This is a genomic window from Alteromonas portus (assembly GCF_005117025.1).
Lineage (GTDB): Bacteria > Pseudomonadota > Gammaproteobacteria > Enterobacterales > Alteromonadaceae > Alteromonas > Alteromonas portus.
Map to the genome: position 1 here is coordinate 288,357 of NZ_SWCO01000002.1, position 115,343 is coordinate 403,699.

General features: G+C 44.5%; 93 protein-coding genes and 3 tRNA genes (2 of these 96 cut by a window edge). 59 read left to right on the top strand and 37 right to left on the bottom strand.

Going from position 1 to position 115,343, the window contains the following annotated elements; genetic code table 11:
- Positions 1 to 44: the beginning of a dicarboxylate/amino acid:cation symporter gene (locus E5672_RS05330; protein WP_136781247.1), read on the bottom strand. The gene continues 1,303 nt to the left of window position 1, outside the view; only the first 44 of its 1,347 coding nucleotides appear in the window; the start codon lies at positions 42 to 44; the stop codon falls past the left edge of the window.
- Positions 45 to 159: 115 nt separating this feature from the next.
- On the opposite strand from E5672_RS05330, the gene E5672_RS05335 reads away from it, so the two are divergent.
- Positions 160 to 2,709 carry an Ig-like domain-containing protein gene (locus tag E5672_RS05335; protein ID WP_136781248.1) on the top strand — a complete coding sequence of 850 codons (2,550 nt, stop codon included), beginning with the start codon at positions 160 to 162 and terminating at the stop codon, positions 2,707 to 2,709.
- 76 nt (positions 2,710 to 2,785) lie between these two features.
- On the opposite strand, the gene astB is transcribed toward E5672_RS05335, so the two are convergent.
- Positions 2,786 to 4,126 carry an N-succinylarginine dihydrolase gene (gene astB / locus E5672_RS05340; protein WP_136781249.1) on the bottom strand — a complete coding sequence of 447 codons (1,341 nt, stop codon included), beginning with the start codon at positions 4,124 to 4,126 and terminating at the stop codon, positions 2,786 to 2,788.
- Positions 4,127 to 4,520: 394 nt separating this feature from the next.
- On the opposite strand from astB, the gene topA reads away from it, so the two are divergent.
- From topA to fdhD, 5 genes are all read left to right on the top strand, one after another.
- Positions 4,521 to 7,175, top strand: a complete 2,655-nt coding sequence (gene topA / locus E5672_RS05345) for a type I DNA topoisomerase (RefSeq protein ID WP_136781250.1) — start codon at positions 4,521 to 4,523, stop codon at positions 7,173 to 7,175.
- A 140-nt stretch (positions 7,176 to 7,315) separates the two neighbouring features.
- Positions 7,316 to 7,867, top strand: coding sequence for a DUF2058 domain-containing protein (locus E5672_RS05350; protein ID WP_136781251.1), 552 nt, complete (start codon positions 7,316 to 7,318; stop codon positions 7,865 to 7,867).
- 360 nt (positions 7,868 to 8,227) lie between these two features.
- Positions 8,228 to 9,055 carry a leishmanolysin-related zinc metalloendopeptidase gene (locus E5672_RS05355; RefSeq protein WP_136781252.1) on the top strand — a complete coding sequence of 276 codons (828 nt, stop codon included), beginning with the start codon at positions 8,228 to 8,230 and terminating at the stop codon, positions 9,053 to 9,055.
- Between the two features lie 412 nt (positions 9,056 to 9,467).
- Complete coding sequence (gene mobA / locus E5672_RS05360) at positions 9,468 to 10,106, top strand: molybdenum cofactor guanylyltransferase (RefSeq protein ID WP_136781253.1); 639 nt, start codon at positions 9,468 to 9,470, stop codon at positions 10,104 to 10,106.
- A complete protein-coding gene (gene fdhD / locus E5672_RS05365) occupies positions 10,096 to 10,878 on the top strand; it encodes a formate dehydrogenase accessory sulfurtransferase FdhD (protein ID WP_136781254.1) in 783 nt (260 codons plus the stop codon). Before mobA ends, fdhD begins: the two co-directional genes overlap by 11 nt.
- A gap of 43 nt (positions 10,879 to 10,921) precedes the next feature.
- Here fdhD and E5672_RS05370 read toward each other — a convergent pair whose 3' ends face one another.
- The 4 genes from E5672_RS05370 to E5672_RS05385 form a co-directional block, all read right to left on the bottom strand.
- A complete protein-coding gene (locus E5672_RS05370; protein ID WP_136781255.1) occupies positions 10,922 to 13,246 on the bottom strand; it encodes an FdhF/YdeP family oxidoreductase in 2,325 nt (774 codons plus the stop codon).
- A gap of 129 nt (positions 13,247 to 13,375) precedes the next feature.
- The gene (locus E5672_RS05375; RefSeq protein ID WP_136781256.1) at positions 13,376 to 14,383 is read right to left on the bottom strand and encodes a pyridoxamine 5'-phosphate oxidase family protein; all 1,008 of its coding nucleotides are present in this window, start codon (positions 14,381 to 14,383) and stop codon (positions 13,376 to 13,378) included.
- 9 nt (positions 14,384 to 14,392) lie between these two features.
- Positions 14,393 to 15,055 (bottom strand): glutathione binding-like protein, encoded by a 663-nt coding sequence (locus E5672_RS05380; RefSeq protein ID WP_136781257.1) that lies wholly within the window; start codon positions 15,053 to 15,055, stop codon positions 14,393 to 14,395.
- Between the two features lie 53 nt (positions 15,056 to 15,108).
- Positions 15,109 to 15,570 (bottom strand): nuclear transport factor 2 family protein, encoded by a 462-nt coding sequence (locus E5672_RS05385; protein WP_136781258.1) that lies wholly within the window; start codon positions 15,568 to 15,570, stop codon positions 15,109 to 15,111.
- A gap of 140 nt (positions 15,571 to 15,710) precedes the next feature.
- Here E5672_RS05385 and E5672_RS05390 point away from each other — a divergent pair, with 140 nt between their 5' ends.
- Positions 15,711 to 16,619 (top strand): LysR family transcriptional regulator, encoded by a 909-nt coding sequence (locus tag E5672_RS05390; protein WP_240692167.1) that lies wholly within the window; start codon positions 15,711 to 15,713, stop codon positions 16,617 to 16,619.
- Between the two features lie 222 nt (positions 16,620 to 16,841).
- On the top strand, positions 16,842 to 17,306 hold the full coding sequence (locus E5672_RS05395) for a GNAT family N-acetyltransferase (RefSeq protein ID WP_136781259.1): 465 nt from the start codon (positions 16,842 to 16,844) through the stop codon (positions 17,304 to 17,306).
- Between the two features lie 205 nt (positions 17,307 to 17,511).
- Here the strand turns inward: E5672_RS05395 and E5672_RS05400 are convergent, their stop codons facing one another.
- From E5672_RS05400 to rne, 5 genes are all read right to left on the bottom strand, one after another.
- Complete coding sequence (locus E5672_RS05400; protein WP_136781260.1) at positions 17,512 to 18,339, bottom strand: haloacid dehalogenase type II; 828 nt, start codon at positions 18,337 to 18,339, stop codon at positions 17,512 to 17,514.
- 82 nt (positions 18,340 to 18,421) lie between these two features.
- Positions 18,422 to 19,099 (bottom strand): response regulator transcription factor, encoded by a 678-nt coding sequence (locus E5672_RS05405; protein ID WP_136781261.1) that lies wholly within the window; start codon positions 19,097 to 19,099, stop codon positions 18,422 to 18,424.
- Between the two features lie 48 nt (positions 19,100 to 19,147).
- Positions 19,148 to 20,713 (bottom strand): sensor histidine kinase, encoded by a 1,566-nt coding sequence (locus E5672_RS05410; protein ID WP_136781262.1) that lies wholly within the window; start codon positions 20,711 to 20,713, stop codon positions 19,148 to 19,150.
- Between the two features lie 232 nt (positions 20,714 to 20,945).
- Positions 20,946 to 22,088: an oxidoreductase family protein gene (locus tag E5672_RS05415; RefSeq protein WP_136781263.1), complete on the bottom strand. Its 1,143-nt coding sequence runs from the start codon at positions 22,086 to 22,088 to the stop codon at positions 20,946 to 20,948.
- 95 nt (positions 22,089 to 22,183) lie between these two features.
- Entirely contained in the window at positions 22,184 to 25,633 is a 3,450-nt protein-coding gene (gene rne, locus E5672_RS05420; RefSeq protein ID WP_136781264.1) for a ribonuclease E, read from the bottom strand.
- An 814-nt stretch (positions 25,634 to 26,447) separates the two neighbouring features.
- On the opposite strand from rne, the gene rluC reads away from it, so the two are divergent.
- Both rluC and E5672_RS05430 read left to right on the top strand, forming a co-directional pair.
- Entirely contained in the window at positions 26,448 to 27,389 is a 942-nt protein-coding gene (gene rluC, locus E5672_RS05425) for a 23S rRNA pseudouridine(955/2504/2580) synthase RluC (RefSeq protein ID WP_014979112.1), read from the top strand.
- Between the two features lie 3 nt (positions 27,390 to 27,392).
- Positions 27,393 to 28,100, top strand: a complete 708-nt coding sequence (locus E5672_RS05430) for an HAD-IA family hydrolase (RefSeq protein ID WP_136781265.1) — start codon at positions 27,393 to 27,395, stop codon at positions 28,098 to 28,100.
- A 53-nt stretch (positions 28,101 to 28,153) separates the two neighbouring features.
- On the opposite strand, the gene E5672_RS05435 is transcribed toward E5672_RS05430, so the two are convergent.
- Positions 28,154 to 28,774: a Maf family protein gene (locus E5672_RS05435; protein ID WP_136781266.1), complete on the bottom strand. Its 621-nt coding sequence runs from the start codon at positions 28,772 to 28,774 to the stop codon at positions 28,154 to 28,156.
- Between the two features lie 153 nt (positions 28,775 to 28,927).
- On the opposite strand from E5672_RS05435, the gene yceD reads away from it, so the two are divergent.
- The 14 genes from yceD (at position 28,928) to E5672_RS05505 (ending at position 40,409) form a co-directional block, all read left to right on the top strand.
- Positions 28,928 to 29,461, top strand: a complete 534-nt coding sequence (gene yceD / locus E5672_RS05440) for a 23S rRNA accumulation protein YceD (protein ID WP_014976324.1) — start codon at positions 28,928 to 28,930, stop codon at positions 29,459 to 29,461.
- A gap of 3 nt (positions 29,462 to 29,464) precedes the next feature.
- Complete coding sequence (gene rpmF, locus E5672_RS05445; RefSeq protein ID WP_012518206.1) at positions 29,465 to 29,635, top strand: 50S ribosomal protein L32; 171 nt, start codon at positions 29,465 to 29,467, stop codon at positions 29,633 to 29,635.
- A gap of 15 nt (positions 29,636 to 29,650) precedes the next feature.
- Positions 29,651 to 30,676: a phosphate acyltransferase PlsX gene (gene plsX / locus E5672_RS05450; protein ID WP_136781267.1), complete on the top strand. Its 1,026-nt coding sequence runs from the start codon at positions 29,651 to 29,653 to the stop codon at positions 30,674 to 30,676.
- Positions 30,673 to 31,638: a beta-ketoacyl-ACP synthase III gene (locus tag E5672_RS05455; protein WP_136781268.1), complete on the top strand. Its 966-nt coding sequence runs from the start codon at positions 30,673 to 30,675 to the stop codon at positions 31,636 to 31,638. The genes plsX and E5672_RS05455 overlap by 4 nt, the downstream gene beginning before the upstream one ends.
- Before the next feature lie 70 nt (positions 31,639 to 31,708).
- The gene (gene fabD, locus E5672_RS05460; RefSeq protein ID WP_136781269.1) at positions 31,709 to 32,638 is read left to right on the top strand and encodes an ACP S-malonyltransferase; all 930 of its coding nucleotides are present in this window, start codon (positions 31,709 to 31,711) and stop codon (positions 32,636 to 32,638) included.
- A 9-nt stretch (positions 32,639 to 32,647) separates the two neighbouring features.
- Entirely contained in the window at positions 32,648 to 33,388 is a 741-nt protein-coding gene (gene fabG, locus E5672_RS05465; protein WP_136781270.1) for a 3-oxoacyl-ACP reductase FabG, read from the top strand.
- A 199-nt stretch (positions 33,389 to 33,587) separates the two neighbouring features.
- Positions 33,588 to 33,827, top strand: coding sequence for an acyl carrier protein (gene acpP / locus E5672_RS05470; protein ID WP_012518211.1), 240 nt, complete (start codon positions 33,588 to 33,590; stop codon positions 33,825 to 33,827).
- Positions 33,828 to 33,907: 80 nt separating this feature from the next.
- On the top strand, positions 33,908 to 35,146 hold the full coding sequence (gene fabF, locus E5672_RS05475; RefSeq protein ID WP_136781271.1) for a beta-ketoacyl-ACP synthase II: 1,239 nt from the start codon (positions 33,908 to 33,910) through the stop codon (positions 35,144 to 35,146).
- A gap of 221 nt (positions 35,147 to 35,367) precedes the next feature.
- The gene (gene pabC, locus E5672_RS05480; RefSeq protein ID WP_136781272.1) at positions 35,368 to 36,219 is read left to right on the top strand and encodes an aminodeoxychorismate lyase; all 852 of its coding nucleotides are present in this window, start codon (positions 35,368 to 35,370) and stop codon (positions 36,217 to 36,219) included.
- Positions 36,220 to 36,329: 110 nt separating this feature from the next.
- On the top strand, positions 36,330 to 37,349 hold the full coding sequence (gene mltG / locus E5672_RS05485; protein WP_136781273.1) for an endolytic transglycosylase MltG: 1,020 nt from the start codon (positions 36,330 to 36,332) through the stop codon (positions 37,347 to 37,349).
- A 59-nt stretch (positions 37,350 to 37,408) separates the two neighbouring features.
- Positions 37,409 to 38,083, top strand: a complete 675-nt coding sequence (gene tmk / locus E5672_RS05490) for a dTMP kinase (protein ID WP_136781274.1) — start codon at positions 37,409 to 37,411, stop codon at positions 38,081 to 38,083.
- On the top strand, positions 38,083 to 38,970 hold the full coding sequence (locus tag E5672_RS05495; RefSeq protein WP_136781275.1) for a DNA polymerase III subunit delta': 888 nt from the start codon (positions 38,083 to 38,085) through the stop codon (positions 38,968 to 38,970). The genes tmk and E5672_RS05495 overlap by 1 nt, the downstream gene beginning before the upstream one ends.
- Positions 38,971 to 39,032: 62 nt before the next feature.
- A complete protein-coding gene (locus E5672_RS05500; protein ID WP_136781276.1) occupies positions 39,033 to 39,815 on the top strand; it encodes a TatD family hydrolase in 783 nt (260 codons plus the stop codon).
- A 36-nt stretch (positions 39,816 to 39,851) separates the two neighbouring features.
- Positions 39,852 to 40,409, top strand: coding sequence for a pyridoxamine 5'-phosphate oxidase family protein (locus E5672_RS05505; RefSeq protein WP_136781277.1), 558 nt, complete (start codon positions 39,852 to 39,854; stop codon positions 40,407 to 40,409).
- Positions 40,410 to 40,612: 203 nt separating this feature from the next.
- On the opposite strand, the gene E5672_RS05510 is transcribed toward E5672_RS05505, so the two are convergent.
- The 3 genes from E5672_RS05510 to E5672_RS05520 form a co-directional block, all read right to left on the bottom strand.
- The gene (locus tag E5672_RS05510) at positions 40,613 to 41,245 is read right to left on the bottom strand and encodes an SDR family oxidoreductase (RefSeq protein ID WP_136781278.1); all 633 of its coding nucleotides are present in this window, start codon (positions 41,243 to 41,245) and stop codon (positions 40,613 to 40,615) included.
- Between the two features lie 204 nt (positions 41,246 to 41,449).
- Positions 41,450 to 44,404, bottom strand: a complete 2,955-nt coding sequence (locus E5672_RS05515) for a ligand-binding sensor domain-containing diguanylate cyclase (protein ID WP_136781279.1) — start codon at positions 44,402 to 44,404, stop codon at positions 41,450 to 41,452.
- Positions 44,405 to 44,556: 152 nt separating this feature from the next.
- Positions 44,557 to 46,377 (bottom strand): M2 family metallopeptidase, encoded by a 1,821-nt coding sequence (locus E5672_RS05520; protein ID WP_136781280.1) that lies wholly within the window; start codon positions 46,375 to 46,377, stop codon positions 44,557 to 44,559.
- A 163-nt stretch (positions 46,378 to 46,540) separates the two neighbouring features.
- Between E5672_RS05520 and E5672_RS05525 the strand changes: the two genes are divergently transcribed.
- The 3 genes from E5672_RS05525 (at position 46,541) to E5672_RS05535 (ending at position 47,488) form a co-directional block, all read left to right on the top strand.
- The gene (locus tag E5672_RS05525) at positions 46,541 to 46,690 is read left to right on the top strand and encodes a gamma-glutamylcyclotransferase family protein (protein ID WP_136781281.1); all 150 of its coding nucleotides are present in this window, start codon (positions 46,541 to 46,543) and stop codon (positions 46,688 to 46,690) included.
- 11 nt (positions 46,691 to 46,701) lie between these two features.
- Positions 46,702 to 47,067, top strand: a complete 366-nt coding sequence (locus tag E5672_RS05530) for a DUF4870 domain-containing protein (RefSeq protein WP_136781282.1) — start codon at positions 46,702 to 46,704, stop codon at positions 47,065 to 47,067.
- A gap of 76 nt (positions 47,068 to 47,143) precedes the next feature.
- On the top strand, positions 47,144 to 47,488 hold the full coding sequence (locus E5672_RS05535; protein ID WP_136781283.1) for a CCC motif membrane protein: 345 nt from the start codon (positions 47,144 to 47,146) through the stop codon (positions 47,486 to 47,488).
- 48 nt (positions 47,489 to 47,536) lie between these two features.
- Here the strand turns inward: E5672_RS05535 and E5672_RS05540 are convergent, their stop codons facing one another.
- The 3 genes from E5672_RS05540 to E5672_RS05550 all read right to left on the bottom strand — a co-directional run bounded on the left by E5672_RS05540 (position 47,537) and on the right by E5672_RS05550 (position 49,729).
- Positions 47,537 to 47,809, bottom strand: a complete 273-nt coding sequence (locus E5672_RS05540) for a hypothetical protein (protein WP_136781284.1) — start codon at positions 47,807 to 47,809, stop codon at positions 47,537 to 47,539.
- A gap of 194 nt (positions 47,810 to 48,003) precedes the next feature.
- On the bottom strand, positions 48,004 to 48,768 hold the full coding sequence (locus tag E5672_RS05545) for an SDR family NAD(P)-dependent oxidoreductase (protein ID WP_136781285.1): 765 nt from the start codon (positions 48,766 to 48,768) through the stop codon (positions 48,004 to 48,006).
- Between the two features lie 46 nt (positions 48,769 to 48,814).
- Positions 48,815 to 49,729 carry a haloalkane dehalogenase gene (locus E5672_RS05550; RefSeq protein ID WP_136781286.1) on the bottom strand — a complete coding sequence of 305 codons (915 nt, stop codon included), beginning with the start codon at positions 49,727 to 49,729 and terminating at the stop codon, positions 48,815 to 48,817.
- Positions 49,730 to 49,975: 246 nt separating this feature from the next.
- On the opposite strand from E5672_RS05550, the gene E5672_RS05555 reads away from it, so the two are divergent.
- The 4 genes from E5672_RS05555 to E5672_RS05570 all read left to right on the top strand — a co-directional run bounded on the left by E5672_RS05555 (position 49,976) and on the right by E5672_RS05570 (position 56,288).
- On the top strand, positions 49,976 to 52,099 hold the full coding sequence (locus E5672_RS05555; RefSeq protein WP_136781287.1) for a 3-hydroxyacyl-CoA dehydrogenase NAD-binding domain-containing protein: 2,124 nt from the start codon (positions 49,976 to 49,978) through the stop codon (positions 52,097 to 52,099).
- 160 nt (positions 52,100 to 52,259) lie between these two features.
- On the top strand, positions 52,260 to 53,441 hold the full coding sequence (locus tag E5672_RS05560) for an acetyl-CoA C-acyltransferase (protein ID WP_136781288.1): 1,182 nt from the start codon (positions 52,260 to 52,262) through the stop codon (positions 53,439 to 53,441).
- Positions 53,442 to 53,450: 9 nt separating this feature from the next.
- Positions 53,451 to 55,250 (top strand): acyl-CoA dehydrogenase C-terminal domain-containing protein, encoded by a 1,800-nt coding sequence (locus E5672_RS05565; protein ID WP_136781289.1) that lies wholly within the window; start codon positions 53,451 to 53,453, stop codon positions 55,248 to 55,250.
- Between the two features lie 153 nt (positions 55,251 to 55,403).
- The gene (locus tag E5672_RS05570; protein WP_136781290.1) at positions 55,404 to 56,288 is read left to right on the top strand and encodes an alpha/beta fold hydrolase; all 885 of its coding nucleotides are present in this window, start codon (positions 55,404 to 55,406) and stop codon (positions 56,286 to 56,288) included.
- A gap of 95 nt (positions 56,289 to 56,383) precedes the next feature.
- Here the strand turns inward: E5672_RS05570 and E5672_RS05575 are convergent, their stop codons facing one another.
- Positions 56,384 to 56,782 carry a DUF3718 domain-containing protein gene (locus tag E5672_RS05575; RefSeq protein WP_136781291.1) on the bottom strand — a complete coding sequence of 133 codons (399 nt, stop codon included), beginning with the start codon at positions 56,780 to 56,782 and terminating at the stop codon, positions 56,384 to 56,386.
- Positions 56,783 to 57,035: 253 nt separating this feature from the next.
- Here E5672_RS05575 and E5672_RS05580 point away from each other — a divergent pair, with 253 nt between their 5' ends.
- Positions 57,036 to 59,279, top strand: a complete 2,244-nt coding sequence (locus E5672_RS05580; protein ID WP_136781292.1) for a winged helix-turn-helix domain-containing protein — start codon at positions 57,036 to 57,038, stop codon at positions 59,277 to 59,279.
- Here E5672_RS05580 and E5672_RS05585 read toward each other — a convergent pair.
- From E5672_RS05585 to E5672_RS05605, 5 genes are all read right to left on the bottom strand, one after another.
- Complete coding sequence (locus E5672_RS05585) at positions 59,276 to 60,223, bottom strand: amidohydrolase family protein (RefSeq protein ID WP_136781293.1); 948 nt, start codon at positions 60,221 to 60,223, stop codon at positions 59,276 to 59,278. The two genes, E5672_RS05580 and E5672_RS05585, sit on opposite strands and share 4 nt — an antisense overlap.
- 84 nt (positions 60,224 to 60,307) lie before the next feature.
- Complete coding sequence (locus tag E5672_RS05590; protein WP_161569374.1) at positions 60,308 to 60,928, bottom strand: outer membrane beta-barrel protein; 621 nt, start codon at positions 60,926 to 60,928, stop codon at positions 60,308 to 60,310.
- A 211-nt stretch (positions 60,929 to 61,139) separates the two neighbouring features.
- A complete protein-coding gene (locus E5672_RS05595; RefSeq protein WP_136781295.1) occupies positions 61,140 to 61,538 on the bottom strand; it encodes a DUF3718 domain-containing protein in 399 nt (132 codons plus the stop codon).
- 333 nt (positions 61,539 to 61,871) lie between these two features.
- Positions 61,872 to 62,828, bottom strand: coding sequence for a sugar-binding transcriptional regulator (locus E5672_RS05600; protein ID WP_136781296.1), 957 nt, complete (start codon positions 62,826 to 62,828; stop codon positions 61,872 to 61,874).
- Positions 62,821 to 63,516 carry an HAD family hydrolase gene (locus E5672_RS05605; protein ID WP_136781297.1) on the bottom strand — a complete coding sequence of 232 codons (696 nt, stop codon included), beginning with the start codon at positions 63,514 to 63,516 and terminating at the stop codon, positions 62,821 to 62,823. Before E5672_RS05605 ends, E5672_RS05600 begins: the two co-directional genes overlap by 8 nt.
- A 459-nt stretch (positions 63,517 to 63,975) precedes the next feature.
- On the opposite strand from E5672_RS05605, the gene E5672_RS05610 reads away from it, so the two are divergent.
- Together E5672_RS05610 and E5672_RS05615 are read left to right on the top strand one after the other, a co-directional pair.
- Entirely contained in the window at positions 63,976 to 65,691 is a 1,716-nt protein-coding gene (locus tag E5672_RS05610) for a purine-cytosine permease family protein (protein WP_136781443.1), read from the top strand.
- 10 nt (positions 65,692 to 65,701) lie between these two features.
- A complete protein-coding gene (locus E5672_RS05615) occupies positions 65,702 to 67,219 on the top strand; it encodes a mannitol dehydrogenase family protein (RefSeq protein WP_136781298.1) in 1,518 nt (505 codons plus the stop codon).
- 134 nt (positions 67,220 to 67,353) lie between these two features.
- Here the strand turns inward: E5672_RS05615 and E5672_RS05620 are convergent, their stop codons facing one another.
- Together E5672_RS05620 and E5672_RS05625 are read right to left on the bottom strand one after the other, a co-directional pair.
- Entirely contained in the window at positions 67,354 to 67,746 is a 393-nt protein-coding gene (locus E5672_RS05620) for a DUF3718 domain-containing protein (RefSeq protein ID WP_136781299.1), read from the bottom strand.
- Between the two features lie 168 nt (positions 67,747 to 67,914).
- Complete coding sequence (locus E5672_RS05625) at positions 67,915 to 68,817, bottom strand: LysR family transcriptional regulator (protein ID WP_136781300.1); 903 nt, start codon at positions 68,815 to 68,817, stop codon at positions 67,915 to 67,917.
- Between the two features lie 230 nt (positions 68,818 to 69,047).
- On the opposite strand from E5672_RS05625, the gene E5672_RS05630 reads away from it, so the two are divergent.
- The gene (locus E5672_RS05630) at positions 69,048 to 69,497 is read left to right on the top strand and encodes a MaoC family dehydratase (protein ID WP_136781301.1); all 450 of its coding nucleotides are present in this window, start codon (positions 69,048 to 69,050) and stop codon (positions 69,495 to 69,497) included.
- 199 nt (positions 69,498 to 69,696) lie between these two features.
- Here E5672_RS05630 and E5672_RS05635 read toward each other — a convergent pair whose 3' ends face one another.
- Both E5672_RS05635 and E5672_RS05640 read right to left on the bottom strand, forming a co-directional pair.
- On the bottom strand, positions 69,697 to 69,861 hold the full coding sequence (locus E5672_RS05635; protein WP_136781302.1) for an entericidin A/B family lipoprotein: 165 nt from the start codon (positions 69,859 to 69,861) through the stop codon (positions 69,697 to 69,699).
- A gap of 17 nt (positions 69,862 to 69,878) precedes the next feature.
- Positions 69,879 to 70,862: a mechanosensitive ion channel family protein gene (locus E5672_RS05640; RefSeq protein ID WP_136781303.1), complete on the bottom strand. Its 984-nt coding sequence runs from the start codon at positions 70,860 to 70,862 to the stop codon at positions 69,879 to 69,881.
- Between the two features lie 411 nt (positions 70,863 to 71,273).
- Here E5672_RS05640 and E5672_RS05645 point away from each other — a divergent pair, with 411 nt between their 5' ends.
- The 13 genes from E5672_RS05645 (at position 71,274) to rpsO (ending at position 86,368) form a co-directional block, all read left to right on the top strand.
- Positions 71,274 to 73,979, top strand: a complete 2,706-nt coding sequence (locus E5672_RS05645) for a TonB-dependent receptor (RefSeq protein ID WP_136781304.1) — start codon at positions 71,274 to 71,276, stop codon at positions 73,977 to 73,979.
- A gap of 196 nt (positions 73,980 to 74,175) precedes the next feature.
- Positions 74,176 to 74,478: a 4a-hydroxytetrahydrobiopterin dehydratase gene (locus E5672_RS05650; protein ID WP_136781305.1), complete on the top strand. Its 303-nt coding sequence runs from the start codon at positions 74,176 to 74,178 to the stop codon at positions 74,476 to 74,478.
- 201 nt (positions 74,479 to 74,679) lie between these two features.
- Positions 74,680 to 74,756, top strand: a tRNA-Met gene (locus E5672_RS05655).
- 53 nt (positions 74,757 to 74,809) lie between these two features.
- Positions 74,810 to 74,886, top strand: a tRNA-Met gene (locus tag E5672_RS05660).
- A gap of 54 nt (positions 74,887 to 74,940) precedes the next feature.
- Positions 74,941 to 75,017: transfer RNA gene (locus E5672_RS05665), tRNA-Met, on the top strand.
- 184 nt (positions 75,018 to 75,201) lie between these two features.
- Complete coding sequence (locus E5672_RS05670) at positions 75,202 to 78,537, top strand: MHYT domain-containing protein (RefSeq protein WP_136781306.1); 3,336 nt, start codon at positions 75,202 to 75,204, stop codon at positions 78,535 to 78,537.
- 15 nt (positions 78,538 to 78,552) lie between these two features.
- Positions 78,553 to 79,554, top strand: a complete 1,002-nt coding sequence (locus E5672_RS05675; RefSeq protein WP_136781307.1) for a response regulator — start codon at positions 78,553 to 78,555, stop codon at positions 79,552 to 79,554.
- Between the two features lie 301 nt (positions 79,555 to 79,855).
- Positions 79,856 to 80,314 (top strand): ribosome maturation factor RimP, encoded by a 459-nt coding sequence (rimP, locus tag E5672_RS05680; RefSeq protein WP_071817471.1) that lies wholly within the window; start codon positions 79,856 to 79,858, stop codon positions 80,312 to 80,314.
- A gap of 45 nt (positions 80,315 to 80,359) precedes the next feature.
- Positions 80,360 to 81,856, top strand: coding sequence for a transcription termination factor NusA (gene nusA, locus E5672_RS05685; protein WP_136781308.1), 1,497 nt, complete (start codon positions 80,360 to 80,362; stop codon positions 81,854 to 81,856).
- Positions 81,857 to 81,880: 24 nt separating this feature from the next.
- Positions 81,881 to 84,487, top strand: coding sequence for a translation initiation factor IF-2 (gene infB, locus E5672_RS05690; RefSeq protein ID WP_136781309.1), 2,607 nt, complete (start codon positions 81,881 to 81,883; stop codon positions 84,485 to 84,487).
- A gap of 114 nt (positions 84,488 to 84,601) precedes the next feature.
- Positions 84,602 to 85,003 carry a 30S ribosome-binding factor RbfA gene (rbfA, locus tag E5672_RS05695; protein ID WP_014949257.1) on the top strand — a complete coding sequence of 134 codons (402 nt, stop codon included), beginning with the start codon at positions 84,602 to 84,604 and terminating at the stop codon, positions 85,001 to 85,003.
- Positions 85,004 to 85,978 carry a tRNA pseudouridine(55) synthase TruB gene (truB, locus tag E5672_RS05700; RefSeq protein ID WP_136781310.1) on the top strand — a complete coding sequence of 325 codons (975 nt, stop codon included), beginning with the start codon at positions 85,004 to 85,006 and terminating at the stop codon, positions 85,976 to 85,978.
- Between the two features lie 120 nt (positions 85,979 to 86,098).
- Positions 86,099 to 86,368 (top strand): 30S ribosomal protein S15, encoded by a 270-nt coding sequence (rpsO, locus tag E5672_RS05705; RefSeq protein ID WP_012518257.1) that lies wholly within the window; start codon positions 86,099 to 86,101, stop codon positions 86,366 to 86,368.
- Positions 86,369 to 86,489: 121 nt separating this feature from the next.
- Here the strand turns inward: rpsO and E5672_RS05710 are convergent, their stop codons facing one another.
- The 4 genes from E5672_RS05710 to E5672_RS05725 form a co-directional block, all read right to left on the bottom strand.
- On the bottom strand, positions 86,490 to 88,847 hold the full coding sequence (locus E5672_RS05710; RefSeq protein WP_240692168.1) for a diguanylate cyclase domain-containing protein: 2,358 nt from the start codon (positions 88,845 to 88,847) through the stop codon (positions 86,490 to 86,492).
- Between the two features lie 50 nt (positions 88,848 to 88,897).
- Positions 88,898 to 89,656 (bottom strand): 23S rRNA pseudouridine(2604) synthase RluF, encoded by a 759-nt coding sequence (gene rluF / locus E5672_RS05715; protein WP_136781311.1) that lies wholly within the window; start codon positions 89,654 to 89,656, stop codon positions 88,898 to 88,900.
- A 146-nt stretch (positions 89,657 to 89,802) separates the two neighbouring features.
- Entirely contained in the window at positions 89,803 to 90,609 is an 807-nt protein-coding gene (locus tag E5672_RS05720; RefSeq protein WP_136781312.1) for a hypothetical protein, read from the bottom strand.
- A gap of 212 nt (positions 90,610 to 90,821) precedes the next feature.
- The gene (locus E5672_RS05725; protein WP_136781313.1) at positions 90,822 to 92,378 is read right to left on the bottom strand and encodes a bifunctional GNAT family N-acetyltransferase/carbon-nitrogen hydrolase family protein; all 1,557 of its coding nucleotides are present in this window, start codon (positions 92,376 to 92,378) and stop codon (positions 90,822 to 90,824) included.
- A 375-nt stretch (positions 92,379 to 92,753) separates the two neighbouring features.
- On the opposite strand from E5672_RS05725, the gene E5672_RS05730 reads away from it, so the two are divergent.
- Entirely contained in the window at positions 92,754 to 93,425 is a 672-nt protein-coding gene (locus E5672_RS05730) for a 2OG-Fe(II) oxygenase (RefSeq protein ID WP_136781314.1), read from the top strand.
- A gap of 216 nt (positions 93,426 to 93,641) precedes the next feature.
- Positions 93,642 to 95,327: a response regulator gene (locus E5672_RS05735; protein ID WP_136781315.1), complete on the top strand. Its 1,686-nt coding sequence runs from the start codon at positions 93,642 to 93,644 to the stop codon at positions 95,325 to 95,327.
- A gap of 172 nt (positions 95,328 to 95,499) precedes the next feature.
- Here the strand turns inward: E5672_RS05735 and E5672_RS05740 are convergent, their stop codons facing one another.
- Both E5672_RS05740 and E5672_RS05745 read right to left on the bottom strand, forming a co-directional pair.
- Positions 95,500 to 98,094 carry an ExeM/NucH family extracellular endonuclease gene (locus E5672_RS05740; protein WP_136781316.1) on the bottom strand — a complete coding sequence of 865 codons (2,595 nt, stop codon included), beginning with the start codon at positions 98,092 to 98,094 and terminating at the stop codon, positions 95,500 to 95,502.
- A gap of 318 nt (positions 98,095 to 98,412) precedes the next feature.
- Positions 98,413 to 99,744: a DUF2252 family protein gene (locus E5672_RS05745; RefSeq protein WP_136781317.1), complete on the bottom strand. Its 1,332-nt coding sequence runs from the start codon at positions 99,742 to 99,744 to the stop codon at positions 98,413 to 98,415.
- 303 nt (positions 99,745 to 100,047) lie between these two features.
- Between E5672_RS05745 and ahpC the strand changes: the two genes are divergently transcribed.
- The 4 genes from ahpC (at position 100,048) to E5672_RS05765 (ending at position 104,724) form a co-directional block, all read left to right on the top strand.
- Complete coding sequence (ahpC, locus tag E5672_RS05750; protein WP_476692407.1) at positions 100,048 to 100,605, top strand: alkyl hydroperoxide reductase subunit C; 558 nt, start codon at positions 100,048 to 100,050, stop codon at positions 100,603 to 100,605.
- Positions 100,606 to 100,786: 181 nt separating this feature from the next.
- Positions 100,787 to 102,376, top strand: coding sequence for an alkyl hydroperoxide reductase subunit F (ahpF, locus tag E5672_RS05755; protein ID WP_136781319.1), 1,590 nt, complete (start codon positions 100,787 to 100,789; stop codon positions 102,374 to 102,376).
- A gap of 301 nt (positions 102,377 to 102,677) precedes the next feature.
- Positions 102,678 to 103,214 carry a hypothetical protein gene (locus E5672_RS05760; protein WP_136781320.1) on the top strand — a complete coding sequence of 179 codons (537 nt, stop codon included), beginning with the start codon at positions 102,678 to 102,680 and terminating at the stop codon, positions 103,212 to 103,214.
- A gap of 10 nt (positions 103,215 to 103,224) precedes the next feature.
- The gene (locus E5672_RS05765; RefSeq protein WP_136781321.1) at positions 103,225 to 104,724 is read left to right on the top strand and encodes a PepSY-associated TM helix domain-containing protein; all 1,500 of its coding nucleotides are present in this window, start codon (positions 103,225 to 103,227) and stop codon (positions 104,722 to 104,724) included.
- 354 nt (positions 104,725 to 105,078) lie between these two features.
- Here E5672_RS05765 and E5672_RS05775 read toward each other — a convergent pair whose 3' ends face one another.
- Complete coding sequence (locus tag E5672_RS05775; protein WP_136781323.1) at positions 105,079 to 105,657, bottom strand: demethoxyubiquinone hydroxylase family protein; 579 nt, start codon at positions 105,655 to 105,657, stop codon at positions 105,079 to 105,081.
- Positions 105,658 to 105,882: 225 nt separating this feature from the next.
- Between E5672_RS05775 and E5672_RS05780 the strand changes: the two genes are divergently transcribed.
- The 3 genes from E5672_RS05780 (at position 105,883) to E5672_RS05790 (ending at position 109,309) form a co-directional block, all read left to right on the top strand.
- Complete coding sequence (locus E5672_RS05780) at positions 105,883 to 107,013, top strand: SMP-30/gluconolactonase/LRE family protein (RefSeq protein ID WP_136781324.1); 1,131 nt, start codon at positions 105,883 to 105,885, stop codon at positions 107,011 to 107,013.
- 227 nt (positions 107,014 to 107,240) lie between these two features.
- Positions 107,241 to 108,896 (top strand): S41 family peptidase, encoded by a 1,656-nt coding sequence (locus tag E5672_RS05785; protein WP_136781325.1) that lies wholly within the window; start codon positions 107,241 to 107,243, stop codon positions 108,894 to 108,896.
- Positions 108,896 to 109,309, top strand: a complete 414-nt coding sequence (locus tag E5672_RS05790; protein ID WP_136781326.1) for a hypothetical protein — start codon at positions 108,896 to 108,898, stop codon at positions 109,307 to 109,309. The genes E5672_RS05785 and E5672_RS05790 overlap by 1 nt, the downstream gene beginning before the upstream one ends.
- A gap of 122 nt (positions 109,310 to 109,431) precedes the next feature.
- On the opposite strand, the gene E5672_RS05795 is transcribed toward E5672_RS05790, so the two are convergent.
- Positions 109,432 to 111,786: a YgiQ family radical SAM protein gene (locus E5672_RS05795; protein WP_136781327.1), complete on the bottom strand. Its 2,355-nt coding sequence runs from the start codon at positions 111,784 to 111,786 to the stop codon at positions 109,432 to 109,434.
- Between the two features lie 216 nt (positions 111,787 to 112,002).
- Between E5672_RS05795 and E5672_RS05800 the strand changes: the two genes are divergently transcribed.
- A complete protein-coding gene (locus tag E5672_RS05800; protein ID WP_136781328.1) occupies positions 112,003 to 112,467 on the top strand; it encodes an EVE domain-containing protein in 465 nt (154 codons plus the stop codon).
- A 129-nt stretch (positions 112,468 to 112,596) separates the two neighbouring features.
- Here the strand turns inward: E5672_RS05800 and E5672_RS05805 are convergent, their stop codons facing one another.
- Positions 112,597 to 113,007 (bottom strand): hypothetical protein, encoded by a 411-nt coding sequence (locus tag E5672_RS05805; protein ID WP_136781329.1) that lies wholly within the window; start codon positions 113,005 to 113,007, stop codon positions 112,597 to 112,599.
- Between the two features lie 166 nt (positions 113,008 to 113,173).
- On the opposite strand from E5672_RS05805, the gene E5672_RS05810 reads away from it, so the two are divergent.
- On the top strand, positions 113,174 to 115,343 hold the 5' portion of the coding sequence (locus tag E5672_RS05810; protein WP_136781330.1) for a TonB-dependent receptor. Its footprint extends 170 nt past the window's final position; only the first 2,170 of its 2,340 coding nucleotides appear in the window; the start codon lies at positions 113,174 to 113,176; its stop codon lies off the right edge, out of view.

Below are 115,343 nucleotides of genomic sequence, written 5' to 3' on the forward strand. Positions count from 1 at the left end.
AAGATACGGGCGGTTAAGCTATATTTATGTGCAGATGAAGACATTAATGTTCCCTGTGCATTTTTATATTTTTTAATCTTTCGTAGTGTGCCAGATTCAGTTGATTTTTAAACATAAAAAACGACGCAATTGTCAATAAAAGAGGTTCAGGAACGAATTATGTCGACATTAGCGAAAGCGCTAAGCCTAATTAGCGCAATATTTATGCTAACAGCATGTGGTGGGGGCGGCTCTTCAGTCACTCGGGATAACACGGATAATGGAAGTGGAGACGACGGTACAACCACATCTACGTACTCAATCGCTTTGTCATTAGAAAATGAGAGTGGTGCGAGCGATAACAACTTATCAGAAAACAATAGCTTGTACGCGGTTGCGACAGTGACCGATGAGGACGGGAACCCTCATTCAGATGCACTTCTAACCTTCACATTAAGCAACGAGGAACTTGCAGAGTTTGGCAATGATACGGGGACTGCCCGCACTAACTCAAGCGGTGTAGCCAGAATTCGTTTGAATGCAAGTTCAGCGTCGGGTGATGGTGAAATTACCGCTGCGCTTAGTAGTGGCGAAACAGGAACTACCACGTTTTCTGCTACAGCGGTCAGCGGCACAGATCCTACCACCATCAGCGTTGCACTTGCGTTGCAAAATGAAAGTGGTGAAGCCGATAATAGCCTCTCATCTAGTAATGCCTTGACTGCAGTGGCGACAGTCACTAATTCTTTGGGTGAACCTCAGGCCGACCTCCTGCTTACCTTTTCGTTAAGTAACGATGAACTTGCTACATTCTCTAACGACACCGCGACGGCACTAACTAATAGTGAAGGTGTTGCGACTATAGGTATGTCGGTGGGAAGCGCGTCTGGTGACGGTGAAGTGACAGCTACTTTAGCTACGGGTGAGGCAGATTCAACAACCTTCAGTTCTGAAGGTAGCACCACGGTGAGTGAAGACCCGGCTTCTCTGGAGCTTTTCACTGACAGTATTCAGCTGGCTTCTAGCGGAAGCGATGAAGTCGAACTCATTGCATTAGTTAAAAATGAGCAAAGTGTGTTGATGGAAGGGGTTGAGGTAAGCTTCTCGGCAGCGACAGGCGATGGCGTTGAGCTTCAGCTCACGCAACCCGTTACCCTTTCCGATGGTACCGCCCGTGCAATACTGACGTCGCAAAACGATAAATCAAACCGTACGATTACTATTACAGCCGGAGCGGGCAGTCTTACTGAGTTTGTTAATATTACAATTGCCGGGACAGAAGTAACTATCAACGGCGCGTCTTCAGTCATTTTAAATGACACTGTTGAATATACCATCCGTCTTCAAGATTCGGATGGCGAGACTATAAAAAATGAAGATGTTGCTTTAAGTGCTACAAACGGCACCCTTAGCAGCACCACGGTGAATACTGGGGCTAACGGACAAGCTACTGTCTCATATACAGCATCTGCCTCTGGAGAAAATACCATTACGGCATCAGCCCTAAATGCTGAAACAAGCTTTACCGTGCAGGTTCAGCAAGACGAATTTAATTTTGTTAACTTACCAACAGAAGAAGTGCCGTTAGGGCAAACACAGACTATCACCGTGCAGTGGCGTCAAAATAACACGCCAGTGGTAGGTCAAGAGGTGACCTTTAGCGCATCACGTGGCGTGATTGACGGTAACTCTACAATACAAACCGATTCAGAAGGACAAGCAAGTATTGATATTAGCGCCAATAATGCTGGCATTTCTTCAATAACCGCGTCAGCGAGTGACGCAGACGGCAATGTGTTGGTATCAGCGCTTACTCAGATTGAATTTATTGCCACCACACCACATACGCTTATAGCCGATGCATCACCTGACATCTTAGGCCCTGATGGACAAACAAGCACAATTAGTGCAGTGGTTCGCGACGTTGACGGTAATTTGGTGAAAAACAGCGTGGTTAATTTCACAGTATCAGATGTTTCAACGGGTTTTGTTTCACCATCTCAGGCAACTACGGATAGCAAAGGTATAGCTACAACGGTCTTTACTTCTGGCTCTGTCTCTACCTTAGAATCTGTTGTTATTACTGCATTCGTTGCAGAAGATACAGCTATCGAAGATCAGGTGACACTCACAGTAGGCGCTCGTGCGTTTGATATCTCCTTGGGAACTGGTAATGAGCTTGAAGAGCCCACCTCTACATCGTACTTAAAGCGTTTCGGTGTTTTTGTTTCCGACTCTGCAGGTCAGCCAGTTAGCGGTGTAAGCCTAACTGCGTCGGTCGGTCCTGCAAAATATGTTAACGAAGGTGAATATCGTACAGGGTTCTGGGTATATGATGACGATGAGTCTCAATGGATTGCGATAGTCAATCAGAACTGTCTTACAGAAGATGTTAACGATAATGGCATATTGGATACAACGCCAACTAATGAAGACACAAATAACGACGGCATGCTTACGCCTGGGTTGGTGGGAACGATAACGTTTGCTAACGGTGAAGCTGAGACAGATGAAAATGGTTATGCCGAGTTAGAATACCGTTATCCAAGTAGCTATGCGGTGTGGTACGACGCGGTTATTTCTGTGTTTGGCCAGTCCACAGGAAGCGAGGCTCAAGCTTCAATGAACTTTACATTGAGCATTTCTGCTGATGACGTCACGGATGAAGGGGCATCACCGCCAGCTAATCCATTTGGGGTAACTGACCAGTGTACGCTGGTTACACCGTAAAGCGTTTGAAATTAACACGTAAAATAAGCCGGCTTATAGCCGGCTTTCTTTTTTGCTTATTTCAATCAGACTTAACTTATCCCTGTTGGAACGGGTAAACCGAACCAATTTTAAGAATTTGTGTAAGCTCATCAAGCGCAGTACGAGATTCAATGAGCAGCTGCGGATCGCGCAAGTCATCTTCACTTAATTCATCGCGATAGTGCTTGTCGACCCAAGCATTTAAGCGTGCGAATTGTGCATCGTTGATTAGCGTATTTTGGTTAACCGCAGCGAGTTCTTGGTCGTTCATTGCAACGCGCAAACGCAAACATGCCGGACCACCGCCATTACGCATACTTTGTTTAACGTCAAAGTAATTAACCGATTTTATGGGCGTACCCAGAGTTACTAGCTTGTCTAAATAACGCTTAACGGCTTCATTTTCCTGACATTCAGTTGGCGCAATAATTGTCATGTCGCCACTTGGAAGGGTAATAATTTGTGTATTGAACAAATAGGTTTTTACTGCGTCTTGTACAGAGACTTCAGCAGTCGGTACTTCGATAAAGTGTAGCGGTTCGCTGCCAAATTTGGCTTGAAGTTCTTTGAAGCCAGCGTCTTTTTGATAAAACGCTTGCTCGTGGAAGAACAACACATTCTGGTTACCAACAGCGATCACATCGTTGTGGAATACGCCTTGGTCAATAACGTCTGGGTTTTGCTGCATGTAAACCACGCCTTCGTCGTCAAGACCGTGCAAACGGGCCACCGCTTGGCATGCTTCTAACGTTTGGCGAGCCGGATATTTTTTCGGTGCTGGTTTGCTGGTATCAAATGCATGACGGCCGTAAACGAATAACTCAACGCCAGCTTGGCCATAGTTGCTGCAAAGTCGCGTGTGGTTGGCTGCGCCTTCGTCACCAAAATGCTCGTTATCTGGCAGGTGTTGGTGGTGAGCAAAGTGCTTTTCATTGGCAAACGTGCCGCGCAGGATGTTGCCCGTCACTTGAGGCTCTAATGAACGGTGAAACTTATTCGTTAAGTTTGCAGGGGTAAAGTGCACGCGACCATCGGCAGTATCGGCACTAGGAGACACAGTGGCAGCATTTGCGGTCCACATACTACTGGCGGAGCAGCAGGCAAGGAAAATCGCGCGAGATTGCTTTGCAGCGCTTTCTAGCACACGAGCATCGGAGCCCGTAAAGCCTAATCTTCTGAGTGCAGCGATATCAGGGCGTTCTTGAGGAGCCAATACACCTTGCATCATGCCCATATCGGCCAATGCTTTCGCTTTTGCTAAACCTTGCTTTGCCGCCTGTTTAGGGCTGCTTTTCGCATTCGCATTGTTCAGGGAAGCGACATTACCAAAAGACAAACCTGCATAGTTATGGGTAGGCCCGACAAGACCATCAAAGTTAACTTCAAACTGCTTCATACTTTCCCTCATTCTTGGAGTTTGGGCGCTTGACCCCATATGTTACTTTTTTACACTCACTGCAGTTAAACAAATAGCAGCGGGAGCGTTTTCGTTATTTTACAGGGCAAACGAGGCGCTTCTTTAAACCTGAACACGTTATCAGGCTAGGTTGGAATGGCTGGCATTATACGACTTTTAAAGCCAAAGCCAATCGCACTGGTTATTTATTGTACAGATTTTGCGTGTGTTTAAAGCAATGAAAAGAATAAGTATGAAGAAGATCTTGTTTTCCATTCACTTTGTAGATATATGTTAAAAAAGAGCGGGTATCCTATATATAGTGCAAGGTTGCTCCAATTTTCAGAATTTGACGTAAATAGTCATTAAAAATCAATAGGTTTAGTTCAATTATATGGCAAAATCACTGGTCATAGTCGAGTCACCAGCCAAAGCGAAAACGATAAATAAATATCTCGGTAAAAATTTTATCGTAAAAAGTTCGGTTGGCCACGTGCGAGATCTTCCGACGAAGGCATTAGGCAAAGTAGAGCCTAAAAAACCGGCTAAAGAACTCAAAACTTTAAGCGAAGAAGAGCGTCAAGAATATCTTCGCCGTCACGAATATTTGAAGCTTGTAGACAGAATGGGTGTGGATCCAGAGAAAGACTGGAAAGCCCACTATCAAGTGCTACAGGGTAAAGAGAAAGTCGTTAACGAACTTAAAAAGCTTGCTAAAGATGCTGACACTATCTATCTCGCGACCGATTTGGACCGCGAGGGGGAAGCTATTGCATGGCATTTACAAGAGCTGCTAGGTAAAAAAGACAAAACTTACCAGCGAGTGGTGTTTAACGAAATTACTAAAAACGCGATTCAAGATGCGTTCTCAGATCCGGGTGAGTTAAATATCTCCCGTGTTAATGCGCAGCAGGCTCGCCGATTCCTAGACCGTGTCGTAGGCTTCATGGTATCGCCACTTCTGTGGAAAAAAATTGCGCGAGGTCTTTCAGCAGGGCGAGTTCAATCGGTAGCAGTTAGGCTTGTTGTAGAGCGTGAGCGAGAAATTAAAGCGTTTGTACCTGAAGAGTTTTGGGACGTACACGCAGATTTAACCAGCCAGCAAAAAGCGGCACTACGCATGCTGGTAGCAAAGCACCAGGGCAATGCGTTCAAGCCTAAAAACAAGGCCGAGACAGATAAAGCGCTTGCTGACTTAGAAGGGGCTAACTACAAGGTAGAAAGCCGCGAGTCAAAGCCTACGCAAAGTCGTCCTTCTGCACCGTTTATTACTTCAACGCTACAACAAGCGGCAAGTACTCGATTGGGCTTTGGTGTTAAGAAAACCATGATGATGGCACAGCGCCTTTATGAGGCGGGCTACATCACCTATATGCGTACGGATTCAACCAATCTAAGCCAAGAGGCGTTGGACAGTGCTCGTGCGTATATTTCAGATAATTTTGGTGACAAGTACCTGCCTGACTCGCCAAATCGCTACGGCAGTAAAGAAGGTGCGCAAGAGGCGCACGAAGCGATCCGCCCTTCAAACGTAAGCATTAGTGCTGCGAGCTTAGGCGATATGGAACGCGATGCACAGCGTCTTTATGAGCTAATTTGGCGCCAGTTTGTGGCCTGTCAAATGACACCAGCTAAGTATGATGCAACCACCATCAAAGTGGCTGCGGGTGATTACGAGTTGACGGCAAAAGGCCGTGTGCTTAAGTTCGATGGTTGGACTCGCGTTCAGCCTCAGCTTCGCAAAAAAGGCGAAGAAGAGCTTATGCTGCCCGATGTTCAAAAGGGCGATGTGCTTGACTTAAAAGCGCTCGATCCTAAACAGCACTTTACTAAGCCTGTAGCGCGATTCAATGAAGCATCTTTGGTAAAAGAGCTTGAAAAACGCGGTATTGGTCGTCCATCGACTTACGCCAGTATTATTTCGACGATTCAAGATCGCGGTTATGTGCGCTTAGAGAATAAGCGTTTTTATGCCGAGAAAATGGGCGAAATCGTAAACGATCGTCTGATGGAAAACTTCGATGATTTAATGAGCTATGACTTTACTGCCAACATGGAGCAACATCTTGATGATATTGCTGAAGGTAAGAAAGACTGGAAGGACGTGCTCAACGATTTTTACAGCGGCTTCTACGGAAAACTGTTAAACGCTGAGAAAGACCCTGAAGAGGGCGGTATGCGATTGAATCAGGCAGTACCTGCAGGTGTTGAGTGCGATAAATGCGGCCGTGAAATGAACGTGAGAACCGCGTCTACTGGCGTGTTCTTGGGCTGTTCAGGCTACAATTTACCGCCGAAAGAGCGCTGCACGAACACCATGAATTTAACGCCTGGTGATGAAGTCGTGAAAGTGGACGATGAAGAAGAGCTCGAAACAGAAGCGCTTCGTTCGAAAAAGCGTTGTCCTAAGTGCGGCACGGCGATGGACAGTTACCTGGTTGACGAAACCCGTAAACTTCATGTGTGTGGTAACACGCCAACATGTGATGGCACCTTAGTTGAAACAGGCACATTCAAGATAAAAGGCTATGACGGCCCCATTATTGAGTGTGATAAATGTGGCAGCGATATGGAGCTTAAAAACGGTCGATTTGGTAAATACTTCGGCTGCACCAACGAAGAGTGTAAGAATACTCGTAAGCTACTTAGAAACGGCGAAGCTGCGCCGCCAAAAGAAGATCCGGTAGATTTACCAGAGCTTCCGTGTGAAAAGTCTGACGCGCACTTTATGCTACGTGATGGCGCTTCAGGAATTTTCTTAGCGGCGCATAACTTTCCGAAGTCGCGTGAAACTCGTGCGCCGAAGGTGGAAGAGCTTGCTCGCTTTAGAGACAGAATTTCGCCGAAATTCTATTATCTTGCCGATGCGCCACAAACGGACCCTGATGGTAACCCTGCAATAGTTCGATACAGCAGGAAGACCAAACAGCAATACGTGATGTCTGAAAATGACAACGGTAAAGCAACAGGATGGTCTGCGTGGTACGACAATGGCAAATGGCAGGAGCAAGCCGCTAAAAAGCCAGCGACTAAAGCGAAGAAGAAGTAACGCCTTTACTTCGGAAAAAAGGTAACATAGACCTTTAATTGAAATTCACAAGCCCGACATTGTTCGGGCTTGTTACGTAGTTAAAAGACGGTAAACGTCTGCAAAGCGTATCAATAGAATCAGAGTAACAGAGAGTAATTATGGCCTCCTTACAAGACCAACTACTGAAAGCCGGTTTGGCCGATAAAGCGACTGCAAAGCAAGCGCGTGCAGATAAACGCAAAAAACAAAAGCAAAAGAATAAGCAAAAACAACCTATCGTCGATGAAGCGACGATTGCTGCTCAACAAGCGGCTGAAGAGAAAAAAGCGCGCTCACGTGAGCTAAATCAGCTTCAACAGCAAGAGCGAGAGAAGCGCTCTATTGTGGCGCAGGTCAGACAGCTTATTACGGTAAACAAACAACCGCGCAATGGCGAAACCTTACTTAATTTCACTCACGACAACGTCGTAAAACGTATGTACGTAAGTGAAGAAATGCACAAGCAGGTGACGAAAGGTCGTTTGGCTGTTGTATTGTTAGATGACGCTTATGAACTAGTACCAGCCCCCGTTGCTGACAAAATTGCGCAGCGCGACGAGGCTTCAGTTATTTACCGTGCTGATTTAGATAAGAGCGGAGCCGATGGTAAAGACGAAGAAGAAGACGATTGGTATGCCGACTACGAAATCCCGGACGATTTGACCTGGTAGTCTTCCAAAGCTCACCGCCTTTTTTCCTTTAGGTAAATTGGGTGGTGAGTAAGTTTTCCTTGTTTTTATCTGATCTATTCTGCGTTTACATACTTTTCCCAATAGCCAGATCTTAGTTAAACGTACTTAAAGCGAATAAGATTGTAACCCTCTTTATTGCTGGGGTTATAAATCAAATAACTGTTTTACTGTAAATTTTCTTGATTTTTTCTTTCGGACGTTCTTATCTGAGCCGTTACACACTAATTCTCAAAAAAACATTGCACCTCAACTTTCTAGTCTATAGTTATTAAAGCGCATAAGTATCGCTAGCGATAATTATTAGCATAGCGTGCTGTTTCTCAACTCTGGAGGGAAGCCATGAAAGGTTTACCGAAGCTGGTGTTAAGTGTCGTAGTATCATTGTGCATGTCACTGCCTTCACATGCAGGGCTATTCAATATCTCTATCAATAATCTTGGTGGGCTGACGCCTTCACAATCCAGTGCATTTGATGATGCCATAGCGTATTGGGAAACTTACTTAACAGGCGTTCAGAGCGTGTTCGATCACAGTATTGTTATAGACGCGAGTGGGACTTCGATTGATGGTGTGGGCGGAATATTGGGCAGCGCAGGACCAACAAGTATCACTCAGCTTGCCGACAGTCCTTTTGTTTATGCGAACAAAGGCCGCATGCGATTCGATACAGCAGATCTTAGTAATATGGAAAATAGCGGTACGCTTTTTGACGTCATTGTGCATGAGATGGCCCATGTTATCGGGTTTGGAACCTTATGGACGACGGACTTTTTCATTGCGGGTAGTCAATCGAACTACGTCACGAATTCGGGACGATACACAGGGGAGTACGCATTAGAAATATACCGCAAAGAGTTTGTAGAAGATGCTGAGTTTATTCCAGTTGAACTCGGCGGTGGAGCAGGTACTGCAAACAGTCATTGGGATGAGCCTTGGCCTGGTGGTTCTTCTGACTTAATGACCGGCTATTTGGGACCATATCCAATTACATTAAGTGATACTACGGTTGCTTCTTTTGCTGATATTGGCTATTTGACCAACGTAACGCATTCGGTGAGTGAAGCTACAACAGTATGGCTGTTCTTACTTTCCATAGGGCTTGTTGTTATTCGACATCGTCAAGACCCAGATATACGTCTTTTAAAACTGTCTTCGATGAACGTTTAGCCGCGTGGGCGCGTTAGTGAATATGAAGCCTTGGGGCTAAGTCTCTGCTTAGCACAACAAGCATTAGTAATGGTTTTTTATCAGTAGGGCCATATTTTTCCTTCCGTATTTTTCTTCTAACTTCAAATCATGGGTTTAGCGTACTTACAAGTTCTGTACTCCATTGGTAGAATCATTAATGAACCTATCTATCACAATGAAGGTATTGATTTTTGGATATTTTCCAACATCGGTTTATGATTGGGCTTGAGGATACGCAGCACTTCACCAAAGCAGTCAAAATATGCAATGTGGCACAATTTCACTTTCTTCAGACTTCAATGGGTAACGGCGGGCCCCGCACTTCCACTGCAAAGCCGTATTTTGAGTTGTAAAAAATAGATGAGGATTTTCGTCAAAAAGGGCGCATGCAATGAATAAAGTAAACACCAAGCTTATCGGATTAGTGCTTGCGGGTGGCCAATCGCGCAGAATGGGGCAAGATAAGGCGCTTATGCGTTACAAGGGCCGCACTCTCATCGATACGGCTTGTTTACTTTTACAGGCAGCAGGTTGCGAAGAGGTGTTAATTAGCCGCAACGAACCAGGCTTTTTAAATGATATTATTGAAGATGCCGGTCCGCTTAGCGGAGTACATGCTGTTTTAGACGCACTATCTAAATCTGATATTCACAATGGCAACCGCTGTGAACTGCTTGTTCTTCCCGTAGATATGCCACAGATGACGCCAGAGCTTTTGGCAATGTTAGTTTCACTGGGGAGGAAATCAGAAGGCGCATGTTATGTAGAGCATCGGTTCTTGCCTTTTTATTTGCCTGTTAAGCAGGATACCAAAGCCCTTTTAGCCCGCTATTTAGTTGAGCAAAGTAAAAGACGAGTGGTAGGGTTTTTAGAAATTCTCAATGCGGTTTCTCTTAAAGAAGCTGACCTCAAAAAAGCATTAGGAAAAGATGAGGGCGATAACAAAAAGCGTCTTGCAAATACGTCCAATGAAGATGACCAAGAATGGTTGAACGTAAATTCTCCCGGTGATTGGCCTAATGAAAAGTAACATTGAACAACATGCATTGGTTTTAGATGCTGCCCCTTATACTCAAAAGTTTGCCCTTGCCGAAGAAGTCGCTTTAAGCATTAGTTATAACGGTATTAATTACGCCGTAATGCTGATAACCCCTAACGACATTGAAGATTTCATTGTTGGCTTCAGTTTGAGTAATGACATTATCGAACATCCCCGCCAGCTTTACGGTATTGAATTGACGCATCACAAAGAGCACATCAATGCTGAAGTTGAAATTGCCAATCAGGCGTTTTGGAAGTTAAAGGAAAATAAACGGCAAGTGGCGGGGGCGTCAGGCTGTGGACTATGTGGCGTTGAGGCGTTAGACAACGCCTTGCCTCAATTAACACCTATTGATGCATCACCTTTACCAGATGTAAGCTGGTTTAAAGGTTTGCGTGGCCTTATAACCAATGCTCAAGCAATAGCGCAACAGAGTGGTGCAGTACATGGTGCGCTTTATATTGATGCCAAGCGCAATGTTTTGGCCTGCAGGGAAGACATAGGAAGACATAATGCTTTTGATAAATTAATTGGCGCTATTACCACCAACAAGCTCTTTCAAGTTGAAGGTATTGTTGTGCTTACAAGTCGCTGTAGTGTAGAGCTGGTTCAAAAAGCGATAAGAGCTAAACTTCCCATACTGGTAACGCTCTCAGCCCCCACAGCGTTATCAGTAAAATGGGCAAGTCAGTATGGTGTATCCTTGATCCATGTACCTAAGTTCGACCCCCCGAGAGCTTATGTTCCACACGCTGGTTAATGTGCCCCTGGCCTATATGTGCGAGGGGCCGATATATACAGGTTTACACCGCAGAGACCGCTATTGTGCCATCTGTCTTAGACTTCGAAAGTTTGATTGCGATAAATTTCGACGTTGGTGTGAACGTGCCATCACCGTAGCTTTCTAGCGGTACTAGCGGATTGGTTTCGGGGTAATACGCTGCTGCTTGGCCCGGCGGTATATCATAAGCCACCAACATAAACTGTTTAACTTGGCGAGTTTTGCCATCGTTCCACATTGATGTAATATCGACCTTATCGCCATCGTTAAATCCTAACCTCTTAATATCACGTTCATTGACAAACAGCACGTCTCGCGCGCCAAATACGTTTCTGTAACGGTCATCCATACCATAAATGGTTGTGTTGTACTGATCGTGTGAGCGTAGTGTTTGTAAAATGAGGTCCGGCTCTTCGCCTTTCGCAATTAGGTCAGCATTTAACAGTGAATCTGGCAGAGCATTAGCAGCAAACTCAGCCTTCCCCGATGGCGTAAACCAGCGTCGCTCACTCGCAGCATTGCCTAGGTGAAAACCACCTGGGTTAGCGAGTTTGCTATTGAAGTCTGTAAAGCCTTCAATGGTGTCGGCAATCAGATCACGTATATTGTCGTAGTCGCTTATTAAGAAGTCCCAGTCTACCGGCGTGTTGCCTAATGTCGCCTTCGCAATACCAGCAATAATAGCAGGTTCAGAACGAAGTTCGGGCGAGCTTGGCGGAAGTTGGCCATATGAAATGTGGACCATTGAAAATGTATCTTCAACGGTTACGCCTTGTTGTCCGTTAGCCTGCATGTCGATTTCAGTGCGCCCCAAGCAGGGTAAAATAAGTGCGTCTTTACCTGTAGTTAGGTGAGAGCGATTCAACTTGGTAGCGATATGTACCGTTAAGTCGCATTGTGATAGCGCGGCATGGGTGCGCGGCGTATCTGGCGTCGCCTGAGCGAAATTACCGCCTAAGCCGATGAAAACTTTAGATTTTCCACTTTCCATAGCCTGAATTGCTTGAATGGTATTGTGACCTCTTTCTCGAGGTACGGTGAAGTTAAACTTGTTCTCTAGTGCGTCGAGCAAGGCTTTAGGCGGTACTTCGTTAATACCCACGGTTCTATCCCCCTGCACATTACTGTGGCCCCGAACGGGAGAAAGCCCTGCACCTGGCTTACCCACGTTTCCTCGTAGTAACTGAATATTCACTATTTCCTGCACCGTAGCGACAGAGTGCTTGTGCTGTGTAATTCCCATTGCCCAACACATGATCACCCGTTCTCCACGTTTATACATGGTAGCCGCGTGGCGTATTTCGTCTTTTGATAAGCCGCTCTGCGTTTCAATATGCTCCCAGCTCGTCGCTTCAACTTCAGTTAGATAGTCATCCATGCCGTTGGTATGTGCATTAATAAAGTCGTGGTCGAATACGGGTGGAGCATTGTTCGCTTTGGCTTCGTGTTCCCAGGTCAGCAACCATTTAGCAATGCCGCGCATAACCGCCATGTCTCCGCCAAGTGCTGGTCTGAAGTAAGCGGTATTGGTTGGGGTTGAGCCATTAGTTAACATCTCAAGGGGATGCTGAGGGTGTTGAAACTTTTCTAACCCGCGCTCTTTTAGCGGGTTAAAGCAAACTACCTGAGCGCCTCTTCTAACGGCGTCGCGCAGCGGCTCTAGCATGCGAGGGTGGTTAGTCCCGGGGTTTTGACCTATAACAAATATGGTATCTGCCTTTTCAAAGTCGTTAAACGTGACCGTACCTTTACCCACACCTATGGTGGGTTTCATCCCTTGGCCTGACGCTTCGTGACACATATTAGAACAGTCGGGAAAATTATTGGTGCCAAATGCGCGTACAAATAACTGGTATAAATAGGCGGCTTCGTTACTCGCCCGCCCAGAGGTATAAAATTCTGCTTGGTGAGGTGAAGGTAAACCATTTAGATGTTTAGCGATAAGTGCAAAGGCATCGTCCCATGATACGGGTTCATAGTGATCAGTCTGAGCATTGAAGCGCATAGGGTGTGTGAGTCTACCTTGTGATTCTAACCAATAGTCAGTGTGCTTCTTGAGTGAACTTACTGAATGGTTTGAGAAAAACGCAGGGTCAACATAACGGCCCGTAGACTCCCAATTCACCGCTTTAGCACCATTTTCACAGAACTTCACTAATCCGCTTTCTGGCGACTCACCCCAAGCACACCCTGGGCAGTCAAACCCTTTGTCTTGGTTGGTTTTGAGCATGGCTCGCAAATTTTTAAGCGGCTTTTCGCTTTGCAGCCAGCTTTGGGTTACGCTTTTTAAAGCGCCCCATCCGCCCGCGGGTTTGTCGTAAGTTTTGATGTTGCGCTTATCACTCATATTCTGCCCCTGTGCTCGCGCGGTTGTTTGCTCATGTATGTAAGACCTAGTAGCAAAGCACCTTAACCATTTTTAAATGCTGTTCCAATTAATTACGCCGACTAAATTATAGGGTTCATCAATTTTACGTTATTTCCAGTCGCCAGTCTGAAGTGCGTAGGGAGACATTTCAGTTATTTCATGGGAGTAGGGGTAAATTCCCGCAATGTGTGTAACCGATATTACCGATAAGGACACAAAACGTTCCGCACCTTTAAACACAGCAGCTTTAGAATCAATCGGTTCGACTTTAGCTTTTGCTTTGACGAAAAAAAGATCACCTGTTTCATTATCCCAAAATAATATACCTACACGAGGGTCTAATAAGATGTTACCCAAAGTATTAAAAAACTTATTACCGCTGAAGTCAGGGAAGTTTATCGTATTTCCCTTCACGTTAATAAAGCCGGGTTTCCCTCCTCTGTGAGAGACATCCAACCCTTCGTTTGCCTCTTGTCCCAGAGAGTTATGTCGTGAAGCAATAAAAAAGGTTTCGGCGCTTTCTATTGTTGAGAGTGCTCTGGCGTTAATTGAATTTGTCGTCGTAGAAGTCATATTGACGTCGTCAGATAAGTTACTATCTAACTGTTCATCTATGGCAAGTCGTCGCTTTTTTGTCGTGTTTCGTTTATGAATATACTGAGGGCAGTTTCCGAAACTCTGATCAACCAATACTGTAAGGTTTCCATCAGTTGCGTGGCTTATCGTCCCGTTTAGTCGATTTCTGCGTCTTGTAGCATATTCAATCCCTACTATGCCGATTTTGCTTCCTGCTATTACATCTAAGTTCAATGCGTTTTCTATCATGTTTAAGACTTCATCAGGCAGGTGAAACCTCAACTGAGTGGGAGAGGGGCTTTCAATTACGTCATCGTCTCCCCAAATTGGGATGGCTATAGGGTAGCCTTCGTCATCTACTAAGGCTAAGACGGTGAACGGACAGGACGTAAAGAACTGCCTGTGTTGCTCTGGCATGTAGCTACGGATAAAACCATTGGTCCGCTCGCCTATTTCCTTATCGATACCCAGCTTCTTTTGCAGAGCGATTTCACCGTGGTGAAACGCAGGGTTTATTGACGATAACCTAGGTAGTGACATAACGACCTCTTAATTTCGAGCCGGGGCAATATCTGATGATGGCATTGGAACAAACCCGTTTAGGCTCTCTATAGCCTTTAGCCACTCAGTTATGTGAGGATACCCATCCAGCGATATACCACCTTCAGGGGCGTGAGCCATGTACGAATACATTGCGATGTCTGCTGCGGTGACGTGATCACCTACTAAAAATGTACTTCTTGAATTCGATAAATGTGCTTCCATGTTAGTAAGTAATGTAACGCTGGTGGCTATAACTGAGGGGACATGAATGGTTGCGCCAAATACGTATTCTAATCGGGCGGCGGCAGGCCCTTTAGCAAGTTCACCTGCTGAGACAGAGAGCCAGCGTTGAATAAGCGCTTTTTCTTTAGCGTCCTTCCCTAGCCAATAGTCACTGTCTGCGTATGCGTGGATCAAATAAATAAAAATGGCATTAGAGTCAGCCAAAGTGATATCGCCGTCTGTTATCACGGGGACTTGTTTGAAAATGTTGAGTGCACTAAAGCGCTCACTTTTGTGCTCGCCATTGGTCATGTCAGGTTCAATGGTTTTATAGGGAATGGCGTTAAGCGACATAAATAGCGAAACTTTATGACAGTGGCCAGACTTAGGGTTTTGAATCAAAGTAATAGGGCTTTTAGGCATCACTTTACTTGTTGGGTTCGTCACGGATTTTTTCCTTGCTGTAAAAATGGCTAAGTGCTTGGTGTTATTAACAATGCTTAAAGCTCAAGCTCGGACAGAGTGGGAAAATCGTCAGGGCGTCGTTCGCCATCCCACGTGAACTTTCGGTCACTTTCTGAAATAGGATGTTCGTTGATACTGGCAATACGTTTTTCCATCAGGCCATCAAGGTTGAACTGCCAATTTTCATTCCCGTAAGCTCTATACCATTGTCCGGAATCATTTTCATATTCGTACGCAAAGCGCACCGCTATGCGGTTTTCGTTGAAGGCCCATAGCTCTTTTACTAATTTATAGTTGAGCTCTTTATTCCACTTTCTCGTTAAGAAACTCACTATTTGAGCTCGTCCCTCAATAAACTCTGCGCGGTTGCGCCATCGACAGTCAAAGGTGTAAGCACCTGCAACCTTTACCGCATCTTTGGTGTTCCATGCGTCTTCGGCAAGGCGCACTTTCTGCGCGGCGGTTTCAGGTGAAAATGGTGGAAGGGGTGTTCTCATTGCTATCTCCTGCTAATGTTTGGCTGCCTTGTAAAACGACAGTCAGAAAAAAATGTAAAAGCTGATTGCGATAATAGAGCTTTCCTTTTAGTTAATAATTGGCTATTTTTGAAATTTATAATTTCATAGAGTGAAATAATATGGACAAGCTTCTGTGCATGCGAGTATTTGCCGAGGCTGCTAAGTCGGGAAGCTTTGTTGGTGCTGCAGATGCGATGTCGATGTCAGCACCCGCGGTTACTCGCTGTATTGCACATTTAGAGGCAAAGTTAAATACTCGGCTTTTTCATCGCACAACGCGACAAGTGAAATTAAGTGAAGTTGGTGAACATTACCTTGTTCATGTTTCACGTATACTGGCAGATATTGAGCAAAGTGAAGCTGCTGTGTCTGGAATTGACTTGGCGCCAAGGGGGGAGCTCAATGTCACGGCACCCATTTTATTCGGCGAGCGTTATGTAACGCCCATTATATCCCAATTCCTTAAGGACTATCCTGACATTAGGGTTAACGGTCATTTTCACGACGATGTGGTAAATTTAATCGATAGTAATATTGATGTAGCAATACGTATAGGTAACCCGAAAGACTCTTCTCTTTATGGAGTTACGGTGGGATACATACGTCGTGTGACCTGTGCTGCACCTAGCTACCTGGCAAATAGACCTGCCATAAAAAAGCCAGAAGATTTAAAACAGCATAGCGTGCTGTATCCTACGCGCTTTAACGAGCCAGCGGTATGGACGTATCACCAAAACGGCAGACCTATTGCTATTAAGCTCACGCCTCGTTTTCAATCTAACCAAAATAGAGCGGCAATTAACGCCGCGATTGCAGGCGTTGGGGTTGTGCGGCTGATGTCTTATCAAGTAGCTGAAGCGCTTAAAAGTGGTGAGTTGGTCAGTTTGTTAGAAGATGTGGAAGATAAAAAACTGCCTATACAGGTGGTAAGTGTTGAAGGGCGCAAGAACCTCACTAAGGTGAAAATGTTCATTGAATATGTAAAGGCAGGGTTGGCTAACAACGAGTATCTTAGCCTTAGTGCCTGAATAATTCAGAATATCTTGACCTACGTGTGCAGCATAAATTCAAAGTGTATCGTTAGTCAAATGGGTTGCGTTACATTAATCCAATCGTTATCTTCGCTACGGTCCTAAAATTAGGATGTTAATAACAACGGCTTTGAAATTCGTTTAAACCAACAAAGGTCTTTCGAAGCGCTTATTCAAGGCGCTACTCAAACGTTAATAATCTAAATTCATCGAGGCAACATGGTTTCTTGGCAATCACTCACTTTTAATGAACTGACTAATCATCAACTCTTCGACTTACTCAAGCTGCGTGTCGATGTTTTCGTTGTTGAACAAAACTGTGCCTATCCTGAGCTTGATGAAAAAGACCGTCATCCGGAAACACGCCATTTAATGGGGTTTCAAGACAACAAATTGGTGGCGTGTGCACGATTACTTGGCGAAGGGGTAAGTTATCCATCGGTCAGTATCGGCCGAGTGGCTACCAGCGAAACCTTCAGAGGGAAGGGGGCTGGTAAAGCGCTTATGCGTGAAGCTCTTGATCATTGCGAGGCGCTATGGCCGGGCTGTGATATTGAAATTGGCGCGCAAGAATATTTAAAAGGCTTTTATGAAAGCTTTGGGTTTGAAGCCACGTCGACTATGTACTTGGAAGACGATATTCCCCACATCGATATGAAAAGAGCAGGTATGGCGAAAGCCTAGCTCGAAAAATCGGTTGGCATAACTTTATACCAGTCCGCATAGATAATTACCCACTCAGCGAGCAATGAACTATGCGGATTGGTATTAGCTTTGGCTCAGGTGTTTTGCCTGAGTATTAAGCCAGGTTGTTTGTGCGTGCCAACCAATAAGCTGTGCTTTTTAGTGCACTTTGATACTACCTTGATACCTTATTAGACCCTAACGCTTATTTTGCATCCGGTAGTTGAGATACCAGTTCATCTAGCCCACTTACTACAGTGTCAGGCGCTATTGCTAACGGATAAAGTACTTTGCCTGGACGTGCAATAAATGCGGCTTGCCAGCCAGCTTGCTTAGCACCAGCAATATCCCAGCCATGTGCCGCCACTAGCATAGCGTCTTCTGCTGCTATCCCCATTTTTTCAATAGCCCACTCGTAAGTACGTGTATCGGGCTTGTACAGATTGATGTCTTCTACACTGAGTCGCTCGTCGAAGTAAGATAAAAGATCAGCATTCTTAAATTGGGTATAAACGCCTTGATTAGACGAGTTGGTTAAGCTTACGAGTTTATAGCCTTTGTCTTTAAGTGCCTGCAAGCCATCGCGCACGTCAGGGTGGGGCGGAAGGCTTCGCAATGGCGTAACGATTGCCGTTTTGGCTTGCTCTTGGGTCAATTCGATACCTTCAATTTCCGCGACCATAAGCAGTGAGGCAACGCCAATTTCTCCAAAGGTATGGAAGCGACCTGTTGTTGAATCGACCAGTGAATGATGCAGCATGGTAGAAAACCACAGCGGCAATAAATCATCTCGACCACCCAAGGCTTCACCTACCGAGCTCCGCATGGCCGTAAGGTCAAGTAAAGTCTCATTAACATCGAAAAAGATAACTTTTGGTGCTCTTAATTCGCTCGTAGACATTGCCATGTTTTTAGCCGACTGAACTGCTTCAGTGGTGTCTGTCTGAGCGAAGACAGGTGAAGACACTAGGCTGAGACCTACAGCTGTTGCGCAACATAGTTTTGAAAGTAATGAGAACGGTGAGCGAACCATAATTATCCTTAATAAAGTTTTGAACGAGTGTTCAAGATAGGCGGGATAACCCATGAATGCAATAGCTAATGAGACGAAACGGCTATTTTCTGGTGGTCAACCGATAGCCGTTACCTCGCAGGGTTTCAATAAATATGGCATCACTGCTGTGAAGCTTTTGTCGCAGCCTACTGATATATACATCAACAACATTCGTTAGCGGGTCGCTGTGGCTGCGCCATACTCGACTTAAAATCCGTTCTCGAGACAGCACTTTTTCCGCATTTTCGGCAAAATAATAGAGCATGTCGTATTCTAGTTTGGTAAGTGTAATCTCTTCCCCAGACAATGTTGCAATACGTGACTCGTCATCGATGTTTAATGGTCCGATAGTGAGGCCTAATTGGGTAACCGGTGTATTTGTTGCTCTTCTGCTTAAGGCCGTTATGCGAGCAAGCAGTTCGTCGAAGTCAAATGGCTTGCACAAATAGTCATCCGCGCCTTGTTTCAAACCATTCACACGCTCGCGCACTTCGTCCACCGCGGTTAGCAACAAAACCATAGGGGCATGGGGAAGCGATTTGATTGCGGGCAGTAGCTCTACGCTATCTTCATCACCAAACATGCGATCTAGCACAATAATAGCAGGGCTTTCGTGGCGAATGCGCGTGACTAAGTTGTGTAATGCCGATTCTTCGATACATTCGAAACCTTCAGCGCTTAAGCCTCGTGAAAGAAAGCGTAGTAAGGGAGCTTCGTCATCAGCAATAAGAATTTTCATTGTTGTTATAATCCTAACCGTTCGATGTTATGTAATATTAGAATTGATTTAACGGGCCCCTAGGTCATCTAAAACCGGCAGCGACAACGTAAACTGTGAGCCTTTACCTAACGTAGAATGCGCACTTAACCTACCATGGTGGGCTTCTGCAATGGCTTTAGCGATGGACAGACCTAGCCCCATTCCATTGCCTTTGCGCTTTAACCTAACGAAGCGTTCAAAAACGTGCTGCAAATCACTTGAAGAAATGCCTTCACCGCTATCAATAACCGATACATTGATATTCAAGCCCTCGCTTTCAACGCGCAGCACAATGGGCGTATCAGGATAAGAATATTTGTGCGCGTTTTCGATAAGAATAGTCAGTACCTGTGCAATTCTGTCTTTGTCGATGAGTACCTGCACGTCATTTATGGCAAGCCATTCAAGGTTTAAATCTCTTGGCTTTGTGAGTTTTTGCCACAACGCCATGTGTTGCGTAAGCAGATTATGTAAGTCCGATTTAACTAAATCTACGGTAAATTCGTGCATCTCGGCACGTGCTAGCAGCAGCAAATCATCAACTAACTTACTTAAGTTCACGGCTTGCTCAAGTATGGTTTCTAGCGTTTCTTTATAAATCTCGTTGCTAGCTGCGGCCTGCCTTAGAGTTACCTGCGCTTCGCCGCGAATAATGGTTAACGGCGTGCGCAATTCGTGACTAACATCAGCCATAAACTGCCGTCGCTTTGCGTCTAGCTGAGTGAGTTTATTGTTGGCTTCTTTTAACGCCCGTGTTCGGCTTTCTACCTCAAACTCTAAGTGCTTGCGATGGGCATCAGCCTGATCTTCGTGTTCCTGTAAACGCGCAATCATGGAGTTTAGGGCTTTTACCAAGTCGGTGAATTCGCTATCTAAAGTTTCAGGCAATCGATAGTGATAGTTACCTGATGCTATGGCATCGGTACCTGTGCGAATGACTGTAAGTGGCTGATACAATGCATTAAATAGCCAATAGCAACCTAACAGAATGAAAGGGCAGGTGATAAGCCCTAAACTTATAGTAAACCACACAATGCTGGTGTTTAGCGTTTCAATGCTAGCGTTAATGCGCGATACAACGCCTGTCTGGCGGTTTACAGCAGAGTTGATGGCTTCCCTAAACTGGTTGTCTATAGTCACTTCTAATAGTGTTTGAAGGCGCTGTTGTTGATTAAGCGGAGTACGGTCGTTGCTTAGGGCAATTGCTCTAAACTCTTTCACAATGCTTTGTATAAGCGCCTCTAGTTCGTCAGTATCTTCTACACTTCCTAATGTTGCCTCAAGCCCTAGTGCTTCGCGTTGATCAAGTTCTAGCGACTTTATTCGGTTCAGCGAGTTTTCAATTTGTTGTTGCTTGTTGCGCACTTTCGCCTGGTTCGCATTCTTTCCAAAAATAAGCTCGTCGGTAAGCTGCTTAAAAAGCCGATAGGAAATGCTTGATAATTGTTGGTGCTCTGACAATAGCGACTGAGCGAGTTGTGCTTGGGCTAAGTTTGTGCGTGTTAAATGGGCCGAAACGGCTGCGCTTGCCAATGCAATTAACAAGATAAATGTGGACAGTAGCCCAAAGAGGTAAAGTTTACGTTTGTACATGGCAGCGACGTTATGATTATTTTTCACTATATACGCTAAGCTTTATGTAATGGTGCAGTTTCGTACTAATTAAAAACGGCAAGCGCTAGGGAGTTAAACAATAAGCGGCTAGCCGTTTAGTGCATGACAAACAGAAGGTTGAAAAGGGCTATGCACGGAAAAAAGATCGCGAAAAAGGAGTGTATTTATAAAAGTACGAGCCTGATCAGGCGTAATATGAAAACGTGAACGTTTAGCCGTTACGCGCTAGCACGGACAAGGCAATATCTGTTTGATATTGAAGCTCTTCATCTATTTTCCAGTGTTCAGGGCTCCAACCCGCTAAGAACCGATAAAAGTCAGCGCAGGCAAAGGAATACAAATACTTCCATTCAGCAATGATTAGCGCAATATCAGCACGCTTAAAACAAGCTGAATGATCATTGTTAGACAGTCGAGCGTGTAGCGCACCTTCGAGGGCTTGAAAGTAGGTATTAAGCAAAGCATCACGATGCTTCATGTGGGTTTGGGTTGACAGGGCACTGCCCAAAAAATACGCCACGTCTTTTATGCCTGCGCCATAACCTACATACTGAAAGTCGACGGCTGCACAGTCAGAAAAATCGTTGGTAAAACAAAAGTTAGCCACTTTAGCATCGCCGTGCACCAAAGTGTGATAGTTAGCGTCGCCTAATGTGGTAGCTATAGCGACAGCATTTTGCTTTAGTAATCCATCTGACATGGCGTGGAACTCGTCTTTACGGGTTGCCAAGTGCCAATAAGTGCCCTCAGGCCATAACTGTATATTTCGGCTATCAAATTCATCTTTTACATTCAGAAAACGCGCGTGAAAGTTGGCTAGCCATTTTAGAACAGTGTTGCATTGCGCAGCGGTAAGCGAAGATGCGGTGCGAGAGTAACCACTGTGCGCCAAGTCTTCCATAACAAGAAGGGAGGCTTCACCTTGTTGACTGTGCCCTAGGTATCTAGCTGTACGACAAGAGGTGTCAGTTTGCTTTTGGAGGTTGCTGTAAAAACAATTCTCTACCTTAAAAGATTGACACTTGCGGTTGTGACTAGCCTCACCATTCCAGCCTTTAGGGTGCGAGAGTTTGCTTGGCGGGGTAGCACATTTTACGACTACCTTAAGTGCTGCTTTATCGTCACCTTTTTGCACGCTAATTGGCTTTCTTTGAGCTTGGTTATGTTGGCTTCCCTGAAAAGAGCTATTCCTGTCGTAGCCCTTTGAAAAAGTATTATTTGGATAGTCTAAAGTGGCACGAAAGCAAGCACCGTAGCCACTCCAAAGTGGCTGGATTAGTTGGGTATCTAATACCTGCACGTTACACACTTGGCTTAACCAATCGATATATTGCTGGTTTACCGTGTCTGACATTCTATTCTCAACTTGGATTCATATTTAAAAGCACACTAACAAACAAAAAAGCCGCTCGGAAGCGGCTTTTACGTCAAGTTGCTGGTAGCAGAAAACTATTCAGCCACTGCTTCGACTTCCACAACTTCATCAACTGATTGAGGAAGCGTAGTTGCCGCTGAAGCGCGCGACGTAACGTGCGACATAGCCGCAGTTTTACCCGATACTGCGAGTGCAGGTCGTGTTTCGTCGGCTTTAGCGGTAAGCGCTACATCAACAAACGCGTCGTTTACTGATGTTGGCAATGCCATAGGGTGCGATGCACCACGCTTACCTTTGCCACTTGCTGCTAGACTAGTAGAAGGCGCTGCTTTTTCGCTTGCTACTGGTGCCTCTGCTTTCGCTTCTTGTGCTGGTGCTTCAGGTTCTGCATCAACAGGTGCGTCAGCCAAGTTTATTTCAACTTGCTCTGGCGATGCTGCTGCTTCATCTTTAGCTTCTGGCGCCGTGGCTTCATGCGCAGTATCAGCTTGCGTTGCTTTGCCTTCAACTGCAGGTTCGGCTTGTGCTGCTGGTGCCTTCTCTTCGGTGCTGCTTTCTTGCACAGAAGTTTCGGTCGCTTTAGCCGATTCAGCTTCAGTCGTCGCAGTGTCGCCCGCTGACGTTGCCTTTTCAGTTGAATCAACAGGTTCTGCTGAAGTTGCTTCTTCCGTAGAAGGCTTTTCGTCCGCTGAAGCTTTATCGTCCGCTGAAGCTTTATCGTCCGCTGAGGGCTCTGTTCCCACTGAAGGCTCTGTACCCGCTGAAGGCTCTGCATCAAACTGAAGTTCGTCTTGAACAGCTTCAACATCAAGCTTAGCTTTTTCTTGCTTATCTTGTTTAGAAACTGGTTGCTCGTCGGCCGGTGCTAGTTGTCCAGGCTCTTGCGCTTGTGTTTCTTCAACAACCGGTGCTTCTGTTTTGGCTGTCGCTTTAACTTCAGTTTCCGCCTGCTGTGGTGACAGCTCACCAGGTTGTTTAGCTTGCGTTTCTGTATCGTCAACTTGCTGTGACTCTTTCTTACGACGTTGACCTGCTGCGCGAACGTGACGTGGAGAGCGGCGTGAACGGCCACGACCTTCACGTTTTTGACCTTGCTCTTCATTATTAGCGTCGGTATTTGCATCAGTACCGTCAACAGTATCGCTAGTTACTAAAGATGAGTCATCTTCACCCTTCGCAGCATGGGATACTGGCTTTGCTTCAACAGGTTTTTCAGCTGACTTTTTCTCTGCTTTCACTGTTGGCTTTTGCGCATCTTGCTTCGGCTCTGCTGTGCTTTCAACCGCAGCGTCTGCTTTCGGCGCTTTAGGCTTGGCATCTGCCTTAGCTTTGTGTTGCGACGGCGCTTCTTTAACTACTGGCGCAGCCTGAGCTTCGTTTTGTTCAACAGTAGTTGCCCCGTTGTCATCTTTCTTCACACGGACGCTGCGGCGCTTGTCACGACGTTTTCTGCGCTCAGCAACTTCACGCTTCTTCTGCGCTTGGTTTTCTTGCTGCTCGCCATCTTGCTTCTCGTGCTTAGGCTTTTGTTGCTCATCGCGAGGTTGTTGTGCCTTGCGAGGCTTACGACCTTTGTTATTGCGCTTATCATCTTGATCTTGACGCTGGTCTCGCTGCTGATCGCCGCGCGCTTTGCGGTTATCATTCTGCTCACCATCGCGATTTTGGTCTTTACCTTGGTCTCTGTTTTGAGACTGATTGCCACGACGATTATTCTTGTTGCGCGGCTTGCGGCGACGATCGTCGTTATTGCGGCTGCGGTTGTTTCTATTTTTGTTACCAGACTGTGGCTTTTTGTCCTTATTGGTTTCTTCTTCGCTTTCGCTACCAAATAAATCGCTAATCCACTTACCAAATCGAGCAAATAGCGAAGGCACATCGTCGGCTTTCTTCGCTGGCTCTTCTTTTGGCGCTACAACAGGCGCAGCCGTTGGCGCAACAAGGCCCTTAAGTGCTGGCTCTTCGCGCTTAACCGGTGCAGAAGTCGTCGCTTCCGTCTCAGCTTCTACCGCAGGCATTAGCTCTACGTCATAGCTCGCTTCCGAAACCACGTCATCCGGGCGTCTACGCAACACTTGGTAATGAGGTGTATCTAGATTTGCGTTAGGAATTAGCAGTAAATCAACGCCGTGGCGTTTTTCTAGAAGCTGAATAGACTTACGCTTCTCGTTAAGTAAGTACGTCGCTACCGGAACAGGTAATTGCGCTTCAATTTGCCCCGTATTCTCTTTAATGCTCTCTTCTTCCAGAATACGAAGAATAGACAATGCCAATGACTCAGTGCCACGAATGGTACCGTGACCAGAACAGCGAGGGCACACATGGTGTGCAGATTCACCCAGTGAAGGGCGTAAACGCTGACGGGACATTTCAAGAAGACCAAAGCGAGAAATACGACCCAGTTGAACTCGTGCTCTGTCGCTTCTTACCGCGTCTTTCATGCGGTTTTCAACTTCACGTTGGTGACGTACTGGCGTCATATCAATGAAGTCGATTACTACCAATCCGCCTAGGTCGCGAAGGCGCAGCTGACGGGCAATCTCGTCTGCCGCTTCTAGGTTTGTGTTAAGCGCTGTTTCTTCAATGTCACCACCCTTAGTTGCGCGGGCAGAGTTGATATCAATAGAAGTTAGGGCTTCTGTTGGGTCGATAACAATTGAGCCGCCAGACGGTAAACGCACTTCGCGTTGGAAAGCAGACTCAATTTGGCTTTCGATTTGGTAGTGACTGAATAATGGTACTTCACCACGATAAAGCTTTACACGGTTTGCGAAGTCAGGGCGCACTAGTTGAATGTGCTGTAACGCTTGCTCGTAAATACTGGTTTTATCGATAAGAATTTCGCCAATATCGCGACGTAGATAGTCACGAATAGCGCGTACAATAACGTTACTTTCCTGATGAATTAAGAAAGGCGCTTCGCGCTGTTCAGCTACCTCAGAAATCGCTTCCCAGTGTTTAAGCAAGACTTTTAAATCCCACTCTAACTCTTCGTAAGATTTACCTACACCGGCAGTACGAACGATCAAGCCCATACCTTCAGGAAGGTCTAATTTGCTTAGTGATTCTTTTAGCTCTGTGCGCTCATCGCCTTCAATACGGCGAGAGATACCGCCAGCGCGAGGATTATTTGGCATAAGTACCAAATAGCTACCCGCAAGCGATAGGAAAGTGGTTAACGCAGCGCCTTTTTGGCCACGTTCTTCTTTGTCAATTTGAACAATAACTTCTTGGCCTTCTTTGATCACATCTTTGATGTTTGGGCGGCCTTCAAATTTGTAACCTTTAGGAAAGTAAGTGCGGGCAATTTCTTTAAGGGGTAGGAAACCGTGACGCTCTGCGCCGTAGTCAACGAAAGCAGCTTCTAAGCTTGGTTCAACGCGGGTAATTTTACCTTTGTAGATGTTCGCTTTTTTCTGTTCGTGCCCTGGGCTTTCAATATCTAAATCGTACAACCGTTGCCCATCAACAAGGGCAACGCGCAACTCTTCTTGCTGAGTTGCATTAATTAACATTCTTTTCATTGTATCTAACTCTGTTTTTAGTACAGCCGTTAAGACACAAAATTAAAGTGACATGTGCAAACCCTCACCGCGCAACCTCACGGCTGGACGGGGACTTTGTTGTATCGTCGCATTATCCCTGGTGGTTGACCATGTTAGCGCCGTTTTTAGCACTCAAATTCAATTGAATTTGCTTGTGTCTTATTTTCAGACAAATTCTCAAGCAAATCACTATGGCCACACTGCTTTAAGGATGTCGGGAGCGACTAGCCCTTATTACTGTATTCTTTTTTACAAGCAATCTTATTTGCTTGCGTGTCATTTAATTCTGTTAGTTAACGGCAAACTTATTTTATGTTCGCAAGCAATGGCGGTTGCTTTATCACGGCAGTGTAGTCGTTGCCTCTCTAGCTTGGTTGGCCTGAAAAATAATTTTCATTGCGGATGCTACCAACGCGAACGCCATACTTTTTCGTTTTACAAGTTTGAGCAGCATCGTCATTCTTTATAGATTGCTATCTCTTTCTTGATTGTTGTTTTTATAACGCTGAGTTTCACGTTTTTGAAAGGGGCTTTGTTTTACCACTTACCTTCAAAAACTAATATGTGAATAATACCGTCCAAAAAACGTCGTTAATTATCGCACCAAAACTGCAATTTTAGCAAGGAAAGCAAGTGAATAAATTGTGTATATCTTTTACATGTAGGCAGACTACAGAGTTTGCCGACATAAAGAAAAACTGCCTTTGAGCAAAATTACAGCGATAAGCGCTTTTTTCAAATATTTATCACTTTCAATTAGCCCAGAGAAATACCAATGAGGTATACTCTGGGCATGAAAGAAGAAGCTCCCCAAAAAGTACGATTTGTAACGGTTGAAGCCGACTTGGCTGGTCAACGTATCGATAATTTTTTACGCACCCAATTAAAAGGTGTGCCGAAAAGCATGATTTATCGCATTTTACGCAAAGGTGAAGTGCGGGTGAATAAAGGTCGTGTTAAGCCTGAATACAAGTTACAAGCCGACGATTTAATCAGAATTCCACCGGTTCGCGTGTCGGAAGGTGCACCTGCGCCATCACCTAAGCTCGATAAAATTGCATCATTAGAGTCGCATATCCTTTTCGAGGACGACCGTATACTTGTTATCAACAAGCCATCGGGAATGGCGGTTCACGGGGGAAGCGGCTTAAGCTTTGGTTTAATTGAAGGCTTAAGAGCCTTGCGTCCTGATGCCAAGTTTATGGAGCTGGTTCATCGATTAGACCGTGACACCTCAGGTTGTATTTTAATTGCAAAGAAGCGTTCTGCACTTCGCCATATGCATGAGCAGCTTCGCACTGGCAAAATGGACAAGCGATACAATGCGCTGGTTGCAGGTGAATGGCCTAAAACTCGATTTAAAGTTAAGGCGCCGCTTCGTAAAAATGTGCTGCAATCGGGTGAGCGCATGGTGAGTGTAAGCGACGATGGTAAACCGTCAGAAACGCGTTATCGCATATTAGAAGAATACGCCGGGGCTACCTTAGTTGAGGCGTCGCCTATTACGGGTAGAACCCACCAAATTCGCGTTCACTGTTTGCATGCAGGTCACCCTATTGCTTGTGACCCAAAATACGGTGATGCAGATTTTGACGCGGCAATGCGCCAAAAAGGGCTGAATAGACTGTTCCTTCACGCTCGCAGTATTTCACTGCTGCATCCAGCGACTGAAGAGCGCGTTACTTTTACCGCGCCGTTAGACGACACCCTCTCAAATACACTTAAAGCGCTGTAAAATATGCATTCAAAGAACCAGGCCGTGGAAACACAGCCTTTCACTTCGTTAGATGAAAAACTACCTAAGTACAAACTTGTTATCTTTGATTGGGATGGCACGCTCATGGACTCGGCTGCGAAAATCGTCAGCTGCATGCAGCTTGCCGCAAAGCAGTGCGATATGCCTGTTCCTACGTACGACGAAGTAGGCCACATTATTGGTATAAGTTTAAAGCCTGCCATTAAACAGCTTTTTAATATTGAAGATGATGAGTTAGCCGAGCGTTTAGTCGCCGCCTATAAAGAGGCGTTTGTTACCCGTGATACAAAGCCGTGTCCTTTGTTTGATGGCGTTGAACAGTTACTTAGCAATTTGAAAGAAGCGGGATGCACCTTAGCCGTTGCGACAGGTAAAGCGCGCCGAGGTCTTGATAGAGCGTGGGCACAAACAGGAACGGGACCTTTCTTTAGTGCGTCACGCACCGCCGACGAGGCAGAATCAAAACCTTCGCCCGACATGCTGCTGCAGTTACTTGATGAACTGGGCTATGAAATAAAAGATGCCGTGATGATTGGCGACACAACCTACGACATGCAAATGGCGAAAACGATTGGTATGGATAGAATAGGGGTCTCATACGGTGTGCATGCGCAGGTTCATTTAGAAGCGTTGTTACCTGTGGCACTTGTGCACTCTATAAGTGAACTAGAAACAGCGCTACTTAAATAGCGCTGTTTTTATTAGAGCTACTTTGATAGTGCTGCTCTTACAGAATTAGTGGCTTACTGTGCAGCCATTGCTAATAAATCCACATCGAAGTGTGCGCCCAGTAATTCATTTAACAGCATTATAGGAAGACCTATTAAACTGTTAGGGTCACGGCTCTCTATTTTATCGAACAGTAGTACGCCTAAACCTTCGCTTTTAAAACTGCCGGCGCAATCAAGTGGTTGCTCTTTATCTACATAGGCGCGAATGGCAGCTTCACTATTATGGCGAAAGAAAACGCGTGTTTCATCTACCTGCGTTATCGTTTTATTGGCGCTAGGCTGATAAAGGCAAAGTGCAGTATAAAATGACACTTGCTTACCTTGGCATGCAAGTAGCTGGTTTACTGCATTTTCGAACGTACCTGGTTTGCCTAGTAGCTGCGGGCCCGCATCGGTTTGTACCAAAGCCACTTGATCGCTACCAATAATAATGGTGTCGCTATTTACTCTTTCTAATTCAGCGGCAACCTTGTGCGCCTTTTGTTCGGCCAAACGTAAACTCAATGCCGTAGGACTTTCGTTTGCAAAGGGCGTTTCGTCAATATCTGGTGCGTGGGTGTCTACCTGAATACCAATGTTGGCAAGTAACATTTTTCGGTATTGGGATGATGAGGCGAGAACAAGGGAGGCCACAATTACTCCTTTTATAAAATCAACATGTTGCGTACTTTCAGTTAATAGCGCAATGTTACATTATCACAGCGTGCGACATACAGTGTTTTATTATAGGTTAAAACGCAATTTTGCTTTGACAGGAAGGGGTTGACCCTATATCATGCGCGCCCTATGCAGAAAGTGAAACTCCCTCATTCGGTTGAACCGACTAAAAGTGCCATGAAACGTTCCGATTACCGGGGCGTGATTGCGTCTAAAGATATGGAACGATTGAGTGAAGCAGTTGTCCGATGCAATGACTATGTGGACGCAGAAGTACAGTTCGAAAAAGACGCGCAGGGTCTTACTGTCTTTCACGGCCATCTAGCCACGCAGGTAACACTTATCTGTCAAAGGTGTAATGGTGAACTCGATTATCCCGTGGAAGCGGAATTCTGTTTTACTCCAGTGCAGGGAGAAGAGCAGGAAAGCGATGACATCATTCCCGAGGCTTACGAACCGGTAGAGGTCAACGACCACGGAGAAGTTAATCTGCTTCAAATTTTTGAAGACGAGCTACTGTTATCTTTGCCAATTGTGCCCCTTCATGCAGAGTCGGAGTGTACAGTGAAGCAAGACGATATGTCGTTTGGAAAGATTGAACCGGAACAAGAGCGACAAAACCCTTTCGCGGTTTTGAAAGAACTTAAGCGAGACCAGGAGTAAGTTATGGCAGTACAACAAAATCGTAAAACGCGTTCTAAGCGCGGTATGCGTCGCTCACACGATGCATTGACAGGCGCGACTTTGTCTGTCGATTCAACGTCGGGCGAAACTCACCGTCGTCACCACGTGACCGCTGACGGTTATTACAAAGGCAAGAAAGTAATCGGCGCGTAATACGGCGACTACATTTTGTCTAAACTAACCATCGCGTTAGATATCATGGGGGGCGATCATGGTCCCCCTGTTATCCTTCCCGCAGCCGTAAAGGCTATTCAACTTCACCCAGACGTGCACTTCACGCTATGCGGTGATGAAGATACCATCAAAGCAGGTATACAGCCCCTTACCAACACTGAACGCAACCGCGTTACTATTGTGCATTGCTCACAAGTCGTTGAGATGGGCGAAGCGCCAACGTCAGCGCTACGAAACAAAAAAGATTCTTCTATGCGTCGCGTTATTGAACTTGTCGAAAGTGGCGAGGCAAACGCGTGCGTAAGTGCAGGTAATACCGGTGCACTGCTTACCTTATCATTCTATTTGCTTAAAACCTTATCAGGCATTGATAGGCCCGCACTCATTAATATGATGCCTACAACAGGGCACCATAACGTATTTCTTTTAGATTTAGGCGCTAACGTGAACTGTACGCCCGAAATTCTTTTTCAGTACGGTGTTATGGGGTCAGTGCTTGCACAAGAAGTCGCGGGTATAGCATCGCCACGGGTTGCCTTATTGAACGTGGGCGAAGAAGATATTAAAGGTAACGCGCAGGTAAAATCTGCCGACCAGCTTTTTAAAGACGCGCCAGGCATAAACTATATTGGCTACGTTGAAGGTGACGACATTTTCACCGATCATGCCGATGTGGTGGTTACAGACGGTTTTACCGGAAACGTGGCGCTTAAATCGAGCGAAGGGCTGGCTAAGTTAGTGATAAACGAAGTCAAACGCCAGTCTCAGAAAAACTTTTATACCCGATTATTAGCAAAAATTGCCTTCCCATTACTGAAATCTATCTATAACAGCGTGAACCCCGACCAGTATAACGGTGCGAGTCTGATAGGATTGCGCGGCATTGTTATCAAGAGTCACGGAAATGCACAAAAAGACGCCTTTTATTACGCCATCGTGCAAGCAATGAAAGAAGCAAAAATGCATTTGCCTGAAAAGATAAAGACAAAGATAGAAACGGTATTGTTGGAGCAGCTTTGAGCAAATATTCACGCTTTATAGGAACAGGTAGCTATTATCCCAGCGACGTGCGTACAAACGCAGATTTAGAGCAAATGGTGGACACCAGTGACGAATGGATCACTGACCGTACCGGGATAAAAGAGCGACGCATTATTGGAGCAGATGAAACCGCTGCTACCATGGGGGCAGAAGCCAGTAAAAAAGCCATCGAAATGGCTGGCATTGACCCGAAATCTATCGACATGATTGTGTGCGCTACCACGAGTGGTCGCTATGCGCTTCCAAGCACAGCATGTGAAATTCAACGCATTCTTGATTTAGACGGTATTCCAGCATTTGACGTTGCTGCTGCATGCGCAGGCTATTGTTATGCGTTAAGCGTAGCCGACCAGTACATCAAATCGGGAATGGCTAAACGCATTCTTGTGATCGGAACCGACTGCCTAAGCCGTCTAATAGACCCAGAAGACAGAACCATGGTCATTCTGTTTGGTGATGCAGCAGGTGCGACCATCATTGAAGCCAGTGATGAACCTGGTATTTTATCTACACATATTCATGCCGCAGGTTCATACGGCGACTTGTTGTACGTAGGTAATCCAACCCGTGGTGATGAGCAGTCAGTTCACGAAAACTGGGGTGTAATGCGCGGTAACGAAGTCTTTAAAGTTGCGGTAACCAAGCTTTCAGAAGTGGTTGAACAAACCCTCGCTGCGAACGGTATGCAAAAATCTGATCTTGACTGGTTAGTGCCTCACCAAGCAAACTTTAGAATTATCAAAGCGACAGCTAAAAAGCTAAATATGTCTCTTGATCAAGTTGTGCTTACGTTAGAACAGTACGGCAATACCTCTGCTGCTACCGTTCCCACAGCGCTTGATACAGCGATCAGAGACGGACGCATTAAACGCGGACAGCATTTATTACTAGAGGCATTCGGAGGCGGATTTGCATGGGCGTCAGCGCTTGTACGCTATTAGCCATATGATGATGTAATTTAACTTCGACGTATTCTCGTTTCTAGTAAACTAAAAATAATAAGGAATCGACATGACAAAGACAGCCTGTGTATTTCCAGGACAAGGTTCTCAAAGTGTGGGCATGTTAAAGGAACTTGCTGAGACTTCTCCTATTATCGAAGCAACGTTTAAAGAAGCCTCTGACGCACTTGGATACGACCTGTGGGATTTAGTCCAAAACGATGCAGACGGTAAACTTAACGAAACCCATATCACTCAGCCAGCGTTGCTTGCAGCGAGTGTTGCAATTTGGCGTGTTATTCGCGAGCAGGACATAGACGTAGATTACCTAGCGGGTCACAGCCTTGGTGAGTACTCAGCATTAGTGTGTGGCGGTGCCATGGACTTTGCTGATGCTATCAAGCTTGTAGAAGCTCGTGGTAAATATATGCAAGAGGCTGTACCTGCAGGTGCGGGTGCCATGTATGCCATTATCGGATTAGACGACGCTGCCATTGCTGATATCTGCCAGCAAACTGCTATTGCTACAGGCGATGTGGTTGCGCCGGTAAACTTTAACTCTCCAGGCCAAGTGGTTATTGCAGGGGAAAAGAATGCAGCAGAGCAAGCCGCTAATGCATGTAAAGAAGCGGGCGCAAAACGTGCACTCCCTCTTGCGGTAAGCGTTCCTTCACACTGCGAGTTAATGCGTCCTGCAGCAGATAAGTTAGAAGACGCGTTATCGTCATTGAACGTTAACGAGCCTGCAATCAATATCGTGAATAATGTTGATGTCACTATTGAAACCCAAGGTGATGCAATCAAGAACGCATTAGTGAGACAGCTTTATTGCCCTGTTCAATGGACACGTACTGTTGAATATTTGGCGGCAGCGGGCGTTGAGCGCGTTATTGAAGTAGGTCCTGGTAAAGTACTTACTGGATTGAACAAACGTATCGACAAGAGCCTAGAATCTCTTGCAGTTAATACACCTGAGGGTGTTGAAGCATTAAAACAATAAGGAAACGCAATGAGTCAATTAGACGGTAAAATTGCGCTTGTTACCGGCGCAAGCCGAGGTATAGGCAAAGCGATTGCCACGCAGCTTGCTCAGCAAGGTGCTACGGTTATTGGAACGGCAACCAGTGAAAATGGTGAGCAAGCGATCAGCGATTACCTTTCTGAGTTCGGCGGCAAGGGTTTTGCGCTTAATGTGACCGACAAAGAAAGCGTAGATACAACATTAAAAGCAATTAACGAAGCTTTTGGTAGCATCGATATATTGGTCAATAATGCAGGTATCACACGTGATAATCTGCTAATGCGCATGAAAGATGACGAGTGGCAGGATATTATCGACACCAATTTAACCTCGATTTTCACGCTGTCTAAAGCGGTACTTCGCGGTATGATGAAGAAACGCTGTGGTCGCATTGTAAATATTGGCTCAGTGGTGGGCAGTGCGGGTAATGCCGGACAGGCAAACTATGCTGCGGCGAAAGCAGGGGTTATTGGTTTTTCTAAATCAATGGCACGTGAAGTGGCTTCTCGTGGTATTACCATTAACGTTGTAGCGCCAGGTTTTATCGATACTGATATGACCAAAGCGCTGACCGATGACCAAAAAGAGGCCATTTTCAAAGATATTCCGGCGAACCGTTTAGGTGCGCCTGATGAAATTGCAGCCACTGTTGCCTTTTTAGTGAGCGATGGTGCAGCCTATATTACAGGCGAAACTATCCACGTAAATGGTGGTATGTATATGGGGTAAATTCGCAAAAATTGCGAATTTTCCTTAGTTTGGGGTGGTATTTACCCGAACTTGGATGTAAAAATAGTATTTTACGAATTTCGAATGTCGCTGGTTTGACCAGAAAATTTGTTTAAACTGGTGCTTGCAAGGATGCACCTTGCAAAATAAACTAGCGGCACTTTTATTATCTAGTGACGTTTAAGGGAAACCTAGAATTATGAGTAACATTGAAGAACGCGTTAAGAAAATCATCGTTGAACAACTTGGCGTGAAAGAAGAAGAAGTAAAAGCAGAAGCTTCATTCGTTGACGATTTAGGCGCTGATTCACTTGACACTGTTGAGCTAGTGATGGCTTTGGAAGAAGAATTCGATACTGAAATTCCTGACGAAGAAGCAGAAAAAATTACTACTGTTCAGTCTGCAATTGACTACATCAACGCTAACAAAGACGCTTAAGTCTTAAGTAGCGACAAAGCGGCTCTTCTTACAGAGCCGTTTTTGTATCTCCTACCTTAGTTCCAAAGCGAGGGCTTTTTGTGACAAAACGTCGCGTAGTGGTTACTGGTCTTGGAATGCTTTCACCATTAGGTCTTAATAGCGAAGACACATGGCGCAAATTGCTCGCGGGCGAAAGCGGCATTGGTGAAATCACCCATTTCGATTGTAGTAACTATTCAACCCGTTTCGCAGGTCAAATTAACGATTTTGATCCGCAGGAATACATTGAAAAGAAAGAAACCAAGAAAATGGACCGCTTTATCCAGCTGGGTATTGCAGCGGGCAAGCAAGCCTTGGTCGATTCTGGTTTAACTATTTCACAAGATAATGCGCATCGCGTAGGTGTAGCTATTGGTTCAGGTATTGGTGGTTTAGAGCAAATTGAACAAAACCATTTAAAACTGACAAATAGCGGACCTAAGCGCGTATCGCCATTTTTTGTACCTTCAACCATCACCAACATGATCTCAGGCTTTTTGTCTATCATGGAAGGGTTGAAAGGACCGAATTTAAACGTTGTGACTGCGTGTACTACAGGTGTTCACAACATTGGTATTGCCGCAAGAACGATTGCTTACGGCGATGCTGATGCCATGCTGGCCGGAGGCGCAGAAGCGTCTATTACGCCGTTAGGTATGGCGGGTTTTGCCGCAGCACGTGCGTTGTCTTCTCGCAACGACAACCCACAAGCAGCAAGCCGCCCATGGGATAAAGACCGCGATGGTTTTGTCATGGGTGAGGGCGCTGGCGTGGTAATGCTAGAAGAGTATGAAGCCGCAAAAGCTCGTGGCGCGACCATATATGCTGAGCTTGTTGGTTTTGGCATGAGCGGTGATGCATACCATATGACTTCGCCACCTGAAGATGGTGAAGGTGCGGCCGCGTCTATGCAAAACGCAATAAACGATGCAAAGATGGACGCAAGCGACATCGGCTATGTTAATGCCCATGGTACGTCTACGCCTGCAGGTGATATTGCAGAAGTGGCAGCAGTGAAACGCGTGTTCAATGACCATGCTTACAAGCTTCTTGTTAGCTCTACTAAGTCAATGACAGGCCATTTGCTAGGGGCCGCCGGTTCAGTTGAGGCAATTTTCACTATTTTGGCACTGCGTGACAAAATGGCGCCGCCAACCATTAACTTGGATGAGCCAGGTGAGGGTTGCGACTTAGACTTTGTTGCACACAAAGCCAAAGCATTCAATGAAGACTACGCGCTGTGTAACTCATTCGGGTTTGGCGGTACAAACGGTTCATTGATTTTCAAGCGTATCTAATACGGCGTGTAATTAACGCGGTTTAAGTGAACCTCACGTATATTTAAAAGGCAGCTTCGGCTGCCTTTTGTTGTTTATACAGTTAAACGTCATCGCAAAAATCAAACATACCTTGCCTACATAATTATGGCGAGGGGTAAATCAATTCAGCTAGACGTTGTCTGGCCAAAACAAGTTGGTATACTTCCATCTACTAAAATAATAGCAAACAAGAGTAGGCAGTGAGAATTATCCCTAGCGCTACGCCTATTTCATCCAGTGATAGGGCGTTTAATTACGGAGACGGTGTTTTTACAACATTGTTGGTAAATGAACACCAAGTAGAATTACTGCCTTATCATATTTCACGTCTAGAGCATGATGCAGCGGCCATCAAGCTGAATATTGATACCCACACGCTTGAGGCAGCAATTGCTGAACAAGTTAAGGCGATAAAGAACGCTTCAGTTGATAACGCTTCGCCTAAATATGTACTGAAAATTCATGTTTCTGGTGGTCAGGCGGGTAGAGGCTACGCACGCAGTGAAGACAGCGAAGCACTTATAAGATTTAGCCAGCACCCTTATCCAAGTCATTACGATAATTTGGCCAATAAAGGTGTTAGTGTGATTTGTGCTCAAACACGGTTAGCTATCCAGCCATTGCTTGCCGGTGTTAAGCATATGAATAGGTTAGAACAGGTCTTAGTTAAGCACGAAGTTGATGAAGCAGGTGTAAACGACGCTATCGTTTGCGATACCCAAGATAACGTTATTGAAGCGAGTGCTGGCAATGTATTTTTCTACCTCAATGAACAATGGTATACCCCGTCTTTGAAAGGAAGCGGCGTTAACGGCGTAGTTAGGCAATATCTGATTGATTCGTTGTTAAACGATAATTGTGCATTACACGTGGGGGAATATGACCTTTCTTATTTGCAAAATGCTAGCGCAATAGTGATTACCAATGCGCTTATGGGCGTGATGCCGGTACAGCAAATTCGAATGCCAGATTTCTCTTACGTCAATTTTGATGTGGAAAGCGATGCAATTGTTGCACTAAAACAACGACTTGAAAATGTGCTCAAACGCTAGCAATGCGGACGTATGAAAGCAAAGCGCGTTATCTAACTACGAGCTTTAACAAACTAGCAGTAAAAACAAAAAATGGAATGTAGAAAAATGCCGATAGGAGAAGTTCAAGCATGAAGCGGATAGTAATTATTCTATTATCTCTTATTATGCTTGTTGCCGTTGGGGGAGCTTGTAGCGTAATGTACGTGTCGAGCGAGGTTTCTGCCGAATTAAATGTAGAAAGCGAAACCTTATTCACCATTGAAAACGGCAGTAACGCTTACCGAACGGTCAAACATTTGCGCAAAGTAGGCGTAACTGAAGTGTCGCCATTTGTAGCTAAAGTATGGCTCAAATTCTTTGCAGGCAATACGGTTGTAAAATCTGGCACCTACATGCTGCGCCCTGGGCAGTCGCTAGTGGATGTATTTACCTTATTTACCCAAGGTGATGAGCACCTGTTTGCGGTGAGCTTAGTAGAAGGGTTAACGTTAGCACAGTGGCTTGAGGCGCTTAAACAAAACACAGATTTAGTGTTTGATCTTAATGAAGAGAAATTAGACCAACTCACTAAAAACAATGGCGTAGACTGGTGCTGCGACAACGTTTCGCAGACAGAGGGTGTGTATTTGGCTGACACTTATTTCTTTAGCAAAGGAACTGCGGCCAGCGAGATATTAAAAAGAGCGCACCGTGCGCTAGTAGACTTTGTCTCTCGCGAATGGGAGCAACGGGATGTGGAACTGCCATTAGCCACTCCCTACGAGGCACTTATCTTAGCCAGTATTATAGAAAAAGAAACGGCTGTGCCTGAAGAGCGTGACATGATTTCAGGTGTATTCGTCAATAGACTAAACAGAAATATGCGCCTTCAAACCGATCCCACCGTGATTTATGGTATCGGCCCCACGTTTGACGGAAATATCACCCGTAAGCATCTGCGAACAGCAACGCCTTACAATACCTATGTTATCAAAGGGCTTCCACCTACGCCCATCGCTATGGCAGGCAAGGCAGCCATTCACGCGGCTCTGCATCCGCTTACAACGGATGCACTATACTTTGTGGCGAAAGGCGATGGCAGCCACCAATTTTCCACCACACTAGCTGATCACAATGCAGCTGTGCGAAAATACCAGTTAAAACGATAATCGTATTGATGCAGACAACTAATACGTTATAGCTAAATAAAAACAGAGTTTAAAAACTAATGCGCGGAAAGTTTATTGTAGTAGAGGGCCTTGAAGGGGCAGGAAAAAGCTCAGTGATTGGGCTTATTGTTCAAGCATTGATAGATGCAGGAAAGCGCGTTGAGCAAACTCGTGAACCGGGCGGCACACCTATGGCAGAAGCCATTAGAGAATGTGTAAAACACGATTGGGATGAAACCGTTAGTGAAGAGACAGAACTGCTTCTTATGTATGCAGCTCGTGTTCAGTTACTTATCAATAAAATCTTTCCATCTCTTGCTGATGGTGCGTGGGTGGTAGGTGACAGACACGATTTATCATCTCAAGCCTATCAAGGTGGTGGTCGAGGTGTCAGTGAAAAAACCATGACAGCCATCAGCGATATCGCCCTAAAAGGATTTAAGCCAGATTTGACCTTATATCTGGATGTCGAGCCTGCTGTGGGGCTAGAGCGCGCCCGCGGGCGAGGGGAGCTTGACCGCATTGAGCAAGCTGGGCTCGCCTTTTTTGAGCGTACCCGTGCTAAATACTTGTCTCTTGCTCAGCAAGATGAATCTATTGTCGTGATAAGTGCAATGCAGCCAATGGAAAAGGTTCATCAAGATGTGATTGCTATTATCAACGATTACGTGGCGGCCTCGGGCAGCGAGCGCAGTGATACAGGCCATAACAAAAGTCTGCAGGGGCAAGACTAATGCAAGTACTACCTTGGTTTGCTGAGACGTTCTCGACGCTACTATCGCGATATATGGCGAAGAAACTACACCATGGTTTATTGCTTACAGGGCCAAAGGGAATTGGAAAATACCAGCTGGCGTTAGGGTTAAGCAACACCTTATTGTGTAAGCAGCCAAGTATCGATGGTCCCTGTGAGCAATGTCAAAGTTGCCATTTGAGGCAAGCCGGAAACCATCCTGACTTTCATGTTTTAGAAAGTGAAAAGCAGTTAGGTGTGGATAAAATTCGCGAAGGTATTGCCAAGCTTTCAGGTACAGCGCAAATGGGAGGAAATAAAGTGTTGCTGATCCCTCGTGCCGATACCATGACGGAAGCAGCGGCTAATGCACTATTGAAAACCTTGGAAGAACCCACAAATAATACCTTCCTGCTGCTGATCACGGACAGTATCAATAAAATTATGCCAACCATCTTAAGTCGATGTGAACGGCAGATACTTTCGCTACCATCAGTACCAGAGAGTTTGAACTACTTACACGCAAAAGGCGTAGAAGATGCAAGCGAAGCATTGCTGGCAGCATATGGCTATGCGCCTCTTCGTGTAGAAGATGCGCTCTCTGGTGAACAAGACATTAGCTATCGCAATTTTAACGATGGTATGCAGGCGCTCTTAGCAGGCGATGCAAATTTGCAAGTGCAAACACTTGCTAACAAGTGGCAGGACAATGCGCAACAAATCGCATTGTGGTGCCAGCAAATGGCCCATGATGAGTACATGAAACGTCAACATGCTGTTGACTTTAAACGCTATGAAGCGTGTATTGATGCGGTTAAAACCCTTCAACACGCTGGCGTGAACAAATCGATGGTACTCTTTGGGCTGCTTAAACAGTTTCAACGATAATAGACAGAGCAAAAAGCGCGAAGGCTTTTTGTCTGAAAGTTAATATTTAATACAGGTGTAGTTTGTTCGTAGATTCTCATTGTCACTTAGACCGACTTAAGCAAGGGCCAGAAGAGCTGGCAGAAACCTTAAATTTCGCAAGAACCCGGGGCGTTGAGCACTTCTTGTGTGTGTGCGTATCTGTTGGCGACTACGACAGCATGCTAGCAGCGGTTAGTCAGTTTGACGACGTGTCAGTATCCTGTGGTGTGCACCCGCTACATCAAGATGAAGCGTGTAGCTATGAAGAACTGCTAGAGAAAGCGCAGCGTGAAGAAGTGGTAGCCATTGGCGAAACTGGGCTGGACTATTTTTATAGCCCGGAAAGTAAAGAAGTCCAGCTAACATCTTTCGTCGACCACATCAAAGTAGCTAACGAAACTAAAAAGCCGTTAATTATTCATACGCGGGATGCAAGGGAAGACACCATTAACTTACTTCGCGAACACAAAGCTGCACACACTAAAGGTGTTTTGCATTGCTTCACTGAATCATTGGAGATGGCACAGGCGGCAATAGAGATGGATTTTTATATTTCTATTTCTGGCATTGTAACCTTTAATTCAGCCGATGAATTACGTGAAGTGGTTAAAGCAATCCCTTTAGAACGCCTGCTCATTGAAACTGACTCACCATGGCTTGCGCCAGTACCTCATCGCGGTAAACAGAACCAGCCAGGTTATGTGGTAGAAGTGGCAGAATTTATTGCAGAGCTTAAAAACGTTTCGGTAAAAGAACTTGCAGAAATTACCACGCAAAACTTCTACACGTTGTTTTCCTTAGCCGATAAAAAGAAAGCCGCGTAGCGTTAAGCATAGTCGGTTTTACACCCGGAGGTGATTATGCCCCAGTGGCGACAAGGATTAACAAAAAGTCTTCACCAAACCCGTAGCATGCCAGAAAGTCGCTACTTTCAGTTAGCTACGGTAGACGGAAGTGGTGTACCGTATTGCCGGACTGTGGTTTTTAGAGGGATCACTGACAATAATCAATTAGTGGTTATTTCTGATACACGCTCTGAAAAGTATAACCAGCTTGGTCAGAACCCTCACTCACAGGTATGTTGGTATTTTTCTAAGACAAGAGAGCAATATCGCTTCTCTTGTACTGCAACGATAATAACGCTAGGCCAAGATGCAGACCTTGTTACCCAGCACTGGAATAAATTGTCTGACGCGGGTAAAAAACAGTTTTTGTGGGGTGAGCCCGGTACGCCAAGAAACGACGGTTCTGCATTACAGGTTGAAGGGGACTTCAATGAAGTCCCAACGCATTTTTGCGTGATTATGCTTACTATTGATAGCGTGGACTACCTGAATTTGAGAGGTAACCCTCAAAGCCGAGAATGGCACCAAAAAGACGGCAATGGCAATTGGGTGAGTCAGTCTTTAATTCCCTAGGCAATAGCAAATGCAACGTTTGCCTAAGAATCGAACGAAAGGTCCAGGCCTAAATTAAGGTAACGCCTTATTGTTACGACTAGACGCTTGCTCAATCAATCTTGACTACAAATTTGAAGCCCCCTTGCTCTTCACTTTAAAACTTTAGTGAGCGAAAGAGGGCTGTATATTGTTTGCCGAGCTTGGTTTGTAAAACTCGTTATTTATAAAACTTGTGAGATCGGTGTCTCGCCTTTGAACAGGTGAGTAATTACGTTTTCACTTCCTTCTTTTGCAACGCTTTCCACAATGGCTGTAGCTACGTCTTCTCGAGGTATAACAGCATCGTCCTTATTGCTGGGCATATCTGTGCGGACAAGATGATTACCCGGTTCATTTAACAAGGTACCAGGGCGGAGAATAATATGGTGTAATCCACTATTAATTAAATGCTCGTCGGCCATGTGTTTCGCAACTAAATAAGGCTTTATGGCTGATTCAACGGAGTCAGGGTCCCCGGCACCGATAGAGCTTACCATTACAAACTTAGGTGTACCTGCTGCCTTTGCGTAGTTAACCGCGTTGCGGGCCGCCCAAAGGTCAATCATTAGCGTTTTGTCGGCCCCTGTATTGCCGCCTGACCCAGCAGTAAATACTGCAACGTCGATACCTTCAAAATGTGCTGAAAAATCTTTTTCTAAATCTTGCTCAACCACAGTGAGGTTGGCATTTTGTATATCAGAAAGTTTTTCTGGGCTTCTTACGGGTGCTAACACCTTATGACCGGCGTCTAAGAGTTTGACCGTCGCTTGTTTACCAATCTGACCCGATGCGCCAATTACTAATACGTTTGCCATAATAGCTGTCCTCCTTGCTATGAAAAATGTTTATCGTTAATCGATACAAGGTTAGATAAGAGGTAAACACAATAAGTGATCAATAAGTGCGGTGGAATGCATGTAAAAGAGATTGGCTACATAAAAAAGGTAGCGCGGCCACGTCAGCTTAAGCTAAGTAAGAAGGCGCATATCACGGCTCAGCGCATTGCAAATTGGCGTTAGTTACTTTACAACTGCATTTCGGCCAGATTCTTTACCTACGTACAGCTTTTTATCAACAGCGTGAATGCAAGCATCTACGCTGTCGTAATCTTTGATGTCTGCAACGCCACATGTAATGGTGACTTTTACTGAATGCGGAGGGGCCTCGATAACCTGTTCTGCTACACATTTGCGTAACTTTTCGGCAACCCAATAAGCTTCTTGTACATTGAGTGATGGCAACAAAATCAGAAATTCTTCGCCACCCCAGCGGGCAATTACATCGCTTTCTCGTAGATTATTTTCTAACGTTTTCGCTATTTTAACCAACACGGTATCGCCTACATGATGGCCGTATTCATCGTTTATCTTTTTGAAAAAGTCTATATCCACAATCAGTAAAGAAAAAGCGCGATTATGGCGTTTGAACTCTTGCCACTCGGCTTTGGCGCGTTGGGTAAAATAACGTCTGTTTTTAAGCCCTGTCAGTGAGTCTTGAGACGATAAAAGCGTCAACTTGGCTACCATGGCTTCAAGATCGCGTGTTTTTTCTTCTACCTTCAGTGATAGTTCTGCTGAACGCGCTTTTAGTGCCGAAATCCTAAGCCAAACTGCGGAGGTAATGAGCAGTAGGATGGTTATTAATAGCGCACCACGCCAAATTGGTTTATCCCACCATGGCGGAATGACTATAACTTCGAGTTGGGCTTCTTCGCTACTCCATACATTTTCTTCGTTTATTGCCTTTACGGTAAAACGATAATGTCCAGGTTCTAAGTTCGTATAGGTTGCAACACGCGCTTTATAATCAGTAAAACGCCAGCTACTTTCGAAATCTACCAACTTATACGCGTAGCGAATTTCATTGGCATTCATGTAGTCAGTCGCTGAAAACTCGATGGAAAGCGCGATTGTATTATGAGTAAGTTCTATCTTATTGCCTAAATTAAGGCGCCGTTGCACGCTAGTACCGTTGTTTTGATCTCGGCTCACCGTTTCTACTCTAGTGAGGTGTACGTCAGGAGACCATTTGACGTTGGTAACTTCAGAGGGAATAAATAGCGTGAGTCCTTCAGCACCGCCAAAAACGATAGTGTTATTTTCTGTCGTGGCTACAGAGCCTATGTAGTAGCCCGTAGAAAGGGCGCCGTTCTCTGCGCCGTAATAATAGAGTGTGTCGAGGTCAGGCGCTAAATATGAAATCCCTACAATAGTTGAAATCCATAAACCGTATTCATCATCTTCGACAATGGCGCCGATTGAAACTTTACTTAGTCTACTTTCTGGCTTTATTTGGGTGACTTTTAGAGATGATAAGTCGTCGTTATCTTTTGTAATAAAATATAAGCCGTCGGCTTGAGTTCCTACCCAGTATCCACCGCGTTTTGAGCGTGAGATCCAAGTTACCACCGTACTGTCAGTAATTTTGTCGGTGTACTCACTTATGCTTGTTAACTCGCCAGTAAGTTTATTGGCAAAATGTAGGCCTGTTACGGTGCTCAGCCATGCACTTTCTCCATTTTCAAAGAGAATTTGAGTTGTAAGCGAGAGCGGCCATTGCCTTATTACGCGTCCTTCTGAAGGGCGATAAACAAAAACACCGTCGCTATAGCCACCAAACCAAATATCGCCTTGAGCATCCATGTTGATGCTGTAGCCAGACTTTCCTTGTAACGCCACAATATCGAGCTGGTTCGTTTCTCGGTTTAACTTCGCTAGCCCGCTGCGAGTTGACACCCAAAGGGCGTCGTTTTTCGTATCATAAAAAACACTGGTCAGTTTGTTATTGGCTTTGCCATCTGTTCTTTGTGCAATACCTGAGGTAAATGGCCCCTCATACGTCTTATCAATGACATCGTAAATCCATAGTCCTTTTTCGTTCGTTAGCCATATTTTATTGCCTTTATACCTGGTCATTGAGCCAATGATGCGGCCGTCTCCCACTTCGGTAGAGTAGAAGTTGCTGAGTTCCGGATTGGTGATAGCGAAGCCATCGTCTTTGGTTCCCACAACGACAAGACCGGATTTGGTTTGATAAAGGCTAGAGACGCGTTCGTCTCCTGAATCTTTGTCGCTGATTGGAAACTGTAATACGGTATAGGGACTGTAGGCTTTTAACAGGTTCAAGCCTCTTTCTGTCGCTACCCATACATCGCCATTGTTCTGTAATAAGATATCTGTGACGGAATTGTCCGATAGGCCCTGTACTTCGCTGGTACATTGTTCAGATATAGCTGGAGGGGCAACATTAGGATTAAATAGACAAATACCGTGAGTAGAGGTACCAAGCCAGAATCTTGAACGTTCTGCTGCAACAAGTCGAGTAAAGTTTACGCCCTTATAAGCGATTAATTCCAGTGAGCTTTTTATAGGGTCTAATTTATAAAGACCAGAAGTGGAGGTAACGTAAAGCGTGTTACCGATTAACTCTATGTCAGTAAGTGTACTCGTTGTATCAGGCAGATAGCTGACTAGTTCTATACTGTCTGTTTGGTTATGATATCGATACAAATTTCGTTCGGATATAATCCAAAGTCTGCCGTCGTGAGTGGTTTTTAGCCTATTGATAATTTGTTTATCAAAAGATGATGCGACAGGGAGGGGATAATGATCAAATCTTTCTGTGTCTACATTTAAGCGGCTAAGGCCACTGAAGGTGCCCACCCAGATGTGTTGGCCGTCTAAGCTTGCTTCTAATTGAAGCGCGCTTAACGTTTGTAGGCCAGTAGACTTATCGTCTCCCCACATGCCAAAGTTTCTAAAGGTATAGCCGTCAAATTTGTCAATGCCCGATTGTGAGGCTAACCACAGAAAGCCATATTTATCTTCAGCAATGTCAGACACAGTAACGTGGGTGATACCACTTTCCATGTCAAAGGTATGAAAGGCTGGCGCCCCTATTTGTGCTTGCGCGGCAAAGTTTGAGCACACCATTAATGCAAAGAAAGAGAGAAAGCATGCTGAAAGGCGGCGCATAACATTGCAACATTAAAAATTATCCATATTTAGAAGTTACGCTAATTCAGCATTCTTTCAATAGAACAAAAGTTTAAATTGTATAAAAAAGCCCCTTGGGTAGGGGCTTTATTTCTCAAACATTGTATCGCTATTCTATATACAAAGGCGAATTACCAGCCACACTGGCGAGAAGCGTTTTGCTCATCCAGCCATGCTTTAAGTGGCGCAAAGTAATCAGCAATAGTGCTGGCGTCCATTTGCGGTGAGCCTGTTAGCGTTTCTAATGCATTTTGCCACGGCTGGCTCATACCCATTTCTAACATTTCATTTAGTGCGTTACCGGCTTCTTCACTGCCATAAATAGAGCAGCGATTCAGTGGGCCTTCGTCACCTGAAATATCACACAATGCCTTGTGGAATTGGAATTGAAGGATATGCGCTAGAAAATAGCGTGTGTAAGGCACATTGGCTGGGACGTGATATTTTGCACCTGGGTCAAACGCATCAGCGCTGCGCTCAACCGGCGCCATCACGCCTTGATACTTCTCTCTTAATTCCCACCAAAGCTGGTTGTATTGTTCAGGTGTTACTTCACCTGACATTACTTTCCAGCGCCACTGATCGACCATCAAGCCAAAAGGGATGAAGGCAATTTTATCCAGTGCTACCTGCATCAGCATGCCGATATCGTTTGATGCGTCTGGGATCTCGTCTATTAAGTCAATTTGCTTCAGGTACTTAGGCGTAATAGACAGGGCAATGGTGTCACCAATAGCTTCGTGAAAACCGTCATTGGCCGAGCCACGATATAGAAGTGGCTGATCTTTATAGGCGCGCTGATAATAGTTGTGGCCTAGCTCGTGGTGTATTACGTTAAACTCTTCGCCCGTCTTTTGGATACACATTTTGATCCTTAAATCATCCTTGTCGTCCAAGTCCCATGCAGAAGCGTGGCATTGTACATCGCGGTCTTCAGGCTTCTGAAACATAGAACGTTCCCAAAAAGTATCTGGTAGTTCTTCGAAACCAAGTGAAGAGAAAAATGACTCGGCCTGTTTAACCATAGCGATTTCGTCATAGCCTTGCGCAGCCAATGCGCCGGTAACATCAGGCACTTTCATTTCTTGCTGGGGCTTAACGATATCGTAGATGTTACCCCAGGTCTGGGCCCACATATTTCCTAATAAATGAGCAGGAATTGGCTTGTCTTGCGGTACTACATCTTCACCGTAATGTTCTCCAAGCTTTGCGCGAACGTGACAATGAAGCGACTCGTAAAAAGGTTCGACTTGTGTCCATAGACGATCTAGCTCCTTCGGAAAGTCGTCAGCAGGCATGTCGTATTTGCCACGCCACAAGGCGCTTACGTTTTCAAATCCAAGTTCTGCAGCACCCTCATTGGCCAGTGATACTTGTTCAGCATAAAGCGGCGCCATAGGTTTTGATACTTCACGCCATCCTGTCCAATACTCTAACAGTTTATCGGCGTCGCGAAGGGTAGCCATTTCAGAACTCATTTCAACTAAGCTCTTACAGTTGCCGTCATCACTGCAGTATTCTCCCGAGCCGTACATGGCACTAAGCTCGGAGCCTATTTTTGCCAGACGCTCTGCCTTTTGGGCATCTGCAGGGGGTGGCATGGTTAAGCTGTTTTTAAGCAAGTCAAGCTGCCTGCGAGTATCAGTATCAACCTCTACATTATTAAATTTAGCAGCTTCTTTTGCTAACTTTGCAACCTTTGTTGAAAGCACCTCGTTGAAGTAGGCGCTGACTGCAGCAGTATCGAAATTGATATTGGTAGCATAACTCCATTCTGCGTGCGCGGCGGGAACCTGCATTTTTGCAATATCATCTTGTGCTTGCTGTAAGAACTGCTTTGCATCTTGTGCTGTGAGTTCTGGTTTAATTTCTGTCTGAGTAGTACTTTCGCCACATCCCATAAGTGATAGGCTGACCACAGCGGCTATCAGAGTGCGTTTTTGATTAAGCATACTTTGTCCTTTAATTATTTTGATTTTAGCGTGAATCGACGTTCACATAGACATGCGTTAGCATTGTGTAACGCTCAGTAGCTTTTGTAAAACAAATTTGATATTACCTCTAATAGCGCAGGCTTTTTAGAAGTCGACTTCGGCATCAGAAGCGGTGAAAGGCATGGTGCTAGCCTCTTCTCAACTTGCTAAAAACTGGGCCATGCTGGATGATTTTGAAGGCGACCAATATGAGCGGGTCATTGTTCCTGTTAAGCTAGATAGCGGTGACATTGTAGACGCCTATATTTATCAAATAAAACCATCGAAATAGTGAGGGAATTTATGTCAACGGAAGAACCAGTTTATTGGGGGCTTAACGCTCGAAGCTATTGCACTCTCATACACGTTTCTCAATTATCAAGCTTTGTTATTCCTGGTTTGGGCATTGTTTTACCGATTGTGCTTTGGATTGCACATAAAGATCAAAACGAAGATATCAATCAGCACGGTAGAGTAACGGTAAATTGGTTACTTAGCTTACTCGTTTATTCAGTTATTTGTTTTATTCTTACCTTTATAATAATTGGCGCACTAGGTTTTATAGTACTTGGTTTGCTGAATATTATTTTCGCAGTAGTTGCAGCAGTAAAAGCTAACCAGGGCGAGCTGTGGGTTTACCCACTAAGCTTTCAATTTATAAAACGCTAGCAAAAATAGTACATAACGAGTACTTTATTTGAACAATGGAATGAAAACGTAACGACATATCAGGGACGGCAACTAGGTGCAAAATCAAACAGAAAGTAAAATTCCCGGCGCCAGCAGCGTTTATTGGTCTGCTATTCTGAGTTGTATCCTTTTTATCTTCGGTGGTTTTGCCATCGTGCTTTCTCTACTCTCAATATTTTTAGGACGTAACGCTAAAAAAGATTTAGCCCTTCCTTATGAGCAGTATGCAAACTCGTCAACGCTGACTAAGGGAAAGATAATTGCCTACATAGGTTTAGTGTTAAATATTGCTGTTTTAGGTTTAACAATATGGACACTCACTACAATTGGCTGGGATGCTTGGTCTGATGAATTTGTTCGTAGGTGGAATGAAGGACTTGAAAATCATCGACGCCAATAGGCGTTGGTATAGCTAACTACTTAATGTTGAGTTTATTACTTGAGCTTGCTACTGGGTTTTGTTTCCGGGTAAGACACCATGTAGCAAATACTGGTTTTTCACCTTTGCGTTTGTTTTAGACAGCATGGTCTCGTTGCGTTTAAACGAAGTTAGCGCTAGTGAACTGCTTTTACGAACTTTTTTAATGCCCTGAGATGGGGTGATTATTTTTAAACCTGTCACTGAAGGTGCTGTCACTTGTGCGTTGCTGACGTTAGGCATAAGCGTAATGGCTAATAGTCCAGCAGCTGAAAAAATGTTTTTACTCAGATTTTTCATCACATTTTTCTCTTTGGCGCAAAGTGTCTTTCGAAGGGGCGCCGATCGCAGAGGCGGTTGCACTCGCCTCGTTAATCGTCTTTGTTTGTTCCCCTTTATTACACCTAAAGTTAAGAAAAAGCGAAAGGTGCCGTGTTATACGAAGGTATGATTTCCAATACTTACAGTTAGAGCATACAAAGTGTTGTAGTTGGGCATCACCACGCGGTTACACCACCATCTACTGCTATGGTTTGCCCGTTCATGTAAGAGTTGCCAGGAGAAAGCATTAGCATCATGGTGTTAACGATTTCCTGTGGTTCGCCAAGTCGCTTCATTGGGCTGCCCAGGCCTAATTGTTCTCGCGCTTCAGGGGTGTTGTACCCATCTACGTTTAAAATATTGGTAGGACTATAGAAGGGGCAAATTGCATTAACGCGGACATTCTTTCGGCCGTATTCTACTGCGGCGGTACGGGTTACCCCAGACACAGCGTGCTTTGCAGCTGCATAAGCGCCACCTTTCGGCGCACCGCCTAACCCTGCTAATGAGCTTACATTTAAAATATGACCTTGCTTTTGTGTCAGCATAACGGGTATCTGGTACTTCATTCCAAACATTACGCCTTTTACATTTACCGCAAATTGGGAGTCCATGATTTCCTCGGTCATCTGATGAATTGGCGCTGGGTTGTGCGCTATCCCTGCATTATTCACAGCAATATCCAGCCTGCCAAAGGTTTCAATAGCTTTTTCAACTAGCGCTTTGTTTAGCGACTCGCTGGCAATATTACCCGCAATTACCACAACATCAGTGAGTGCTTTTACATCATTTTTCGTTTCTTCAAGGGCTGTTTCGTTGATGTCTGACAGAACAAGTTTTGCACCTCGGCTGGCAAGGCCTAGGGATAATAGCCGGCCAAAACCACTGCCAGCGCCGGTAATTAATACAACTTGTCCTGAGAAATCGAGTAAAGCATCCATTAGAAACCTCCTATAGTGAGTTTTTTAAAATTGTTTACAAAGCTTGTTATGACAGCTGCGTCTTCTCAATAAACTGAATAAGCAAATTAGCCAGCAGCTCCCCTTGGTCTTCCTGAATAAAGTGGCCACCATTTTCGACAAGGGTATGAGTCATACCGTTACAACCAGGAACTAACTTTTGAAATATTTTATCGCCACCTTTAGTGATAGGGTCGCTATCGCCAAAAGCCGTAACAAAAGGCTTGGTGTATAGTTTTAGTTTTTCCCATGCACGCCTGTTCGCTTGTGCCTCGGCATTGTCAGAACTTGTAGGAACAAGAAGGGGGAACATACGGGCGCCCGCTTTGTATGTCTCGTCAGGGAAGGGGGCGTCATAGGCCGCAAGTGTCGCTTCGTCTAAATCAGATACGGTAGCATTTTGTATAATGGTTGATGTTGGAAATACTGGTACATCCTGTGAGAATCGACGCCATTTGATGAAGGCGTCACTTGGCGCATGGTCGCCAGTGGGCAGTCCGGTATTAGACACCATTACACCCGAAAAACGCTCAGGCATATCGGCGACAAGTCGCAGGCCCAGTAAACCTCCCCAATCTTGACAAAATAGGGTAACAGGGCCTTTCGTAACCTGTGTAAACCAGTCTTTCATCCATATCACATGTCGAGCGTATGAATAGTCTTCTTTTCTTGTAGGCTTATCTGAGCGCCCAAAACCGATGAGATCCGGTGCTATTACATTGAACCCTGCTTCGGCCAATATAGGCATCATCTTTCGATACAAGTATGCCCACGTTGGTTCGCCGTGCATCAAAAGCACTGTATGCCCATCTTTTGGGCCACACTGATAATGGGCCATTGTTATCTCACTGCTGACTGTGTCAGTTACCTCAGTAAAGCAGGGGGAGTAAGGAAAATCAGTGATTTTTTTAAAGGCACTTTCCGGTGTTTTAAGCACTTGCATAGCTAACTGTCCTTTTGTAAGCGAAATGTAATAAATCATGCTGCTCAGTTAACAAAAACACTGGTTTTATTTTCTGTCAAATATTCGTTAGGCAAGGAAACACAGGCTCTGTACAGCGAAATGAATTCACAAAAGGGGCTGGCGGTTAATATTAAATATTATGATGAATGTCTATAACACCAATAAACTTGGATGATTGGCAACACTGCAATAACATCCAGTTAACGTGATAAACAGGACATGGTTATGACTGAGATGGAAAATAAAGCCGTAGAATATGCAGTACAGAAGGGTGTTGCCACGCTGACTATGCAGAGTGCGCCAGTTAATGCGCTCTCCCGCGCTATCAGAGTAGGGCTGATAGAAGGCATAAATAACGCACTAAATGACGATAGCGTAAGTGCCATTGTTATTACGTCTTCACTCCCTATTTTTTCAGGTGGAGCTGACATCAGCGAATTCTCTGGCGGCGATTTGTCTCCTATGCTGCCTGAGGTGCTAGATAAAATCGAAAATGCGTCTAAACCGGTTGTTGCTGTTCTCCCTGGACCTGCATTCGGAGGTGGCTTAGAAGTGGCGTTAGCTTGTCATCATCGCATCACCTTTGCCGACAATAAGGTGGGTCTTCCAGAGGTAAATCTAGGCATATTACCGGGCGCAGGCGGTACTCAGCGCCTTCCTCGGTTAGCCGATGTTCAAACATCGTTAGAAATGATCGTAACAGGCAAGCCAACGTCGGTGGTTAAACTGCCAGGTGTCTTCGACAAAATTTCTGACAAGCCCGAGCATTTGCTTGAAGATACACAAGCGTATTTGCAAGCATTAACGCCAGACAAAGCGATAAAGCGCACTAGCGATATAACGCTCACCATGTCCGATGAAACTCAAGCTGTGTTTGACGCTGTAACTGCTCAAACTAAAAAAGCGACCCGTGGTTTCTTTGCACCGTTAAAATGTATCGAAGCGGTACGCGGTGCTTACACGCTCGCTTTTGAAGACGGCCTCAAAAACGAGGGCAAACTCTTTATGGAATGCATGAATACGCCGCAAGCGCGTGCCCAGCAGCATTTCTTTTTTGCTGAACGCGCAGCAGGCCATGTGAGTGATTTCGACAAAAATACCCCTGAGCGCAGCATTGAGAAAGTTGCCATTATCGGTGCGGGGACAATGGGCGGAGGTATTGCGATGAACTTTGCAAACGCCGGTATCCCCGTCACTATGCTTGAGCTAAAAGAAGAAGCGCTAGAGAAAGGCTTGGCGCTTATTCGAAAGAACTACGAAAATTCAGCGAAAAAAGGCAAGTTAACCCAAGAGCAGGTAGAGAGCCGTATGGCACTGCTTTCGGGAACTACATCGTATGACGATTTAGCTGATGTAGATCTTGTCATAGAAGCGGTTTTCGAAAAGATGGAAGTAAAGAAAACCGTATTCTCGACGCTAGATAAAGTGTGCAAGCCGGGGGCTATTTTGGCTTCGAACACATCGACGTTGGATATTGACGAAATAGCGACAGCCACATCTCGTCCTGAAGATGTGATTGGTCTTCACTTCTTCTCGCCAGCGAATGTGATGAGACTGCTAGAAGTGGTTAAAGCAGAGAATACATCTGCTGAAGTCATTAAAACCTGTATGAAAATGGCTAAACGCATTAAGAAAGTGGCGGTATTGGTAGGCGTTTGCTTTGGATTTGTGGGTAACCGCATGATTGAGCCTTACGGCCGTGAAGCTAACCGCCTACTACTTGAAGGTGCAACGCCCGAGCAAGTTGATCGCGTTCTAACCGAATTTGGCATGCCAATGGGGCCATTTACCATGGGCGACATGGCTGGATTAGATATTGGCTATTATGTACGCCAATCTCGACAAGAGCACATTGCACACGACCCCGCTTACGGTGCAGTGGCTGACCGTTTAGTAGAAAAAGGGCGCAACGGTCTTAAAACTGGGCGCGGTGCTTACAACTATGAACCTGGCAGCCGAGTTCCTATCCCAGATCCAGAAGTACTAGAAATTGCAAAGCAAGAAGCTGAGCGTTTAGGTGTAGTTCAGCGCTCTGACATCAGCGATGAAGAAATTCTGGTTCGTGTCATGTACTCATTGATTAACGAAGGTGCTGCCATTTTAGAAGAAGGCATTGCAGCAAAATCTAGCGACATCGATGTGATTTACGTTTATGGCTATGGCTTCCCAGTATATCGCGGCGGGCCTATGCAGTATGCCGATGAAGTAGGGCTTGGCACTATTTTAGATAAGCTAACTACCTATCGCGATCAATTGGGTGAGTACGGAAAAATGTGGCTTGAACCCAGTGATTTGTTGGTGGAATTAGCACAGAGCGGTGGCACGTTTAAAAGCTACCAATCGAAATAATTATAGCTCTGGTTAGTGAGAATGAATTGACGGTGAGAGCTTGCGATAGCTCTCGTTACCCAAAATCAGAACTCGGTAAAGCTAGGTAGCTTTGAGAATAAGCACAAAGCCCTGTCTAAACTTTGGCTGAACTTTCAGCCCAACTGAAAGGAACATAAACATGCGTGATGCAGTTATTGTAAGTACAGCACGTACGCCAATCGGGCGCGCTTATAAAGGTGCGCTGAACAACTTACCCGCCCCTTCATTGGGTGGCCATGCCATTCAAAACGCAGTAGCGCGTGCAGGGATCGACCCTGCCAGTGTTGATGACGTGGTCATGGGCGCTGCACTAACCCAAGGCAGCGGCGGCATGAATATAGGTCGCCTAGCGGGTCTGGCTGGTGGTTTACCGGTCACCGTAGCGGGTATGACACTCGACCGCCAGTGTAGCTCTGGTATGTATGCCATTGCTACCGCGGCAAACTCAATTCGCACTGGCGACACCAATATTATGGTTGCGGGTGGGTTGGATTCTATTTCGTTAGTGCAAAACAAGAACATGAATATGTTTCGTGCAGTAGACCCTGCACTGGTTGCTAAGCATAAAGATATTTATATGCCAATGCTTCAAACCGCGGAAGTGGTGGGTAAGCGCTACAACATTAGCCGTGACGTGCAAGACGAATACGGTTACCAAAGCCAAATGCGCACAGCAGCGGCTCAAGAAGCGGGTAAGTTTGATGATGAAATTGTACCTATCACAGCGGTTCAAGCCGTATTCAACAAAGAAACAGGGGAAACGACAGAGCGCGAAGTAACACTCTCAAAAGACGAGGGTAATCGCCCTGAAACAACCTTAGAAGGGCTTAAAGCACTTAATCCTGTTATCGAAGGCGGTTGTATTACGGCAGGTAACGCAAGTCAGCTTTCTGATGGCGCAAGCGCGACAGTGATTATGGATGAGCAGTCAGCGGCAAAGGGTAATGCTCAGCCTCTAGGTATTTATCGCGGTATTGCAGTAGCAGGCTGTGAGCCGGATGAAATGGGGATTGGCCCAGTGTTCGCTATTCCCAAGCTATTAAAGCAGCATGGATTAACCATGGACGATATTGGTCTATGGGAGCTAAACGAGGCGTTTGCAGTACAGGTTCTGTATTGCCGCGACAAGTTGGGCATTCCAGACGAACTATTAAATGTAAACGGCGGTGCCATTTCTATTGGTCACCCATACGGCATGAGCGGTGCTCGCATGGTGGGTCACGCACTCATCGAAGGTAAACGACGCGGTGCGAAATATGTTGTTTGCACCATGTGTATTGGTGGCGGCATGGGCGCTGCTGGTCTATTTGAAGTTATATAGGTATTGGGTATGGAAGGTTATAAAGCTCCACAACGTGACGCCATGTTTGTAACACATGAGCTATTAGATTATCAAAATCACTATCAAAAACTGGGCTTCGAAGAAGCATCTGAAGACCTAGTGTCTGCAATTTTTGCTGAAGCGGCCAAATTCTCTGAAAACACGCTTGCGCCTATCAACGCGTCGGGCGATGAAGAAGGGTGTAAATGGGTAGACGGTGAAGTTACTACGCCAAAAGGGTTTAAAGAAGCTTACCAAACATACGTAGAGGGCGGTTGGCCCAGTATGTCTCACCCAGAAGAGTTTGGTGGTCAAGCGCTACCGTATTCACTGTCTTCTATTATTGCAGAGTGGTTTTCTGGTGCTAACCATTCCTGGGCGATGTATCCGGGCCTGAGCCAGGGCTGTATGGAAACCCTTAAGGCGCACGGTACTGAACTTCAGCAAAAAATGTTTCTAGAGAAGCTGGTTAGCGGTGAGTGGACAGGCACTATGTGTCTTACCGAAGCGCACTGTGGTTCAGATTTGGGCATGTTGAAATGTCGCGCTGAACCTCAGGAAGACGGAAGCTACAGCTTAACGGGCACCAAGATTTTTATCTCTGCTGGTGAGCACGATATGTCTGAGAATATTGTACACATAGTATTGGCTCGCCTGCCTGATGCGCCTGAGGGGACTAAGGGTATCTCTTTGTTCGTTGTGCCTAAGTTCAACGTATCCGAAGACGGTGAAAAACAAGATAGAAATGCGGTAAGTTGCGGCAGTATTGAACATAAAATGGGTATTAAAGCCAGCGCAACTTGTGTTATCAACTTTGACGGTGCTAAAGGCTTTTTGATTGGCCCACCTAACCGTGGTTTGAACTGCATGTTCACCTTTATGAACACCGCGCGTATAGGCACTGGTCTTGAGGGCTTAGCTGCATCTGAAGCCGCTTTCCAGGGCGCACTGCGCTACGCGAAAGATCGTATTCAGTTCCGTTCATTGACTGGCCGAAAGAACCCAGAAGGTCCGGCCGATCCCATTATTGTGCATCCTGATGTACGCCGTATGCTCTTAACGCAAAAAGCGTTTGCAGAGGGCAACCGCGCACTTGCCGCTTATTGCATGCAGCTGGTGGACGTTACACTTTACGGCAACGATGCGGCTGAAAAACAGGTTGCAGACGCGAAACTCGCTTTCTTAACACCTATCGTTAAAGCGTTTTTAACAGAAACGGCCCAAGAAGCAACCAGTTACGGTATGCAGGTATATGGTGGTCACGGCTTCATTAAAGAATGGGGCATGGAGCAGCTAGCTCGCGACACGCGCATTTGTACCATGTACGAAGGTACTACAGGTATTCAAGCTGTCGACTTGCTGGGTCGTAAAGTGATGGGTTCTAACGGTGAGCTATTAAACGTATTTGTTCAAGAGGTGCGAGACTATTGCAATGCCCTGCGTGACAACGCTCAGTTTAGTGCTTGGACTAACGCGTTAAACTCTCATCTTGACGAATGGCAGCAGATCACTATGGACATCGGTAAGGCAGCAGCGTCGAACCCAGATGAAATTGGTGCAGCGTCTGTCGATTACTTAATGTATTCAGGTTATGTCACCGTTGCTTACTTCTGGCTAAAAATGGCAGTGAAAGCACAAGAACAGCTTGATGCAGGTAGCACCGAAACCGAGTTTTATAAGAGTAAAATTTTAACAACGGGCTTCTACTTTGACCGCTTGTTGACGCGTACTCGCTCGCTCGTTTCTGCTATGCAGTCAGGCGCTGATAACTTGATGTCTATGCCAGAGAGTATGTTTGCCATAGAGTAACTACATAAAATCAAGACCACGTGCGCTATTAAAATACGTACGAAAAGCCGAGAAAATAATGTAGCCGGGAAAATGATTTAATCAGTAATCATTGGATACCTTATTTTGCTCGGCTTTTTTGTTTGTTGAAATAACATAGAGGAAGTGAGCACATTGATTGATTCCAAATACGCAATGGTTGACGGGGCCTCCATTCATTATTTATCCCGAGAAGAAGAAGGCGCAAAGAACCCTTTAATTATAATGCTTCATGGCTTCCCGGAGAACGCACACACGTGGGAAGCGTTAATGGCGTTGCTTCCGACATCACTAGACATCATTGCTCCAGACTTGCCCGGTTATCATTTATCGAGCCCACTACTCAATGAAAAAGACTATCAGGTTCCATCGCTTATCAGCCGAATGGCCGCGTTTATCAAGAAAGTTAAAAAAGGTCGACAGGTCATTTTGTTGGGGCACGATTGGGGTGGGGCAATAGCGTGGCCATTAGCCGCTTTTCACCAAACATTGATTAGCAAACTCATCATTGTAAATGCTGCGCATCCGTCTTGTTTTACACGCGCAATTAAAACCTCTCCTTTGCAAAGAGAAAAAAGCCAGTATATCGCTACGCTTATAGATAGGAACGCAGAACGCATTCTTTCAGATACAGACTTTCAGCTATTGAAAAATATGATCGGAAACCGCCTTTTTGAGCAAGAATCTAGCTACTCAAGAAAGTTACTCAACGATTGGCGTGAGCCTGAAATCCTTAGCGCGATGCTCAGCTACTATAGGCAAATGCCACAACAAGTGCCTCAAATGAGTGTATCTAAAAAAGTGTTAGATGACATTCGTATACCCGAGATATTTATTCACCGCCCAACGCTACTATTATGGGGAGAGCAGGATGATGCATTTGATTTAAGTGTAATAGATAAAATTGAACACTATGTTCCGCAGATTACAAAGCGGTTCAATTCGAGTGCCTCGCATTGGTTACACAGGGAAAAGCCTGAGTGGGTGCAAAAAGAAATGATAGATTTTATAGAGACCTAGAAAGGGGTGAGGCCCCTAAAAGGGGGCCTCCAGTGCGGCGTCCTGCCGCTACCATGTTGAACTGATGTATCACATGGTGTGACTAATTTTTTGTATTAAATTCTGCCGTTAAGTTCAGCTGAAATAGGTGAGCTTTGTAAACCTTGCTCAGCAATCCAAGCTTGTAGTGTTTTGCCGTCAGACTCTGGCTGAGCCAAGTCTTTACTAGGCATTTTCTTTACAAGCAAAGTACCTACTTCGACTGCATTGTTTGTAATTGCCGTGCGAATAAGGCTTTGGCCATTGCATGAAATACCAGAGTAGTAGTCGCGAAGTTTTAGTTTGTAGTCCGACTGCACGCTACGCATTTTCTTGCGAAGTTCACCTTTGTCATCTGCCTGAACAATAGTGCAAATGTTTGCCAGTGCTTCGTTGATGTCATTAGCCTGAGCTGCGTTAGAGAAAGCTAAAGTAGATGCCGCAATTACTAGAGAAGTTTTAACGATTTTCAACATGGTTAAATTCCTTCGTTTGTTGTTTTTAAGATTATGTTTGTTCGTTGGAATGCATTAAACCCTAATCTAAGTTGTTGAAAAACATATACTGAAATAACGGGGTATAGTTTCCTATACGTGTAGGGGGAGAGGGACAATGAAAGATAGACTATACGAAAATGCATCATAATAACGTGCTATTTGTCATCTTGTTCAGTTGTATTATGTTATCCTAATGTTTCGGGTTTGCCGTTAAGTAAATGGAGAAAACGTCATGGATGCTTCTGCTTGCTTTAAATTAAATGGGTTCAAATTTAATCGCACAGAAAATACGGTTGAAAAAAGTGGCGTTGTCGTAAAACTCACTAATAAAGTTTCTGAAGTATTAGCATTGTTATTGAATGCGAATGACGAAGTGGTAACACGAGATATATTGCTACAGGAAGTTTGGCCCAATAGATTTGGAGCCGATGAATCGCTCTCGAGAGTTATTTCGGATCTGAGAAAAAAGCTAGAGTTACTGGAGCCAGGTCTGAGCTCAGCGATTGAAACTATTCCTAAACGTGGCTACAAATTCAATACATCAGTAATAAAAACAGACCCGAACGAAACTGTTAGTGTGAAAAAGCCTACTCCTTCAAATCGGCTTCGCTATATAGGTTTTGTTACAGCTACGCTTGTTATCGTGACGGTGCTAGGTGGCTATTTTTCTCGCAATACCCAAAAACTTGATCTAGCGCTCGATGGCGTTGCAGTGCTTACGTTTGACGACCTTTCTAATGAATCTAATTTAAAGAGCTTACCTGTTGGTATTACAGAAGAAATTCTTCAAATACTTGCGAGTGAAACTGATATGCGAGTCATTTCTCGCAAATCATCGCACTACTTTTCAGAACAAACATTACCTATCACAGAGGTTGCCAGAGAGTTGGGTGTACGCTTTTTAGTGGAAGGGACCATTCAGTACCACGACAGCCGTGTAAAAATATCAACAAGAATCATTGATGGCAAAAATGGAAAACTAATATCAAATGGGAGTTTTTCATTTGATGGCAGTGATATCTTCAACATACAGCGTGATGTAGCACGGAGTATAGCGTTGACGACATCATCACTGTCGATAGCCGTTCAACAGAATGATTCTGATAGCAGTATTAATTATAATGACCAATTACAATTTTTATCATTGAAAGCCAGCCTTTTAAATTTAGCGCCCGAAAATCTCGAAGCGTTACAAGAAGATGTCCAACAATTGGTGAAAAGAAATCCAGATTTCCAAGATGCACAATTCCTGCTTTCTAGCATTTTCAGTATACGCGCGAACTGGGTACAGATTGAAGAGGCAGTCGCACTGGAGATGTCATCGGCAATTTTAAAAGGCAAAGAAGAAGCAAATAAACTAAATGCATTATTCTGGTTCGCAAAAGCAATGATGATTAGCCCCAGGGCTACAACACCAAGAAGTGGAGATGCATCACTAGCACTCGAGTATTTCGAAAAAGCATTTAGCCTAGAGCCACACAATACGCTTATTTTAGAGTGGTACTTGGCAATATTGCAGGTGGCGGGAAAAGCGGATTACGCTAAACAACTTGCTGAGATGAAATTAGAGAGCGACCCATATAATGGCACATTGCTAAATGGGTTGGCTATGTATCACTACACCCATGGGCAGTATGAGTTATCTAGAAAGTATGCGTTGCGTTTAAGCGCCGTTGATCAAATAGGACCAGAGGGGCCAGCTCGATTAGCTTACATCCATGTAGTGAAAAATGAAATTGTTGAAACAGATGCACAAGCGCAGGAGTGCCTTGCGCGCAGTATTCGATTCATGAACTGTTGGGTTCATAAAGCTGAAGTTCATGAGTATACCGGTGAAAAGAAAGTTCTCAGTCAAATCCACGAGGTAATGAAGAAACTTGCACCACCAGTTACAAAAACATTAACTTTGCATGAGCTAAATCACAGTGAGTCTGAAAATAGAATCGAACGCATTGAAGCATATTTAAGTAGCGTTAAAGAATATGATTTCAACGTTGGCTTCTTTCCTCAAGTTTATTTGTATGCGGTATCTCAAGTGCCCAATGGACAGCAAGAACGCTATGTTGATCTTGCTTTGTCGAAAGTATCTAACGGTCAAGCTATCTTATTCAAAAAACTGCTTTATCCAAACGATGTAAGCAATGAACTCCCGATTGTCGAAGAGATTACGCGAGCGTTGGAGAATAATAATAGAAGTCGTTACTACGACTATTATCTAGCGCAGCTTTATACGCAAATGGGTCAATATAGTGATGCACTCGATATATTAGCTACTTTGATTAATGACAGATCTGTTCCGGTGAGCTTCGAGCGATTTTATGGAATTGAAAGTGATCCCTTCTTCCATAATATGAGGGACATACCAAGGTTTAAGATGCTTCTAGAAAAACATGAAGAAAATAAACTGGTATTAAAGATGGCCATTTCAGAGAACAATAAAACGGCCAACGTTATTGAAAAGGCTATGGCACTTTAACGCGTATTTTTTTTCGTTCTATGTTGGCTCATTTGTTTATTCGTTAGCCCCAAAAACTTGGCAGCGTTATTGTAGAAGATATCAGCTTTCTGCGTAAGGGTTAGTGCATCACTGTCATTGATCGTCGCTATTGCATCGTCAATAATATCGGGCCATACCATCTGGTCGCTCCCATACAAAATACGGTCCCCAAAACCCGAGTCAGTCAGTGCTAATATATAATTTATGACTTCTTTTTCTGGCAGGATCCAATTTACAACCGCAATATCAACATAGACATTGGGGTGCATGTATAAAAGTGATTTTAAGTCTTCGATAAAGGGCCAGCCACCATGCATTATATATAGTTTTAATTTCGGGTATTTCACTAACAGGTTTTCTATTTGACCCGGCGATGCATTATATGCACGCATTCCGCCCAACATCTCTGGCAAATAGTGCAAGCCAAAATTAGGGCCCCCAGGAAAAATATGTACTCCAATTGGCACACCGAGCTCTTCTGCAAGTTTGAAATAACGTTCAATTGAAGGGTGGTCTAATCTCTTACCCTCATAAAACGGCGCGAGTTCAGCGATAACATCTAAATAACCAAGCTCATGTTGCTTTTTTAGTATTGATGGCGGTTTCGCCGCATTGGCTACTAAAATCGTACTTGGCGCATCTTCCAGCCATAATTCACCAGTAGTTACTACTGCTTTCACAACATTGTATTTATGAAATCGTTGCAGTACTTCTTGTTTGAGATGCGCTGCGTTTTTCGCCGAACGGTAGGTTTTGCCTCGAAGCGTTGGTGGATGTTCCAGACCAAACAATGGACTATCGTCTTCATAAGCGTGAACATGTACATCAATGATAGGACCCATATACTTTGACGCAGAATAAGCCGATAAAGAGAAAAAGGTGAATATGAGGGCAGTCGTGAACATTGTGTTTGGGATAGCCATAAGCTTTTATCCAATTAGAAGTTCTATTGAAAAAATTATGCAAATAAACGCCGAGGCGACTAAATTAATCGCCTCCAAAGTATTTTAGAAGCGGTATGCTATTGATGCTGACCATGTTGATAAGTCAACTTCCCCAGTACCACCTAAGTCGCCATTTGAGTATTGAAAGTACTCAAGCCCAACTAAAATGTTTTCAGATAAATTCCAGTTTACTCCAGCGCCATAAGAGAACTCATTACTGTAATTTTCTCTATCAAACTTAGGCCCATCGGGTAAAAATGCCGTTAAAACAATGTTTGTCGTTGTGCCCACCATTACATAGGGGGAAAGTGTTTGATCTGCCAAAAATCTATAACCAATAGATGCGTTAGTTAAACCATCGAGTTCTATGTCTAGACCTCTTACTGTTTCTCCACCTCGTGGGGTAACTCGACTTTCTGATTTTGAAAAGCCCTTTCCATGACGTAATTCGACAAAAACTCCATTGTCGAAAACATAACGCATTTGAGCGAAAGCCAAATCGATATCTACCTCTGCTTCTATGTCTACTATTGAACCATCCGGTGTACACGCACACTGATCATAATTTTTAGGTTTACTTGTGCCTAAACTAAGTCCTACCTCTATATTTGCTAGTGCATTAAAAGAAGAGAGGGCTGTGCAAGTGAATAGAGCTATAAGCTTTTTGTTGAGTGAAGTTTTCATTTTTATCTCCATGAATAGTATTTGCCTTAATGGCAACAAAATCATGGACGTATAGCACTAACAAAACCTTTCTTTTTTCTGAAGAAAGCCTGAGTTAAGGTTGATATTTTTTTGAAATACAAAGAAAAAGGCCCCGTAGCAGAGGGGCCTTCCAGTGCAGCATTCGCTGCCACCATGTTGAATCGGTTCACATGGTAATGTGAATGAGTAATTAAATTCGTTCGTTAAGCTCAGCTGAAATTGGAGAGCTTTGTAACCCTTGTTCTGCAATCCATGCTTGTAGTGTTTTACCGTCAGACTCAGGCTCAGATAAATCTTTACTTGGCATTTTCTTTACAAGCAGTGTACCTACTTCTACCGCATTGTTAGTTAGCGCAGTTCTAATTAGACTCTGTCCGCCGCATGACACACCAGAGTAATAATCACGTAGCTTCAATTTAAAGTCAGACTGTACGCGACGCATTTTTTTACGTAATTCGCCTTTATCATCAGCTTGAACAATGGTGCAAATGTTCGCTAGTGCTTCATTTACATCATCAGCTTGTGCGGTATTTGAAAAGGCTAGTGTAGATGCAGCAATGACCAGAGAAGTTTTAACAATTTTCAACATGGTTAAATTTCCTTCGTTTCTTACGTTTTATTAATCGGTTTGTTTGTTCGGGATTAATTAAAAAACAATCAAAGTGATTAAAAAACATTCTCTAAAATAACCACGTATATGGGGTAATACCTTATACTAAAGATGTAAATAGACTAGAGTTTGCTATAGCCTTTAGTATTAAAGGGCTGAGAGGGAAGCACACCCGGCAAAGTGGGTGATTGAAAAAGCGTCAAAAAAACAGCATTGAAGCTGTTTTTTTTATTTTATGACAAGCAAGAGCGAGCTATTGTTTGTATTTACCAAGCAAATCTGTCTCTATGTGATGCCCATCGGTTACCTTGTTTACAACCCAAGTAAGGCTGTTGCTGTGCGCTCTGTTGTAATGAGGCCGTTTAAAAACTTAGAGCGGAGCGCGCCTCTTATCGCTTTAAACTTATTATCGCCTGCGGCTACACCAATAACTGGTTTTTCTGGCGTTGCTTTAAGCTTAAAGCTGGTCACTCTTTCATTAATATCGCATTTAATAAGTGCGCCTTCTTCATTGAAAATCCAACTTATTATTTCGCCACTCGCGCCAGAGTCGCCGAGTATGGCTAACTCGTTGTCATCAATAAATCCGTCTTTGTAAAGTGGCGATACGCTACCTAGATTACCAATACCAACGAAACTAATGTCTGCTTGCTCGGCAAGTGAATGAATGCGAGAAATGTGTTGTTGTTGCTGCCAAACCTCTCGCTCGGCTTTACAAGACGCAATAACAGGGGTTGGCATAGGATAATGCTGTGCCTTGACACGATCGGCAACTCGCACGGCAACATCATAGCGAGTCGCTTCTCCGTTATCAGCGATGTTGCCTACTAAAGACACGATTTTATGCTGAGGACAGTGAAGAATAGACAATTCATCTGCACATGCACGAAGCACTCGTCCTGTGCCAAAGGCAATGGTCTGCGGAGCATCAAACTTCAGCGCCCGCTCTATTGCAGCGGCACCCGCTTGCCCGAGCCCTTGAGTAGAATTAGGATCGTCGTCTACGTTGGGCACCACGTCGCAGAATGTGAGTCCAAACTTTTCTTTAATACCTTGCGCTAATTCCATGCATCGGGCGATAGGGTGCTCTAAACGCACCTTAACCAACCCCTCTGACACCGATAACGCAACAAGCCGTTGCGCACTTTGACGTGATGTTTTCAGTGTTTTTGCAATTTCATCTTGGGTCTTCCCACCGACATAATACATCCAACCTGCTCGTGCGGCTTCATCTAGTTTGTTGAGTTCGTTTTGTGCTTTTTTACTCATTTATTTTTCTCGCGTTAAAAAGGTCAGGGATGTAAGCATTGAATTCGTCCCATGAATTTAGCGTGTTAGCCTTGGATGAAAAATTAGTTTCGCTACAGTCAAGTAAATGTGAGCCGCCTTTATAATGAAAGTATGGCATCTTGGCTGCTACTGCGGCGGCTAAACCTGGTTTTGAATCTTCAATAACTAAGCAGTTCTCGGGTTTGACATTCATCTTTTTAGCAGCGTACAAAAACAAGTCTGGGGCTGGTTTGCCTTTTTCTACCATAGAGCGCGTAAAAATACGCTTCTCAAAGTAAGAGAGGAGTTCTGTACCGTTAAGTGCTTTCATTGTTCTTTCAAGTGAGCTGCTGGTCGCGACACAATATAGAACGTTTAGTGCTTGAAGGTTTGATAGTACATCATTGATACCGGGTGTTCGTCGTAACGAGTTCTCAAACTTTCTGAAGAGCAGTGCCTGAAAATCCGCTTTTATTGCTGTAGTCAACTCAAGAGAAAAATCCTTATTCACTACCCATTCTACGTGTTCCATACTCTTGCCAAGGAAATGTTCAATAAAATATGGCTTAGTTAATGAAACGCCGTAGTTTGTTAGCACTTCCTGCCAAGATTCCATGGATAGCACTTCGCTATCAATAAGCACGCCATCACAATCAAAGATTACGAGTTCCACGGTATTTGGTTGCAAAAAGTATTTTTCCTTTTAATAACTGCTACTAAGCTGGGGATATCCGTGACAAAACCGAATACACCTCTTTATGTTAGGTTTAGACGTATACAGTGAAGTAACGTGAACATTTGCCTAAGTGTAAAGTAATTGATGCTCTGCTTTCTACCTTTTAAAAAAGATTCGTTAAGGAGATTAAAAGAAGTCGGCCCAGTGTTCAATTTATTAACAATTATGGCAGTGCCAAATTCCCGTAAGTTCAACAATATAGACGTTTTAGCGCGCAACGTTGGCGAAAAAATAGCAAATGTATAAGTGTTAAAAGTATGCCTAAACGTCACATTGTTTTGTTAATAGGTGTTTACAATTCCATTTCCTTATGCAAATATTCACGCAAATGAGATATGTCCCAAGTTATGAGCGAATGCTCAAATGCGTAATTTGACTAAGGGGCTAACACCTACAACACGAGATTTGAAGATGAAGTCAACGTCGAGCGATATTGATATTTCACAAGTAAGCGATGAACAACTGCCCGTCGCTAAACATAAGTTAAAAGGCTGGAAACATTTCATGGGCTTATACGCCGGTGAACATGTTGCCGCCACTGAATTTGTATTCGGTGCAACCTTTGTTGCACTTGGCGCATCCATGACCGACATTTTGTTGGGCTTACTCATCGGTAACTTACTCGCCGTTCTAAGCTGGACGCTAATTACTACGCCTATCGCTGTAGAAACTCGTTTAAGCCTGTATTCTTATCTTCAGAAAATAGCCGGCGATTCGATGACCAAGCTCTATAACTGGGCAAATGTGGTTATATTTACAGTGATATCGGCCGCTATGATCACTGTATCGGCAACGGCCGTGCGTTTTGCGTTAAATATACCTGCACAGTTAAATTGGTATCCGACAAATCTAGCCTTTGTTGCCGTGGTACTTGCTGTGGGCGTCATTGTTGTTTTTGTTGCTATGTATGGGTTTAACGCCGTATCAGATTTCTCACGTATTTGCGCACCGTGGTTGTTCACCATGTTCATTTGCGGCCCGCTTATTCTTATGCCCGCGCTTGCTGAGTCTGTAATAGGGCAAACGTTTCTAACATCTTGGGATGACTTTATGCATATCGGTAGTACATCGGTATGGACGGGGCTAACTCAAAGCGGTGAACCAGGTATTGGTTTATTAGAAGTTATTGGCTTCTCGTGGGCAGCAAACACCATAACGCATTTTGGCCTTATTGATATGGCGCTGCTGCGTTTTGCTAAGCGCAAACGCTACGGTCTTTGCACATCTGCGGGCATGTTATTCGGTCACTACGTTGCTTGGATTTCAGCGGGTATTATGGGCGCAGGAACAGCGGTTATTGTACAAAAATCTATCGTTGAGTTAGACCCAGGTGACGTGGCTTTCCATGCATTAGGTTTGTCTGGGCTTGTCATCGTAATCGTAGCCGGCTGGACCACTGCAAATGCAAACCTTTACCGTGCAGGGCTTGCGGCACAAGCTATTTTTAAAGATAAATCACGCACTAAAACCACTGCGATTGTTGGTATGGTTACAGTTGCCATTGCGTGCTTCCCATTCGTATTCACTAAATTATTGCCGCTGTTGACATATGCAGGGTTACTAGTTGTTCCCGTAGGCGCAATTGTGTTTGCTGAACACATGATTTTCCCTCGTATAGGATTTACTCGTTATTGGGCGCATTACCAAAGCCTTACTCACAGTACACCAGCGGTAGCTAGCTGGGGACTGGGACTCGTGTTCGGTTTTGGTTTGAATGCCTTAGATGTTATGTCTTTCTATTATTTATTTATCCCTACGTGGTTCTTCACCATTGCAGTGTATACAGCTCTGGCCGCGAAATATGGCGCAAAGAAAACATATCCCGAGCAAGAAGCACAGTTAAATGCTTTTGATGCCCGTGTTGAAGCGCATCAGCAGCAAGAAGCAGATTTAGCAAGCGATCACGTTGAAGATATCAGCGCCGTTTCTAAACTATTACGCTTAACTTCAGTGGCTAGCTTGGTTGTTTCTATAGCACTGGCATTTAAAACATTTTCTTTTAGTGACACGCTCACTGTGTATGAGTCGAACCGAGATTTATTCTTCAACGTTGGTTTCGCGTGCACGGTTATCTATTTCGTTACTGCGTATTGGGCGATGCGTCGCCAAAAAGCGCTACAAAGCTAATAAGGTTCTTATGCAATCTCAAACGTCTATTTTATTGAACAGAGCGAACTTATCGTCGTTACCCAGTGACGTTATGCGTCCAGCTTATGATGTGGAGAATGTTCAAACAGGTATTGTTCACATTGGTGTGGGTGGTTTTCATCGTGCGCATGAAGCCATGTACGTAGACAGATTAATGGCAAAAACCGGCGATTTGTCGTGGGGTATTTGCGGTGTCGGCCTTCGCGAAAATGACCGTGCCATGAAAAAAGTGTTCGACGAGCAAGATAACCTTTATACCTTGGTTGAAAAGCACAATGACGGCGCTCGCAGTGCATCAGTGATTGGCGCAATGACAGGTTTTCTAATGGCACCGGACGATCCGCAAGCAGTCATTGAAAAAATGGCTGAGCCCGAAGTACGCATCGTATCTTTGACCATTACAGAAGGTGGATACAACTTTGATGCGTCTACAGGAGAGTTCATTACTACGAACCCCGATGTAATTCACGATATTGAAAACCCTAAACAACCTAAGTTGGTTTTTGGTTATTTAGTTGCTGCGCTTAAAAAGCGTAAGGAAAGCAATATCAAGCCGTTTACTGTTATGTCGTGTGACAATATCCAACATAATGGTCATGTGCTTAAGAAGATGTTGCTTGCGTACATTGAGTTGTTCGATCAATCTTTTGCGACCTGGGTAAATGAAAACGTAAGTTTTCCTAACTCGATGGTAGATAGAATAACGCCTGCAACAACCAGCGAAGATATCGTTACGTTAGAAGCTCATGGCGTAAAAGACAGTTGGCCAGTGGTATGTGAACCTTTCGACCAATGGGTTATTGAAGATGACTTCTGTAACACCAAGCCTTCTTTCGACGTTGTTGGCGCACAATTTGTAAACGATGTGGCGCCTTACGAAAAGCTTAAGCTTCGCATGCTCAATGCGGGGCATTCTGTGTTGGGACTAGTTGGTTCGGTTGCTGGCCTTAGTACTATCCATGAAAGCGTAGAAGCGGTGCAGCTTAAGCAACTACTGTCTGTTTTCATGGAAAAGGAAGTCATGCCGACGTTGGATAAGGTTGAAGGGATTGATGTATTTGATTATCGCGATACGTTACTTTCGCGATTTTCAAACCCTTTCATAAAGGATACGCTAGCACGTATTTGCCTTGAAAGCTCTGCCAAATTACCGGTATTTCTACTGCCAACAGTAAGAGATAACCTGGCTGCGGGGCGTGACGTAAGCATTAGTGCGCTAGTGGTAGCTTGCTGGGCATATTACTCTGATAAGCACGCGTCGCAAGATGGGAAGCCTCTGGAAATCAATGACGTTCTAGCTGACAAGCTACATAAAGCAGCAAAAGAAAATGAAGTTGATGCGCTTAGCTTTCTTAAGCTAGATGAGGTGTTTGGTGAATTAGCTAAAAATGAAGTGTTTGCGGGTTGCTACCACTCTCATTTAGAGCGCATATATCAAAACGAGCCTGTGCTTTTGTTAAGTGAAGAACTTGCTAAATCCAAGCTTGCTATGGCAAAAGCTAGTTAGAAATGAAAAGAGGGTAGTGCGCTACCCTCTTTTTTTGTGTCTGCTACAAAGAAAAAAGCGACCCGAAGGTCGCTTCTTAAAGTGCAGATTTCTCTGCAACCATGTTGAACTGGTTCACATGGCGTGAAACTGTTTTACAGTCGGTCGTTGAGCACCGCTGCAATTGGGTTATCTTGTAAGCCGTTTTCGGCAACCCAAGCCTGTAACGTTTTACCGTCAGCTTCAGGTGCCTGTAAATCGCTCTTTGGCATTTTCTTTACCAACAATTCACCAGCCTCTACAGCATTATTCAGAAGAGCCGTGCGGATAAGGCTATTACCACTGCAACTAATGCCTGAATAATAGTCTTTTAGCTTCATGCGGTAATCTGACTCTACAGAACGCATTTTCTTACGTAGTTCGCCTTTATCGTCCGCTTGTACAATAGTACAAATGTTTGCAAGCGCCTCGCTCACATCAGCCTGTGCCACGCCCGATACACCAAGTGTCGCTGCGATAACAAGAGAAGTTTTAACGATTTTCAACATGGTTAATTCCTCAAGTATTTTAATTCTTTGTTTATTCGTTGGCGCTGATTAAACGCGAAAATATAAGGCTTGAAAAGAATGGGGGTAATACTTAGGTATAGTGTTCTATAAGTATGCTGTAACCAAAAAAACGCCCCAATGGGGCGTTCAATATTTGTTGAATGAAGGCTAATGGGGTTTAAAGTTACTCGCGACTTCCATTATTTGTTCGCGCATCCACATATGAGCATAGTCGTGGTCTGCGCTTACATGCCAATACAAAAAATATTCCACTGCGGGAAGGTCAAATGGCATTTCGTATATGGCAAGGTCGTAGTGTTTGGCCAAATGAAAAGGTAAACATGCTATCAAGTCTGTTTTCACAATCGTACTGGGTACCGTTAAAAAGTGCTGACCACGCATGACCTCTTTTCTTCTCTTTCCCATTTTGTCTAAGGCGATATCAATCGGACCGGCTCCCGACTTACGTTGAGATACGTTGATATGACCTAAACGCAAAAATGTATCTAAGTCTAATCCGTTTTTAAGCGCTGGGTGATTTTTTCGAGCGAGCACCACAAATCGATCTTGTGCGATTTTTTCTTTGCAAAGGTGTGGATCGGTAAAAGTTGATGCATCGGCGAAAAAATCTAATGTTCCTGCTGCCATAGCGGATACTACTTGGCTTCTAGGTATTTCATAGTTGGTCAAGCCGATATTGGGGGCAAGATTCTGAAGTCGAGCAACTAAGCGCGGCATAATGCTAGCTTCAAGTAGATCTCTACTTGCAAAATTGAATGATTTTTCAGCGGTTAAGGGGTCGAAGGTATGACTTTCCTGAACGCTTTTTCGCAGTAACGCCAATGCCTGACGCGCAGGCACAATAATGTTTTGGGCTACAGGTGTTGGTGTCATGCTGTGGCCAGTACGAACAAATAGCGGGTCGTTTAACATTTCTCTCAACCTTGCAAGAGAGTTACTTACCGCGGGCTGGGTAATGCATAAGACATCTGCTGCCTTGGTTAAGCTTCCTGCCGTATAAATGGCGTCGAATACTGCGAAAAGGTTCAAATCGATTCTATTGAGATTCATAACTAATCCTTTAAGAGCGAGTGCCCTGAAAATAGCCGATAGATGAAAAGGCGCTGATTTACACTATTGTGTTTTTGACCAACACTCCGATAACGTGCTACATAGCATCTACGAATAATTTACGTTAGTGTAACAAGAATATTTATAAATACCTATTATTAAAAGTTAATTGAAGTATTCAAGCTAATAATAGTAGGTTGGTCGCTAATAAACAGAGATTGGACTTGAAAATGCAAACACTTTTAGATTTGTCAGTGGGGGAATCACTGGAGCAGCCTGAATGGTTAACAGTAACACAGGAAATGATTAATCAGTTTGCCGATGCAACAGGAGATCATCAGTGGATCCATTTGGATACAGCACGTTGTGAAACGCAAAGCCCGTTTAAAACAACAATTGCTCACGGCTTTCTTACTGCCAGTCTTATGCCTAAGGCATTCGCAGAGGTCATAGCCCCAAGTGACCGCATTGCGTCGATGATTAACTACGGAATAGACACATTACGGTTTCTTGAACCGGTGAAAAGCAACGATGCAGTTAAATATCAATTCAAACTTGTAGAAATTAGCGAAAAACCTCAAGGGAAGTTGTTCAAAGTTGAGGCAAGTTGCTTACTTAAGTCAAGTGGCAAACCGGCGCTGGTGGGAGGTTTTTTAATGCTAGCGGTACTTAAGCCGTAACGGCGCACTTACAAGACCAAGCGTATGAGTATTAGTCTTTACTGACTGCCTACAACAAGGTAAACAAACTTGCGTATAAGGCGCTTGATTGTGGGTTAAAATCAATACAAATAAATACTGTGAAAGCCCGATGCTTTTTAACTTTCTCAAAAAGCATCGGGTTTATTTTTGCAACTTACTTATGCAATTGGATTACTTCTTAATTAGATGCTTCCTCAGCACCTTCTTCCACTGCTTCACCTGCGCTTTGAATATCCTTACCTGCGCCCTCTATTGTCGCGCAGCCACCTAAAATCCCGAAGCTTGCTGTGATTAGCATGGCTAACAGTACGTGTTTTAGCGATTTTGAATGTAACATTTCCATTTGTTTCTCCTTTAAATTTACTCTTCTGCAGGCTGCTCTGGGTTTTCACCTGCTTTTACATCAGACTGCTGGGTTGATGAACTGGGTTTGCTATTAACACCTTGCTCGTTATGCTTTTTGAGCATGGTATTTAATTTGTCACCACCTTTGGCATTAAAATCCAAAGTTCTAATTGGGAACGGAATAAGTATGTCGTTGTTTTCAAGTACCGTTTTAACCGTATTGATAGCGTCATGTCTTACTACCATGAATCCAGGTTCGCCCGGGTAGCGGATCCAAAACCACAGCAATAAATTGATACTTGAGTCACCGAAAGATTCTGCGTAAACGGCGGTTTCATCTTTCTTTATCACGTAGTCTTTTTCGTTCATAGCATCGGTTATAACCTCTGCTGCTTTCTCAATATCGTCAGCGTAAGAAATGCCAACCGGAACTTCTATACGTCGGTAACCAAGATATGAATAATTGGTCAAAATATTGCGAAAGAGAATTTTATTTGGGATCACTTCAAGTTGGCCATAAAAGGTTTCAACTAGCGTGTTGCGCAAATTTATTTCTTTTACGTTACCAAAAACGCCTTCAGCCTCAATAACGTCTCCAATATCAAATGGTTTTCTTATCCCCATTGCTATGCCGGCAATGAAATTTTCTGTCATGTCTTGGAATGCGAAACCAATCGCCAAGCCAACAATACCTGCACCAGCAAGAAGAGAGGTAACCGTGCCTTTGAGGCCTACAAAATCTAGGGCTATGAATATACCGGCAACGAGCACTATTGCCTTAATGATAGAGGTTAGCAGACCGGCGATTTGACGAGATTCAAACGTTCGACGCATCAGCTTGCCAACCACATTACCAACCATTTTCGCTATAACGCCAAATAGCATCGCGATAAGGAAGGCAACGACAATATTAGGAAGAAGGGTGATCGCGCCTTCTATCCAGCTTTCAAGCTTTCCACTTAATAGCTTGTACACCTCATCAATCTTTGGAAAGTCCATAGACCTCATTACCATTTACTTATGTATGACTAGCTCGCTTCAAGAAGTATTCCGGTGATCTAATTTTTTCTAAGTTATTGATTAATAGTGCTTATGTTTATTTGGGGGTTTCTTTGTACAAGAACAACAGTGAATAAATTACGCACTTAGAGAAACATCTTCTCACTGACTAAAGAATTAGGTCTTGGGTGTTTTAGCCTTAAGTCTATCTGGTCTGACCATGTGTAAAATTAATGTAAACATATTATTCACAATAAATTTACAAAAATAAAATTCGGGCATAGTATCAATCATGTAAGCCAACATTTTGTTGTTTACAAACAATAACAACACGAAATCGAACAGCCTGTTGCTAGCGGAAAGTGTGGGTAGTAGTGCCGGTAGTGATAAGCCCAGATTTGGAATCACACTATGAAATTTAAAACGCGTAAGACAGCAGTTGCCGCCATGGTGGGTACTGCTTTATTTTGCTCTCCTTATATCGCATCAGCCCAAGAATCTGACGTTGAGTCTGAGCAAGAAGCTAAGAAAGACGTTGAACTTATTCTCGTTACCGGAAGTTTCGTTCGCAGAAGCGAAAACTTTGAATCTCCATCGCCGCTTGCGGTTGTCGATAGCGTTGCCATTGATGCTATTGGTGCCAAAAATATCGCAGACATTACACAGACGCTCACAATCAATACAGGCGCAGAAAACAACCCCGATGCTTTCACTCAGAACGCTACGGCGGGCACGTCAAACATCAACCTTCGCGGTTTAGGTGTGGCATCGACCTTGGTGCTTCTTAATAACAAACGTCAGGTTGTTACCGCGCAGCCTACAAATGAAGGGTTAAACTTCGTTGACACAAGCTCATTGGTTCCAATGATAGCCATCGATAGAATGGAAGTGGTAAAAGACGGTGCATCTGCTTTGTATGGCTCAGATGCCGTGGCTGGTGTGGTTAACTTTATCACCAAGCGCAACTATGACGGCGCTATGGTTACTGCCGACTACCAAGATGGTGCGCACGGCGACAACAAAGAATATATTTTACAAGGACTATGGGGCGCAACAGGTGACAATGGGAGCGTACTGGCTGCGATCAGTTATACTAATCGCTCTCCATTATTTCTAAGCGATAGGCGCTTAAGTCGACCAGAAGACGACACCAGTGCATTGGGTAACCCCGGCTCTTTCTTTTTAAATATTCCAGGAGCAGGTCCGTTACCAATTATTGACCCCTACGGCTGTGAAGAGTTTGGAGGTTCGCCAAACTTACTAGCACCTAGCGGCACTATACCTGGCTTAGAGGTTGGTTTTTGCGGTTTTGATTTCGGTAAGTTCTATTCCTACGTAGCTGACGAAAGCAGAACTAATGCCTACGTGCGCGCCGACTATGAATTTGATAACGATATTACCTGGACAGCTGAATTCAGTACTGCGAGAAACCGCGCTGAGCGCGGCGGTGCTCCAAGTTTTCCTATTCTGACTTCGCCCATTGTCCCTGATTATCACCCACAAAACCCGTTTGGTCAGTCAGTGGCATTTTTTGGTCGCGCCGAAGGTAATGGGTTTTCCGGTGACCCAGCAAACACTGAATCAGATACCTTACGCTTTAGCACCAGTTTACAAGGTGTAACTGACTCTGGGTTCTGGGAAGTGAGCTACACCCGCGCAGTGAACGATTTTGTATTTAAAGTGCCTGATGTACTTAATACCGAGTTCCAATTGGCACTTTATGGGCTTGGTGGTTCAAATTGCGATCCGATTGCGGGTTCGCCAGGTGTTGGAGACTGTCAGTTCTTTAACCCGTTTGCTAATTCTTATACAACCGCACCGAACTCAGACTATGTAGTAAGCTCGTTTACCGGCACTGAGGTTATTGATTCAAAGGCCGATCTTGAAGTGTTCGAAGCGTTTACATCGTTCGATGTATTTGAAATGGGTGGCGGATTTGCCGCATTAGCACTTGGCGTGCAATATCGTGAAAATCAGCTGAGCCAAGACTACGATGACCTTGCTAACCAAGACAGTTTTACATTCGTTATCGGTAACCCTGATATTGATGGCAGTCAAGATGTATGGGCGGCCTTTGGTGAGCTTGCCTTGCCAATTAACGATGAGTTAGACGTTCAATTGGCAGTGCGATATGAAGATTACGGCGGCTCGATAGGCAGCACGGTTGACCCTAAACTGGCGATATCATGGCGTGCTACTGATGAGTTCTCGCTGCGCGGATCTATATCTACGTCGTTTAGAGCACCAACAGTATTCTTAGCGCAGGGCGGTGCAACATCATTGCAGCAGCTTATCGACCCTGTTCAAGGTGCAGTTGCGTTCGTGGCAGTGAGAACATCGGGTAATGAGGACTTAAAACCAGAAGAGTCGACCGCGTATAACGTTGGTTTCTCTTATGAACCATTCAGAGACTTCTCTATCGAGGTGGATTATTGGAACTTTGAGTTTGAGGACCTGATAATCCAAGAAAACGCGCAAGCTGTGCTTAACGAAGACCCAACTAACACCGACCGCGTAGTGCGGGCGGGCGACCCTTTGACAGGCCCTGTACTTCAGATAAACAATACGTATGTTAATGCAAGTTCATTGGAAACGTCAGGTTTAGACTTCGTTACCAGCTACAAGATAGAGACAGACTTTGGCAACTTTACGCCTACGTTAAATGCCACCTACATTACGAAGTACGACTTGATGGATCCACAAGCGGGTAACATCGATGGCGCTGGACGTCGTAATTTCAATAACATTGGTGTGTCTTCACCTGAACTACGCGCTAATTTAGGGCTTGCGTGGCAAAACGATATTCATGCTGCGAATATTTTCCTACGTTATATCTCGTCATATGACGACGATCAAAACTGTGCGGACGGTACGGCTAACGTGGGAGGCTGCTCTAATGGCTTTTACGAAGTGGATAGTCACTTAACGGTAGATGCACAATACAATATTGATTTAGGTGGTTTGTATGACACTGAGCAAAGTTACGTATTAACATTAGGTGCCATCAACTTGTTTGATGAGGAACCGCCTCAGTTATTTACCAACAGTGGTTTCGACTCTAAAGTTCACGACCCAAGAGGTCGACAAATCTATGCGCGCTTAGCGATTGAGTTTTAACTGACCAATTAATAAAACGTCTAGCCTGCCTTTGGCGATAGCTTAAAAGGCAGGCTTTTTTGTAAACTATAGCCTCCACACTTTTTCCTATTTTATCTCTCTTAATTTTTCATTCTCAAAACCAATTGATTACATTATTCCGTAATAGAAGTCAGCATACTGGTTAACTCAATCAAATTTAACGAAGGAGCAACGAATGGCGGTAAAGCTATCAGAAAAACAAATAAGCGAAAAATTAGACGGGCTAAATGCGTTGGTCAGTGATGACAGCCCATGGGAACGAAGCGGCGATACCATCAAAAAAACATTTATGTTTAAAAGCTTTATCCGCGCTTTTGGGTGGATGTCGCAAATTGCGATTTGGGCGGAAAAACTAAAGCATCACCCTGAATGGTTCAATGTATACAATAAGGTAGAGGTAACATTGACTACCCATGACGCTGATGGGTTGACTGAATTAGACTTTTCGTTGGCTGAAAAAATGGAAAAATTCAAATAAGTCGAATTACGCCGTACAAATAGTGACAGGATATGGGGAAATTCGTACTAACTTTGTTCATGTTGGTCAATTAAACTGCTAACAGTCAGAAAAATGAAATATTTCTCTACTTGGCACTTGTGTTGATTAAGTCCCTATGTATAATACGCACCACGTTGAAGCGAGGCAATAAACGAAGCGCTTTCAGCGATAATTTTCTGGCGCGGGATGGAGCAGTCTGGTAGCTCGTCGGGCTCATAACCCGAAGGTCGTAGGTTCAAATCCTGCTCCCGCAACCACAGAAAATAACCAGAATTTCAAAGTATTGCGAAAGCATACTTTACCGTACAAGCGCGGGATGGAGCAGTCTGGTAGCTCGTCGGGCTCATAACCCGAAGGTCGTAGGTTCAAATCCTGCTCCCGCAACCAATTAGTAAAACCAGAAATAAGAAAGTATTGCTTAGGCAATCTAAACCGTACAGTCGCGGGATGGAGCAGTCTGGTAGCTCGTCGGGCTCATAACCCGAAGGTCGTAGGTTCAAATCCTGCTCCCGCAACCACATTTTAAACCCAGCATTTGCTGGGTTTTTCTTTTCTAGCCAAAATACATTCTAACATCTCCTGAATTCCACGATAACTTGAATTAACTGGTACGAATTTATTACCGCACTAAACAAACGAGTGTGCTAAGTTACAGTTACGCCATTATTGAAAATTACATTATATAGGTTGTCTGGCCGCGTTATGGTTTCTCGTTTTTTTACTATTGAAGAGCACGCCACATTAATAGAGGGCGCATATCATTTTCCCTTAGTCCTTCTGTCATTATTTTTAGCTGTGTTCGCTTCATATATGGCGTTTACAGTGGCAGGGCAAGCCGCAGTTACACAAGATAGGCTTAGGCGAGGTACGTTGTTAGGGGCTGGGAGTCTGGCGCTGGGGGGCGGCATTTGGTCAATGCATTTTTTAGGCATGACCGCCTTTGATTTATGCTTACCTGTTAATTACGACCCTCTTATTACTGGACTTTCCGCAATTCCGGGTGTCGCTGCAGCGTGGGTAGCGCTTCATCTTTTGGTCAAAACACGTATAAGTGTTGCAGAAGTAGTGTTAGGTGGCGTGTTAGTGGGAGCTGGCATAGGTACCATGCATTACAGCGGTATGGCCGCAATGGATATGGCGCCGCTTCTACGCTATAACATTGGCATATTCGCCCTCTCCATTGTAGTCGCCGTTGGCTTGGCAATGCTATCGCTGTGGATTAAGTTCGGTATAACAGCCGCCACTAGAAGCAGAAAAATGTTGGGTAAACATATGCTTTTGGCAAGTGTTGTCATGGGCCTGGCTATTGCCGGTATGCACTACACTGGCATGGCTGCCGCACGATTTGTTTTACCGCCTGGCATGGAAATATCAGGTCAGTCGTCAAACATCGCAGTTTTCTTAGCTATTTCCATTGCTATCGTTACTTTAGTGCTGATTACACTGGTTTTAGGTATCAGTCTACTTTTTAAATACCGTGACGTTATGATGCGTGCCATTGAAAGTGAACGCATTCAAAGCGCTATCACAGATACGGCCGTCGATGCTATTCTTACGGTAGACGATAAGGGCATTATTAAAACCGCTAACCCAGCTGTCGAGCAAATTTATGGCTATACCCAAGAAGAAGTTGTAGGTATGCATGCTGCTGAAATGGTTCCTGAAGAAAGGCGACATTTATATGGTGATGACTTCTTCAGTCAGCGCGTTGTGCCAACTGAGCAAATCATAGGGACTGGCAGGGAAGTTGAGATACTTCGCAAAGGTGGCGAGCGAATTCCAGTTCGTTTAGGGGTTGGTTATACCAAGGTTGACGGTAAGCCTGTATTTGTTTCGTTTGCATCGGACCTTAGAAAACGAAAAGAAATGGAAGATGCGCTGCGCGAAAGCGAAGCCAAATTTCGAAGCTTAATTTCCAATATACCAGGTATGGCTTACAGGTGTCTGAATATGCCAGGCTGGCCCATGGTTTTTGTAAGTGATGCTGTATTGGAAATTACCGGCTATTCTTCGAGTGACTTTACTTTGCCTGACCCAGAACGTTCGTTTACCGACCTTTATCATCCTGATGATATTGAACGGCTTTCAAGTATTAATGAACAAAAAAATGCCGATGCATTCTCTTATGAATATCGCATAATCGCGAAATCGGGTGAGGTGAAATGGGTAACCGAACATGGCGTTCATGTTAAAGACTGTGATGGAAACATTCTTTATGTTGACGGATTTATCTCTGATATAACCCAAAGGCGGGTAATGGAAGATGAGTTAAAAGCGGCGAAAGAAAAGGCCGAACAGGCTGCGGCTGCGCGAACGGCATTTCTTGCTAATATGAGTCACGAAATTCGTACACCCATGAATGCAATTATTGGTTTCAGCGACCTCATGCTCGGAGAGTCATTACGTGAAGAGCAAAAATCTCATCTAACGACGATAAACCGGTCTGCCCGTTCATTATTGCATCTTCTTAACGATATTCTAGATAGCGCAAAACTAGACAAAGGTAAGCTCGACTTAGATTATCGAGACTTCCTTATTCGTGAAGAATTAGATTTAGTGGTATCTACGTTTTGGTTAGAGGCAAAGCGGAAAAAAGTGGGCCTTGTGCTTAACGTTGATGATTCAGTTGCTAATGGATACAGAGGCGTACCTGAGCGCATGCGACAGGTCCTCAATAACCTTATTGGTAACGCGGTAAAATTTACGCACGAGGGTGAAGTTGCGATTAACGTACGAAAAGATAACGAATTTGTATACTTTGCGGTGTCAGATACCGGTATAGGTATGACGCAGGAGCAGGTAGAGCGAGTGTTCGATCCCTTTTCGCAAGCAGATGCCTCAATGAGCAGGAAGTATGGTGGAACAGGTTTAGGTACCACAATATCTAAACAGCTTGTTGAACTAATGGGCGGAAACATCTGCGTTACGAGTGAAAAGGGCAAAGGCACGACTTTCACCTTTAGGTTGCCGTTGAAGGAAGTTGAAATTGGCGAAAGTACCTCTGAGAGTGCACAACCTATTTCAACACAAATCGACTCAACGTTACGCGTATTAGTGGTTGATGATGTTCAGCAAAATATAGAGCTATTATCTCTTCTGCTTTCACGAGCGGGACATAAAGTAGACACTGCAACAGATGGCTTAATTGCGCTCGAAAAAATGCAGTCAGCGTCATTCGATGTGGTGCTAATGGATTTGCAAATGCCTAAGTTAGATGGGCTAGAGGCTGCCAAGCAACGCCGAGAATACGAAAAAGAACACGGTTTGCCTCCAACGCCTATTATCGCCTTAACGGCAAGTGTACTTGTACAAGATAAGCATGCGGCTGAGCAAGCAGGTATGGAAGGTTTTGCCAATAAACCGGTGGACTTTAGCCTGTTGATGGAAGAAGTAGCACGTGTGCTAAAACTTGAATCCCGCGTCGTAAGCGCTCCTATTGGCGGCTCGAATACAAATGATTCAGCGTTCAATGTCGAAAAGGCGGTATTAGATTTAAGAAAAGCGGTTGATTTATGGGGTAGTGAAGACACTGTGTTAAGGGAAGTCGATAAGTTCTCTAATGCAAGTAGAGAAAAAATCGATGGGTTAATGAGTGCTGCCATTCGAGAAGACTACGATACTGTTGCTAAGCTTGCTCATGGGTTAAAGGGTACGTCGGGTAACCTTTGTTTGACTACGTTTTATCACGTAACTAAAGAGATTGAAGCACAAGCATTGAGAACAAGAGTCAACATCGAAGACATTAATCTACTTCGTGGTGCGTTAGACAAAATTGAATTGATGTTAAGCGAATCGCCTTTGTACGCAGAAAACGCAATCAACGAAAGTATTGATAATGCGTTGCTACTCAGTCACCTGGAGGCTATGCTCAACAGTGTAAAGCAAAACATGGTAGATGAAGCAGAGTTAACGTTTTTGAGAGAAGTTGGGTGTTCAAGTCACAGAGAGCAGATTGGCCAAATCCTTTTGGATATTGATGATTTTGAATTCGAATTAGCGCACGAGCACATTTCTGCATTAATACAAGAACTGAAGTAGCCAAAGAGACAAGGCATGTTAGAGATCGAAATAACAAAACCTACTTTATTGCTCGTTGATGATGAGCCAGTAAATCTAAGAGTTTTAAAGCAACTTCTCGCGAATGACTACCAGCTTGTTTTTGCAAGAAACGGGGAAGAAGCATTAAAACTCACTGAGTCAAGGCAGCCAAATTTAATTTTACTCGATGTTATGATGCCGGGGCTCACCGGTTTTGAGGTGTGTCGACAACTCAAGCAACAGGCTAATACAAAACATATTCCCGTGATATTCGTAACCGCTTTAAATGACGAGCACGAGGAAACCGAAGGCTTCGAAGCAGGTGCGGTGGACTATATTACTAAGCCTATATCGCCTGCCATTGTGAAAGCTCGGGTTAAAACCCACTTAAGTTTAGTGCAAGCTGATGAGTTGCTAGACAGCCGACTACAAGTTGTGCAGCGATTAGGTAAGGCTGCAGAATACAAAGATAATGAAACGGGCATGCATGTTATGCGCATGAGCCACTATGCTAGAGAACTAGCACTAGCATATGGATTGACAGAGAAACAGGCCGAAACGTTACTCCATGCCGCGCCAATGCACGATATTGGTAAAATAGGTATTGCAGATAGCATAATGTTAAAGCCGGGTAAGCTGACCGATGAAGAGTTTGCCACTATGAAACATCACCCTGAGATTGGCGCAGAAATCATTGGTGATTGTGGCAATTCTTTGTTGTTGAAAGTAGCGAAATCAGTGTCACTGACTCACCATGAAAAGTGGGATGGTACAGGTTACCCTAAAGGGCTGGCTGGGGAGGACATCCCTATTGAAGGACGTATTTGTGCAATCGCTGATGTGTTCGATGCGCTCACAAGTAAACGTCCATACAAAGATGCGTGGAGTATCGAAAAAACGATTGATTTTATGGAAAGTCAAAAAGGTAAACATTTTGAACCAAGACTGGTCGAGTTGATGATAGAAATTATGCCTAGAATTCTCGACATAAAAGGGAAGTTTAAAGATGAGGACTAACGCCCATGCCTTTTCGCTGTTGCTTAATGCGGCGCCTATACGTATAATGTGCCCATCAAGTGATGAGAGCGGGCTCCCTCATTAAAGGAAAGTAACGCACTCAGCATTAGCAAGCTATCACCTATCGGTGGTTTTACCCATAAGTTTGCAACTGCCCATGTTGGCAGGTATGGGTTCAGAATTTTAATAAAAGCCCCGCTAGTCCGGGGCTTTTTGTTGTATTAAAACCTGGAGTCAGCCTCGCTGAGCCGGGTGATGACAGGTGGGCTTTAGGCCCTTTTTTCGTTTTTGGAGGTTTGCATTGGCAAAACTTGAAGAGAAACTAACCGAAATGTTAGAGCCAGGTGTTGAAGCACTGGGTTTTGAGTTGGTTGGTATCGAGTTTGTACGAGCGGGGAAACATTCTATTCTTCGCGTTTTTATTGATCATGAAAACGGTATTACCGTAGATGATTGTGCAGATGTAAGTCATCAGGTTAGCGCAATTTTGGACGTTGAAGATCCAATTAGCACTGAATATAACTTAGAAGTGTCATCACCGGGTATGGACAGACCGCTTTTCAAAGAAAAGCATTACATCGAGTCTGTGGGTGAAGTGGTTCAAGTTCGTTTGTCTATGCCGATGGACGACAGACGTAATTTTAAAGGCAAAGTACTTGCGTGTGAAAACGGCATCGTGAGTATTGAAGTGGATGGCCAGCAGTTCCAGTTAGCTGTGGCGAATATCGAAAAAGGTAACGTTGTTCCCACGTTCGATTAACGGAACAGCTCTGCTTTCAACGACGAAAGCATAAGAGAGGCGAAAATGAATAAAGAAATTTTGTTAGTGGCGGAAGCCGTTTCAAATGAAAAACAAGTGCCTAGAGAGAAAATTTTTGAAGCGCTAGAGTATGCAATCGCTAGTGCAACCAAAAAGAAAAACGAAGGCGAGATTGAAGTTCGTGTAAGCATCGACAGAACGTCTGGTGACTTTGATACATTCCGTCGCTGGTTGGTTATTCCTGATGATCAAGAACAGGAAAATCCGTTTGCTGAAATTACGATTTCTGCGGCACAAATCGACGAACCAGAGATTCAACTTGGCGATTATGTGGAAGAACAGATTGAATCTATAAAATTCGACCGCATAACTACGCAAACCGCTAAGCAAGTGATCGTACAAAAAGTACGTGAAGCTGAGCGTCAGCAAATGATTGCTGAGTACGAAGATAAAGTAGGTGAATTAGTTACTGGTACGGTTAAGAAAGTAAACCGTGACAACATCATCATCGACTTAGGTAACAACGCTGAAGGTGTTATCTACCGCGATGACATGCTTCCTCGCGAAACGTTCCGCCCGGGTGACCGTGTACGTGGTCTTCTTTACGTGATTCGTCCAGAAGCACGTGGCGCACAGCTATTTATTAGCCGTACGCACCCAGACATGCTAGTTGAGCTTTTCCGTCTGGAAGTACCAGAAATTGCGGAAGAGACACTAGAAATTAAATCTGCAGCGCGTGACCCAGGTTCTCGTGCAAAGATTGCAGTTAAAACTAATGACAAACGCTTAGACCCAGTAGGTGCGTGTGTCGGTATGCGTGGTTCACGTGTACAAGCCGTATCTGGTGAACTTGGCGGTGAACGTGTTGATATCGTGTTATGGGACGAAAACCCAGCGCAATTCGTTATCAATGCTATGGCTCCCGCCGAAGTGGCGTCAATCGTTGTTGATGAAGACAGCAACAGCATGGACGTAGCGGTTGAAGCAGACAACCTAGCACAGGCAATTGGCCGTAGTGGTCAAAACGTTCGCCTAGCTAGCCAGCTCACAGGCTGGGAACTTAACGTGATGACGGTTGAAGATCTCAACAAGAAGCACGAAGAAGAAAACGCGAAGGTACTTGATCTATTTACTGCTGGTTTGGACATTGACGAAGAATTCGCGTCTGTCTTGGTAGATGAAGGCTTTACAACGTTAGAAGAAGTGGCATACGTGCCTGCAAGTGAGCTTTTAGCGGTTGAAGGGTTAGATGAAGAAATGGTTGAAGAGCTGCGCAACAGAGCGCGTGCTTTCCTAACCACGCGTGCACTGGCGAACGAAGAATCGCTTGAAGGTGCAGAGCCTACAGAAGCCTTATTAAATCTTGAAGGTATGAGTAAACACGTGGCCTATGTGTTGGCCAGCCGCGGTGTTACCGACCTGGAAGAATTAGCAGAACAAGGTACCGATGATATCAGTGATATCGATGAACTAGACGAAGAGAAAGCCGGTGCGTTAATCATGGCGGCTCGTAATATCGTATGGTTCAGTGAAGAAGAGTAAGGTCAACAGGGGGAAAATTACGTAATGGCAGATGTATCTATTGAAAAGCTCGCCAGCGACATTGGTACGACCGTTGACCGATTGGTTGGCCAGTTTAAAGACGCGGGTATCACTAAGAGTGCCGGCGATCAGGTAAACGAAGACGAGAAACAAAAACTATTGGATCATTTAAGTAAGCAACACGGCAGCGCAGCTGAACCAACGCGTATGACACTTAAGCGTAAGACAACAAGCACATTAAGTGTTGGTAAGTCTAAAGAAGTGAAAGTAGAAGTACGTAAAAAGCGCACTTACGTTAAGCGTAGCGATGTTGAAGAACAGCAGCGTCAAGCGGAAGAAGAGGCGAAGCGTCTTGAAGAAGAAGCACGCCTGAAGCGCGAAGCGGAAGAAAAAGCAGCAGCTGAAGCGAAAAAAGCCGCTGAGGAGAAAGCGCGTAAAGCTGAAGAAGCGAAGAAAGCCGCTGAAGAAGAGCGTGCCCGCCGTGCAGAACAAGCAAAGAAAGAAGCTGAAGCACGTAAGGCAGACGAGCCAGAACTGACTGAAGCTGAAAAGGCTGAAGCTGAAGCTGCGCGTCAGGAAGAAGAGCGTCTGCGTAAAGCGCAAGAAGAAGAAGCGCAGAAGAAGCTTGAAGAAGACGCGAAGAAAGCGGCTGACGAAGCGCGCAAGCTTGCTGAAGAAAACGAGCGTCGCTGGAAAGAAGAAGAAGAGCGTCGTAAAAAAGCAGAAGCTGAAGAAGTTCACTTGCACTCTAACCGTTACGCGCAAGAAGCGGAAGACGAAGAAGACATGCAGGTTGAGCGTTCATCACGCCGTCGTCGTAAGTCGAAGAAAAACGCGGGTGAACACCTTAAGCAAGGCTTTAACAAGCCAGCTGCACCTGTAGAGCGTGTTGTTAAGCTTGGCGCAACCATCACCGTTGGCGAACTAGCAAGTAAGCTTGCTATTAAGTCTAACGAAGTTATCAAAACGATGATGAAGATGGGGGAGATGGCAACCATTAACCAAGTACTAGACCAAGATACTGCGGTACTAGTGATTGAAGAAATGGGCCATAAGTACGAGCTTGTTAACGACAATGCGCTTGAAGATGAGTTGTTGGCAGATGGCACTGGCGGTGAAAAAACCACACGTGCACCTGTTGTAACCATCATGGGTCACGTTGACCACGGTAAAACCTCATTGCTTGACTACATTCGTCGCGCGAAAGTAGCAGACGGTGAAGCCGGTGGTATTACCCAGCACATTGGTGCATATAAAGTAGAAACAGAAAATGGCGAAATCACGTTCCTAGATACACCTGGACACGCCGCATTTACCGCAATGCGTGCTCGTGGTGCTACGGCGACGGATATCGTTATTCTTGTTGTTGCTGCAGATGACGGCGTAATGCCTCAAACGAAAGAAGCGGTACAGCACGCTCGTGCTGCTGGCGTACCTCTTATCGTTGCAGTGAACAAAATGGATAAAGAAACAGCTGACCCTGATCGCGTGAAAACTGAGCTATCTCAACTAGAAGTTATCTCAGAAGAGTGGGGCGGTGAGCATCAGTTCTGTAACGTTTCTGCGAAAACAGGTATGGGCGTAGACGAATTGCTTGAAGCTATCGTCCTACAAGCTGAAGTTCTTGACCTTAAAGCAGTAGCTGAAGGCCCAGGTCGCGGTATTGTTATTGAATCTCGCCTTGATAAAGGCCGTGGTCCAGTAGCATCTGTATTGGTTCAAGAAGGCCAATTACGCGCTGGTGACATCCTACTTTGTGGTGAAGAGTACGGCCGTGTTCGTGCAATGCGCGACGAAAACGGTAATGAAATTAAAGTTGCGGGCCCTTCTACACCTGTAGAAGTACTTGGTCTGTCTGGTGTTCCAGTAGCGGGTGAAGACGCAGCCGTTGTTAAAGACGAGCGTAAAGCGCGTGAAGTAGCAGCTAAGCGTCATCAGAAGAAACGTGAACTTAAACTTGCTCGTCAGCAAAAAGCGAAACTTGAAAACATGTTTGCGAACATGGAATCAGGTGACGTTAGCGAACTTAACATCGTACTTAAAGCTGACGTACAGGGCTCTGTAGAAGCGATTTCTGAATCATTGGTTAAGCTTTCTACTTCTGAAGTAAAAGTGAACATTGTAGGTAGTGGTGTAGGTGGTATCACTGAAACTGACGCAACCCTTGCGGCTGCATCAGGCGCTATCGTACTAGGCTTTAACGTTCGTGCCGATGCTACAGCGCGTCGCGTACTAGAAGCTGAAGAAATTGATTTACGTTACTACAGCGTTATCTATAACCTAATTGACGAAGTGAAAGCGGCCATGAGCGGTATGCTTGCACCGGAATTCAAGCAGGAAATCATTGGTCTTGCAGAAGTACGTGACGTATTTAAGTCACCGAAACTGGGCGCAATTGCGGGCTGTATGGTTACTGAAGGTAACGTTAAGCGTAGCAACCCAATCCGTGTACTTCGCGACAACGTAGTTATCTACGAAGGTGAACTAGAGTCACTACGTCGCTTTAAAGACGACGTTCAAGAAGTACGTAACGGTATGGAATGTGGTATCGGCGTTAAGAACTACAACGACGTGAAAGTAGGCGACCAAATCGAGGTCTTCGAAATCGTTGAGGTTAAGCGCGAAATTTAATTGCCTTAGTTAATTCGGCATGTGAGAAACGGGGGCCGAGTGCTCCCGTTTTTGTCTGTATACAGCAAACAGACCTCGCGCATGCCCTGCGTTAAATAAGGAAAGGAGAGTATAATGGCCCGTGAATTTTCACGTACCGACAGAGTTGCTCAGCAAGTTCATAAAGAAGTGGCGAGCATTCTGCAAAATGAATACAAGCACCGCGTTGGCGATATGCCTTTGATCACGGTTTCTGACGTAGATGTATCGCGCGACTTAGCGCATGCAAAGATCTTTGTGACTATCTACAACAGCACCGAAGAAGAAGGTAAAGCGCAAATTAAACAACTGGCAGAATACAAAAAGTTTATTCGCAGTATTTTAGCTAAACGTATTCGCATGCGCTCAGTGCCTGATCTTCACTTCTTTGAAGATAAGTCGATTGTTGAAGGTATGCGTATTTCTAATCTTGTGTCTCAGACCATCGCAAAAGATGAGTCAAAGCGCGATAAAGACGATCCACAAGAGCAGGAGTAAATGGCAAGACGTCGTAAAGGCCGTGAGATTAACGGCATAGTATTGCTTGATAAACCGCTTGGTGGGTCATCAAACCAACTGCTTCAAAAAGTGCGCTGGCTGTACAAAGCGGCTAAAGCTGGGCATACAGGCGCACTTGATCCCCTTGCCAGTGGCATGTTGCCCCTTTGTTTGGGTGAAGCTACGAAGTTTTCTCAGTTTCTTCTGGATGCCGAAAAGACTTATGAAGTTACCGCTCAATTAGGTGTTCGCACCACCACGTCTGACGCCGATGGCGAAGTAGTTGAAGAAAAGCCTGTTGATGTAAGTGAAGAACAAGTACGTGATGCGTGCTTGGCGTTTCTAGGTAAGAGTAAACAAATCCCGTCCATGTTTTCAGCGCTTAAACATCAAGGTAAGCCGCTTTATCACTATGCACGTCAAGGTATAGAGATTGAGCGTGAACCCCGCGATATTGAAGTGTATGAATTAGATGTACTGCGTATAGAGCTTCCTTATGTAGAAATGCGCATAAAATGCAGCAAAGGTACCTATATCCGCTCTATTGTGGATGATTTAGGTCAAAACCTTGGTTGTGGTGCCTACGTGACCCGCTTACATCGCACCGAAGTCGCAGACTATCCCACAGATAAAATGGTATCGCTGGATAAGTTAATTGAAATACAGGAATCACTGGAAGACGGTGATTTTAAAGCGCTGGATGACTTATTAATTCCTATGGATACTGCCGTAAGTCGTTTACCATTTGTGACGATCAACGACGCTGAAAGAAACCGTTTTGATAACGGCCAATCTGTAAAAGGGATTTGTAGCGAAGCGCTAGGTGAAGGCGTGTCTTACCGCGTTTACCATGGCGACGATACCAGTGGTATTTTCTTAGGCGTAGGGGAAGGGGTTCTTGACCCGAAAGACCAAGGTATTCCTAAACAAGAAGTGTTTGTTAACCCAAAACGTCGAGTTGTTTATACATCTTAACTGCGCCGGTAAATAAAGACGGTTTATGGCTTGCTAAGTCTGTAAACGTCATTATAATACGGCGCTCATTCCGCTTTGCTGAATTAGTGATCGGCGAAGCATTAATATTAGGAGAATGATATGTCACTAACTAAAGCAGAAACCGCAAAAATCATTGCTGAGTACGGCGTTAAAGAAGGCGACACTGGTTCACCAGAAGTTCAAGTTGCTTTGCTTACTCACAACATCAACAAGCTTCAAGGTCACTTTGCTGATCACAAGAAAGATCACCACTCACGTCGTGGTCTTCTACGTATGGTTAGCCAACGTCGTAAGCTTCTAGACTACCTTAAAGGCAAGAACGCTGAGCGTTACCTTGACCTTATCAAGCGTCTAGGTCTACGTCGATAAGACTAGGTTTCAAGAAAAGCGCCCAACGGGCGCTTTTTTTTCGTCCAATGTTTTATTGCTATTTAATTGGGGCATTAATCGTCTTGGTTAAATAGACGCTAAATTTCGTCGCTTAGCACAGCTAACTTTCTCTAGCATGTTGCTTTTTATCTTCATACATTCTTTCGTCTGCAGTATGAATTAATTCTTCTAACGTCATTCCGTCTAGTGGGTAGCTGGCATAGCCAATACTAACCCCCACACTAAATAAACCTTGGGCTGTAGTGATAGGCTGTGTAAGTGTTTTAACTAGCCGCGTCTTTATTCGTTCAACGTCATACTCTTTGCTAAGTTCGGTAACTACAACGATAAACTCATCACCACCAACACGTGCCGCAATGTCGTATGCACGGCATAAAGCGTTTAGCCGTTGTGCCAGTTCAATAAGCACTTCATCGCCCAAAGTATGGCCATATTCGTCGTTAAGGGGTTTGAAGTGGTTTAAATCGAGATAGAATAGGGTACAAGTCTTCCCATTTCTTTCTAATCTTGGTAGCTCATTGCGCATGTAAGTAGATAACGCGAGTCTGTTCGCTAGTTTGGTCAGTGCGTCGCTGTTAGCCAGCTTTTTAATTTTTTGATTGGCCTCTACTTGCTCAGTGATATCCACATTAATGCCAAACATTTTATCCCCTTCTACGCGACCGTATGCTTTCACGTGGCGATATTTCTTGTTTGGCGCTTTTACCCTGAACGTTGCCTCAAAGTGAGATTTTTGGGTGATCGCATTTTCAACCTTGTTTTTTACGCTATCAATATCATCACTATGAACCGTATTTTCCCAGTCGCTAAATGTACCACTAAACCTGGTTTGGACGATGCTGTAAATCTTATGCATCCACTCGTCCCAAATTAGCTCATTAGTGGCAATATCCCACTCCCATACACCAATGTTTGCGGCGTCTGCAGCCATTGACATACGTCGATTAAGGGTTTTTAACTCATATTGCGCTTCGCGCCATTTCGTTACGTCTTCTGAAAGCGATAATATATATTGTGGATTGCCATCACTATCGTCTAAAACAATCTTTTTTGTATGGAAATGACGTACTTTGCCGTTGATATTAAGCTGGTAATCACGGGCGCTTTGTTTCTTTTTACTTATGAGTAACTGTTTATCGTCAGCAATAAACGTCTTAGCTTCTTTCTCTTCAAAAATATCAAAGTCAGACAGGCCAATAAGAGACGTTTTATCAATGTCTAACAACTTACTTCCCGCATCGTTAACATGGGTTATAGAAAGGTTTTTGGCATTTTTCACAAGAAGCATGTTGGGAAGCGCGTCAAATACAGTTTGCGTAAAGACTTCTTGATTTTTAACGTCAGATAAATCTTTTACGGTGCACATATATGCAATATGGTTTCCAGGCAGCAGATTTACCCTGAGGGTTAGGGGGAATTTTTTGCCGTTTTTTCTTATGCCTTCAAACGTCAAAGGGGCGTTGTGTGCAGCACTATTGTTCGCCGTTTTCTTTAAACTCACTAGTAGCGATTCATTGGTGTGTTTAAGTGGCGTAATAAGCTCTCTAATATGGAGTGTTCGCTGGGAAAATTTATCTAATCCAAATATGCGTAATGCAACAGGATTAGTAAATTCCACCATGCCTGAGCTATCAAAGGTAATAACACCATCATGTACGGTATTTATTACGGCGTTGTAGCGCTCAAGTAATAAGGTTCGCGCGCGAAGTTCTATAAATACCAAGATTGTAAATGCAAACAGCATGACCATGAGCATAACCAAATACACGAGGTTTTTTGTTTCAGGCTCTCGCAGTATTTGCGTATCTGGAAGTGCGTAAACATGCATTGATAGCATACCGGTATAATGCATGCCCGAAATCGCACTACCCATAATAATGGCAGGTACAATTTGTTTGATAATACGTAACTGTGCTGAGGTAACATATTCATGGGTTTTTAATGCTATGCCGGCTAACCCTACAGCGACCACAATCGATAGAGAGAAATACCAACCATCGTAAGCCATAGCAGCATCCATTTGCATCGCCATCATGCCAATGTAGTGCATACTGCCAATACCTATCCCCATGTAAACACTGCGCAGCCAGAGCGAGTTCATCTTGAAAGGTAACTTACTCATAACAACAAGGCTTGCAAGAATAGCAGGCAACACAGATAGCAATGTGATAAAAGGATCGTAAGAGACAACCAGGGGGAGTTGGTAGGCAAGCATGCCAACAAAATGCATAGACCAAATACCAAAGCCCAAGAAACACGCCGACGCTAACGACCAATAGGCCCGTTCGTTTTGAAGTTCAGTTTGAGACATTTTGGCAGCAAGCACAAAGGAGATAAGTGATGCTGATATGGCAATGAGAACAGAGACCACCACGAAAAATATGTCGTAGGTGGCCGTGATTTCAGTGCTTGGAGGAAAGTCCGTTACCGAAAAGAAATGATAATGTCCGTGTTTCAATGTTTTAATTTGTCTTCATGCTGAACTACTACTAAATGTAGTAGTTTCACTTATTTACGCAACTCGACTTTCTCTGCAGTTTTAGTGGAAGAGCGAACCGCGTTTTGCATTATTTTCAATTCACGATCGGTTAAATTTCGCCATTGACCAGGTTTTAGCGCGCCAAGTTCTAAATGCATAATACGCGTTCGTTTAAGCTTGGTGACCTCGTAGCCCAAAAACTCACACATTCTGCGTATTTGACGATTAAGACCTTGGGTAAGAATGATCGTAAACTTGTTCTTACCGGTAGGTTTAACGACACAGGGTTTTGTCACTGTTCCCAAAATAGGTACGCCACGTGCCATTCGTTTCACAAAGCGCTCACTGATTGGCTGGTTTACCGTCACTTCGTACTCTTTGTCGTGAGCGTTTTCGGCGCGAAGGATCTTATTCACAATATCGCCATCACTGGTAAGAATAATCAGCCCCTCAGAAGGCTTATCTAATCGACCCACGGGGAATATACGTTCTTTGTGGCCTATGGCGTCGATGATGTTGCCTTTAACATGACGTTCGGTGGTGCAGGTAATACCGATAGGCTTATTATAAACAATATACACGCGGTCTGATTTGTCTGATGCGACCGCACCAACCACCTTGCCGTCTACTTTTACTGTATCGCCAGGCCCCACCTTTGTACCCAGTTCTGGAGGTTGGTTGTTAACGGTAACGCGATTTTGCTCAATGAGTTTATCGGCTTCACGGCGAGAACACAGGCCAGTATCGCTGATATATTTATTTAAACGTTTGGGCGCTTGGTCACTCATTGCGCATTAAGTCCTATTGATATTAAAAAGAGGGCAATACTATCACGGCAATAAGAAAGGGGCGATTCGCCCCTTTCTTTTTTACCCGTTATTTGTCGCTTAATGTACTTGCCTGTATGTTTTTAAAACAAGCACTTTAAGCGTTGTTAGTTGCCGGTAGGAGAGGGAGCGGAACCGCTACCACCTGTCGAACCTCCACTTGAAACAACCTTGGTGGCTATATCTCGGATCTCATTTTCCATACTGGTAATACGCCCCGACAAGGTCGTGTTGCGCTGTTCTAACACCGAAAGTTTATCGGTAAGATTGCGAACGCTTTGCTGTGCACTTTGTTTGTCGCTTGCCGCTTGTTCTAGCTGAACGTTTACTGCCAGCAGCTCGTCAGCCAATGAAGCTAATTGATTTTTAACAGAACCAATAGCCGCAGCCTGGGTTTTGACATTGTCTGAAACGGCGCTTACATTTTTATTCAGCGCTGTTTGAACATTGCTTACACGATCGCCAAGATCAGCAATTTCTTGTTGGTTGCGACGCCATGCTGAAGCCCATAGCTTATCCATTTGCTCCCAAAGCTCGTTTGTTTTGTTAGTTAACTCAGTCACTTTAACCTGCAAAGCAACCGTAGACTCGCCAATTTCCTCGCCTGTTGCAGAAAGCTTGTTTTCTAACTGCATAATGCGCTTTTCAGCTTGCTCAGCCACGGCTTTTTGTTGCTCAAGCAAGGTGTACAAGTAGTAGCAACCACCGCATGCCGCTAAAGCAATTAGGGCAACTAATACAACCCAGATACCATTGCTACTTCCACTATTTGTTGGCTGACGGTTAGCCGACGAGGAGGATGGGGGCGTAGTCGTCTTAGTGGGAGCTGCTTGTCTTTTCGTCTGGTAGTCTCGACGGTCTTCTTCATCCAACCTGATCGTTGGAAACTCATCGTTCTTTGAATTATTTGCCATAGTAAATTAGTAATCTCTTTGTGTAGTGCTCTTTGCATGGTCTCGACACCTTGTGTGTCAGTTCAAAAGAACACATTTATCTTTGCGCACAAATTCATGTTATCGCTAAATTAAAGGAAATTCTATGGCTTATGTACAATGTCAATTAACCATAAGCCAAAGCGACTGAAATTCGAATAAATTAGCTGTTCGTTCAGCGTAAAAATATTCTGTTAGTTTTTATCGCCAATCCATTCCACTCGATATAAATCGCGGCGTCGGTCAAGGTAGTTTCTCACCGAGCCTTCATTTTGTAGTTTGGTCAGTTTGTCTAGGTCTAAATCGACTATCAGCGTCATTTCCGTATTGGGTGTCGTTTCCGACACGATGGCATCGTGAGGGAATGCGAAATCACTAGGGGAGAATACGGCAGTCTGTCCATATTGAATATCCACGTTATCAACTTTGGGCAGGTTTCCGACACTTCCTGCAATTGCTACGTAACATTCGTTTTCAATTGCCCTTGCTTGAGCACAGCGGCGGACGCGTAGATAACCATTTTTTGTATCTGTCCAAAAGGGAACAAACAAGATCTGCATCTCTTGGTCGGAAAGAATGCGCGCCAATTCTGGAAACTCCACGTCATAGCAAATTAACACGCCTATTTTTCCAAAGTCCGTGTCAAATGTCTTGAGGCTGTTTCCGCCCTTCATTATCCAGTCCTCTTTCTCGTGAGGCGTTGGGTGAAGTTTATACTGGCTCTCGATAGTTCCGTCGCGCTTACATATATAGCTGACGTTATACAGCTCTTCTTCCTCTACCACGGGCATTGAACCCGCAATAATCGTAATATTGTACGACACCGCTAAATGAGATACCGCAGTTAAAATTTCATCGGTATACGTCGCTAAATGCCAAATAGCGTCTATTGACGAATCGGACGGGCTTAGACCCATAAGTGGTGCATTAAAGAATTCGGGGAACAGCGCGACATCGCAGGAATAATCTGACAATGCGTCAACAAAGTACTCAACCTGCTGCAACAGCTCTTCTACATTGTTGAAATAACGCATTTGCCATTGAATACATCCTATGCGCGCACTTGATTTTCTACTAGCGATTAATGACGGGGTGCCTGGTTCATAGTAAATGTTATGCCACTGAAGCAGTGTTGCATAACCTTTTGATGCTTCGTCTTCAGGAAGGTATGCAGACATGACCTGCTTAACCTCAAAACCGTTGGACAGTTGAAACGTCAGTATTGGGTCATAAATATCTTTAAGCTTTACTTGCTCAATGTACTCATAGGGAGACAGTTCATTGGCGTAGTTTTTATAGTTGGGTATGCGCCCCCCCGCCATAATTGATTTTAAATTTAAGTTCCTACACAGCTCTTTTCGCGCTTCGTATAGACGGCGACCTAAACGAAGGCCACGGTATTCAGGACAAACAATAACTTCTACGCCGTACAGCACGTCGCCATTTGGATCGTGTGTCGTTAGGTATGCATCACCGGTTATTTCGTCATAACTATGCTTATCACCAAACTGGTCGTAATCAACGATAACTGAGATGGCAAAGGCAACGACTTTTCCCTTATCTTCAATACAGATTTGCCCGTCCGGGAATGTAGTGACTTGTGCTTTGTAGTTAGAGTAAGGCCACGCGCCTCCAACGTTGGCGTATACCTCATCCATTAACGCTTTAACGTCGTTGTAGTCGTCCAGTCTCAAGTTTCTTAAGTCTAGATGATGTTCCGTTTCTTCTATTTGTGTTTGATCTTGACTCATGGGTTACTCTTTTTGCTAAAAATTTTAAATACGTACATGGTGTATATTTCTACTTAACCGCCTTGCAATGGGTTTTTCAACTGTTAAATATTGTCCGCGTCTTCTTATAAATATACACCTCGGCTTATTTATTGATTTAGTTTTCCTTTTTGCGGACTTAACTCGTGCACCGATTAAAAAAAGTTAGCAAGAAACGTGCGAATTCTTTAGCTGCCATAACGACAAATAATTTTTCTTTTATCGATAAAAAAATAGCGCGAAAAATAGGTGGTCATGTAATTGCCATTAAGCTTAACGCCGCGTATAAGTTCGCTACTTTTTTAACGCCCTAATAATTTCACGATTAGTTAACCGCACAAAGGTAGAAAGACTTTGATGAATAGAGAACAACTTGCGTCGTATCAACCACTACACGTTTTCGATGAAGCCATATTTGAAAACATTGTTGACGACCTAGTCACTACTGGCTTTTCTATACAGAAGCATGGTTTACCTGATTTCATTACACAAGCACTGTTGACTTGTCAGCGTTCAATCTCAGACGCTGAATATAAAAAAGCGGGTATTGGTCGCGCTGAAAATTATCAGACAGCTGAAAAAGTGAGAGGGGACGAAATTTGCTGGATTACTGGTTCTTCAGAGGAAGGCGCTTTGTGGCTGTCATGGTGTGAAGCTATGCAGCAATATATAAATCGTTCACTTTTTATGGGGCTTTTTTCTTTCGAAAGTCATTTTGCTTGCTATGAACCGGGTAAATTTTACAAGCGCCATGTAGATGCGTTTAAAGGTCAGGGGAACAGGGTGTTATCACTCGTTGCCTATCTAAACGATAGCTGGCAAGAAACTGACGGCGGCGAACTAGTGCTGTATTTTGATGAAAATGATCAAATAGGAACAAAAGTTCTACCAGAAAAAGGAACATTCGTCGTATTTCTTAGTGAAGCATTCCCTCATGAGGTTTTACCTGCGTTAAGAACACGCCATTCTGTTGCAGGGTGGTTTAGGGTAAACGGTAGTGTTAATGACAGCATCGACCCTCCGCGCTAGTATCCAAAAACTCATACTTATGTATAATATGAATTTGCTATATATCTGTTGTGATAACACAATGCTTAAAATACAAGCAGGCCGCAAACGTCGATAATACGAAGGCAGGGTTTGTATTTGAAAGTAGTTTCATGAAGATAGCATAGTGTTGTCCACAATAGGCTGTCCTAAGGCTATTGTGCCGCTTAGGGAAAAGATGTAAGAAGTGATTGGTTAATGCTGGAAAAAATACCTGCCCCCACCCCAAGAGAAGAGCTGCATGTGCTGGTTATCGATAACCAGGGGCTAGTTCACGATGTTGTTGCATCAGCATTACATGAAATAGGAATTAAAAACGTTAGTAGTGCATTCAATGCATTTCATGCCAAACGGCTATGTGCGGCAAGGCAATATGACTTTGTATTACTAGCGTTTAACGTAAGTCACGACAAAGACGGTTTTCACCTTTTTGAAGAGTTAAAGCACCTCAATCACATTAACGATACCACTACGGTCATATTTCTCAGTGCAGAAACATCTCCTGAACTTGTTAATTGTATTGTAGAGCTGCAGCCAGATGACTTTTGGGTTAAGCCATTACAACGTAACAAGATTGAATCTCGGCTAGAATACCTTATCCAAGTTCGATTAAAGCTGCACAAAATGTTGCATTGTATGCAAACTGGCGACTATTCAACCGCCATGTATTACGCAGAGCGACAACTAAAAGACCCCTCACTTTCAGAGTACCACACCCGGATAAAACGCCTTATTGGTGATTGTTTACTGCAGCTTCGCGATTATGAAACGGCAGAGGATTACTTTAGAACGCTGTTGCAGAGCATGGATCACGCGTGGATCCACATTGGTCTGACGCGTTCACTTCTGCGCCAAGATGAACTTGAAGAAGCACAGTTACTGGTTGACGATCTGCTCCAGCGACCCGACACACGATTCCTCACTTTTGATTTACTTGCACAATACTTTATTGAGAAAGAGCAGTTTGATATTGCTTACGAGCAAATGAAAGAAGCAAGTCGACTTGCTCCCCGAAATATTGAACGCAACAAGCGGTTATGGGATTTGGCCAGACTTAACCATGACAAAGCCGGCCAGCTCTCTGCCGTACAAAACATGGCAAAGTTTGCCAAAAATTCAATTCATGACTCGCCGCAACTAACCCTCAATGTTATTCGTTCAACCATTGATTTAGCGACAAGCTTAGGTAATACAGAAGGTGACAAATATCTGAAACGCGCAGAGCTTGAATTGGAAGAACTCAAGCAACAAAAAGGAATGCAGAATCAGCTTGCTGAGCAGATAGATGTGGTTAAATCGCGAGTACTATGCTTGCGAGATAATAAGCGTGAAGCTGAAAAGTTAATGAAGGACCGCACCGCGTCTACCGAAGGCCTGTCAATGGAAGACAGTTTAGACAAAATGAAGGCATTTCATGAGCTTGGCATGCGCGAGCATTGTGTCAGTATTTTAGATAAGCTAAGAAAACAAATAGAAGGCGATACGTTTACTTCACAAGTGGTGAATGAGTACCTGAATCAAGAATCAATAGAACGTACCGAGATCCAATTCACCACAAAAGAACTTAAACAAATGGCGGCTGTTAACTATAAGGAAAACCGCCTTATTCCCGCGTATAACAATTTACAGCAGGCATTAACGCTTTCACCGAAAGATAAGCAAATTGCGTTAAGCTTGCTTAAAGTTATTACCCAAATGCACGTTGATAGTGGGCTAAGTGAAGAACAGATGAAGTCAGCCCAGCGTGCCGCTAAATTACTCTGTAGTGAAGAGTTATCGGCGACTCAGGCCGATAAGCGCGACCAGTATATTGCCCGCATTGGAATAGAAGTAGATGACACTAATGCTGCCGATTTAGTCGGTATGGTAGTTGCAAAAGCTTAAGCTTTCGCTTTTTCAGTGGCCGCAGATTGGTAAAACGGGTCTAGATTTATCGGTTGCTGATTGTACTTAATAGTACGTCAAACAGTAGTTCGATAAAGGTAACACAACAAAACAAGCTGCCCTGGTTTCAGGGCAGCTTTTTAAATATAAAAGTGTTTAACTTTTTCTGTTTTTATTTTTTAACAGCAGTAGTGCGGCGACGAAAGCCAATCGCTGCAGCTAGCAGAGCAAGAATTCCTCCCATTGCGCCACCTGAGCTGTCATTATCTTCTTCCTCTTCTTCGCCGCCATCAACAACATCGGCTTGCAAATCGAAAGTAGCAATGAACGGGTCATGGTCTGAGCTTCTGAACGGACCAACATCAGTGAACGCGTAGCCGTCTTCATCAGCGTAATAACGAAGCGCTTGATCATACTGCAACTGGTAGGCTTCAACTGAGTTGATGTTCCAGTGTGCACCGTCAATGGCATCTGCGAGCATAGCTTCACTAGCTAGTACATGGTCTAAACTACCTACTTGCTCAGTACCGTAGAACCAGTATGAGAAGCCTTCTGCATCAAATTCTTCAGCCAAGTTGTGATAGCCGAAACTAGATTCAACTTCAACAGAAGCGCCGTCATCCATACCTGTATTTACTGCAGTGGTAATAGTGTAGCCGCGTGATTCAGGTGTATAGTCTGTTAGTACTGCAACCGGATCTTCAGCGCTGTAGGCGTTTAAGTCGCCTAAGATAACCTTACGCTCTGGCAAAGTTTCATCACTTAGCGCATTGCCTAGTGTGATAGCCGCTGACACTCGAAGAGCGTTACAGCTGCCTTGAATAGTAGTGATTTCTGTCGGTGCTTCTGCCACGTCTTCAGCACACTGTGAACCCTTTGATTTGAAGTGATTTACAGCAACAAGGAAGGATTTACCGCTCTCTGTGTGTACAAAAGACTGAAGCAGACTAGGGCGCATTTGTGCAACGCTATCTTCGTCAATTTGTTGAACTGGCATATCAACAATAATTGCGTCACTTTCTGGTGTTACTACTGAAGCTTTGTATAACAAGCCAACGGTAATAGCATCGGTACCAATTTCGCTACCGTCACTTGTGGCAACAAATGTGTATTGCTCGGTTTCACCTAGTTCAGCATTAATGGCATTTACAAGTGATTGAATAGCGCTATCATCACCGAAACCATCGTTTTCAATTTCCATTAGGCCAACAACGTCAGCGTTAAGGTTAACAATAGCTTCAACGATACGACCTTGTTGTAATTCAAACGCTACTGCGTCATCTGCACCGCGGTTTTCGTCATAATCAAAAGTGACATCGCCATTTGCGTCTACTTCACCATTAAAATAGTTAAGCACGTTGAAGGTAGCAATTGATAAATTGCCTTCTGTAACAACAGGGTTCGCTTCACGGGTTGACGTTACTTCAATAATGTCGCTAGGGTTAATTCTGTAAGTACCAAAGCTGTAGTTCAGTGGCCCTGCAGCAGAAACCGAATCACCAATACGAATAGCATTAGCGTAGCTGAAAGTTGGGAAGAAACTAAGTGCATCCGGGTACTGAGAACTGCTGTTATCTTCAATAGTAAGAAGACTCGCCTCGCTCGCTTCCTCTGCCGCCACATAAGCGTCAGATAGTGGTGCTGCCGCGTCGCTTGGTTGGCGTTTAATCGAGTCACTAACAACGATTTCGCCGTAGCGCCATAGGTTGTTTGTACTTGTTATTGTGGCGTCTGTTACGCTAACAACCATACCTTCAACCGTTTCAAGGTCAAGTTCGTACGGCATAGCGATCTCTACCGGTGCAACAGCATCTGCGGTACCGCAATCAAGTGCAGCAACATCGCTATCCATTGCAAGGGTTGTCATGCCGTAGTTTTCTTCTACTTCACCGTAAAGACGAACGATGTTACCGGTGGCAACATCTACACTGCCTTCTACGAACAAACCTTCAGAGGTTGCATCGTCAGCGTCGTAATCAGATGTTTCTTCTTGTACAAAGAAGCCGTCAGCACGGGTGCCAGTAACTATAGCTTCGATAATAACGCTATTGCCTACTTCAGCAGAACTGCTTTCACTACCTTGAATAGCACTGATAAGCGTTGCGTCTGCGCCACAAATACCAAGCTCAACAGCAGGCTCTTCTGGTACGTCAACAACGTCGTCACCGCCACCTTCAGTGGTAAATGTACCGGCAGGGAAAGGGGTTGCTGCATCGGCATTTGTTGTAGAGCCATCAAGTGCGTCTACACCACTGTAGGTCCAGTTTATGGCTTCAAAACTGCCACCATTTGCGGTTTGACCTGACGTACGGTATGCCCAGCCATCTAGGTATTCCCACGCGGTACCACTGCCGTCGGTGTCGATATCACCAAACGTATCGATAACGCTGCCATCTTTGAAAAGCTCAATAGCATCGTCACCATTAATCCCCAACTCAGATGTATCGAAGTCTGGCGCAGAACCGAAAAACGCAGTAAATCCATCAATTTCTGATGCCACGTAGATATAAGAACCAGCGCTTGCAGATGAGCCAGCTGGGAAGGTAAATTCCTCGCCATCTGTTCCGCCACCGTTGTTCGCCGCACCAATGCCATATGTAGATAAATCTGCAATGTCATTGACTACGAAAAGTTCAACTGCTTTTGGCACACCACCGGTTAACGGTCCATCAATAACACCGCTAATGACTAAATCGTTAGCGTGGATGGCGGTTGAAGAAAGTGCAGAAATTATTCCTGCAGATAGTAAAGTTAATGATGTTTTCACGTCATTGTCCCTTTGTAGTTTTCATTATTTTTTATTCACATATTTATTAATCCTGCCTTCGCTTAAGTAGAAAAAGCAGGGTATATGTGAAGCACAATTTTTGTATTGCTTGAACTACACTAAGGGGATTGTGAACGGATAGGAATGACTTGACCTTATTCAAGCTGTTTTTAAAATACTACTTAAATATCATATGGTTACTGTCTATAGGTAAGTTTACTTAAACCGTTAACTCTTAACCAAAAGCTTATAAACACGTTAAGTAATGCTATTGCCGCGTTTATAGCTTCACCGCACCTGATAAAAAGACGTTCACCACTAACAATTTCTATGCAACTCACCCGTGAACAGTGAATGATCATCAACTACTTGTTCTGCATAAAGATTTGCTATTTTTACGAGCAGGCTTTTTACTTGAGGAAAAGATGTTGATGCTGACGACGCGAATCGAGTACTTCTTCTATCGCCTCGGCAGTGAGCTAGCGCAAGGCTATACCCGCACAATTCGGCAAAATATTCAAAGCCACCATTTATCGCTTTATTTCCCATTGCAATATCTTGTGGGTCGATTCCCACTTTAGCGTGATGTCGGGAACGAACCAGATAATGCGCATTTTCAAACTTAACTTCGTCAAGCACCAAGTCTGGTTTTCGTTGCATTCTGCGTTGGCATCGAGCTGTAAGGTGCGCCGCATTTAGGCGATTAACCGGGTTAATATCTGGAAAGTAATGAATAGGTGCGGCAACCCGCTGTTGTTTAACTTCTACAATATGACAATGCGCGAAGCTAGTTGAACTATGCGGTTTTGCTGGGCCTACTAAAAAGTAATAGCGCGCCATGTTTACCGAACCAGTGCCCGCGTCAAGGCGTTTCACGATATCAACGACTGAATCGTCCATATAGGGAGCAAAGGCTTCTAATAGCGTTGCATACTCTTCTCCGCTTAGGGTGGAAAACTTTTCACTGTTGGCTTTAAATCCTAAGGTCTTGCCGTCGAAATGAACCGCCTTGGCCAGCGCACTTTTGCTTGTGAAGTCTTCTCCTCCTGCGCTGCGGGCTTTGGCTTTTCTATAGAGCTTATTTAACTTACTTGGCACAGCGTCAGGGCAATAATCTACAGCCTGATTTATCAACCCCGCGTTTTCTACCACGCGACTGCAGGTTTCTACGTATTGTTCAATAAATGCGTATTGCGCATTAACGACTTGCTGATGGCTGACAACAGGTTTGGTGATGTCGATGTTGTCGCACGCATATTTGCCCTGAACGACGCCACGGCAATGTATCTGAGCAAGGTGCAGTGAAGTGAGATAGCGAAGTACATCCCATTGCGCTTTGCCGACGCACGCATCATCAAAGTCGTTGGGTGAGAAGATCACGGTATCTCCGTGAGACCCTTCTTCTGTGAGAAAACCAAAATTAGAGGTATGACAGTCGCCCATCACGCTAGTGAGGGGAATAGCATCACATTCTTTGGGAAAATTTATAAGGCCAGCTTTTATATCAGCGTAAAATAATTGCGCACTGCCTCTATAGAAAACAAAAGGGCTAGATTGCATTTTTGCATGTTTTGCCAAAGTGCGAGTTGGCGCGTGGCCATCAATTAGCATTATTTCATCTGAGATACGCTGTAGCCGGGACTTCGTCATAGTTTTCATATCCAGCAAGTTTTAGCCCGCGAAACCGACTATTTTGCACAGCAATCAATCTGCTTTGGCTCAATTTTCATCGTTCAATTCAATAACCTGATTAAGCGATTCATTTTTACCAATTAGTTTTTTTTGATTGTGCGCGCTATTCTTATCACCAGTTTCGAGAGACATGAATTTCGCAACAAGTGAATATCTTCACAAAACTGCAAAACCATGTCGACACAATAAACGTAAAGTTTGTATTCGTATGTGTTTAGCATGCGAAAATAATTTAAACCAAATGGAGAATTAAACATGGCATTGATTAATACTGCTATCAAACCTTTCAAAGCAACTGCATTTAAAGACGGCGAGTTCGTAGACGTAAGCAGTGAAGACATCAAAGGTAAATGGGCAGTTTTCGTATTTTACCCAGCTGACTTCACATTTGTTTGCCCAACTGAACTTGGCGACATCGCTGATAAGTACGAAGAACTTCAGTCGCGTGGCGTAGAAGTATTCTCAGTATCTACTGACACTCACTTCACACACAAAGCATGGCACGATTCTTCTGACACAATCAACAAGATCAAGTTCGCAATGATTGGCGACCCAACTGGCGAAATCACTCGTAACTTCGATTGTATGCGTGAAACTATGGGCCTTGCTGACCGTGCTACATTCGTTGTAGACCCAGAAGGTATCATCCAAGCGATGGAAATCACTTCTGAAGGTATCGGCCGTGACGCTGACGATCTTGTACGTAAGATTAAAGCTGCACAATATGTTGCAAACAACCCAGGTGAAGTTTGCCCAGCTAAATGGAAAGAAGGCGAAGCAACACTTGCACCTTCTCTTGACCTAGTAGGTAAAATCTAAGCAGCACGCTTAGCGCTTAATACCCGTACGGCCAGTGCTGTCAGCATTGGCCAGTATTAAGTATTTAAACTGTAGGGAGTGGGTCACTACTCCCTGATATTAATTTCCAATTTCCGCTTATGTTGTTGACCTATAAAAAGGTTGGCGGGGATCGGCGTGTCGAAAATAAGGCAGAATAACCGTGTTAACTAAAGAAATTTTACAAGCATTGAAATCATATGCTGAGTCAATGCAGAAAAACGTAACCTTTGTCGTACAGACCGGTGAACATAGCAAGCGCGAAGAGCTTGTAACGTTTCTGTCCGACATTGCTTCAGTAAGCGAAAAATTAAACGTAGAAGAGCGTGAAACAAACGGCGAACTGCGCAGTGCTATCAGCTTTCTATTAGAAGCTGACGGTGAAGATACGGGAATTCGTTTTTCTGGTATCCCTGGTGGTCACGAATTTAACTCTCTTGTACTAGCCATGCTGCATGCAGCAGGTACTGAACTTAAGCTGGATGATAGCGTTAAGTCGATGGTGAAAGCAGTAAATGAACCGCTTAACTTTGAAGTCTTCATTAGCTTGAGCTGTCACAATTGCCCAGAAGTCGTACAGGCACTTAATCAATTTGCTTTGATTAACCCTAATATCAAGACCGAAATGATCGACGGTGGGCTATATCAAAACCTAATTCAAGAGCGCGACATTCAAGGTGTGCCTAGCGTATATCTAAATGGCGAGCTGTTCGCGAACGGTAAAGTTGATGCTTCTGTGCTTATCAACAAATTAATCGAACGCGACCCTAGCCTTAAAGAAGCGAATAAAGGCGATGCACTACCGCTTCAAGACGTAACTGTTATTGGTGGTGGTCCAGCGGGTGTAGCTTCTGCGATTTACAGTGCACGTAAAGGCCTTAAAGTAGCTATCGTTGCTGAAACATTCGGTGGTCAGGTTAAAGATACTATGGGTATTGAGAACCTAATCTCTGTACCTAAAACAACGGGCCCTGAGCTTGTAGGTAACCTAATGGAGCACGTGCGCGATTACGATATTACGCTTAAAGAGCACGTACGTGTTGAAAGCATTGAGAAAGGCAACATCAAAACCATTACGCTGTCTTCTGGTGAACAGATTCGCACACGCACCGTTATTGTAGCGACAGGTGCGCGCTGGAGAGAACTTGGTGTTCCAGGCGAAAAAGAAAACATCGGTAATGGCGTAGCATACTGCCCACACTGCGACGGCCCTTTCTTTAAAGGTAAAGACGTAGCAGTAATTGGCGGCGGTAACTCAGGTATTGAAGCGGCACTTGACCTTGCAGGCATAGTAAAATCGGTGACAGTATTTGAATTTATGCCGGAACTTAAAGCAGATAAGGTACTTATTGACCAAGCTGAAAAGCGTGACAATATTACTATTATCAAGAATGCGGCAACACGCCAAATCACTGCTCAAAATGGCAAAGTGAACGCTATTGAATACCAAGACCGTTCAACTAACGAAGTACACACTCGTGAACTCGCTGGTGTATTCGTTCAAATTGGACTTGTGCCTAACAGCCAGTTCATGAAAGGCACGGTAGACATGACGCAATATGGTGAAATTATCGTTGATACTAAGTGTCACACGTCTGAGCCTGGCATTTTTGCTGCTGGTGACGTTACTACAGTACCGTATAAGCAAATTGTTATTTCAATGGGTGAGGGCGCGAAAGCATCGCTTGCTGCATTTGAATACTTATTAAGCCATGAAGTGGTTGAGTCTGAAGACGAAAGCGCCGCGGCATAATAATTAGCCTTTTAATTAATCATATGAAAGCCGAACTGACCTAGTCAGTTCGGCTTTTTTATTAGCTTATTTTTTTCTTCAACGTTACTCACTTACGTTTTTTCTTAGCCACGTATCTAAATGACGGCTTATTTACAGAGTGAACCCTCGTTACGCATGATATAAATCAGAAATATAAATGATACTAGTTATCATTACATAGATTTTTTGTTAAATTACAACAAGTAGTGTTGATAACTGTTTTAGCATTGTAAGCAGGACAGTAAACGCGTCACTTACCTATTCGTTTTGAGGAAATATCATGCTTTCAGTTGCAGCAGGTGGGTTAACATTTGCAGCCTTATGGGTTGTTTATAACAGTTGGCGCACTCAAGCATCAACATACCTATATATAGGGCTAACAGTTTGGCTAGTGTCAGCTGTGTGCTGGTCTTTTGCACAGGGGTGGGAATTCGGTGTGTTGTATGCCCTGTGTGTCCCAGCAATCTTGGTTTGGCCATTCATAGCCTCTAATCAAACCCAATTGCCACAGCCTAAAAACGTCCCTCAACCTAGAGGTTTCGATTTTTCGCGAGGTACAGTATTGGGAAACATTGCCAATTACATAGTGGTACTGGTTGTTCTATTAGTTGTAAGCGTGTTAGTGACGTTAGGGATATGTGCATTATTACCGTTTTCAATTGCGGGAAAGTTAGCTACAGCTACGGTGATGTTGCCCGTGCTGTGGGGCCTCATTGTTTACCACTATCTTGCTACTTCGCACAAAATTAAAGTCATTGGTGCTTACGCAGCCTTGTCTGCGGCTTGCGTACCAATACTTATCTTCTTACCCATGTAGGTAAATATCAATGGATAAAGTTGCAAAACAAAATGCATTAAATGCTCATACGTGGGTTGGTGTCTTTTTAAGTGTACTGCTGTTTTTAGTATGCCTTTCAGGAACTATTGCCGTTTTTCACTTAGAATTTGAAAGATGGGAACAGCCTCATATTGAAGAGATGGAGAATGTTACGCCACAAGCCATTGAAAAGGCCATGGACACTTTTCTCGCTGAAAACACCGAAGAGTCTCACCACCTTTATGTGGTATTCCCTACATCAGATATTCCACGTTTAGTTGTAGAGAATGACCATGCAGCATATTTTTCCGATAGCGATGGAAATTTAATAGAAAAAGAAAGCGTGTCTTTTACGCAAATGCTGGTGGACCTGCATTTATATTTAAACCTGCCACATAGCTGGGGAATGATTTTAGTCAGTGCTTTGGGTGCCATTATTTGCACCTTGGTTATTACAGGCATCATCGCTCATAAACGGATCTCAAAGGATGCATTCAAATTGAGAAGGGGCGGCAATGGTCAGCAAGCTCAGATTGATTTGCACAATCGCTTTGGTTTGTGGGCTTCACCATTTCATTTGGTGATCGGTATAACGGGAACTTACTTCGGTTTAGCCGGTATCATCTTAGTATTGGTTGCGACAGCAAACTACGGCGGCGACAGGGACGCGGTAATAAACCAAATCTTTACACCAGACCCAGTAATTGCTCCCCAAGAAGGTAAGCCTGCTATAGGTAAAGCCTTCGCACAAATGGAAACCCTTGCCCCTGAAAAGTCTCCAATATTTTTAACAGTACATGAAGTCGGCGAGCCAGAGCAATTTATTGAAATTTATGCCAAAGCGCCAAATCGAATGATTTACGCGGAAGGCTACCGCTTCGACACAGCAGGAAACTACATAGGTGATGCGGGTTACGAAGATGGAGAGTGGGGTAAGCAGCTATTTTGGTCTATGTATCGGCTTCATTTTGGTGACTTCGCTGGCTTAACCAGCAAGTGGTTTTATTTTGTGCTAGGCGTAATGTTAACCATGCTTTGTGTTTCTGGCATGGAAATCTGGCTGTCTAAAAAAGCCCACCCACCTTTAGCAAGTAGGCTTTGGTATGCGGTGGTGTGGGGCAGTGTCAGCGCACTGGCTTTAACCGCAACGGTTGATATGTTTTTTGCTGGTTCACTTATCGCTGTATTTTGGTGCCTAATGTTGTTCAACACGGCTGTGACTGTGGCAGTTAAGTCGCTGACAAAGCCCGTGTGGTTGATGATATCTGGGTTAAGTGTACTTGTGCTGTTAGCCACTTATTTTGCCGTAAACCAAAGTGCTGCACTTTCTATTGCTTCACTTCAGCTAAATATTCCAATGGCAATATACGTGGCATGGAGCATATATCGTTCAGCTGTGCTAATTAGACGTTCTAAGAAGGTTGCTGTTTATAGAGACGGCGATAGCCCTGGCGACAAAAATCAAGTCGGCATAAATCAAAAAACTCTAGGTACGAATATTAACGCATAAGCCTTAAAGCATAAGCCTTTAAGTATAAGTCTTAAAGTAACTCGCAAGGGGCGCTAACTCGCCCCTTGAAGTATTCACCTTAGTTACGCTTTTTTCTCTTCCACGTTCCGCCATACATGTAGCCATCACGAGTTTTTGCAAGCGTTTGGCATGCCTTACACACTATACGCCATTCGTCTGCCTCACTCTGTCGAACACGAAATTGCGTGTCAGCTTCCAAACCGCAGCTATCGCATGATTTCGGTGGCTTCAGCCTGCTTTTCTTTCCCATGTTGTAAACGGCCAGTCCTAATTCTACCTACTAGGGTATTTTTATTGTTGCTTCAGGTCATTTCCGGAGCATTAACTATCAATCTAAATCAATTTGGCGATAGCAACGGCAAACAAAGAGCCTTTTTCTACTACACGTCCCCATAACCTCATCAGCAAAGACGGTTGCCTTGTCATCATCGCTAACGCTTCGTCTCTATGGTGTTGTTCGCCTTCCTGACAGTGTTTAAAGCGTTCTATCACGTTCGATGGCGGGATAGATAATGCCGACATGTTTTTGCATTGCTCGTCGTAATGCAAGTCAACAAATTCCTCTACACAATAAATGGTATAAAAAAACCAGTTTTTACCCAAAAGTCGTGGCAGAAAGCCGGTTATAAATCCCGCGGCTATCCATAGTGGCAATATAAAGCTACCTCTAAACAGCGGCATTTCACTTTCAAAAATAGCAAGGTGCGCGCGCTCAGTTTCAAGGTGCTCTCTTATAAAGCGTTTCGTGTCGTCTTCAGTTTTATTAATGTGCAACAAACACCAGATAAATTCCGCAACTAGCGCTCCGCGGTATATCCAAACTGCACCTGTTTCACCAGCGTGACTCGCGCGCAACTCTTTGTCTACCAGCCTGGCATAGTTGGCATCAAGCGACTTTGCGTAAAATGGCATGGGGTACTCCTACAGCGTTTTATTAAAAAACGCTCGAAATGCTTATATGGATGTCGCCTTACGTATTTGTAATGCGCTTACTCATACGCGTGCCAAAGCCCGAATTTAGCTTAGCTATTTGGAGCGCTTAAAGCTTTGGTGAATAGTGTTCTATTTGAAAATGAAAGCAGAACAGGTCAACTTTGCTTGCTAAGTTATAAGCTAGTTGCCAAAAGGAGTGCGCGAATGAAAATACTATGGGGTTTTCTTATTTTAATACTTGCCTACTTATTACTATGGCCGGTACCTATCGATCCAGTCAGTTGGCAAGCACCTAAAAACGCTGGCTTTACAAAAGCTTTTGCAACAAACTCGCGGCTGGCAGAGCTTTCTCACATCAACTTAGAAGGAGAAGAGGGGCCAGAGGATTTTGCGATAAATAAACAGGGAACCATTGCCACAGCAACGCACTCTGGCGCGGTGTTACTGATGAAACAAGGGCAAACGTCATTTATCCCATGGATTAATACCAAAGGCCGTCCACTTGGTCTTGAATACGATAACAAAGGAAATCTACTTATCGCTGATGCTCATCGAGGATTATTAATTGCAAACGCAGAAGGCGAACTAAAGACGCTGGTCGAGCAGGTAGAAGATACGGCTGTGGTATACGCCGATGATGTTGATATAGCCAAAAATGGAAAGATTTATTTTACCGACGCGACCAACAAGTTTGACGCAAAGGATCACGGCGGAACGCTTTCAGCAAGCCTGTTAGAAATTCTAGAACATAAAGGGAATGGCAGGCTAATTGAGTACGATCCATTAACTGCATCGAGTAAGGTATTGATAGACGGGTTAGTTTTCGCAAATGGTGTAACAATGAGCCATGACCAAGACTCGGTTTTAGTCAATGAGACAGGAAAATACCGCGTTTTACGCTACTGGTTAAAAGGTCCACAACAGGGAAGCGTGGAAGTGGTGATAGATAATTTACCCGGTTTTCCCGACAACATCAGCCAGGCTGCTGGTGGCGGCTATTATCTGGGCCTTGCTTCACCTCGTTCAGCGCCAGCAGACGGGCTATCAGACAAACCCTTTGTTCGTAAAATAATACAACGTTTACCACAGCTTATGCGACCACAAGGTAAAGCGTATGGGCACCTTTTAAAAATTAGCGAGAGTGGGAAGGTGCTTCAATCTCTCCAAGACCCAAGCGGCGCTTACCCTTTTGTAACTGGCGCTATAGAAACAGAGTATGGTTTGTTTATTAGTAGCTTAGTTGCTCCTACTGTAGGTGTTCTTCACAATGAAAAGGGGCGTTCGTTAATGGGCGTGACTGATATAGGAGGTGATGCTCACAGTGATAATAAATAGTGCAATAACTAGTGGCGAAATAAAGTGCTGATGATAAGACTAGAACGTACAAATAAATAAAATTTAGTTACATTTAATCAATGTTTAAACTTTTGTTACCTAGTTATTCTTACAAACCTATACCACTATAAATTATGCTAACGTAAGGCGTTATAATTTTATCGAGCGCATTAAGGCCGGTGAACATTCAGTTTCGGCACACATAAATAAAGGATATATAGTTAATCATGAAAGCGTATACGTATACTTCAGTTGCACTTGCAGTCACGATTTCATTTCTCACAGGATGTGGGGGAGGTGGCGGTTCATCCAGTAACACGTCAGTAGGAACAACACCAACCACTCCCGTAACGTCTGAACCCGAGTGGGAAGCCGGTGTCTATGAGCCACAATCTGAATTCATCGCCAAATGCGAAACGCCAAGAACTGGTGTCGATCCTTTTACGGGAAATGCTTACCCAGATACTCAAGGCACCGCAATGGATGAAAAGCTGTGGTTACGTTCGTGGACCAACGACACCTATTTATGGTACGACGAAGTAGATGATAACGACCCTGAGAATTTTTCAGTATTGGGGTACTTTGACCAGTTAAAAACGAATGAACTGACGCCAAGCGGCACACCTAAAGACAACTTTCATTTTTCACAAGACACCGCTGAATATAACGAGCTATCTCAATCTGGCATATCATCGGGGTTTGGGTTTAGTTGGGAATTCGTGGCAACTACAGTACCCCGAGAGCTTACGGTGCGTTACACAGAGCCCAATTCACCTGCGGCATTAGCAAGTGTACCCCGCGGTGCTAAGGTTGTGAGCATTAATGGCGTTGACTTTGTAAACGACAATACTCAGCAAGGCGTAGATGCTATCAACAGTGGGCTGTTTCCCGATGATGCTGGTACCACCACAAGTTTTGGTTTTGAGCTGATTGATGGAACTACTATGTCGGTAGATATTACCTCTACTGATGTGAGCGTAACGCCGGTTCAAAACGTTAAGGTACTAGATACTGAAAACGGTAAAACAGGCTACTTCCAATTCAATTCGTTTATAGTTACTGCGCAGGAAGGGCTAATTGAGGCGTTTGATACCTTTGTTGAACAGAATGTAACCGAGTTAGTTATGGATTTACGTTATAACGGAGGTGGTCGTTTGGCGTTAGCGTCGCAGCTATCTTATATGGTAGCGGGTCCAAATCAAACGAATAACGCCACATTTGAAACGTTGCAGTTTAACGATAAAAACCCAACGACAAATCCAATCACGGGCCAAACTATCAGCCCAACACCGTTTTATAGCAATGTTATCGATTACAACGCCGGGCGGCTTACCGATACTTTACTACCGAGTCTTTCGCTGACTCGTGTTTATGTAATTTCAACAGATGCAACCTGTTCAGCGAGTGAAGCGGTAATGAACGCGCTTCGCGGCATAGATGTAGAGGTGGTACAAATTGGCTCTACAACCTGTGGTAAGCCTTATGGTTTCTATCCAACAGACAACTGTGGTGAAACTTACTTCACAATTCAATTCCAAGGGGTGAACAACAAAGGCTTCGGTGATTATGCCGACGGCTTTATGCCAACTAATACACCAAACTTTGATTTTGAACTGCCAGGGTGTGAAGTTGAAGATGACTTTACTGCTAGTTTAGGCGATACGAATGAAGGCATGCTGTCTGCGGCACTAGAATTTGCAGCTACCGGCGCATGCCCTGAAGTGGTATCGGGCAATGGTGTGGCTGATGTAAACGCACTGCGCAGCAATCAAAGCGCGCTAGTGGGGGAAAAGCTTATTCCTATCGACACGCCCGAAAAGCGCAGAGAGAACTTTTTCTTACATAACAAAATCAATCAGCCCGTTATCAAGGAACAAGATTGATGGCTCTATTTGATAAAGGCAAAGATAAAAGCAAAGGGCTGCCTGCTGCAGCCCTGGCTGTAGCGCTTTCGTTGGCGGTTGGTTGTGCTGCAACTAAGGAGGTTGAGTTGCACAAAGCGATCACTAAGGGCACTAGTTCAAGCCAAAAGCAAATTATTGAAGACACCATTAGCAACTGGTTTGGCGGTATAGCTATTACTGTTGCTGAAAATGTGTTTAGTAGCGCTTCAAGCATTACAATTGAACGGAAAGCGAAGGTAGATAGCAGGGGGTTACCCCTTGATGGAAGGCATGATAACCCTGTGTACAGCTTTACGCTATTAAGTGATGGCGAGCAGTGCTTGCTGCAAAATGATCAAACTGGTGAGCTTGCTAAACTTGAAAATGTGAAGTGCTACCCAAATCACGACTGAACGTTAACATGTAGATTGGGTACATAATGACTTTGCTAAGATAGCGCAGTGTTATTGCTAAAAGCTGAAAAACGCCCGATGTTTAAAAGCATCGGGCGTTTTTGTTTTTAGCGTTTTTTATCTTAACGTTTATGCATGCTTGGTTGTTTTTGAGAGCGGCCACGATTGTTGCCGCCGCCATTATTCGCCTTTGAAGCCTTACCGGAATTTCGGTTGGCGGTGTTACCGTTGGCTTGCTCATGCCTATTAGGGCTACCTTGTTTATTAGCGTTTGTATTACGACGGTTTTTATTTACAGCACTACCGTCTCGGCTTTTTCCTTTATCGTTTTTACCCTGAAACGTAGGCGGAAGCCCAGTATGCTTAGTAAGTGCGCGTTCACCGCGACGGCCTTTTTGCGCTTTTTGGCGCTTTTCACCAGCCGTTTCTGGTGGAACAAGGTGCTGAGGACCGCGACCTATTAAGTCTTCACGCCCCATTCGCTTTAGGGCTTCGCGAATTTGCGCAAAGTTTTTCGGGTCGTGATAACGCAGCATCGCCTTGTGTAATCGACGGTGGATCTCACCTTTTGCAGAAGACACCTCTTCACTGTCTTTAGTGACTTTGCGAAGGGAATTTACCTCGGTGTGGTACATGGTGGTAGCCGTTGCCATAGGCGACGGGTAGAAGTTTTGTACCTGATCGAGCTTAAATTTGTTTTCTTTTAGCCAGATCGCAAGGCTTAGCATGTCTTCGTCGGAGGTACCCGGGTGTGAAGCAATAAAATACGGGATAAGGTACTGCTTTTTACCCGCTTCTTGTGAGTACTTATCAAATAGCTCTTTAAAGCGGTAATAGCTTCCCATGCCAGGCTTCATCATTTTTGACAGCGGGCCGTCTTCGGTGTGCTCTGGTGCTATTTTCAAATAGCCGCCCACGTGATGAAGTGCTAACTCTTTTACGTATTCTGGATCTTCTACCGCTAGGTCGTAACGTACGCCTGAAGCAATTAAAATCTTTTTAATTCCAGGCAATTCGCGAGCACGGCGGTATAAGTCGATTGTTGGCTTATGGTCGGTGTCCATATGTGCACATATGCTTGGGTAGACACAAGAAGGGCGACGACAGGTGGCTTCCGCTTTCGGACTCTTACAACGCAGGCGATACATGTTCGCTGTTGGGCCGCCTAGGTCTGAAATAACACCAGTGAAGCCCGGTACCGTATCGCGTATTTGCTCTATCTCGCGAATAATAGAGTCTTCAGAACGACTTTGAATAATACGCCCTTCGTGTTCGGTAATAGAACAGAAAGTACAGCCACCATAGCATCCGCGCATAATGTTGATACTGAAGCGGATCATATCGTATGCAGGAATTTTTGCATCGCCATACACAGGGTGAGGCACACGCTGATAGGGCAAATCAAATACCGCGTCCATTTCTTCGGTTTCAAGCGGCATGGCGGGTGGGTTAATCCAAATGTGTCTGTCGCCGTGGCGCTGCATTAGCGCGCGCGCACAACCTGGATTGGTTTCCTGGTGCAAAATACGCGAAGTATGCGCGTACAATACCTTGTTGTCTTTCACCGTTTCATACGCAGGAAGCTTAACGTACACGTTTTCCCAAGGCTTACGCTTTTCTTTCTCTTTTTGCGCAGGCTGAATAACAATGGGCGCTGCTTCTGGTGCTTCGCTGCTTTTTGTGTCTTTATCTTGCGAGTCGCACTCAGGCTCCATTTGGTAGGGGCTTGGAATGGCGTCTATCTTGCCCGGTCTGTCTAGAGACGTCGAGTCAACGCCTTGCCATTCTGGTAAGGCTTCTTTAACGATAATCGCAGTGCCGCGAATATCGCGCAAATCGGCAATATCTTCACCTGCCGCTAAGCGATGAGTGACTTCCACAAGAGGACGTTCGGCGTTACCGAAAAATAGCATATCCGCTTTAGAATCGAACAGCACAGAGCGGCGTACTTTCTCACTCCAATAGTCGTAGTGCGCAATACGACGTAAGCTAGCCTCTATGCCACCAACAATAACAGGCACACCTTTAAACGCTTCACGGCAACGCTGTGAATACACGGTAACTGCGCGGTCAGGACGCTTGCCACCTACATTGCCTGGCGTGTAAGCGTCGTCGTGACGAAGCTTTTTGTCAGACGTGTAGCGGTTGATCATAGAGTCCATATTGCCGGCTGTTACGCCGAAATACAGGTTGGGCTTACCCAACTTCATGAAATCGTCTTTGCTGGTCCAGTCTGGCTGAGAAATAATGCCCACGCGAAAACCATGAGCTTCAAGCACTCGACCAATCACCGCCATGCCAAAACTAGGATGATCTACATACGCATCGCCCGTTACCAAAATAACGTCACAGCTGTCCCAGCCAAGTGCATCCATCTCTTCCTTTGACATGGGTAAAAACGGCGCAGTACCCAGGCAGTGTGGCCAATATTTAGGGTAAGAAAACAGACCGCGATCGGCCTTAATGGTGGCTTGCATAGTAATCACATCTAGATAAATCAGGGAATTGCTGAACTCAAAATAGGGGAAAGCTCAGATTAAGTGCATAATTATAGCAGTCTTAGCCAAGCTAAGGTATAGCGCTGTCATTAAATAAAAGCGCTTTGTATACTGGAGGTAATAAAACGCGAACAGCGTGTGTTTGTTAATGTGCGCTTTAATGAGCGTGCAAAGATTAAGAGAAAGAATAAAAACATGGCGTATTGGCTATTTAAAACAGAACCTGATGCATTTTCTATCGATGACTTAGCAAACCGTCCTGAGCAAACTGAACCGTGGGATGGCGTAAGAAATTACCAGGCGCGTAACTTTCTACGAGATGGCGTTAAACTGGGCGATAAAGTCTTTATCTATCATTCAAGCTGTAAGCAGGTGGGCATTGCGGGCGTGGCCGAAGTGGTAAAAGACGGCTATCCCGACACAACCCAGTTTAACCCTGAATCAAAGTACTTCGACCCTAAATCCAGTCAAGACAACCCTCGATGGTATCGCGTTGATGTGAAATTTGTAGAAAAGTTTTCAAGCGTTCTGCCGCTTTCAGTGATTAAAGCAATGGACGGTATTACCGAACTGCCATTGGTCAAAAAAGGTGGAAGGTTGTCAATTATGCCTGTAGAAGAGGCTGAATGGCAGCAACTGTATGCTGCTGCCAAACAATAAGCCAAATGCTGATAAAGCCTAGTCGTCTTGTTAACTCGGTAAAGCGAAACATTCGAGTTTGCTGCGCGCTAATTTTGTAACAGGTCAATTAACTAGCTGTATCTAGCGGTGTTACCTAATGAACAGCCGCTACTTGCCAAAGGCAAATTTGGTATCGGCATCGCGCAATAAGAAAAGTGCAAAGCACGCGCCCCACATTGGCCATGCGGCAAAAAACAGCAGGTGATTAAACGCATCTAGGTACTGCGGGAATGAAGACAGGGTAGAACCACCGTGAAGAATAAAAATTAGGCCATAGGTGTACTTTTTCGCAAGCCCCGCTAAGAAAGCCAAAACCAGCGCGAGCTGCAGTGCGCCCATAATGTAAACTGCCATTTCAGGTACGCCGCCAATACCATAGAATTTTTCAAAAATGGCCATGCCGTGTGCGGGGTTAACAAACTTATCAAGCGTCCATACGAACATAACGATAAAGATTGTTACGCGAAGTGAAAGTAGCGACCATTGCAGTCTGTTTTGAATATCGGTGTTGTTTTGCATACATGCTCCAAAAGTATAATAGTGCAAGCATACTAGAACGACCGTTCAAAATAAAAATTTCAATTAATTTTATGTTTTTTAATATTTTTTGAAAATTAAATGTACTGAAATTTTTTGTGACGCGTATCGGTCTAGTCGAATAAGAAATAAAAATACGGATTTGTTAATGAAAAAAGTAATCGGCCTCGCCGTTAGCACACTTGCACTTGCTATCAGTCAATCGCTCTATGCCCAACAGGTAGAAGATATCGAAGTGGTTGAAGTCACAGGAAACCAGCAAAGCGTAGATACGCTAAACCCTGGCGATAATACACTTAAGGGAATTTTCGGTAGCGGTTTAAGTGCTGCAGAGACACCGAGAGCGGTCACATCTCTGTCGGCAGAAGCGATAGAGGCACTTAACATTAACGATTTACACGACATCGTAAAAGCGGCGCCTAACGCTTACGCCTCTAGCGGTTTTGGCACACCAAGCTTACCTAGTATACGCGGCCAATTAGGTGAGCTTTTTCAAGATGGTATAAGACGTCAAGCGGGCAACAATGGCTTTGGGTTGCCATTGTCGTTTAATAGCGTTGAACAGATTGACGTAGTGAAAGGGCCGTCGCCAGTGTTGTTTGGTAGTACCCAGCGCAACGGTGGCTTTGTAAATCTTCAAACAAAGGTTGCGCCTACCACACAAAGCAAGGGTAAAGTCACCCTTCGCGCTGGGCGCTGGGATCAGTATTCAGCGCAAGTCGATTACGGTACAGCAATAGAAGAAGGTAAAAGCGGTATTCGCTTTAGTGCAGAGTATTTAGACCACGGTAGTTTCTACGACTTTGCCGAGCGCGATAGTACAAACCTATTTGTTGCCTATCGTTATACACCGAGCGACGCACTCACTTGGGATATCAGCGCTGAATATTACGACACAGACTATCCAGACAACGCAGGTATAAACCGCCCAACGCAAGACCTTATCGACAACGGTATTTATATTACTGGGCAAGGCACTCAGCCAAATGGCAGCGCGGTTCCGGGGGCAGGTGCCATTATTTCTCCTACTGGTGAAGTGGTTATTCCTCGCAACCGCGTATTCACTAATCCCGACGACATTAACGGCGCAGAAACCACGGTTGTTCGAAGCAGCGTTGAATATAAGGTTGCTGACAACATTGCGCTTCGCAACATTACCTACTATCAATACCTTGAACGGGAAGAAATTGCGCAAAATAGTTTTATTGAAATCATTGACGGGGCTGACACGTTTGAAAACCGCACTGAAGTTGATTACCAGTGGAGCGATAGCCAACTAACTACTGTAGGATTAGCGCTTCGTTACAATGACGTGCTGGGCTTTAGCCAATTTACCACTGAGGCCGATAATCCGATTGATTTAACCGGGCCTATCTCAAACCGCGTTATTCCCCTTACCGATGCCCAAAAAGCGCGTTTGGTTGAGCTGCGTCCAGGCGTATATGTTTCACCAGGAGCGCAATACGACTTAGATGGTGATGGTAACGGCGATTTTAACTTGTCAGACACCACAGACTCCACATCGTGGCAAACTGGGTTGGCGCTACAGCAACGCTCTACATGGACAGACAAGTTCTCAACCATTGCTGGCGTTAGAGTAGATTATTACGATGTTGAAGCCCGCGACCCTCTAGCGCCAGAGGGAGTAACGGCAGCGTCTGATACCTATAGCGATACGTTAACTAGCTATCAGTTAAGCGCGGTTTATAAACTCACCGGTGACATCAATATATATGCTGCGTTTTCCGAAAACGATGCTACATCAAACAGTATGGCGGGGGGCACGGTGTTAGGCGCAGATAATGAAATTAACCCGCTTAACTTTGCCACCGAAAATACCCTGTACGAAGTGGGTGTAAAATATGCGCCAAACAGCAGCTGGTACGCAGAGGCCGCTTTGTTTGACCAAACCCGAAGCTTACGTAACCGTGACGGCAGTAACAGTGGTGTGAAAACACAAGGTTTCGAACTACAAATGTTCTATCAAGCGGACGATGTTTGGATTAATGCCGCGTATAGCTACTTAGACGCGCGTTTTGATGATTCAGCGGCGTTTCAAGGTACGGCGCAGGTTATTGATGCGTTTGATAATAGCCGCCCTGATATTATTGAAGGTACAGGAGTAGGATCGCCATCGTTTGCTGCGTTCCCTGCATCGAACAGTCGGGTTCAGGGTATTCCACCTCAAATCGCTTCGATTAACGCGGGCTGGCAAATTACGGATGACTTACAAGTGGGTGCAAGTGCACTATATACCAAGTCATTCCCACTAGACTTCCTACAAACTGTGCACATTCGTGACCAATATACGGTTGACG

Coding starts and splice junctions, on each gene's coding strand:
- E5672_RS05620 (WP_136781299.1), bottom strand. CDS start 67,746: ATGTTGAAAATCGTTAAAACTTCTCTTGTTATCGCAGCGACACTTGGT.
- E5672_RS05585 (WP_136781293.1), bottom strand. CDS start 60,223: ATGGCTATCCCAAACACAATGTTCACGACTGCCCTCATATTCACCTTT.
- E5672_RS05530 (WP_136781282.1), top strand. CDS start 46,702: ATGTCAACGGAAGAACCAGTTTATTGGGGGCTTAACGCTCGAAGCTAT.
- fabG (WP_136781270.1), top strand. CDS start 32,648: ATGAGTCAATTAGACGGTAAAATTGCGCTTGTTACCGGCGCAAGCCGA.
- E5672_RS05560 (WP_136781288.1), top strand. CDS start 52,260: ATGCGTGATGCAGTTATTGTAAGTACAGCACGTACGCCAATCGGGCGC.
- topA (WP_136781250.1), top strand. CDS start 4,521: ATGGCAAAATCACTGGTCATAGTCGAGTCACCAGCCAAAGCGAAAACG.
- E5672_RS05760 (WP_136781320.1), top strand. CDS start 102,678: ATGCTTTCAGTTGCAGCAGGTGGGTTAACATTTGCAGCCTTATGGGTT.
- E5672_RS05505 (WP_136781277.1), top strand. CDS start 39,852: ATGCCCCAGTGGCGACAAGGATTAACAAAAAGTCTTCACCAAACCCGT.
- E5672_RS05385 (WP_136781258.1), bottom strand. CDS start 15,570: ATGAGAACACCCCTTCCACCATTTTCACCTGAAACCGCCGCGCAGAAA.
- mltG (WP_136781273.1), top strand. CDS start 36,330: ATGAAGCGGATAGTAATTATTCTATTATCTCTTATTATGCTTGTTGCC.
- E5672_RS05735 (WP_136781315.1), top strand. CDS start 93,642: ATGCTGGAAAAAATACCTGCCCCCACCCCAAGAGAAGAGCTGCATGTG.
- rpmF (WP_012518206.1), top strand. CDS start 29,465: ATGGCAGTACAACAAAATCGTAAAACGCGTTCTAAGCGCGGTATGCGT.
- E5672_RS05805 (WP_136781329.1), bottom strand. CDS start 113,007: ATGCAAAACAACACCGATATTCAAAACAGACTGCAATGGTCGCTACTT.
- E5672_RS05550 (WP_136781286.1), bottom strand. CDS start 49,729: ATGCAAGTGCTTAAAACACCGGAAAGTGCCTTTAAAAAAATCACTGAT.
- E5672_RS05405 (WP_136781261.1), bottom strand. CDS start 19,099: ATGAAAATTCTTATTGCTGATGACGAAGCTCCCTTACTACGCTTTCTT.
- E5672_RS05510 (WP_136781278.1), bottom strand. CDS start 41,245: ATGGCAAACGTATTAGTAATTGGCGCATCGGGTCAGATTGGTAAACAA.
- tmk (WP_136781274.1), top strand. CDS start 37,409: ATGCGCGGAAAGTTTATTGTAGTAGAGGGCCTTGAAGGGGCAGGAAAA.
- E5672_RS05410 (WP_136781262.1), bottom strand. CDS start 20,713: ATGTACAAACGTAAACTTTACCTCTTTGGGCTACTGTCCACATTTATC.
- E5672_RS05415 (WP_136781263.1), bottom strand. CDS start 22,088: ATGTCAGACACGGTAAACCAGCAATATATCGATTGGTTAAGCCAAGTG.
- E5672_RS05610 (WP_136781443.1), top strand. CDS start 63,976: ATGAAGTCAACGTCGAGCGATATTGATATTTCACAAGTAAGCGATGAA.
- rluF (WP_136781311.1), bottom strand. CDS start 89,656: ATGAGTGACCAAGCGCCCAAACGTTTAAATAAATATATCAGCGATACT.
- E5672_RS05335 (WP_136781248.1), top strand. CDS start 160: ATGTCGACATTAGCGAAAGCGCTAAGCCTAATTAGCGCAATATTTATG.
- mobA (WP_136781253.1), top strand. CDS start 9,468: ATGAATAAAGTAAACACCAAGCTTATCGGATTAGTGCTTGCGGGTGGC.
- E5672_RS05780 (WP_136781324.1), top strand. CDS start 105,883: ATGAAAATACTATGGGGTTTTCTTATTTTAATACTTGCCTACTTATTA.
- fdhD (WP_136781254.1), top strand. CDS start 10,096: ATGAAAAGTAACATTGAACAACATGCATTGGTTTTAGATGCTGCCCCT.
- E5672_RS05645 (WP_136781304.1), top strand. CDS start 71,274: ATGAAATTTAAAACGCGTAAGACAGCAGTTGCCGCCATGGTGGGTACT.
- E5672_RS05495 (WP_136781275.1), top strand. CDS start 38,083: ATGCAAGTACTACCTTGGTTTGCTGAGACGTTCTCGACGCTACTATCG.
- E5672_RS05515 (WP_136781279.1), bottom strand. CDS start 44,404: ATGCGCCGCCTTTCAGCATGCTTTCTCTCTTTCTTTGCATTAATGGTG.
- E5672_RS05720 (WP_136781312.1), bottom strand. CDS start 90,609: ATGGCAAATAATTCAAAGAACGATGAGTTTCCAACGATCAGGTTGGAT.
- E5672_RS05595 (WP_136781295.1), bottom strand. CDS start 61,538: ATGTTGAAAATTGTTAAAACTTCTCTGGTCATTGCTGCATCTACACTA.
- E5672_RS05395 (WP_136781259.1), top strand. CDS start 16,842: ATGGTTTCTTGGCAATCACTCACTTTTAATGAACTGACTAATCATCAA.
- E5672_RS05390 (WP_240692167.1), top strand. CDS start 15,711: ATGGACAAGCTTCTGTGCATGCGAGTATTTGCCGAGGCTGCTAAGTCG.
- E5672_RS05545 (WP_136781285.1), bottom strand. CDS start 48,768: ATGGATGCTTTACTCGATTTCTCAGGACAAGTTGTATTAATTACCGGC.
- E5672_RS05670 (WP_136781306.1), top strand. CDS start 75,202: ATGGTTTCTCGTTTTTTTACTATTGAAGAGCACGCCACATTAATAGAG.
- E5672_RS05350 (WP_136781251.1), top strand. CDS start 7,316: ATGGCCTCCTTACAAGACCAACTACTGAAAGCCGGTTTGGCCGATAAA.
- truB (WP_136781310.1), top strand. CDS start 85,004: ATGGCAAGACGTCGTAAAGGCCGTGAGATTAACGGCATAGTATTGCTT.
- E5672_RS05730 (WP_136781314.1), top strand. CDS start 92,754: ATGAATAGAGAACAACTTGCGTCGTATCAACCACTACACGTTTTCGAT.
- E5672_RS05565 (WP_136781289.1), top strand. CDS start 53,451: ATGGAAGGTTATAAAGCTCCACAACGTGACGCCATGTTTGTAACACAT.
- astB (WP_136781249.1), bottom strand. CDS start 4,126: ATGAAGCAGTTTGAAGTTAACTTTGATGGTCTTGTCGGGCCTACCCAT.
- E5672_RS05615 (WP_136781298.1), top strand. CDS start 65,702: ATGCAATCTCAAACGTCTATTTTATTGAACAGAGCGAACTTATCGTCG.
- rpsO (WP_012518257.1), top strand. CDS start 86,099: ATGTCACTAACTAAAGCAGAAACCGCAAAAATCATTGCTGAGTACGGC.
- E5672_RS05575 (WP_136781291.1), bottom strand. CDS start 56,782: ATGTTGAAAATCGTTAAAACTTCTCTAGTAATTGCGGCATCTACTTTA.
- rluC (WP_014979112.1), top strand. CDS start 26,448: ATGAAAGAAGAAGCTCCCCAAAAAGTACGATTTGTAACGGTTGAAGCC.
- E5672_RS05525 (WP_136781281.1), top strand. CDS start 46,541: ATGGTGCTAGCCTCTTCTCAACTTGCTAAAAACTGGGCCATGCTGGAT.
- rne (WP_136781264.1), bottom strand. CDS start 25,633: ATGAAAAGAATGTTAATTAATGCAACTCAGCAAGAAGAGTTGCGCGTT.
- fabD (WP_136781269.1), top strand. CDS start 31,709: ATGACAAAGACAGCCTGTGTATTTCCAGGACAAGGTTCTCAAAGTGTG.
- E5672_RS05580 (WP_136781292.1), top strand. CDS start 57,036: ATGGATGCTTCTGCTTGCTTTAAATTAAATGGGTTCAAATTTAATCGC.
- rbfA (WP_014949257.1), top strand. CDS start 84,602: ATGGCCCGTGAATTTTCACGTACCGACAGAGTTGCTCAGCAAGTTCAT.
- E5672_RS05745 (WP_136781317.1), bottom strand. CDS start 99,744: ATGACGAAGTCCCGGCTACAGCGTATCTCAGATGAAATAATGCTAATT.
- E5672_RS05785 (WP_136781325.1), top strand. CDS start 107,241: ATGAAAGCGTATACGTATACTTCAGTTGCACTTGCAGTCACGATTTCA.
- E5672_RS05635 (WP_136781302.1), bottom strand. CDS start 69,861: ATGGAAATGTTACATTCAAAATCGCTAAAACACGTACTGTTAGCCATG.
- E5672_RS05795 (WP_136781327.1), bottom strand. CDS start 111,786: ATGCAAGCCACCATTAAGGCCGATCGCGGTCTGTTTTCTTACCCTAAA.
- E5672_RS05725 (WP_136781313.1), bottom strand. CDS start 92,378: ATGAGTCAAGATCAAACACAAATAGAAGAAACGGAACATCATCTAGAC.
- E5672_RS05630 (WP_136781301.1), top strand. CDS start 69,048: ATGCAAACACTTTTAGATTTGTCAGTGGGGGAATCACTGGAGCAGCCT.
- acpP (WP_012518211.1), top strand. CDS start 33,588: ATGAGTAACATTGAAGAACGCGTTAAGAAAATCATCGTTGAACAACTT.
- nusA (WP_136781308.1), top strand. CDS start 80,360: ATGAATAAAGAAATTTTGTTAGTGGCGGAAGCCGTTTCAAATGAAAAA.
- E5672_RS05520 (WP_136781280.1), bottom strand. CDS start 46,377: ATGCTTAATCAAAAACGCACTCTGATAGCCGCTGTGGTCAGCCTATCA.
- E5672_RS05600 (WP_136781296.1), bottom strand. CDS start 62,828: ATGAGTAAAAAAGCACAAAACGAACTCAACAAACTAGATGAAGCCGCA.
- E5672_RS05775 (WP_136781323.1), bottom strand. CDS start 105,657: ATGCCATTTTACGCAAAGTCGCTTGATGCCAACTATGCCAGGCTGGTA.
- E5672_RS05375 (WP_136781256.1), bottom strand. CDS start 14,383: ATGTCACTACCTAGGTTATCGTCAATAAACCCTGCGTTTCACCACGGT.
- E5672_RS05370 (WP_136781255.1), bottom strand. CDS start 13,246: ATGAGTGATAAGCGCAACATCAAAACTTACGACAAACCCGCGGGCGGA.
- E5672_RS05625 (WP_136781300.1), bottom strand. CDS start 68,817: ATGAATCTCAATAGAATCGATTTGAACCTTTTCGCAGTATTCGACGCC.
- infB (WP_136781309.1), top strand. CDS start 81,881: ATGGCAGATGTATCTATTGAAAAGCTCGCCAGCGACATTGGTACGACC.
- E5672_RS05790 (WP_136781326.1), top strand. CDS start 108,896: ATGGCTCTATTTGATAAAGGCAAAGATAAAAGCAAAGGGCTGCCTGCT.
- E5672_RS05555 (WP_136781287.1), top strand. CDS start 49,976: ATGACTGAGATGGAAAATAAAGCCGTAGAATATGCAGTACAGAAGGGT.
- E5672_RS05640 (WP_136781303.1), bottom strand. CDS start 70,862: ATGGACTTTCCAAAGATTGATGAGGTGTACAAGCTATTAAGTGGAAAG.
- E5672_RS05355 (WP_136781252.1), top strand. CDS start 8,228: ATGAAAGGTTTACCGAAGCTGGTGTTAAGTGTCGTAGTATCATTGTGC.
- E5672_RS05650 (WP_136781305.1), top strand. CDS start 74,176: ATGGCGGTAAAGCTATCAGAAAAACAAATAAGCGAAAAATTAGACGGG.
- yceD (WP_014976324.1), top strand. CDS start 28,928: ATGCAGAAAGTGAAACTCCCTCATTCGGTTGAACCGACTAAAAGTGCC.
- E5672_RS05400 (WP_136781260.1), bottom strand. CDS start 18,339: ATGGTTCGCTCACCGTTCTCATTACTTTCAAAACTATGTTGCGCAACA.
- E5672_RS05590 (WP_161569374.1), bottom strand. CDS start 60,928: ATGAAAACTTCACTCAACAAAAAGCTTATAGCTCTATTCACTTGCACA.
- E5672_RS05675 (WP_136781307.1), top strand. CDS start 78,553: ATGTTAGAGATCGAAATAACAAAACCTACTTTATTGCTCGTTGATGAT.
- E5672_RS05430 (WP_136781265.1), top strand. CDS start 27,393: ATGCATTCAAAGAACCAGGCCGTGGAAACACAGCCTTTCACTTCGTTA.
- E5672_RS05800 (WP_136781328.1), top strand. CDS start 112,003: ATGGCGTATTGGCTATTTAAAACAGAACCTGATGCATTTTCTATCGAT.
- E5672_RS05765 (WP_136781321.1), top strand. CDS start 103,225: ATGGATAAAGTTGCAAAACAAAATGCATTAAATGCTCATACGTGGGTT.